At 74.0% G+C, this 113,290-nt stretch carries 103 protein-coding genes and 1 tRNA gene (2 of these 104 running past the window's edge); 31 read left to right on the top strand and 73 right to left on the bottom strand.

Annotated features, from left to right (window positions below; all coding sequences use genetic code 11):
- Both ASF50_RS06055 and ASF50_RS06050 read right to left on the bottom strand, forming a co-directional pair.
- A protein-coding gene (locus ASF50_RS06055; protein ID WP_200920038.1) for a cyclophilin-like fold protein crosses the window boundary here: on the bottom strand, positions 1 to 339 show its 5' portion. It extends 21 nt beyond the left edge of the window; 339 of the gene's 360 nt are visible here — the first part of the coding sequence; it begins with the start codon at positions 337 to 339; the stop codon falls past the left edge of the window.
- 188 nt (positions 340 to 527) lie between these two features.
- Positions 528 to 1,547 carry a zinc-dependent alcohol dehydrogenase family protein gene (locus ASF50_RS06050; protein WP_082502803.1) on the bottom strand — a complete coding sequence of 340 codons (1,020 nt, stop codon included), beginning with the start codon at positions 1,545 to 1,547 and terminating at the stop codon, positions 528 to 530.
- 186 nt (positions 1,548 to 1,733) lie between these two features.
- Between ASF50_RS06050 and ASF50_RS06045 the strand changes: the two genes are divergently transcribed.
- The 4 genes from ASF50_RS06045 to ASF50_RS06030 all read left to right on the top strand — a co-directional run bounded on the left by ASF50_RS06045 (position 1,734) and on the right by ASF50_RS06030 (position 5,694).
- Positions 1,734 to 2,642, top strand: a complete 909-nt coding sequence (locus tag ASF50_RS06045) for a helix-turn-helix transcriptional regulator (RefSeq protein WP_056903776.1) — start codon at positions 1,734 to 1,736, stop codon at positions 2,640 to 2,642.
- A complete protein-coding gene (locus ASF50_RS06040) occupies positions 2,642 to 3,058 on the top strand; it encodes a cupin domain-containing protein (RefSeq protein ID WP_056903775.1) in 417 nt (138 codons plus the stop codon). Before ASF50_RS06045 ends, ASF50_RS06040 begins: the two co-directional genes overlap by 1 nt.
- A gap of 473 nt (positions 3,059 to 3,531) precedes the next feature.
- Positions 3,532 to 4,689, top strand: a complete 1,158-nt coding sequence (locus ASF50_RS06035) for a tyrosine-type recombinase/integrase (RefSeq protein WP_056903774.1) — start codon at positions 3,532 to 3,534, stop codon at positions 4,687 to 4,689.
- A 117-nt stretch (positions 4,690 to 4,806) separates the two neighbouring features.
- Complete coding sequence (locus ASF50_RS06030; RefSeq protein WP_056903773.1) at positions 4,807 to 5,694, top strand: AbiV family abortive infection protein; 888 nt, start codon at positions 4,807 to 4,809, stop codon at positions 5,692 to 5,694.
- Between the two features lie 385 nt (positions 5,695 to 6,079).
- Here the strand turns inward: ASF50_RS06030 and ASF50_RS06025 are convergent, their stop codons facing one another.
- Entirely contained in the window at positions 6,080 to 6,493 is a 414-nt protein-coding gene (locus ASF50_RS06025) for a winged helix-turn-helix transcriptional regulator (protein ID WP_200919040.1), read from the bottom strand.
- Between the two features lie 64 nt (positions 6,494 to 6,557).
- Here ASF50_RS06025 and ASF50_RS06020 point away from each other — a divergent pair, with 64 nt between their 5' ends.
- From ASF50_RS06020 to ASF50_RS06010, 3 genes are all read left to right on the top strand, one after another.
- Positions 6,558 to 7,388 (top strand): SDR family oxidoreductase, encoded by an 831-nt coding sequence (locus ASF50_RS06020; RefSeq protein ID WP_056864023.1) that lies wholly within the window; start codon positions 6,558 to 6,560, stop codon positions 7,386 to 7,388.
- A 124-nt stretch (positions 7,389 to 7,512) separates the two neighbouring features.
- Positions 7,513 to 7,971, top strand: coding sequence for a PaaI family thioesterase (locus ASF50_RS06015; RefSeq protein WP_056864022.1), 459 nt, complete (start codon positions 7,513 to 7,515; stop codon positions 7,969 to 7,971).
- Positions 7,972 to 8,220: 249 nt separating this feature from the next.
- Positions 8,221 to 8,415, top strand: a complete 195-nt coding sequence (locus ASF50_RS06010) for a hypothetical protein (protein WP_056864021.1) — start codon at positions 8,221 to 8,223, stop codon at positions 8,413 to 8,415.
- 166 nt (positions 8,416 to 8,581) lie between these two features.
- Here ASF50_RS06010 and ASF50_RS06005 read toward each other — a convergent pair.
- The 6 genes from ASF50_RS06005 to ASF50_RS05980 all read right to left on the bottom strand — a co-directional run bounded on the left by ASF50_RS06005 (position 8,582) and on the right by ASF50_RS05980 (position 14,491).
- Positions 8,582 to 8,655, bottom strand: a tRNA-Met gene (locus ASF50_RS06005).
- A gap of 96 nt (positions 8,656 to 8,751) precedes the next feature.
- Positions 8,752 to 11,811 carry a UPF0182 family protein gene (locus ASF50_RS06000; RefSeq protein WP_056903772.1) on the bottom strand — a complete coding sequence of 1,020 codons (3,060 nt, stop codon included), beginning with the start codon at positions 11,809 to 11,811 and terminating at the stop codon, positions 8,752 to 8,754.
- Positions 11,808 to 12,551, bottom strand: coding sequence for a PPA1309 family protein (locus ASF50_RS05995; protein WP_200920037.1), 744 nt, complete (start codon positions 12,549 to 12,551; stop codon positions 11,808 to 11,810). The genes ASF50_RS06000 and ASF50_RS05995 overlap by 4 nt, the downstream gene beginning before the upstream one ends.
- Entirely contained in the window at positions 12,541 to 13,614 is a 1,074-nt protein-coding gene (locus ASF50_RS05990; protein ID WP_056903771.1) for a PDZ domain-containing protein, read from the bottom strand. Before ASF50_RS05990 ends, ASF50_RS05995 begins: the two co-directional genes overlap by 11 nt.
- Before the next feature lie 93 nt (positions 13,615 to 13,707).
- Positions 13,708 to 13,980, bottom strand: coding sequence for a hypothetical protein (locus ASF50_RS05985; protein ID WP_056864018.1), 273 nt, complete (start codon positions 13,978 to 13,980; stop codon positions 13,708 to 13,710).
- 82 nt (positions 13,981 to 14,062) lie between these two features.
- Complete coding sequence (locus ASF50_RS05980) at positions 14,063 to 14,491, bottom strand: molybdenum cofactor biosynthesis protein MoaE (protein WP_056864017.1); 429 nt, start codon at positions 14,489 to 14,491, stop codon at positions 14,063 to 14,065.
- Positions 14,492 to 14,558: 67 nt separating this feature from the next.
- On the opposite strand from ASF50_RS05980, the gene ASF50_RS05975 reads away from it, so the two are divergent.
- Both ASF50_RS05975 and ASF50_RS05970 read left to right on the top strand, forming a co-directional pair.
- Positions 14,559 to 16,079: a zinc-dependent metalloprotease gene (locus ASF50_RS05975; protein ID WP_082502799.1), complete on the top strand. Its 1,521-nt coding sequence runs from the start codon at positions 14,559 to 14,561 to the stop codon at positions 16,077 to 16,079.
- Positions 16,076 to 16,708, top strand: coding sequence for an NUDIX hydrolase (locus tag ASF50_RS05970; RefSeq protein WP_082502797.1), 633 nt, complete (start codon positions 16,076 to 16,078; stop codon positions 16,706 to 16,708). The genes ASF50_RS05975 and ASF50_RS05970 overlap by 4 nt, the downstream gene beginning before the upstream one ends.
- Here the strand turns inward: ASF50_RS05970 and ASF50_RS05965 are convergent.
- From ASF50_RS05965 to ASF50_RS05955, 3 genes are read right to left on the bottom strand one after another with little or no spacing between them, the layout of a single operon-like run.
- Positions 16,636 to 17,208: a M48 family metallopeptidase gene (locus tag ASF50_RS05965; RefSeq protein WP_056864016.1), complete on the bottom strand. Its 573-nt coding sequence runs from the start codon at positions 17,206 to 17,208 to the stop codon at positions 16,636 to 16,638. The two genes, ASF50_RS05970 and ASF50_RS05965, sit on opposite strands and share 73 nt — an antisense overlap.
- 10 nt (positions 17,209 to 17,218) lie before the next feature.
- Positions 17,219 to 18,274 (bottom strand): PHP domain-containing protein, encoded by a 1,056-nt coding sequence (locus ASF50_RS05960; RefSeq protein WP_056903770.1) that lies wholly within the window; start codon positions 18,272 to 18,274, stop codon positions 17,219 to 17,221.
- A gap of 2 nt (positions 18,275 to 18,276) precedes the next feature.
- Positions 18,277 to 19,092, bottom strand: coding sequence for an enoyl-CoA hydratase/isomerase family protein (locus tag ASF50_RS05955; protein WP_056864599.1), 816 nt, complete (start codon positions 19,090 to 19,092; stop codon positions 18,277 to 18,279).
- 85 nt (positions 19,093 to 19,177) lie between these two features.
- Between ASF50_RS05955 and ASF50_RS05950 the strand changes: the two genes are divergently transcribed.
- Complete coding sequence (locus ASF50_RS05950; RefSeq protein ID WP_056903769.1) at positions 19,178 to 20,134, top strand: TOMM precursor leader peptide-binding protein; 957 nt, start codon at positions 19,178 to 19,180, stop codon at positions 20,132 to 20,134.
- 1,082 nt (positions 20,135 to 21,216) lie between these two features.
- Here the strand turns inward: ASF50_RS05950 and ASF50_RS19425 are convergent.
- From ASF50_RS19425 to ASF50_RS05930, 6 genes are all read right to left on the bottom strand, one after another.
- Positions 21,217 to 21,381: a hypothetical protein gene (locus ASF50_RS19425; protein WP_165699038.1), complete on the bottom strand. Its 165-nt coding sequence runs from the start codon at positions 21,379 to 21,381 to the stop codon at positions 21,217 to 21,219.
- Between the two features lie 82 nt (positions 21,382 to 21,463).
- Positions 21,464 to 21,727 carry a hypothetical protein gene (locus tag ASF50_RS05945; protein WP_056864013.1) on the bottom strand — a complete coding sequence of 88 codons (264 nt, stop codon included), beginning with the start codon at positions 21,725 to 21,727 and terminating at the stop codon, positions 21,464 to 21,466.
- A 32-nt stretch (positions 21,728 to 21,759) separates the two neighbouring features.
- Positions 21,760 to 21,924 carry a hypothetical protein gene (locus ASF50_RS19420; RefSeq protein WP_165699037.1) on the bottom strand — a complete coding sequence of 55 codons (165 nt, stop codon included), beginning with the start codon at positions 21,922 to 21,924 and terminating at the stop codon, positions 21,760 to 21,762.
- Between the two features lie 72 nt (positions 21,925 to 21,996).
- The gene (locus ASF50_RS05940; protein WP_056864012.1) at positions 21,997 to 22,317 is read right to left on the bottom strand and encodes a WhiB family transcriptional regulator; all 321 of its coding nucleotides are present in this window, start codon (positions 22,315 to 22,317) and stop codon (positions 21,997 to 21,999) included.
- A 146-nt stretch (positions 22,318 to 22,463) separates the two neighbouring features.
- Positions 22,464 to 22,700 carry a hypothetical protein gene (locus tag ASF50_RS05935; protein WP_056903768.1) on the bottom strand — a complete coding sequence of 79 codons (237 nt, stop codon included), beginning with the start codon at positions 22,698 to 22,700 and terminating at the stop codon, positions 22,464 to 22,466.
- Positions 22,701 to 22,913: 213 nt separating this feature from the next.
- Positions 22,914 to 24,953, bottom strand: a complete 2,040-nt coding sequence (locus ASF50_RS05930; RefSeq protein ID WP_056903767.1) for an ATP-dependent DNA helicase UvrD2 — start codon at positions 24,951 to 24,953, stop codon at positions 22,914 to 22,916.
- Between the two features lie 99 nt (positions 24,954 to 25,052).
- Here ASF50_RS05930 and ASF50_RS05925 point away from each other — a divergent pair, with 99 nt between their 5' ends.
- Positions 25,053 to 25,298, top strand: coding sequence for a mycoredoxin (locus tag ASF50_RS05925; RefSeq protein WP_056864009.1), 246 nt, complete (start codon positions 25,053 to 25,055; stop codon positions 25,296 to 25,298).
- 30 nt (positions 25,299 to 25,328) lie between these two features.
- Here the strand turns inward: ASF50_RS05925 and nudC are convergent, their stop codons facing one another.
- On the bottom strand, positions 25,329 to 26,243 hold the full coding sequence (gene nudC, locus ASF50_RS05920; RefSeq protein ID WP_056903766.1) for an NAD(+) diphosphatase: 915 nt from the start codon (positions 26,241 to 26,243) through the stop codon (positions 25,329 to 25,331).
- A 64-nt stretch (positions 26,244 to 26,307) separates the two neighbouring features.
- Here nudC and ASF50_RS05915 point away from each other — a divergent pair, with 64 nt between their 5' ends.
- Positions 26,308 to 27,399 (top strand): FAD-dependent oxidoreductase, encoded by a 1,092-nt coding sequence (locus ASF50_RS05915; RefSeq protein WP_235557566.1) that lies wholly within the window; start codon positions 26,308 to 26,310, stop codon positions 27,397 to 27,399.
- Here ASF50_RS05915 and ASF50_RS05910 read toward each other — a convergent pair.
- Positions 27,383 to 30,667 carry an ATP-dependent helicase gene (locus ASF50_RS05910; protein ID WP_235557565.1) on the bottom strand — a complete coding sequence of 1,095 codons (3,285 nt, stop codon included), beginning with the start codon at positions 30,665 to 30,667 and terminating at the stop codon, positions 27,383 to 27,385. The two genes, ASF50_RS05915 and ASF50_RS05910, sit on opposite strands and share 17 nt — an antisense overlap.
- Positions 30,664 to 33,924 (bottom strand): ATP-dependent helicase, encoded by a 3,261-nt coding sequence (locus tag ASF50_RS05905; RefSeq protein WP_235557564.1) that lies wholly within the window; start codon positions 33,922 to 33,924, stop codon positions 30,664 to 30,666. The genes ASF50_RS05910 and ASF50_RS05905 overlap by 4 nt, the downstream gene beginning before the upstream one ends.
- Positions 33,925 to 34,064: 140 nt before the next feature.
- Between ASF50_RS05905 and ASF50_RS05900 the strand changes: the two genes are divergently transcribed.
- Complete coding sequence (locus ASF50_RS05900; protein ID WP_056903764.1) at positions 34,065 to 35,711, top strand: alkaline phosphatase D family protein; 1,647 nt, start codon at positions 34,065 to 34,067, stop codon at positions 35,709 to 35,711.
- A 78-nt stretch (positions 35,712 to 35,789) separates the two neighbouring features.
- Here ASF50_RS05900 and ASF50_RS05895 read toward each other — a convergent pair whose 3' ends face one another.
- From ASF50_RS05895 to moeZ, 6 genes are all read right to left on the bottom strand, one after another.
- Positions 35,790 to 38,738, bottom strand: coding sequence for a M14 family zinc carboxypeptidase (locus ASF50_RS05895; protein WP_156718119.1), 2,949 nt, complete (start codon positions 38,736 to 38,738; stop codon positions 35,790 to 35,792).
- 189 nt (positions 38,739 to 38,927) lie between these two features.
- On the bottom strand, positions 38,928 to 39,596 hold the full coding sequence (locus ASF50_RS05890; RefSeq protein WP_056903763.1) for a lysophospholipid acyltransferase family protein: 669 nt from the start codon (positions 39,594 to 39,596) through the stop codon (positions 38,928 to 38,930).
- Positions 39,597 to 39,623: 27 nt separating this feature from the next.
- Positions 39,624 to 39,962, bottom strand: a complete 339-nt coding sequence (locus ASF50_RS05885) for an MGMT family protein (RefSeq protein ID WP_056903762.1) — start codon at positions 39,960 to 39,962, stop codon at positions 39,624 to 39,626.
- A gap of 63 nt (positions 39,963 to 40,025) precedes the next feature.
- Positions 40,026 to 40,943: a hypothetical protein gene (locus ASF50_RS05880; RefSeq protein WP_056903761.1), complete on the bottom strand. Its 918-nt coding sequence runs from the start codon at positions 40,941 to 40,943 to the stop codon at positions 40,026 to 40,028.
- 85 nt (positions 40,944 to 41,028) lie between these two features.
- On the bottom strand, positions 41,029 to 41,931 hold the full coding sequence (locus tag ASF50_RS05875) for a hypothetical protein (protein WP_056903760.1): 903 nt from the start codon (positions 41,929 to 41,931) through the stop codon (positions 41,029 to 41,031).
- A gap of 207 nt (positions 41,932 to 42,138) precedes the next feature.
- Positions 42,139 to 43,356: an adenylyltransferase/sulfurtransferase MoeZ gene (gene moeZ, locus ASF50_RS05870; protein ID WP_056903759.1), complete on the bottom strand. Its 1,218-nt coding sequence runs from the start codon at positions 43,354 to 43,356 to the stop codon at positions 42,139 to 42,141.
- 272 nt (positions 43,357 to 43,628) lie between these two features.
- On the opposite strand from moeZ, the gene ASF50_RS05865 reads away from it, so the two are divergent.
- The 3 genes from ASF50_RS05865 to ASF50_RS05855 all read left to right on the top strand — a co-directional run bounded on the left by ASF50_RS05865 (position 43,629) and on the right by ASF50_RS05855 (position 44,870).
- Positions 43,629 to 44,216, top strand: coding sequence for a TetR/AcrR family transcriptional regulator (locus ASF50_RS05865; protein ID WP_056864596.1), 588 nt, complete (start codon positions 43,629 to 43,631; stop codon positions 44,214 to 44,216).
- Positions 44,217 to 44,296: 80 nt separating this feature from the next.
- Positions 44,297 to 44,518 (top strand): DUF3107 domain-containing protein, encoded by a 222-nt coding sequence (locus ASF50_RS05860; RefSeq protein WP_056864000.1) that lies wholly within the window; start codon positions 44,297 to 44,299, stop codon positions 44,516 to 44,518.
- Positions 44,519 to 44,570: 52 nt separating this feature from the next.
- Positions 44,571 to 44,870 carry a hypothetical protein gene (locus ASF50_RS05855; RefSeq protein WP_056903758.1) on the top strand — a complete coding sequence of 100 codons (300 nt, stop codon included), beginning with the start codon at positions 44,571 to 44,573 and terminating at the stop codon, positions 44,868 to 44,870.
- 15 nt (positions 44,871 to 44,885) lie between these two features.
- Here the strand turns inward: ASF50_RS05855 and ASF50_RS05850 are convergent, their stop codons facing one another.
- Positions 44,886 to 45,617 (bottom strand): ferritin-like fold-containing protein, encoded by a 732-nt coding sequence (locus ASF50_RS05850; protein ID WP_056903757.1) that lies wholly within the window; start codon positions 45,615 to 45,617, stop codon positions 44,886 to 44,888.
- Between the two features lie 177 nt (positions 45,618 to 45,794).
- On the opposite strand from ASF50_RS05850, the gene ASF50_RS05845 reads away from it, so the two are divergent.
- Positions 45,795 to 47,366, top strand: coding sequence for a DEAD/DEAH box helicase (locus ASF50_RS05845; protein WP_056903756.1), 1,572 nt, complete (start codon positions 45,795 to 45,797; stop codon positions 47,364 to 47,366).
- A gap of 76 nt (positions 47,367 to 47,442) precedes the next feature.
- Here ASF50_RS05845 and ASF50_RS05840 read toward each other — a convergent pair whose 3' ends face one another.
- Entirely contained in the window at positions 47,443 to 48,117 is a 675-nt protein-coding gene (locus ASF50_RS05840) for a L,D-transpeptidase (protein WP_056903755.1), read from the bottom strand.
- A 1-nt stretch (position 48,118) separates the two neighbouring features.
- Positions 48,119 to 48,907, bottom strand: a complete 789-nt coding sequence (locus ASF50_RS05835; RefSeq protein WP_056864595.1) for a ParA family protein — start codon at positions 48,905 to 48,907, stop codon at positions 48,119 to 48,121.
- A gap of 148 nt (positions 48,908 to 49,055) precedes the next feature.
- Between ASF50_RS05835 and ASF50_RS05830 the strand changes: the two genes are divergently transcribed.
- Complete coding sequence (locus ASF50_RS05830; protein ID WP_056903754.1) at positions 49,056 to 49,841, top strand: SDR family NAD(P)-dependent oxidoreductase; 786 nt, start codon at positions 49,056 to 49,058, stop codon at positions 49,839 to 49,841.
- A gap of 19 nt (positions 49,842 to 49,860) precedes the next feature.
- Here ASF50_RS05830 and ASF50_RS05825 read toward each other — a convergent pair whose 3' ends face one another.
- A complete protein-coding gene (locus tag ASF50_RS05825) occupies positions 49,861 to 50,742 on the bottom strand; it encodes a PHP domain-containing protein (protein WP_056903753.1) in 882 nt (293 codons plus the stop codon).
- A gap of 59 nt (positions 50,743 to 50,801) precedes the next feature.
- On the opposite strand from ASF50_RS05825, the gene ASF50_RS05820 reads away from it, so the two are divergent.
- Entirely contained in the window at positions 50,802 to 52,073 is a 1,272-nt protein-coding gene (locus ASF50_RS05820; RefSeq protein WP_082503045.1) for a YibE/F family protein, read from the top strand.
- Between the two features lie 26 nt (positions 52,074 to 52,099).
- On the opposite strand, the gene ASF50_RS05815 is transcribed toward ASF50_RS05820, so the two are convergent.
- The 4 genes from ASF50_RS05815 to ASF50_RS05800 are packed head-to-tail and all read right to left on the bottom strand — an operon-like array spanning position 52,100 to position 56,014.
- Positions 52,100 to 52,750, bottom strand: a complete 651-nt coding sequence (locus ASF50_RS05815; RefSeq protein WP_056863993.1) for a DUF6758 family protein — start codon at positions 52,748 to 52,750, stop codon at positions 52,100 to 52,102.
- A 53-nt stretch (positions 52,751 to 52,803) separates the two neighbouring features.
- On the bottom strand, positions 52,804 to 53,358 hold the full coding sequence (locus tag ASF50_RS05810; protein WP_056863992.1) for a histidine phosphatase family protein: 555 nt from the start codon (positions 53,356 to 53,358) through the stop codon (positions 52,804 to 52,806).
- A gap of 43 nt (positions 53,359 to 53,401) precedes the next feature.
- On the bottom strand, positions 53,402 to 55,369 hold the full coding sequence (locus ASF50_RS05805; RefSeq protein WP_056903752.1) for a CASTOR/POLLUX-related putative ion channel: 1,968 nt from the start codon (positions 55,367 to 55,369) through the stop codon (positions 53,402 to 53,404).
- Between the two features lie 51 nt (positions 55,370 to 55,420).
- Complete coding sequence (locus ASF50_RS05800) at positions 55,421 to 56,014, bottom strand: MaoC family dehydratase (protein ID WP_414855734.1); 594 nt, start codon at positions 56,012 to 56,014, stop codon at positions 55,421 to 55,423.
- Between the two features lie 83 nt (positions 56,015 to 56,097).
- On the opposite strand from ASF50_RS05800, the gene ASF50_RS05795 reads away from it, so the two are divergent.
- Entirely contained in the window at positions 56,098 to 57,225 is a 1,128-nt protein-coding gene (locus tag ASF50_RS05795; protein WP_056903750.1) for an endonuclease/exonuclease/phosphatase family protein, read from the top strand.
- 21 nt (positions 57,226 to 57,246) lie between these two features.
- Here ASF50_RS05795 and ASF50_RS05790 read toward each other — a convergent pair whose 3' ends face one another.
- The 12 genes from ASF50_RS05790 to ASF50_RS05735 all read right to left on the bottom strand — a co-directional run bounded on the left by ASF50_RS05790 (position 57,247) and on the right by ASF50_RS05735 (position 71,107).
- Entirely contained in the window at positions 57,247 to 58,266 is a 1,020-nt protein-coding gene (locus ASF50_RS05790; RefSeq protein WP_056903749.1) for a hypothetical protein, read from the bottom strand.
- Positions 58,267 to 58,289: 23 nt separating this feature from the next.
- Positions 58,290 to 59,483 (bottom strand): acyl-CoA dehydrogenase family protein, encoded by a 1,194-nt coding sequence (locus ASF50_RS05785; protein WP_056903748.1) that lies wholly within the window; start codon positions 59,481 to 59,483, stop codon positions 58,290 to 58,292.
- Positions 59,484 to 59,599: 116 nt separating this feature from the next.
- Complete coding sequence (locus ASF50_RS05780) at positions 59,600 to 60,736, bottom strand: hypothetical protein (RefSeq protein ID WP_056903747.1); 1,137 nt, start codon at positions 60,734 to 60,736, stop codon at positions 59,600 to 59,602.
- Positions 60,733 to 61,032, bottom strand: a complete 300-nt coding sequence (locus tag ASF50_RS05775; RefSeq protein WP_056863985.1) for a DUF6752 domain-containing protein — start codon at positions 61,030 to 61,032, stop codon at positions 60,733 to 60,735. Before ASF50_RS05775 ends, ASF50_RS05780 begins: the two co-directional genes overlap by 4 nt.
- Positions 61,029 to 62,615, bottom strand: coding sequence for a class I SAM-dependent methyltransferase (locus ASF50_RS19235; protein WP_056903745.1), 1,587 nt, complete (start codon positions 62,613 to 62,615; stop codon positions 61,029 to 61,031). Before ASF50_RS19235 ends, ASF50_RS05775 begins: the two co-directional genes overlap by 4 nt.
- Before the next feature lie 67 nt (positions 62,616 to 62,682).
- Positions 62,683 to 63,681 (bottom strand): glycosyltransferase family 2 protein, encoded by a 999-nt coding sequence (locus tag ASF50_RS05765; protein WP_056903744.1) that lies wholly within the window; start codon positions 63,679 to 63,681, stop codon positions 62,683 to 62,685.
- Complete coding sequence (locus ASF50_RS05760) at positions 63,681 to 64,760, bottom strand: hypothetical protein (protein ID WP_056903743.1); 1,080 nt, start codon at positions 64,758 to 64,760, stop codon at positions 63,681 to 63,683. Before ASF50_RS05760 ends, ASF50_RS05765 begins: the two co-directional genes overlap by 1 nt.
- A 52-nt stretch (positions 64,761 to 64,812) precedes the next feature.
- Positions 64,813 to 66,804 (bottom strand): endonuclease/exonuclease/phosphatase family protein, encoded by a 1,992-nt coding sequence (locus tag ASF50_RS05755; protein ID WP_056903742.1) that lies wholly within the window; start codon positions 66,802 to 66,804, stop codon positions 64,813 to 64,815.
- Positions 66,805 to 66,935: 131 nt separating this feature from the next.
- Positions 66,936 to 68,261 carry a phospholipase D-like domain-containing protein gene (locus ASF50_RS05750; RefSeq protein ID WP_082502789.1) on the bottom strand — a complete coding sequence of 442 codons (1,326 nt, stop codon included), beginning with the start codon at positions 68,259 to 68,261 and terminating at the stop codon, positions 66,936 to 66,938.
- Between the two features lie 69 nt (positions 68,262 to 68,330).
- Positions 68,331 to 68,726: a hypothetical protein gene (locus tag ASF50_RS05745; protein ID WP_156718118.1), complete on the bottom strand. Its 396-nt coding sequence runs from the start codon at positions 68,724 to 68,726 to the stop codon at positions 68,331 to 68,333.
- Positions 68,727 to 68,751: 25 nt separating this feature from the next.
- Complete coding sequence (locus ASF50_RS05740; RefSeq protein WP_156718117.1) at positions 68,752 to 69,867, bottom strand: hypothetical protein; 1,116 nt, start codon at positions 69,865 to 69,867, stop codon at positions 68,752 to 68,754.
- Positions 69,868 to 69,967: 100 nt separating this feature from the next.
- Positions 69,968 to 71,107, bottom strand: a complete 1,140-nt coding sequence (locus ASF50_RS05735) for a hypothetical protein (protein WP_156718116.1) — start codon at positions 71,105 to 71,107, stop codon at positions 69,968 to 69,970.
- Between the two features lie 51 nt (positions 71,108 to 71,158).
- On the opposite strand from ASF50_RS05735, the gene ASF50_RS05730 reads away from it, so the two are divergent.
- The 4 genes from ASF50_RS05730 to ASF50_RS05715 are packed head-to-tail and all read left to right on the top strand — an operon-like array spanning position 71,159 to position 74,506.
- Positions 71,159 to 72,430, top strand: a complete 1,272-nt coding sequence (locus ASF50_RS05730; RefSeq protein ID WP_056863976.1) for a magnesium transporter MgtE N-terminal domain-containing protein — start codon at positions 71,159 to 71,161, stop codon at positions 72,428 to 72,430.
- Positions 72,423 to 72,998, top strand: coding sequence for a DUF1003 domain-containing protein (locus ASF50_RS05725; RefSeq protein WP_082502787.1), 576 nt, complete (start codon positions 72,423 to 72,425; stop codon positions 72,996 to 72,998). Before ASF50_RS05730 ends, ASF50_RS05725 begins: the two co-directional genes overlap by 8 nt.
- 11 nt (positions 72,999 to 73,009) lie before the next feature.
- The gene (locus tag ASF50_RS05720; RefSeq protein WP_056863974.1) at positions 73,010 to 74,173 is read left to right on the top strand and encodes an Mrp/NBP35 family ATP-binding protein; all 1,164 of its coding nucleotides are present in this window, start codon (positions 73,010 to 73,012) and stop codon (positions 74,171 to 74,173) included.
- Between the two features lie 3 nt (positions 74,174 to 74,176).
- The gene (locus tag ASF50_RS05715) at positions 74,177 to 74,506 is read left to right on the top strand and encodes a sec-independent translocase (protein ID WP_056863973.1); all 330 of its coding nucleotides are present in this window, start codon (positions 74,177 to 74,179) and stop codon (positions 74,504 to 74,506) included.
- Positions 74,507 to 74,521: 15 nt separating this feature from the next.
- Here the strand turns inward: ASF50_RS05715 and ASF50_RS05710 are convergent, their stop codons facing one another.
- A complete protein-coding gene (locus ASF50_RS05710) occupies positions 74,522 to 75,055 on the bottom strand; it encodes a hypothetical protein (protein WP_056903737.1) in 534 nt (177 codons plus the stop codon).
- Positions 75,056 to 75,156: 101 nt separating this feature from the next.
- On the opposite strand from ASF50_RS05710, the gene ASF50_RS18365 reads away from it, so the two are divergent.
- Positions 75,157 to 75,930, top strand: coding sequence for a LysM peptidoglycan-binding domain-containing protein (locus ASF50_RS18365; RefSeq protein ID WP_082502785.1), 774 nt, complete (start codon positions 75,157 to 75,159; stop codon positions 75,928 to 75,930).
- Positions 75,931 to 75,941: 11 nt separating this feature from the next.
- On the top strand, positions 75,942 to 76,520 hold the full coding sequence (locus ASF50_RS05700; protein ID WP_156718115.1) for an Rv3235 family protein: 579 nt from the start codon (positions 75,942 to 75,944) through the stop codon (positions 76,518 to 76,520).
- Between the two features lie 26 nt (positions 76,521 to 76,546).
- Here the strand turns inward: ASF50_RS05700 and secA are convergent, their stop codons facing one another.
- The 15 genes from secA to ASF50_RS05630 form a co-directional block, all read right to left on the bottom strand.
- Entirely contained in the window at positions 76,547 to 79,375 is a 2,829-nt protein-coding gene (secA, locus tag ASF50_RS05695; protein WP_056863970.1) for a preprotein translocase subunit SecA, read from the bottom strand.
- A 73-nt stretch (positions 79,376 to 79,448) separates the two neighbouring features.
- On the bottom strand, positions 79,449 to 80,669 hold the full coding sequence (locus ASF50_RS05690) for a winged helix-turn-helix domain-containing protein (protein WP_235557563.1): 1,221 nt from the start codon (positions 80,667 to 80,669) through the stop codon (positions 79,449 to 79,451).
- Positions 80,670 to 80,674: 5 nt separating this feature from the next.
- Entirely contained in the window at positions 80,675 to 81,355 is a 681-nt protein-coding gene (locus tag ASF50_RS05685) for a response regulator (RefSeq protein WP_056863968.1), read from the bottom strand.
- Positions 81,356 to 81,432: 77 nt separating this feature from the next.
- The gene (gene hpf, locus ASF50_RS05680; protein WP_056903734.1) at positions 81,433 to 82,065 is read right to left on the bottom strand and encodes a ribosome hibernation-promoting factor, HPF/YfiA family; all 633 of its coding nucleotides are present in this window, start codon (positions 82,063 to 82,065) and stop codon (positions 81,433 to 81,435) included.
- A gap of 428 nt (positions 82,066 to 82,493) precedes the next feature.
- A complete protein-coding gene (locus tag ASF50_RS05675; protein WP_056863966.1) occupies positions 82,494 to 83,285 on the bottom strand; it encodes a ComF family protein in 792 nt (263 codons plus the stop codon).
- A gap of 79 nt (positions 83,286 to 83,364) precedes the next feature.
- A complete protein-coding gene (locus ASF50_RS05670) occupies positions 83,365 to 85,233 on the bottom strand; it encodes an LpqB family beta-propeller domain-containing protein (protein ID WP_056903733.1) in 1,869 nt (622 codons plus the stop codon).
- Complete coding sequence (gene mtrB / locus ASF50_RS05665) at positions 85,230 to 86,867, bottom strand: MtrAB system histidine kinase MtrB (protein WP_056903732.1); 1,638 nt, start codon at positions 86,865 to 86,867, stop codon at positions 85,230 to 85,232. Before mtrB ends, ASF50_RS05670 begins: the two co-directional genes overlap by 4 nt.
- Positions 86,868 to 86,874: 7 nt before the next feature.
- Positions 86,875 to 87,588, bottom strand: coding sequence for an MtrAB system response regulator MtrA (gene mtrA / locus ASF50_RS05660; RefSeq protein ID WP_056863963.1), 714 nt, complete (start codon positions 87,586 to 87,588; stop codon positions 86,875 to 86,877).
- A 64-nt stretch (positions 87,589 to 87,652) separates the two neighbouring features.
- Entirely contained in the window at positions 87,653 to 89,113 is a 1,461-nt protein-coding gene (ahcY, locus tag ASF50_RS05655; protein WP_056863962.1) for an adenosylhomocysteinase, read from the bottom strand.
- Between the two features lie 105 nt (positions 89,114 to 89,218).
- Positions 89,219 to 90,169, bottom strand: coding sequence for a DUF808 domain-containing protein (locus ASF50_RS05650; protein ID WP_056863961.1), 951 nt, complete (start codon positions 90,167 to 90,169; stop codon positions 89,219 to 89,221).
- An 80-nt stretch (positions 90,170 to 90,249) separates the two neighbouring features.
- Positions 90,250 to 91,356 (bottom strand): acyltransferase family protein, encoded by a 1,107-nt coding sequence (locus ASF50_RS05645; RefSeq protein WP_056863960.1) that lies wholly within the window; start codon positions 91,354 to 91,356, stop codon positions 90,250 to 90,252.
- 13 nt (positions 91,357 to 91,369) lie between these two features.
- Entirely contained in the window at positions 91,370 to 92,398 is a 1,029-nt protein-coding gene (locus ASF50_RS05640) for an SIS domain-containing protein (RefSeq protein WP_056903731.1), read from the bottom strand.
- The gene (locus tag ASF50_RS18360) at positions 92,395 to 92,571 is read right to left on the bottom strand and encodes a Trm112 family protein (protein WP_082500203.1); all 177 of its coding nucleotides are present in this window, start codon (positions 92,569 to 92,571) and stop codon (positions 92,395 to 92,397) included. The genes ASF50_RS05640 and ASF50_RS18360 overlap by 4 nt, the downstream gene beginning before the upstream one ends.
- On the bottom strand, positions 92,571 to 93,965 hold the full coding sequence (locus ASF50_RS05635) for a phosphomannomutase/phosphoglucomutase (RefSeq protein WP_056863958.1): 1,395 nt from the start codon (positions 93,963 to 93,965) through the stop codon (positions 92,571 to 92,573). The genes ASF50_RS18360 and ASF50_RS05635 overlap by 1 nt, the downstream gene beginning before the upstream one ends.
- Positions 93,966 to 94,294: 329 nt before the next feature.
- Complete coding sequence (locus ASF50_RS05630; RefSeq protein ID WP_056863957.1) at positions 94,295 to 94,687, bottom strand: DUF3499 domain-containing protein; 393 nt, start codon at positions 94,685 to 94,687, stop codon at positions 94,295 to 94,297.
- Between the two features lie 48 nt (positions 94,688 to 94,735).
- Here ASF50_RS05630 and ASF50_RS05625 point away from each other — a divergent pair, with 48 nt between their 5' ends.
- On the top strand, positions 94,736 to 95,191 hold the full coding sequence (locus ASF50_RS05625) for a metallopeptidase family protein (RefSeq protein ID WP_056863956.1): 456 nt from the start codon (positions 94,736 to 94,738) through the stop codon (positions 95,189 to 95,191).
- A gap of 20 nt (positions 95,192 to 95,211) precedes the next feature.
- Here ASF50_RS05625 and ASF50_RS05620 read toward each other — a convergent pair whose 3' ends face one another.
- The 3 genes from ASF50_RS05620 to ASF50_RS05610 form a co-directional block, all read right to left on the bottom strand.
- Positions 95,212 to 96,585: a DUF5719 family protein gene (locus tag ASF50_RS05620; protein ID WP_056903730.1), complete on the bottom strand. Its 1,374-nt coding sequence runs from the start codon at positions 96,583 to 96,585 to the stop codon at positions 95,212 to 95,214.
- On the bottom strand, positions 96,582 to 99,482 hold the full coding sequence (locus tag ASF50_RS05615; protein WP_082502783.1) for a glycosyltransferase family 2 protein: 2,901 nt from the start codon (positions 99,480 to 99,482) through the stop codon (positions 96,582 to 96,584). The genes ASF50_RS05620 and ASF50_RS05615 overlap by 4 nt, the downstream gene beginning before the upstream one ends.
- A 73-nt stretch (positions 99,483 to 99,555) precedes the next feature.
- Positions 99,556 to 99,810, bottom strand: a complete 255-nt coding sequence (locus ASF50_RS05610) for a WhiB family transcriptional regulator (protein ID WP_056863953.1) — start codon at positions 99,808 to 99,810, stop codon at positions 99,556 to 99,558.
- Between the two features lie 290 nt (positions 99,811 to 100,100).
- On the opposite strand from ASF50_RS05610, the gene cofD reads away from it, so the two are divergent.
- From cofD to ASF50_RS05595, 3 genes are all read left to right on the top strand, one after another.
- Complete coding sequence (cofD, locus tag ASF50_RS05605; RefSeq protein ID WP_056904252.1) at positions 100,101 to 101,108, top strand: 2-phospho-L-lactate transferase; 1,008 nt, start codon at positions 100,101 to 100,103, stop codon at positions 101,106 to 101,108.
- Positions 101,109 to 101,140: 32 nt separating this feature from the next.
- Positions 101,141 to 102,085, top strand: a complete 945-nt coding sequence (gene cofE / locus ASF50_RS05600) for a coenzyme F420-0:L-glutamate ligase (RefSeq protein ID WP_235557562.1) — start codon at positions 101,141 to 101,143, stop codon at positions 102,083 to 102,085.
- 82 nt (positions 102,086 to 102,167) lie between these two features.
- Positions 102,168 to 102,914, top strand: coding sequence for a DUF3105 domain-containing protein (locus tag ASF50_RS05595; protein ID WP_056863951.1), 747 nt, complete (start codon positions 102,168 to 102,170; stop codon positions 102,912 to 102,914).
- 15 nt (positions 102,915 to 102,929) lie between these two features.
- Here ASF50_RS05595 and ASF50_RS05590 read toward each other — a convergent pair whose 3' ends face one another.
- Positions 102,930 to 104,054: a mannose-1-phosphate guanylyltransferase gene (locus ASF50_RS05590; protein WP_056863950.1), complete on the bottom strand. Its 1,125-nt coding sequence runs from the start codon at positions 104,052 to 104,054 to the stop codon at positions 102,930 to 102,932.
- Positions 104,055 to 104,112: 58 nt separating this feature from the next.
- On the opposite strand from ASF50_RS05590, the gene ASF50_RS05585 reads away from it, so the two are divergent.
- Positions 104,113 to 104,871, top strand: a complete 759-nt coding sequence (locus ASF50_RS05585; RefSeq protein WP_056903728.1) for a TIGR03089 family protein — start codon at positions 104,113 to 104,115, stop codon at positions 104,869 to 104,871.
- On the opposite strand, the gene ASF50_RS05580 is transcribed toward ASF50_RS05585, so the two are convergent.
- From ASF50_RS05580 to ASF50_RS05555, 6 genes are all read right to left on the bottom strand, one after another.
- A complete protein-coding gene (locus ASF50_RS05580) occupies positions 104,853 to 107,756 on the bottom strand; it encodes an FG-GAP-like repeat-containing protein (protein WP_056903727.1) in 2,904 nt (967 codons plus the stop codon). The genes ASF50_RS05585 and ASF50_RS05580 overlap by 19 nt on opposite strands.
- A 207-nt stretch (positions 107,757 to 107,963) precedes the next feature.
- The gene (locus tag ASF50_RS05575) at positions 107,964 to 108,746 is read right to left on the bottom strand and encodes an ABC transporter ATP-binding protein (RefSeq protein ID WP_056863947.1); all 783 of its coding nucleotides are present in this window, start codon (positions 108,744 to 108,746) and stop codon (positions 107,964 to 107,966) included.
- Positions 108,743 to 109,672, bottom strand: coding sequence for an ABC transporter permease (locus tag ASF50_RS19415; protein WP_235557561.1), 930 nt, complete (start codon positions 109,670 to 109,672; stop codon positions 108,743 to 108,745). The genes ASF50_RS05575 and ASF50_RS19415 overlap by 4 nt, the downstream gene beginning before the upstream one ends.
- On the bottom strand, positions 109,654 to 111,714 hold the full coding sequence (locus ASF50_RS05565; RefSeq protein ID WP_200919038.1) for a glycosyltransferase: 2,061 nt from the start codon (positions 111,712 to 111,714) through the stop codon (positions 109,654 to 109,656). Before ASF50_RS05565 ends, ASF50_RS19415 begins: the two co-directional genes overlap by 19 nt.
- Positions 111,711 to 112,901, bottom strand: coding sequence for a UDP-galactopyranose mutase (gene glf / locus ASF50_RS05560; protein WP_056863946.1), 1,191 nt, complete (start codon positions 112,899 to 112,901; stop codon positions 111,711 to 111,713). Before glf ends, ASF50_RS05565 begins: the two co-directional genes overlap by 4 nt.
- Positions 112,902 to 112,907: 6 nt before the next feature.
- On the bottom strand, positions 112,908 to 113,290 hold the final stretch of the coding sequence (locus ASF50_RS05555) for a glycosyltransferase family 2 protein (RefSeq protein ID WP_056903726.1). It continues 571 nt past the right edge of the window; the window shows 383 of its 954 coding nt (coding positions 572-954); its start codon lies beyond the right edge, outside the window; its stop codon occupies positions 112,908 to 112,910.

Genomic DNA, 113,290 nt, shown 5'->3' with positions numbered 1-113,290 from the left:
GATCGCCGTGACCGGGCCGTCCAGCTCGGAGATCCGCTGAGCGGCGTCGCCGTCCAGCCTGCCGAGGACCACGATGCCCGGATAGTAGGACTGATCGCCGTAGTAGAGGACGAGGTCGTTGCCAGGGGCGTAGTAGCCCAGGTCACCCACGTCGGGGTCCGCGCCCTCGGGCTGACCGGCCAGGGAGAGCGGCGACGGGAGCGGCCCGGTCTTCTCCACGTTGCCGTGGTCCATCATGTCGATGGTCACGGGCAGCTGAGCGATCAGGTCCCGGGCGGCCGAGCTCTCGGCGAGGGTGGACTGGAAGCGCTGCCCGCCGATGGTGATCTGGATCCTCATCCTGCTCTCCTCTTCCTTGGCCGAGGCGGTGCTCTCCGTGTTCAGGGACGTCGTTGGGCTGTTGCTGGCAGGCGCAGTTTGCGGGCGCGTGTCGTCGCCGGGCTCGGGACGGCCGCAACCCTCGCCGGTCACTGCGATGGCGGTGGAGAGCACCACCGCCCCCAGTGTTCTCGACATCGGGATCGCGATCACAGCGTGAGCAGGACCTTGGTCGCCGTGCGCTGGTCCATGGCCCGGTACCCCTCGGCGGCCCTCTCGAGCGGGAGGGTGAGGTCGAAGACCTTGCCGGGGTCGATCGTGCGGTCCCAGATCAGCTGGATCAGCTCGGGCAGGAAGCGCCGCACCGGGGCGGGACCCCCGTGGAGGTGCACCCCGGCCATGAAGAGCTCGTCGCCGGGGACGGCGATGTCGTGGGAGACCCCGACGAACCCGACGTGCCCGCCGGGGCGGGTGGAGTGGATCGCCTGCATCATGGCCTCCTGGGTGCCGACCGCCTCGATGACCGAGTGTGCGCCGAGTCCGTCCGTGAGCTCCTTGAGCCTGGCGACACCGGCCTCGCCGCGCTCCTCGACGATGTCGGTGGCACCGAACTCGCGCGCCAGTGCCTGACGGTCGGCATGGCGGCTGAACGCGATGATCCGCTCGGCACCGAGCTCGTGGGCCGCCAGGATCGCGAGCAACCCCACCGCGCCGTCACCGACGACCGCCACGGTCTTGCCCGGTCCCGCCTCAGCCGCGACGGCGGCGAACCAGCCGGTCCCGAGCACGTCGGAGGCTGCCATCAGGGACGGGATGAGGTCCGGCTCCGGCATCCCCGGAGTCGCGACCAGGGTGCCGTCGGCGAGGGGGATACGGGCCAGCTCGGACTGCGTGCCGAGCGTGCCCATCATGACGCGGTGCGTGCAGTACGCCTGGTAGCCGGCCAGGCAGATCTCACAGGTGTTGTCGGATGCCCAGAAGGAACCGACGACGAAGTCACCGACCTTGATGGTGCGGACATCGGCCCCGATCTCCTCGACGACGCCGACGTACTCGTGGCCCATCACCTGGTGGTCGACGGGCTCAGCTCCCCGGTAGGGCCACAGGTCGCTGCCGCAGATGCAGGTCGCCGTCAGGCGGAGGATCGCATCCGTGGGCTCGGTGATCTTCGGGTCCTCGCGGTTCTCGACCCGGACGTCCCCGGGACCGTGCATGACTACTTGACGCATCGCGGCGCACTCCTCTTCGTTGCTTGTGTTCGTTGCTTCTGTTCACGTGGTGGTGGCACCGACGCTGCGCCACGACGTCGAGTGAACCTGCTGTCCCGATCCGCTGGAAGTCACTGTCGAGAGGTGTACTGACAGGGCATCCCTCGTGGCTCTCCTCCGCGCCGGCAGCGGCTTAGGCTCGGCAGCGTGGACCAGCCCCATGACGTGCGCCAGGAGGTACGAGAGTTCCTCACCACACGCCGCGCTCGGATCACCCCGGACCAGGTCGGCCTCCCGATCACCGGCACTCGGCGCGTGCCCGGACTGCGCCGCAGCGAGGTCGCCGCCCTGGCGGGTCTGAGCGTCGAGTACTACGCCCGGCTCGAGCGCGGGCAGATCACCGGCGCCTCCACCGGCGTCCTCGACGCCCTGGCTCGCGCCCTGCAGCTCGATGAGACCGAACGCGCCCACCTGCTGGACCTGGCGCGCGCCGCCGACGGCATCCCGACCTCGGGACGCGCACGCCGTCGTACGCCGGGCAAGGCCGCCTCGCGACTGAGCCTGCAGTGGGCGCTGGAGGCGATCACCGACGGCGTCGCGTTCGTGCGCGACCCCCACCAGAACCTGCTCGCCACGAACGCGCTCGGTCGTGCGTTCTACTCGCCCGTCATCGGCGACGGCGGGCGGATTCCCAACCTCGCCCGTTTCCAGTTCCTCGACCCCGCCTCCCGCGACTTCTACCCCGACTGGGAGCTGTTCGCCGAGATGTGTGTCGGGATCATGCGCGCCGAGGCTGGACGAGACCCCCACGACCGGGGACTGCAGGACCTCGTCGGAGAGATCGCCACCCAGAGCGAGACCTTCCGTCACCTGTGGGCCGACCACAACGTCCGCTCCCACGGTGCCGGCACCAAGCGCTTCCAGCACCCGGTCGTCGGCGAGCTGACCCTCGCCTACGAGGAGCTCGCCATCACCGCTGAGCCTGGGCTGGTGCTCATGGTCTACACGGCCGAGCCCGACTCCCCCTCGGCCCAGCGTCTCCGTCTGCTCGCTTCCTGGGCAGCACCCGCAGACCCCTCTCGACCACCGCTCCACGAACACGTTGAAGGAACCTGATGCAGATCACCCGCAGCTCGATCGACACCGCCCGAGGCCCGGCTGACTGGTTCACCGGCGACGTCTACATCGACCCCGTCGCCGCGGCACCGTCCCCGTCACGCGTCACCGCGAACCTGGTCCACTTCATGCCCGGGGCGCGCACCCACTGGCACCGCCACCCGCTGAGCCAGACCGTCTTCGTCACCGAGGGCGTCGGCCTGTGCCAGCGCCGCGGCGGACCGGTCGAGATCATCCGACCCGGCGATCGTGTCCTCTTCGAGGCCGACGAGGAGCACTGGCACGGCGCCGCCCCGAACCGGCTCATGGTGCACCTGGCCCTCAACGAGGGCGACGACCAGCATGACGTCGTCCACTGGCTCCAGCCCGTCACCGACGCCGAGTACACCGCAGCAGCACCGGTGGCTCAGGCCTGAGTGGAGTCGATCTCGCGGGAGCAGGGCTGGGTGTCCGTCCGACCCTGATGTCCCCTCAGTGGCCGCGCACATGCAAGAGGCCCTCACAGTCAGACTGTGAGGGCCTTTTGACGTTGTAGCGGGGGCAGGATTTGAACCTGCTCGTGGCAGCAAGCGAGTTCGCGGTCACTGCACCGCTAATGCGCCTCTGACCTGCAGATAAGCACTGCGTAGGCCATGGCACGTGCCACCAGCGATGCCCACGAGTGGACATGTTTCGTGGCACGCTCGTGGCACGCCTCATGTGTGGTGGGGGGCAAAGTAAGCGGCCCTGACCGGTGCGCCAACACCAGCCAGGGCCTAGGTCACCCGTCGCGAGAGGACGAACAACCATGACCCGGAACCTAACGCCAACCGCCCGCCGATACGGGAGTGTTCGCCGCATCAAGTCGGGCCGTTGGCAGGCCCGCTACAACTGCCCCACGTGCGACACTATGCACCCGGCGCACACCACCTTCGACACCGAAGGCATGGCCGAGGACCACCTAGCCGGCATCCGCAGCGACATCATGCGCGATCGCTACCTCTGCCTGGTCGAGCGCAAACGAGCTGAGGCCGACCAGCAGCGAGCTGCCACCGCCGAACGCGCCGCCGAGGTGTCGTTCGGCGCCTACGCCGGCCTGTGGCTGTCCCGCCGAGCCGAGTCGGGTCGACTCAAGCCGCGGACCGTGATGCTCTACCGCCGCCAGCTGGAGGCCGACGTGCTGCCGACCTTTGCCGGCACTCCCCTGCCGGACATTGACGTGCCGGCTATCGACTCCTGGTGGGAGCAGCTGCGCGCCGACCACCCCAGCCGGGCCACGGGCAACGCGCACGTCTACGGACTCCTCAAGACCATCATGGGGGCCGCTGTGCGCGACAGGAAGCAGCCGCGCGTCGTCGCAAACCCGTGCCAGGTGGAGCCCGACGAGCTGAGCCGCCCCAGGCGCAAGCAGAACGATCCGGCGACCGTGCAGGAGGTCCGTGCGATCGCTGACGCGATGCCCGATCGGCTGCAGCTGGCGGTATGGCTGGCGGCCTTCTCGGGTCTCCGCTTCGGCGAGCTGGCTGAGCTGCGCCGACGCGACGTCGACATGAGTGCAGCTGAGCCGGCACTGGCGGTTTCGCGCGCGGTGGTCCACCGCGAGGGCCGCACCATCGTGGGCGAGCCCAAGACGCACGCGGGCGTCCGCGTTGTGTACCTCCCCGGGTTCGTGCGCGATCGGCTACAGGCGCACCTGCAGGATCACGCGCAGCCGGGATCGGACGGCCTGTTGTTCACGGGACCACGAGAGAGCCGCAAGCGGTGTGAATGCGGTTATACGGGCTGCCGGGGCAACCACTTGCTCAACAGCACGCTCCACCGCGCCTATGGGCCGGCCAGGGTGGCCGCAGGGCGCCCCGAGCTGCGCTGGCACGACCTGCGGCACACGGGCCTCACAGAGGCGGCGCGCAACGGCGCGACGCTGGCCGAGCTGCAGGCCCGCGCGGGCCACTCCACGCCAGTCATGGCGATGCACTACCAGCGAGCGACACAGGAACGCTACCGCGAGCTGGCGCGACGCATGTCTGAGCGCTGGGAGGCCGACCTGGCCAGCGCGCCAGCCGTTTAGCGGCCGGCGCAGGTCCACAGCCTGCCCGCGATGCGCCCCGACCTGCAGCAATGCGTGTCGGGGCGTTGTTGTGCCACGAACGTGCTAGCTACCGGCGCCGCAGCGCCACAATGACCCATGGCCGTTCGGAGATTGCCCGACCTCACGCCGGCTCAGGTCTTGCGTTTGCAGGACGCTCTGCTGGCGAATGCCGATGCGCTGCTCACATCGGCACTAGCCGTCCTGGACCTAGGACACGTGGCGCTTGCCAGATCGCTAGCGATCCTGGGATTGGAGGAATCCGGGAAGGCGGTCGCAGTCCACGAGCGCCGCCTACTGATGACGAGCTTGCCCGAGGGTGAGCCGTTCCGGTGCGACGAGCTAGACGAGCTGTGGGAAAGTCACGAGCGCAAGCTAGAGACGGTTCACCGCTTCCTCCTGCATGAGCCCTACTGGTTCGGGACCGAAGCGCCGAACCCTGACGAGAATGCGGCGGTCCTAGGCGCCATCAAGTCGTGGGCGCGGCGTCAGGACAAGTCCAAGCAGCGCGGTTTCTACGTTGGCTTGAGCCGCAACGGCGAGGCGATGGCCCCAACTGACGTGGCCGATGCGCAGTCACTGCGCGAGATCATCGGGCAGGTGCACCAGATCGGTTGGCAGCTTCGCCTGGGCGAGCACATCGAGGGCAAGCGCCAAGACGAACAGGAGCGCGGCCTAGAACCAGTGAGACCTGAGGACCTGGACTGGCTCGACGCGGACCCCGAGACCCCTGCCTACCTGCGGCGCTTGGGAGCGCGCATGCGTGCGTCACTCGCGCACGGGCTCGACGGTCGGCCCCTGTCGAACGCTGCCTACCGGTTCAACCCGCCCGGGGCGGACCGATCACCATTCCGAAACCTTGGTAAGCCAGGCTATGAGGCCGAGACGCGCGAACTGATGACGATGTACGAACGCCTGGCGCCCACCGACGGTGACAACGCTTCACAAGCTGATTCCGCGGAGTGGCTGTCCCGCGACGCCGACTGAGCAACTGCCCGCGAGCTGCAAAGCCGCAGGTCAGCTTGCCCGACTCGGGCCGCTGCGTCGGCTGTGCCACGAACGTGCCAGCGAACGTCCGTTGCGGGCTGAGTCGGATGGAGAAGCGCCCGCTGTGCGGCATGGTCGGGCGGAGCCGGCAGGGCGGCATGGTCGGACGGTTGAAGGCATCCGCCGGACTACGCCGTACCGCGCACTGCGTCCTCCACGATCAAGTCCGATTCGCTCAGGACTATCGCGGTCTCGAGCTAGCTGCGCTGCTCGAGCGGGAGCGTCGTGGTGTGAGGCCGTCTAGAGCTGGTCCTGCTCGCGGACGTGGGCTGATGACGGCTTGCACGGACGCCGCATCTCGGTCTCTCCGCCTGGGACGGGAGGGTCAGGGCTGCGGACTGGCGAGTGCCGCGGTGCGAGCGAAGTTGACCGCGAGGCGCTGCGGCGGGCCGTCGTCCTGCATCGCTGCTTCGAAAACTGGCTCGGGCACGTTGAGGGCCCAAGCGTTCATGGCTTCGAGGACGCCTCGAAGTTCCAGGCCCACGGGGGTGAGCTCGTAGACGACTCGCGGCGGGATCTCGGCGTACGCCGTGCGGGTCACCAGGCCGTGGGTCTCGAAGCGACGCAAGCGGCTGGTGAGCGTGTGTGCGCTGATGCCCGGCAGGGCCTGCATCAGCTCGGTGAAGCGCAGCGGTCCGTGCATCAACTCCCGCACGACCAGGGTGGCCCATGGGCCGTCGAGGAGCATCAGGAAGCGGGAAACTCCGCACTCGGGCACGCAGACCTTGTTGATCGTCACGATTCGCACGATATGCCATTACTGCAGTTGACGTAACCGATGTAGTAGATGCACTAATGGCCGCATGACCTATCTCGTCCACGGCGCCTCCGGCGCTCAAGGCTCTCCTGTCCTCTCTGCTCTGCGCGCCACCGGCCACGACGCCACCGCTGCGGTCCGTGACCCTTCCTCGATCGTCGGCGCGGCAGTCGCGGTCGACTACAGCTCGGTCGACTCCCTCGTCTCGGCTTACCGCGACGCGTCCGGCGTCTTCGTCCACGTCCCCGTCGGCAGCCCCCAGCACCAGTCCGAGGTGGCCAGCAACGTGGCGATCGCCCTGGCTCAGGCCGGTGTCCGCCGCGTCGTGATGTCCACCAGCGGCTACACGCTCGAGGCAGACAGCGGACCCGCGATCCTCGCCGCAGCGCTGGAGTCCTCAGGCGCCTCGTACGCGATCCTCGAGCCCAAGCTGTTCCTGGAGAACCTGCTGCTGCCCCCGGTCCTGGGACCGGCGCGCTCCGAGGGAGTGCTGCGTTACCCCGTGCGAGCCGACTACCCACTGTCGTGGGTCTCGCACCTCGACGTCGCGGACGCCGCCGTCCGGCTCCTCACCGACGCGTCGGTCACCGGACGCGTCACGATCGGTGCGCTGCCTGCGCTGCTCGGAAGCGACCTCGCCGATGGTTTCAGCACGTACTTCGAGACGCCCGTCGTGTTCGAGGCACAGGACCCCGAGGAGTTCGGACGACAGATCATCCCGATGTTCGGCGAGCAGGGCGCTCGCCCCGTCATCGACTCCTACGTGTGGCGTCAGACCCAGGCCTCCGAAGTGATCGACGAGGAGCCCTCGGCCCAGCGCCTCCTGGGACTCTCGCCACGCACCGTCGCACAGTGGCTCGAGGAAGCCGCCGTCTGAGCGCCACCCACTCGACGCCCGGACCGGCGGCTCTTTCGGCCGCCCCCTCGACCTTGTGATGGCCGGCGCACATGGTCGAGTCTGTGTGGGTCGCACCGGCCCGTCCACGACAGCGAGGTCACCTATGGCACCCGACAGGTCCCTGCAGGACGTCTACTTCCCGGAGCTGCGCTGCTTCGGGTGCGGCCCGGCCAATGCCGACGGTCTCCACCTGCGCAGCTTCGCCGACGGCGACGGCCGGGCGGTCGCCCGGTTCACCCCGTCGCCGCACCACGACAACGGTCTCGGCTACCTCAACGGCGGCATCATCGCGACCCTGCTCGACTGCCACTCGGCGGCGGTGGTCACGCACGAGGCGCACGAGCGCGGCTGGCCGCCGCTCCCGGGCGCCGCCCTGCCCTACGTGACCGCCGGGCTCGACGTCTCCTACCTGCGGCCCGCGCCGCTCGAGCACGCCGTCGAGCTCAGCGCGAGCGTCGTGTCGGCCACCGAGGCGGAGATGACCGTCGAGGTCGTGCTCGCCTGGGACGGCCGCGACCGCAGCCGGGCCACGGCCCTGTGGAAGCGCTGGCGACCGCGCTGACCGTTCGAGTCATCGAACCCGCGTCGCAGCTACAACGGCGGCCGAGGGAGCCCGATACGTGGGCCGCTGGCGGCATCACTGCTCAACCAGCGGCGTAGACGCCTGCGAGCCACGGGGCAACGACCCGTCACGAGAGGCCCACCGGCAATACGTTCGGGATTTCCTCGCCATGGTCGACCCGACGACGGGCTTCATAAAAGACAACTAGGGCCTTCGTCGCGCAAGCCCGCAGACCTGGCAGCGCTATCGATGGGTGACGACCTCGTGGCGAGGCTGACCGCTTGGAACACGGCCTACTCGGAAGACAAGGTGCCTATCGAAGGCTCGGGCGACGAGGCTTGGCTGAGCGAAGGCAAGCGTTTACTCGGCGAGGTCCGCTCTGCTTTGCAGGACCAGCACCAGGTGGTCGTGACTGAACCGTGGTGGGGTGAGGAGCCGACCTGAGCCATGACCGCTCATCGGCAGAGTCGAGCGTATCCGAGGAATCTCGTGGCACGGCGCCACGGCTGCCGGCATCGGCCAGAGCTTCGTGGCACGTTCGTGGCACGGCCCTAAAACCAGAAACCGCCGCTGACCTCATTCCTGCAGGTCAGCGGCGGTTTCTTACTTGTAGCGGGGGCAGGATTTGAACCTGCGACCTCTGGGTTATGAGCCCAGCGAGCTACCGAGCTGCTCCACCCCGCGCCGGTGAACAGAACATTACAGACGTCGCCCGGGAGGCACAAATCGGGGCCCGGACGACGTCGTCCGGGCCCCGATCGGGTGCTGCTGGTGCTGCCGTCAGGAGGTCGGCGAGGCGCTCTCCGACGGGCTCGCCGAGGCGTCGGCCGAGGGCTCGTCGCCCGCGGTGTCGCCCCCGTCGGAGCCGTCGGAGCTGTCGGAGCCCCCCACGCCGCCGGGGCGCGACTCGGCCAGGGTGATGGCCTGGCTGATGAGGTCCTGGGCCTCCTGGTTCTGCGCCTGGTACTCCGCGAGGTCCTGCTCGGCCAGCGCAGCGTCGGCGGCGTCGAAGGCCTCCTGGGCCTGGTCGAGCAGCTGGGCGATCTGCTGGTCGACGGTGAGGTCCTCCCCGCCGCCGTTGCCGCCACCGTTGCCCCCGTTGCCCCCGTTGCCGCCGGGGTCGACCGGGTCGGGCAGCTCGGTGTCGTCGACGCCGAGGGCGACCTGGAGCGCGTCGGTGAGGCTGCGTCCGACGCCGACCTCGTCGCCGTAGGAGACCAGCACGAACTGCAGGATCGGGTAGCCCGAGCTCGACGCCGAGCGCACGGCGTAGACCGGCTCGATGTAGATCAGGCCGTCCTCCACCGGCAGCGTGAGCAGGTTGCCGAAGATCGGGTCGGAGGTGCCCTGGGAGTAGGGCAGCAGCGCGTCGCGCACGCCCTCGTCCTGGGCGAACTCGTTGGCGATGAGCCCGGGTCCGGGCGTCGTCTGGTCCTGCAGCTCCAGCACGCTGAGCTGGCCGTAGGTGTCCGACGTCGCGTCGGAGTCCACCGACATGAAGGAGGCGAGGTTGTTGCGCTCGAAGGGCACGAAGACCGAGGTCAGCGACCACTCCCCCTCGCTGGTGGTGCTGCCGTCCTGGTTGGCGAAGAGCCGGTAGGGCGGCTGCAGGCTGGTCGAGGCCGAGTTGGGGTCCTCCGGCACCTCCCAGCGGTCGTTGCCCTGATACCAGTCGTTGGCCTCGGTGACGTGGTAACGAGCGAACTGGTAGCGCTGGACCTTGAAGAGGTCCTCGGGGTAGCGCAGGTGCTCCATGAGCTCCTCGGAGATCGAGTCGTAGGGCTGGACGGTGCCCGGGAAGGCGCCCTCCCAGGCCCGCAGGATCGGGTCCTCGGTGTCCCACTCGTAGAGCGTCACGGTGCCGTCGTAGGCGTCGACGGTGGCCTTGACCGCGTTGCGCATGTAGTTGATCTCGTCGGTGGGGATCGGCTGCAGGCCCACGTTGTCCTGGAGCGAGTCGTCGATCATCGTGGCGAACGACTCCTTCTCCGCACCGGGGAACCGGTCGGTGGTCGTGTAGCCGTCGACGATCCACTGCACCCGACCGTCGATCAGCGCCGGGTAGGCGTCGCTGTCGATGGTCAGCCAGGGGGCGACCTTCTGGACCCGCTCGCTGGGGTTGCGGTCGTAGAGCACCTTGGAGTTCTCGTTGACCCGGCCCGAGAGCAGGAAGTTCGGCTCGCCGTACTTCACCGCGAACATCAGCTGGTCGAAGGTGTTGCCGATGTCGACGCCGCCGTCGCCGTCGTAGGTGGTGCGCTGGTCGGTCTCGCTGTCGTTGGCCAGGCCCAGCTCGACGTCGGCGTCGTCGGCGTCGGCCTTGCCGACCACCGAGTAGTCGGGGCTCTGCTCGCCGAAGTAGATCCGGCTCTCGTAGCCCTCGTCGCCGAGGTTGGACAGCGTGTCCTGGCCGGCCTGGTTGCCCTCGGCCCACACGATGCCGCCGTCGTTGTCCTCGCTGGCCGCGACCGGTGCGTTGGTGGCGGTGCGCTGGTTGGCGAAGGCGGCGATCAGGCCGTTGCCGTGGGTGTAGGTGGTGTGGAGGTTCGACCAGTTGCGGTCGCCGGCCGGGATGCCGGACTGGTCGAGCTCGCGCACGCCGAGCACGAGCGCGCGGTCGACGCCGTCGATCTCGTAGCGGTCGACGTCGAGCACGGGCGCCACCGAGTAGTAGGCGCGACCCTGCTGGGTCTGCTCGAAGGTGTCGCGCACCAGCCGCGGGTCGATGAGCGGCACCGAGGTGACCTGACCGTCGACCTGCGAGAAGTTGCCCGCGTCGGCGGTGGCGGTGCTCTGGTACTCGGTGGTCTGCACGTCCTCCAGGTCGTACGCCGTGCGCGTGGCGTCGATGTTGGCCTGGATGTACTCCTCCTCGCGGTCGGCCTCGGAGGGGTTGACCTGGAACTGCTGGACGATGCCGGGCCAGATGATGCCCAGCAGCACCGCCGACAGCGCGAGCAGCGCGATGCCCACCGACGGCAGCGTCCAGGTGCGGCGCCACACGTTGAGGAAGAACAGCACCGCGCAGATCACCGAGATGCCGATGAGGATGTTCTTGGCCGGCAGCACGGCGTTGGCGTCGGTGTAGGTGATGCCGGTGATCAGCCCGCCGGCGTCGGTGGCCAGGTCGAAGCGGTCGAGGTAGTAGTCGCCCGCCTTGGCCAGCACGAAGAGCCCGAGCAGCACCGAGAGCTGGGCCTGGGCGGCGCCGGTGAGGCGCTCGCTGGGCACCTGCAGGCGGATACCGCCGTAGAGGTAGTGCGTCAGCGCCGCGGCGAGCAGGGCGACCACGAAGGTCGCCATCGCGAAGTCGACGAGGTAGTGCAGCCACGGCAGGTCGAAGACGAAGAAGCCGGCGTCGCGGCCGAAGTGCTCGTCGTCGTAGCCGAACTCGCCGCCGTTGCGCCACAGCATGAAGGTGCGCCACTGCCCCGCGCCCGAGGTGCCGGCGAAGACCAGCAGCACCGCGCCGACGGCCAGCACGAGCCAGCGCCGGATCGGGTTGACGGCCTCGCGGTAGCGGTCGAGGCCGTTCTGGTCGGGCATGCTCACGAAGAGCGGGCGGGTGCGGAAGGCGATCACCACGTTGACGCAGACCACGAGCGCCATGAGCAGCCCGAAGACCGCGAACATGCCGACGCGGGTCCACAGCACGGTGGTGAACACCGAGGTGTAGCCGACCGAGCCGAACCACAGCCGCTCGGTGTAGAAGCTGGCGAAGGCGGTCAGCGCGAAGAACGCGACCACCAGCACCGCGCCGGTGATCACCAGCGCGCGCGATCGACTCCGTGGCCTGGGCGGCGGGGAGCCCTGCTGCTCCTCGTCGTACGTCTCACTCACCGTGGGTCCCTCTCGTCACTGCGGTCGTTGCTCATGTCGGTACTCGTGTCGCTGCTGCTGTCGTGGGTCGCGTCCGGGACGGAGCCCGGGGCCGGGTCGGCGCCCGGTTCGCCGGGGTCCTCGAGGAGCGTGCCGGCCAGCAGCTCGACGAGCGCGGGCACGAGGTCGGCTCCCCCGACCACCTTGGAGTCGTCGTCGTGGCTGCGGAAGCGCATCGCGCAGTACGCCGACCCGTGCCGGGTCACCCCCGCGGCGATCCGCAGCTCCTGGCGCTCCGGGTGGGTCCGGGCGAACTCGGCCGCCGCGTCGGGGTCGGACGGCACGTCGGCGTCGGCGCCCGGCGGCAGCACGAAGCGCTCGACGACCGCGGCGCAGCCGGCCACGTCGGCGGGCCACACGATGGTCTCGAGCACCTGCTCGAGCAGCTGGTCGGGGCGCAGCTGGTCCTGCTCGATCGCGGTCAGCGAGCCCTGCTCGGTGGAGGCGTCGAGGCCCATGGCCGCGGCGAGCGCCGGCTCGTGCTCGACCAGCTGGCCGGTGTCGACGAGGGCGAAGAGGTGCGCCGGCTGGTCCCAGCCGCTGGTGGCGACGTGCTGCTCGATCTCCAGCACGGCCGCGGCCAGCGCGGGGTCGACGTCGAGGTCGCTCAGGTCGTCGAGCAGGTCGTCGCCGGGAAGGTCGCCACCGGGAAGGTCGTCGCCGGGAAGGTCGTCGCCGGGAAGGGGGTCCTCAGGCGTCATCGGGCACGTCCTCACAGCTGGGAAGGGCGGCGTCGGGGTCCTCGACCCAGTCCTGGATCGCCGCGAGGGTGGAGTCGAAGGTGTCGGCGCGCAGCAGCCGGATGCCGTCGACGTCGGCGCCGAGGGCCTCCTCGCAGTTGTCCGGCGGCACGAGGAAGAGGGTGGCGCCGTCGTCGGCGGCGCCGGCGATCTTCTGCTGGATCCCGCCGATGGGGCCCACCGAGCCGTCGAGGGCGACGGTGCCGGTGCCGGCGATGACCTCCCCTCCGGTCAGGGAGCCCTCGGTGAGGGTGTCGTAGATGCCCAGGCTGAAGACCAGGCCGGCGCTGGGGCCACCGATCTTGGGGTCGATGGCCACCGAGACCTCGAAGGGGAAGCGGTAGCCCTCGCCGGGCACGACGCCGATGCGGGGCTGGCCCTCGACCTCCTCCGGGGTGATGCTCACCTCGCGGCGCCGACCGTCGCGCTCGATGACGACGGCGAGCGGCTCGCCGGCCTCGGCGCCGGAGACGGCCGCGACGAGCTGACGCGGGGTGCGCACCGGCTCCCCGCCGACGCTGCGGATGATGTCGAGCGGCTCGAGCACGCCCTCGGCGGGGGTGCCCTCGTCGACGAAGTAGACCTTCACGGCGCGCTCGACGTCGTAGCCGAGCTTCTCCAGGGCCACGGCGGTGGCGACGTCCTGGGAGGTCACCATCGAGATGGCGCCCTGCTGCTGGTCCTCCTCGGCGCTCTCGTCGTCGGGGTGGATGAAGTCGTAGGGGTAGACGGCGTCCTCGGGGTCGGCCCAGGCCCGCAGCAGCGTGAAGAGGCTCGACCCGCCGGTCTGGCCGGGAGGTGCCGCGGCCGAGACCGAGACGGTGGTCATGCGCAGCTGGCCGGTGTCGCGGTAGGTCTTGGCGCCGCGCACCTGGATCGTCTCGTTGCCCTCGGGCTGGGCGAGCACGTCGACGGTGGTGCCGGGGGCGTAGGTGCCGAAGGGCAGCCGCACCAGCGAGGTCACGAGGAACAGCGCGAGGACCAGCGGCGCGGCGATGAGCGCGGCGATGGAGCGCTGGGTCATGGCGCCAACTGTCTCATTGGTCACCAACCGTCCCGTCCACCGGCTCGCGTGCCGCGAGCCAGGGCGGACCGCCCGGTCGGTCGGGCGCTCGGGTCAGGACGCCCGGCGCGACTCGCCGGGGCGCTGCGAGGCCGCGGGCCCGCGGGGCGCGCGCGAGGGGCGCACGGCGATGCCGGTGCTCCGGTCGCGCTCGGGGGCGGGGGCGGCGTAGCCGGCGCGGTCGGGCCGGGCCAGCGCGCCGGCCATGCGCTCGAGGGCGGCCTCGCGGTCGACCTGCTCACGCGGCTCGCGACCCACCCAGCCGACCCAGGCCATGGCCAGGACGGCGACGACGGCGGCAGGCGCCAGCCAGAGCAGGATCTCCACCTGTGCAGGGTAGGTCGCCCGCGGGCCGCGGCGGCGCCGAAACGCCGGGCGCCGGCTCGGGCAGTGGTCGCCCGGGCACCGCTCAGGGGGTGCCGACCCACTCGTCGGTGCCGTCGACGAAGCGCTGGTGCTTCCAGATCGGCACCTCCGCCTTCAGCGTGTCGATCAGCGCCCGCGAGGCCGTGAAGGCGTCACCGCGGTGGGCGGCGACCGTGGCCACGACGACGGCGATGTCGCCGATGGCCAGCGACCCGGTGCGGTGCACCGCCGCCACGGCCTGGACGTCGTGGTCGGCGGCGACCTGCTCGCAGACCGCCTCGAGCCGCGCCAGGGCGGTGGGGTGGGCGCTGTAGTCGAGTCCCACGACACCCGCGCCGTGGTCGTGGTCGCGCACGCGGCCCACGAAGAGGGTCAGGCCCCCCGAGGTCGGGTCGTCGAGGGCGTCGAGCACCTCGGTGACGTCGAGCGGGTCCTCGCGCAGGGCGGCCAGGCGGACGGCGGGATGAGCCATGGGCGCGACCCTACTCACTGTCCCACTCACCGCCGGCGGGTTGGGGCTCACGGCGTACCGTGGGGCCATGAGCAACGACTCCGGCGACACCCCGAACGACTCCGGGAACGGCCCCGACGACGGCGGTCAGAACCCGTTCAAGGGCACGCCGTTCGAGCAGTTCTTCAACCAGCTCGGCGGGATGGGCGGGGGCGGCGGCGCCACGCCCGGCGGCTTCGGGTTCGGCTTCGGCACCGGCGGCTCCGGCGCGAGCGGCGGTGCGGGCGGGGCCGGCGGCTTCCCCGGGTTCCCCGGCATGGGCGGCCCCGGCGGCATGCCCGACCTCAACCAGCTCTTCGGCCAGATCCAGGCCATGATGCAGCCTTACGACGGCCCGCTGAACTGGGACGTCGCCCTCGATACCGCCCGCAAGGCCGTCGCGCAGCAGCCCGACCCCTCGCCCACGCAGCGCCAGAAGGACGCCGTGGCCGACGCCGTGCGCCTGGCCGACCACTGGCTCGACGACACCACCGCCTTCCCCTCCGGCGTCACCTCGACCGCCGCCTGGAGCCGCGCGGAGTGGCTGGTGGGCACCGTCGACGTGTGGAAGGTGCTCGTCGAGCCGGTCGCCAAGCAGACCGTCGACTCGCTGGGCTCCGCCCTGCCCGAGGAGGCCCGCGCGGCCTCCGGCCCCCTCCTCGGCATCATCGGCAAGGCCGTGGGCGTCATGCTCGCCAGCCAGGTCGGCTCCGGCCTGGGCGCGCTGGCCTCCGAGGTGCTCACCGCCTCCGACGTCGGCCTGCCCCTGGGCGCCGCCGGGCGCGCCGCCCTCGTGCCGGCCAACGTGGAGGCCTTCGCCGCCGGCCTCGACGTCAGCACCGACGACGTCCTGCTCTACCTCGCGCTGCGCGAGGCCGCCCACCAGCGGCTCTTCGCCCACGTGCCGTGGCTGCGCGAGCACCTGCTCGGGGCCGTCACCGCCTACGCCCGCGGCATCGAGATCAACGCCGAGGCCATCCAGAGCCGCATCGAGGAGCAGATGCGCGGCGTCGACCCCACCGACCCCGAGTCGATGCAGCGCCTGCTCGAGGGCGGGCTCTTCGACATGCCCAAGTCCCCCGCCCAGGAGGCCGCGCTGCTGCGCCTGGAGACGACGCTGGCCCTCGTCGAGGGCTGGGTCGACGAGGTCGTCGGGCAGGCCACCGCCGAGCGCATGCCCGCCGCGGCCAAGATGCAGGAGGCCGTACGCCGCCGCCGCGCGGCCGGCGGCCCGGCCGAGGACACCTTCGCCTCGCTGGTCGGCCTCGAGCTGCGCCCGCGCCGGCTGCGCGACGCCTCGACCCTGTGGGGCTCGCTGCGCACGCGTCAGGGCACCGAGGCCCGCGACGGGGTGTGGATGCACCCCGACCTGCTGCCCAGCGCCGCCGACCTCGACGACCCGCTGGGCTTCCGCGAGGACGCCGCCGCCCCGGCCGAGATCAGCGAGTCGGACTTCGACGCCGAGCTGGCCAAGCTCCTCGACGGCGACCTGCCGGACGGTGACCAGCCCGGTGACCAGCCCGGTGACCAGCCCGATGACCAGCCCGGTGAGGGCCCGACCCCGGCGTGAGCCTGCACGCCGACGCGCTCGCGGCCCTCGAGGCCTGGGCGGCGCCCGACGCCGCCCAGGAGGCGCTGCGGGTGCGCTACGTCGCCCACCTGCGCGCCCACCCGGACGGTCTGGAGCGCGGCTGCCGGCCCGACCACCTCACGGCCAGCACGCTCGTGCTCGACCACGACCGCGCCCACGTGCTGCTCACGCTGCACGCCAAGGCCCAGGAGTGGTTCCAGCTCGGCGGCCACTGCGAGCCCGGTGACACCACGCTGGCCGGCGCCGCGCGGCGCGAGGCCACCGAGGAGTCGGGGCTGGGCGACCTGCCCCTCGACCCGGTGCCGGTGGAGCTGAGCGAGCACCCCGTGCCGTTCTGCGGCCCGCGCGACGGGGTGCTCGTGCACCACCTCGACGTGCGCTTCGTCGCCGTGGCCGCCCCCGGCGCGCAGGTCGCGGTCAGCGAGGAGTCGCTCGACCTGCGCTGGTGGCCGGTCGACGCGCTGCCGTCGGGCCCCGACGGGCGACCGGACCCCGACATCGCGGCCCTCGTGGCCCGCGCCCTGCACCGGGCGGGTCAGTCGACGCCGTCGGCGCTGCCGTCGGCGGGCGGCTCGACCCGCGCCGCGGCCGACCAGCCCAGCAGGTAGCCCTTGGCCCGCTCGGCCTGGGGGTAGCGGTCGACCCACGCCCAGAAGCGGGCGTCGTGGCCGGGCTCCAGCAGGTGGGCCAGCTCGTGGACCAGCACGTAGTCGATGACCCACGCCGGCATCCCCTGCAGCCGCGCCGAGAGCCGGATCGAGCGGTCGCCCGGCGTGCAGGAGCCCCAGCGCGAGCTCTGGTTCTCCACCCACCGCACCGTGTCGGGCACGGCCATGCCGCCGAGGTAGCGGTCGTTGAGCGACACCGCCCGGGTCCGCAGCTCCTCGTCGCTGGGCAGGCGGCGGCGCTCGGCGCGCTCGAGGCGGGCCAGCATGGTCTCCACCCACTCGGCCTCCTCGCTGGGCGAGAGGGTGTCGGGCACGAGCACGACGATCCGGTCGCCGTCGCGGTAGGCCGAGACCGTGCGCCGGCGCCGCGTCGAGCGGCGTACCTCCACGTCGGGGCGCGCCCGCGAGCCCGCGGGGTCGCTCGTCGGCGGCGGTGACATGGACGACAAGTTAAGCCTTGGCGCCCGCCCAGGCGAGGAGGCGCTCCCGGGGCCAGGTCGTCACGATCCGCTCGGGGTCGATCCCCGCGGCCTCGGCGCGCTCGGCGCCGTGGTCGAGGAAGTCGAGCTGGCCAGGGGCGTGGGCGTCGCTGTCGATGGAGAAGAGGCAGCCGATGTCGCGGGCCAGCTCCAGCAGCCGGGTCGGCGGGTCGCGGCGCTCCGGGCGGGAGTTGATCTCGACCGCGACGTCGTGCTCGGCGCAGGCCTCGAAGACCGCCCGGGCGTCGAACTGCGACTCCTTGCGGGTCCCCCGCCCGCCGGTCACCAGCCGGCCGGTGCAGTGGCCGAGCACGTTGGTCCAGCGCTGACCGACCGCCGCCACCATGCGGCGGGTCATCGCGTCGCCGTCCATGGCCAGCTTGGAGTGCACGCTGGCCACGCGTACGTCGAGCCGCGCCAGCATCGCGTCGGTCTGGTCGAGCGAGCCGTCGTCGAGGATGTCGACCTCGATGCCCTTGAGCAGCGTGAAGCCGCCGGCGGGTCCCCCGAGGTGGTCGTTGACCGCGTCGACCACGTCGAGCTGGCGGGCCAGCCGCTCGGCGCTGAGGCCGCGGGCCACCTTCAGCCGTGGCGAGTGGTCGGTCAGGACCTGGTACTCGTGGCCCAGCTCGATGGCGGTGAAGGCCATCTCCTCGATCGGCGAGCCGCCGTCGGACCAGTCGGAGTGGGAGTGCAGGTCACCGCGCAGCAGCGCGCGCAGCTCCTGCCCGCCCGTCGCCAGCGGACCCGCGTGCTCGGCCTCCAGCCGCGCCAGCCGCTCCGGCCGGATCCCGCGCACGGCGTCGGAGACCACCGCGGCGGTGCTGGAGCCGATGCCGGGCAGGTCGGTGAGGGTGCCCTCGTCGACGGCCCGGGCGACCTCGTCGTCGTCCATCGTGAGCAGCGTGGCCACGGCCCCGCGGTAGGCCTTGACCTTGTTGGTGTCCTCCCGGCCCCGCTCGAGCAGGAAGGCGATGCGGCGCAGTGCCGCGACCGGGCCGTCCGTGTAGGCCCCGTCCTCGGCCATGCTCAGCGACCCTGGAAGTGCGGGCGCCGCTTCTCCTGGACGGCGCGGATGCCCTCCTGGAGGTCCTCGGTGGCCATGGTGACCGGCTGGGCCAGCGCCTCCCACTGCAGGGCGTGCTCGAGGTCGGCGTGGCCGCCGCGCAGGGCCAGGGTGGTCAGCCGCGCGGCCACGGGGGCGGAGGCCGCCACGCCGGCCGCGGCGTCCAGCACCTGCTCCAGGAACGTCTCCTGCTCCACCACCCGCGAGACCAGGCCGAGTCGCAGCGCCTCGTCGCCCTCGACCAGGCGCCCGGTGAGGAAGAGGTCGCGAGCAGCGGCCGGACCGACGACGTCGGGCAGCAGCCAGGTGCCGGCCATGCCCGGGTGCAGACCGAGCTTGAGGAAGGGCACGCCCATCCGCGCCCCGCGCGCGGCCCACCGCACGTCGCAGGCCAGGGCCAGGCAGAGCCCGGCACCGATGGCCGGGCCGTTGACCGCGGCGAAGGTGGGCACCTCGAGGCGCCGGATCGAGAGCCAGGCGCGGTAGAAGGCCATCATCCGGGTGCGGTGGCGGTCGACGCCGGCCTCCGGCTCGCTGGCCAGCCAGCTGGTGACCCCGCCGGAGGTGAAGGCCGAGCCCTCCCCCGTGACGACCACCGCGCGCAGCGACGCGTCGCCGGCCAGGTCGTCGACCGCGCGCACCCACGAGGCCGTCATCTCCTCGGTCATGGCGTTGCGCTGCTCGGGGTTGTCGAGCACCAGCAGGGCGACGCCCTCGCGCGGGCGCTCCACGCGCAGGTGCTCGTAGGTCGTGGGCTGGTCCGAGGTGAGGTCGGTCATGGCCCCGAACATAGCGGCCGACCCGCCCGCGCGGAGCCTGTGGACGACCGCCGGCCGACCGGGCCGAGCGGGGTAGGAGCGCCACGTGCCCTCCCACACGACGTCTCCCCCGGCCGCCCGGTCCACGCTCCTGCCCGGCCTGGTCGTCGCGACCCGTGAGGCCGGCCGCCTCCAGGTCGGTCTCGACGAGCCACGGCGCGTCGTGCTCCCCGACCACCCCGACGTACGCCGGCTCCTCGCCGCCCTGCGCGACCGCACCCCGCCGACTCCCACGACGCCCGAGGGCGTGCGCGCGCTGACCGCCCTGGTCGGGGCCGGCCTGGTCGTCGACGCCGACCTGCTCGACGCAGCCGGCGCCGGCACCGCGGCTCCCGGGGCCGTGGCCGCGGCGTTCGCGGCCTACGGCGACGCCGCGGCGCTGCTGCTGCAGCGGCGCTCGGAGGCCGTGGTGGCGGTCGAGGGCGGTGACACCGTGCCGGTGGCGGCCACCGACCTCGCCGTGCGACTGCTGCGCGAGGCGGGGGCGGGGGTCGCCGACCCCGGTGAGGCCCGGGGAGCCGGCGGGGGCCGGGCCCGACGGGCGGACGCCGCGCGAGCCCCGGCGACCAGGCCCGACGTCGTGCTCCGCCTCAGCGCGGGCCCCCCGGCCCGGGCCGGTCTCGACCCCTTCCTGCAGGAGGCGCAGCCGCACCTGCTCGTCGTCGGTGGCCCCGACGGCGTCGTCGTCGGCCCCTTCGTGGAGCCGGGGGTCACCGCCTGCCTGCGGTGCGTCGACGCCGCCCGGGCCGAGCACGACCCCCGGCGCGGGCTCGTGCTCGAGCAGGTCGCCGCCGCGCCGGCACCGGTCGCCCCGCTCGACCCGGCCCTGCTGCACCTCGCGGTGTCGTGGGCCGTGCGCGACGTCGTCACCTACCTCGACGGCGGCACCCCGTCGACGTGGTCGACCACGGTCGAGGTCGACGAGCTGCTCTCGTGCCGGAGCCGGCGCTGGCTGCGGCACCCGCGGTGCGGCTGCTCCTGGGACGGCGCGCAGGTGGGCTGAGCGGGACGGCGTCGGTGAGTGGCGGGGGACGGCACCGTCGGCGGCCCTCGACCCGTCGTATCCCGCCACTTCCCGGGCCAGCCGGCCGGCGACCGGGGGCAGCCCCGCGTGGCGGGGCCGGTGCTGGCGGCGCCCGCAGTGACCGAGCGTGCGGCAAGTGGCGGAAGACGACACCTCCAGGCGCCCTCGACCCGTCGTATCCCGCCACTTCCCGGGTCAGCGGGCCGGCGACGGSACACAGGCCCCGCCYGGCGGGATCCGGCGCTGGCGGYGCTCRCGGTGACCGAACGTGCGMSAARTGGCGGGAGACGACACCTCCAGGCGCCCTCGACCGGTCGTWTCCCGCCACTTCTCGGGCCACCGAACGTGCGACAAATGGCGGGAGACGACACCTCCAGGCGCCCTCGACCCGTCGTATCCCGCCACTTCCCGGACCGGCCGGCCGGCGACGTGACCCAGCCCCGCGCGGGGCCGGCGCTGGCGGCGCTGGCGGTGACCGAATGTGCGGCAAGTGGCGGGAGCCGACACCTCCGGGCGCCCTCGACCGGTCGTTTCCCGCCACTTCTCAGGCCGGCCGGCCGGCGACGGGACACAGCCCCGCTTGGCGGGGCCGGCGCTGGCGGCGCTCGCGGTGACCGAACGTGCCGTAAGTGGCGGGAGACGACACTCCCGGCGCCCTCGACCGGTCGTTTCCCGCCACTTCTCGGGCCGGCCGGCGACGAGACACAGCTCCGCGCGGCGGGGCCGGCGCTCGCGGTGACCGAACGTGCGCGAAGTGGCGGGAGACGACACCTCCAGGCGCCCTCGACCGGTCGTTTCCCGCCACTTCTCGGGCCGGCCGGCGACGGGACACAGCCCCGCCTGGCGGGATCCGGCGCTGGCGGCTTCGACCGGTCCTATCCCGCCACTTCTCAGGCCGGCCGGCCGGCCGGCGACGGGACTCAGCCCCGCGTGGCGGCAGCGCTCGCGGGGGTCGACCGTCCGAGGCGGGGTGCCCGAGACCTCCACCGACCACTCGAGCACCGACGGGGCACGACGTGACGATCCCGAGGACCGTCCGGGCCCGCGCCCGGCCGGGGCGTCTACCAGTGCTCGGAGTCGAGCTTGCCCTCCAGGGCGCGCAGGTGGCGACGCGCGCAGGTCACGCAGAGGTCCTGGCGGCGTCCGCGCTCGAACGACACCGTCCAGGCCAGCAGCCGCTGCGGGTCGTCCTCGACGGTGCCGCACAGGTCGCAGGTGGTGCTCATCCCCCGACCCTAGACCTGTCGCACGCGCCCGAGCCGGGCACGACGAGGTCGTGCCCGGCTCGGGTCGGTGTGCCGCGTGCGCTCAGAGCGCGCGGGCGAGGGCGAGGCGCGCCTGCTGGGCGGCCGCCTCGGAGCGGCGGGCCAGCCGCTTGGCCTTGGCCAGGCGCTGGTCGCGGCGGGTGTGCGCCTCTCCCAGGCGCTCGGACATTTGTATGCGTGCCAGTTCTTCGTGCATGAGATTCATCGTGGTGCTCCGGTTCGGGTCGCTGTGGGTGTCGGTGCGGGGGTCGGCGTGGCTGCCTGCGCGGATCGCGGCGTCGAGCCGGGTCGTGGTCGGGGTGGTCATGGTCGTGGTGCCTCCTGGTCGGGTCGGTGCGCTCAGAGCGCGCGGGCGAGGGCGGTGCGGGCCTGCTGGACGGCGCGCTCGGCTCGCCGGCTGCGACGGTGCACCCGGGCCAGCTCGTGGCCGCGGCGCTGACGCTGCGCCTCGTCGAGGCGGGAGGTGACCTGGGCTCGGGCCAGGTGGTCGTTGAGCGGGTACATCACGGGATCCTTCGGGTCTCGGGTGGTGCCGGGTCGTGCGGACGGGGTGGAGCAGGACGGTGCCGGCGGCGGTCAGGCCGCCACCTCGCTCTTGCGAGGACGGCCGCGTGGCCGCTTGCGGGGGATGACGACGCCCTGGAGGAAGAGCTCGCCGCCCCAGACGCCCCAGGGCTCGCGCCGCTGCAGCGCACCGTCGAGGCAGAGGTGCCTGACGGGGCAGCTGCCGCAGAGGGCCTTGGCGTGCTCGACGTCCTGGGGGGTCTCGGCGAACCAGAGCTCGGGGTTGTTCGTGCGGCACGGCATGAGTGCGTCGTCGACGTCGACGGCGCGGTCGTGCAGCAGACCGAGGGTGGGCTCGACCGTCTCGTGGCGGTGGAGGTCGCTGATGGTCATGTGTGTCACCTCCTTGTCCTTGACCGGTCGCTGGGTGGTGCGGGGGTTCGTGGGGCCCGGGGTTCCCGGGGTCCTGGGGGAATGCAAAAGGCCGCGGATCCCGGGTTACGGGTTCCGCGGCCTGGAGGCTGCCGAGCTGTCGAGGATCAACAGGTCGGTGGACTCCAGGCGAGGACACCCGGGATGAAGGCGTGGCCGAAGGCCAGATCGCCCGCGACGACGCCCTGGCGCTCGGCGGCGACGGACACGACGGCGGAGGACACGGCGGCGGAGGACACAGTGGTCCCCTGGGTCGACGCGGTGAAGGCGATCGTGCGGCCGCAGACGGGCAGGGTGGAGCGGGACGGGGTCTGAGCCGTCATCCAGAGCTTGGTGCTGGCCATCGGGGCCACCTCCTTCGGTGCGTCGTGCGCCGGCTTCGTCAGGGCCGTGGTGCGCTGCTGGTCGTGTGGTGAGGAAACTACCGGGCTGCTCCTGTAAGGAGCAAACCATTTTATGACTATTTCCAGGTTTTCTTCCGCGGCCCGCTGATCAGGGCTGCGGGGGCGCCCACGAGGGGGCTGCCGAGGGGCTGCAGAGGGGCCGCGCGGGGCGGGTCAGGAGAGCAGGGCGAGCACGTCCTCGCCGTACTTCTCCACCTTGGACCGACCGATCCCGCTGATGCGCAGCAGCGCCTCGGGGGTGCTCGGGCGCAGCTCGGCGACCAGCTGCAGGGTGGCGTCGCTGAAGACCACGAAGGCCGGCACGCTCTCCTCCCCCGCCCGCTCGCGACGCCAGTCGCGCAGCCGCTCGTAGAGCGCCTCGTCGTAGGAGGCGGGGCAGTCGACGCAGCGCCCGGTCTTCTTCTCCGCCGCGGTCGACAGCGGCTGGCCGCACTCGCGGCACGTCATCGCCTTGCGGGCGCGGCCGGGCCCGCCGGTCGGGCGCGACTGGTCGGGCAGGAGCGGGTCGAGGAAGCGCGAGGGCTTGCGCGAGGCCCGGCCGCCGGGGTTGCGGGCCAGCGACCACGACAGGCTCAGCTCCGCGCGGGCGCGCGTCATGCCGACGTAGAGCAGGCGGCGCTCCTCCTCGACCGCCTCGGGGGTCTCGGCGTAGGTGATCGGCATCGTGCCGTCCTGCAGGCCGCACAGGAAGACGGCGTCCCACTCCAGGCCCTTGGCGGCGTGGAAGGTGGCCAGCGTGACCCCGTCGGCCACCGGCGCGTGCTGCTCGGCCGCACGGCGGTCGAGGTCGTCGACGAAGGCCCCGAGGGAGGCGCCGGGCTGGCCGGCGTGCTCGGCGGCCTGGTCGACGAGGGCCTGCCACGACTCCCACCGGTCGCGGGTCTGCCCGCGGGCGGTGGGCGGCTGGTCGGTCCAGCCCATCGCGGCCAGCGTGGCCCGCACGACCTCGACGATCTCGTCGGGGTCGGTGACCTCGGCGCTGGAGCGGGCGGTGCCGCGAAGCCGGGTGACGGCCTCGCGCACCTCGGGGCGGTCGAAGAACCGTGCCGCGCCGCGCACGACGTAGGGGATGGAGCGCGCCGAGAGCGCCTCCTCGTAGGCCTCGGACTGCGCGTTGATGCGGAAGAGCACCGCGACCTCCGACATCGGGTGGCCGCTCTCGCGCAGGGCGAGGATGCGGGCGGCGGTGGCCTCGGCCTCGGCGACCTCGTCGGGGTGGGGGGCGTAGCGCACGGCGGCGCCGCCCGGGCGCTGGGCCTGCAGCGAGACGCCCTCGCTGCCCGACCCGGCCAGCAGGGTGTTGGCCGCGCCCACGACCTGCGGCGTGGAGCGGTAGTTGCGCACCAGCTCCACCGACGTCGTGCCGGGGTGGCGCTGGGGGAACTCGCGCAGGTAGCGCGCGTCGGCGCCGGCGAAGGAGTAGATGGTCTGGGCGGGGTCGCCGACCACGCACAGCTCGTCGCGACCGCCGAGCCACAGGTCGAGCAGGGCCGACTGCAGCGGCGAGACGTCCTGGAACTCGTCGACGACGAACCACTTGTACTGCCGGCGCACCTGGGCCGCGACCCGCTCGTCCTCGGCGAGCAGCCCGGCCGTGAGCAGCAGGATGTCCTCCATGTCCATGCGGCCCTGCCCGCGCTTGACCTCCTCGTAGCTGGAGAAGATCCGTCCCACGGTCTCGGCGTCGTGGCCGGTCACCGTGCGGCCGCGCTGGGTGGCGACCCGGGCGTAGTCGTCGGGGTGGACGTTGCTCACCTTGGCCCACTCCACCTCCGAGGCCAGGTCGCGCAGCAGCGCCTGGTCGGCGTTGATGCGGTGGCGTCGCGCGGCGCCCGCGAGCAGGGGGATCTTCGACTCCGTGAGCCTCGGGAGCTCGGTGCCCTGGACCTGGGGCCAGAAGTAGCGGAGCTGGCGCAGCGCGGCGGCGTGGAAGGTGCGCGCCTGGACTCCCCCGGCGCCCAGCACCCGCAGCCGCTGGCGCATCTCCCCCGCCGCGCGGGTGGTGAAGGTGACCGCCAGGACCTCGGTGGGCACGTAGACCCCCGAGGCCACGCCGTGGGCGATGCGGTGGGTGATGGCCCGGGTCTTGCCGGTGCCCGCGCCGGCGAGGACGCGCACCGGTCCGCGCAGCGTCTCGGCGACCTGGCGCTGCTCGGGATCGAGGGCGTCGAGGAGGTCGGCGGGGCGGGTCACGAGGGGAACAACTCCTGGGGCAGGCTGGTTGACGACAGGTACGACGACGCCCGCCTCGGGCGTCGTGACCACCCTAGATGTCGGAGGCGACAGTCCCAGATGAGCTCGTTCACGATGTACTCCACCCCCTGGTGCGGCTACTGCCACCGCCTCAAGAGCCAGCTGGACCGTGAGGGCATCTCCTACGACGTCGTCGACATCGAGCAGCAGCCCGACGCGGCGCTGATCGTGGAGCAGGCCAACAACGGCAACCAGACCGTGCCCACGCTGGTCTTCAGCGACGGCACGTCCCAGACCAACCCCTCGCTGGCGCAGGTCAAGGAGAAGCTGGCCGCGCTGGCCTGAGCGCGGTGGCGGACCACCCGCCCGGCCGGCTCACCACTGGCCGGGCAGCGGCCCGCCGTACCAGTGCTCCACGAGGGAGCGGCTGATGGAGACCCCGCCGGGCAGCACGAGCGTGCCGGCGCGGGTCTCCTCGAGCATCTGGGCGCGGGTGAACCAGCGCGCCTCCTCGATCTCGACCTCGTCGACCTCGATCCGCGTGCTCGTGGCGCGGCCCACGAAGCCCACCATGAGGCTCGCGGGCATCGGCCAGGGCTGGTTGCCGAAGTAGGACACCTCGCCCACCTCGACCCCGGTCTCCTCGGCCACCTCGCGGCGCACGGCGTCCTCGAGGCTCTCCCCGGGCTCGTAGAAGCCCGCCAGGGTCGAGAAGCGTCCGCGTGGCCAGACCCGCTGGCGTCCCAGGAGGCACAGCTCGTCGTCGGCACCGGGCTCGCCGTGGGTGACCAGCATGATCACCGCGGCGTCGGTGCGGGGGAACTGGGTGCGCCCGCAGCGAGGGCAGGTGAGCTCGTGCCCGGCGGCGCGCGGCTCCAGCGGGGTGCCGTCGCGGGGGCAGAAGCGGGTCACGGCCAACCACTCGGCGATGCCGAGGGCGTGGAAGAGCAGCGGGGCGTCGGCGCGCGACTCCGGGGCGTCGCCGGCCAGCAGCGGCAGCAGGTCGCGCAGCCCGGCCCACCCCGGCTCGTCGGGGTCGGGACGGTCGGTGACCAGGGCGAACCACGCCCGGTCGTCGCGCTCGCCCAGCAGCACCCGCAGCCCGTCGGGTGTCTCGTCGGGTCGCACCCAGTCGATCCGGCCGCCCCGCGGGCGCACCTGCGCGCCCGCCACCACCAGCACCCGGGTCGCCGGGTCGGCCCACTGCTGCTCGAGCCAGGCCTCGTCACGTCTGCGCACCGACGCCCGGTCGTGCGCGTCGACGGTCAGCAGCGTGTGGGGAGCGGTCACGCAGCGACCCTAGGCCGCCCGGACAACCCGGGAAGCGTCGGGCCCGTCGCGGCGTTCTCCCGACATGGCAGCGCCCGTGACCCTCCTCGACGCGGTGGTCGTGGGCGCCGGCCAGGCCGGCCTGTCGGCCTCCCACCACCTGCGCCGGCTCGGTCTGCGCCACGTCGTCCTCGACGCCGAGACCGCGCCCGGCGGTGCCTGGCAGCACCGTTGGGACACCCTCACCATGCGCGACGTGCACGGCGTGGCCGACCTGCCCGACTCCCCCGCGCCGCGGCCCGGCGAGGAGCGCGCCAACGTGGTCGTGCCCGCGTGGTTCGCCGCCTACGAGCGTGAGCAGGCCCTGCCCGTGGTGCGGCCGGTGCGCGTCGAGCGCGTCGAGCCGGCAGACCCCGCCGACCCCGGCGGCCCGCTGCGGGTCGTGGCCGGCGACCGCACCTGGACCACCCGCACCCTGGTCAACGCGACCGGCACGTGGAGCCGACCGTTCGTGCCCGCCTACCCCGGCGCGCGGACCTTCCGCGGGCTGCAGCTGCACACCCACGACTACCGCGGGCCCGAGGCGCTGCGCGAGAGGCGCACCGTCGTCGTCGGCGGCGGGGCCTCCGCGGTGCAGCTGCTCGGCGAGCTCGCCCCGGTCACCGACACCCTGTGGGTCACCCGCCGCCCCCCGGTCTGGCGCACCGACGACCTCACCCCGGAGGCCGGCCGCGCCGCGGTCGCCCTGGTCGAGGAGCGCGTACGCCGCGGGCTGCCGCCCGCCAGCGTGGTGAGCGTGACCGGGCTGGCCCTGCGGCCCCAGGAGCAGGCGGCGGCCGCGCTCGGCGCCTACGAGCGACGGCCGGTGTTCCGCAGCATCGAGCCCGACGGGCTCCGCTGGGCCGACGGGTCCTTCGAGCCGGCCCAGGCCCTCCTGTGGGCCACCGGCTTCCGCGCCGAGCTGTCCCACCTCGCGCCCCTGGGTCTGCGCGGCCCCGGCGGCGGCATCGCCGTCGACGGCACCACCGTCGTGACCGATCCGCGGGTGCACCTGGTCGGCTACGGCCCCTCGGCCAGCACCATCGGCGCCAACCGCGCCGGGCGGTCCGCCGCGCTCGCCGTCCTGCGTCTGCTGCAGGGCCGCGAGGCCGGGGCCGCGCTCACCGCGACGGGCTGAGCAGCGCCTCCAGCTCCTCGCGGCCGGGCAGGTCGACGGGCTCGACCACGCTGCCGGTGCGCACGAGGTAGAACGCGGCGCGCACCTGCTCGGGCGCCACGCCGTGGAGCTCGGCCCAGGCCAGGCGGTAGAGCGCGAGCTGCATCGGGTCGGTGGCCTCGGCGCGACCGGTCTTCCAGTCGACCAGCAGCCAGCCCCCGTCGGGCTCGGCGTAGACGGCGTCGATGCGCCCGCGCACGACCTGACCGGCCAGGACCAGGGCGAAGGGGGCCTCCACCTGGTGGGGCACCCGGGTGGCGAAGGGACCGGACTCGAAGGTCGCGACCAGCGCCTCGAGGTCGGCGTCGTCGTCGATGCCGGCGTCGGCGCGCCCGGGGAGGTCGCCGTAGTCGAAGAGGTCCTGCTGGCCGAAGCGCGCCTCGACCCAGGCGTGGAAGCGGGTGCCGAAGCGGGCCGCGGCCGAGGGCGGGCGCGGCATCGGACGGGCCAGGTCTCGCGCGAAGGCCTCGGGGTCCTCGCGCAGCCGGGAGACCGCCGTGGCCGACAGGCTCGAGGGCATCGGGACCGCGACGTGCTCGGAGCGGTCGCGCCGGGCCTCGGCGAGCAGCCGGTCGAGCTCGGCGTCCCACTCCGCGACCCGGGCCGCCTCGATCATGTCGAGGCCGAGGTCGGGCGCGCCCACCACGGCCGTGCGCACCCGCTCGGCCGCCTCCCGGCGCAGGGCTGCCTCGCGGCCCACGGCGGTGCTCGGCCACGGGCGCGACGGGTCGACCGCGTCGTAGGGGTTGGGGTCGCCCTTCGCGGGCTTCTCCCGCCACGGCCGCGGCGGCTCGCCCCAGGCCTCGACCCTCTCGGCGACCACCCGCTGGTAGGCCGACGGTCCGAAGGGGGTCGTGCGGGAGGTCCAGCAGTAGCTGGTGACCGACAGCACGTGCGCGGCGCGGGTGAAGGCGACGTAGCCCAGGCGCAGCTCCTCCTCGGCGTCGTGGGCGCGTGTGGCGGCGCGGTAGGCGTCGAGGGCCGCCTTGTCGTGGCCGGCGAGCTGCGGCAGGTCGGGAGCGTCGCCGCGCAGCGGGGCGGGCAGCACGCTGGGCGAGGAGGTCCACAGGGTGCGTGAGCGGTTGGAGGGGAAGCGGGTCTCGCAGACCCCGACGAGGAAGACCGCGTGCCACTCCAGACCCTTGGAGCGGTGCACCGTGAGCAGCTTGACCGAGTCGGCCAGGGTCGGCGTGGCGACGTCGAGGCCGTTGCCCTGGTCGTCCTCGGCGGTGAGGTAGGCCAGCAGCGCCGGGAGGCCCACGTCGCCGTCGACGGCCTGGAAGTCGGCCACGGCGCGCACGAAGAGGTCGAGGTTGTCGCGCCGCGAGAGGGCGGCCGGGTCGACGGCGGAGGCGAGCTCCACGTCGACGCCCGTGAGGTCGACGATGCGGCGCACGACGTCGAGCAGGGGCTCGCCGACGTGCGAGCGCAGCAGGCGCAGCTCCGCGCCGAGCAGCGCGAAGCGCTCGCGGGCCTCCGCGGAGAACGGCAGGTCGCCGGGGTCGGCCAGGGCGTCGTCGAGGCAGGCCACCTCGGCGGGGTCGATGCCGTCGGCGATGTCGAGCAGGTGGTCGGTCACCGAGCCGGCCTCGGCCCCCCGCCCGCCCCGGCCGGCGATCTCGTCGGCGCGCTGGCCCAGCAGGCGCAGGTCGCGCGCCCCGATCGCCCACCGCGGCCCGGTGAGCAGCGTGAGCAGCGCGGCGTTGGCGGTCACGTCGTGGAGCAGGTGCAGCACCGCGACCACCTCGGCCACCTCGGGCAGCCGCAGCAGGCCGGAGAGACCGACGATCTCGACGGGCACCCCGGCCCCCGACAGGGCGTCGAAGACCTCGGCGGCGTGGGCGTTGTCGCGGGTGAGCACGCCGATGTCGCTCCAGGTGGTGCCGCGCTCGCCGCCGTGGACCGCCTGCACGTCCTCCACGAGGCGGGCCAGCTCGTCGGCGTGGGTCTCGAGCACCTCGGCGCCCACGACGCCGGGCTCCGCGCCGGGCTTGGCCTGGAGCGGCTCCACCTGGTCGTAGCGCTCGTACAGGGGGGCCGCCAGCGCGTTGGCGACCTCGAGGATGCGCGCGTCGGAGCGCCGGTTGACCGTCAGCGGCAGCACCGGCACCGCGCCCCCGCGTGCCGCGGGGAAGGTGTCGGCGAAGTTGAGGATGTTGGAGACCGACGCGCCGCGCCAGCCGTAGATCGCCTGGTTGGGGTCGCCCACCGCGGTGACGGCGTGCCCTCGGCCGCGGGCCTCGTCGGGCCCGGAGAAGAGCCGGGAGAGCATGGTCGCCTGCGCGACCGAGGTGTCCTGGTACTCGTCGAGCAGCACGACCCGGAAGGCCGCCCGCTGCGCGAGGCCCACGTCGGGCTGCTCGCTGGCCAGCCGCGCCCCCAGCTCGATCTGGTCGGAGAAGTCCATCAGGCCGAGCTCGGCCTTGAGCCGGCGGTAGCCGGCCACGAGCTCGAGCAGCTCCCCGCGACGGTCGATGGCCGAGAGCGCGGCCTCGACGGGCTTGCGGTAGGTCGTGCGGTCCTTGCCGGCGCGCTCCGCGGCGAGGGCGGCCGCGAACCCGGCTCGGGCCTCGGCGTCCACCCGGCGGACGTCGTCGGGGCCGACGAGGTGCTCGCTCATGGCGCTGTCGAGGGCGAGGAGGTTCTGGATCGCGGTGGGCGGGTGGTCGGTGAGCTGGTGGATGTCGCCGGTGAAGCGCTCCACGACCCGGGCGCCGAGCTGGTAGCGCGCGGCATCGGTGACCACGCGGGTGTCGGGCTCGTGGCCGATGCGCAGGCCGTGCTCGGTGAGCAGGTTGGCGGCGTAGGCGTTGTAGGTGAGCACGCTGGGCTCCAGGACCTCCTCGACGGCGTCGTCGTCGCGCGCGCCGCCCCGCGGCAGCGGCTCGTCGAGCACGCCCGCGGTGCGCAGCGCGGCCCGGATCCGCTGGCGCAGCTCGCTGGCCGCCTTGGTGGTGAAGGTCAGGCCCAGCACCTGCTCGGGGCGCACCTGCCCGGTGACGACGAGGTAGACCACCCGCGCCGCCATCAGGGTGGTCTTGCCCGACCCGGCGCCGGCGATGACGACGCCGGGGGCCAGCGGGGCCGAGATCGCGGCCCACTGCTGGTCGCTGGGCGCGTAGTCGGTCTGCATCACCCGCTGCAGGTCGGCCGGGGTGTCGATGCGCAGCGGCGCACGGCCCGTGCCGGGGGTCGGGGGTGTCGGGGGGATCGGGGGGATCGCGCTCACGAGGCGGTCACCGCCCCGGCGCCCTTGATCGGACAGATCGCGACGAAGTCGCAGTCGCGGCAGTGCTGCCCCACCACGGCGGGGAAGGACTCGCGCCGCAGCATCACCGCGCCGTGGGCGAGCTTGTCGCGCAGGGCCTCGCGCCCCCGGCTGCCGGCGGGCTGGGGATCCTGCGGCTGGACGACGGCGTGCTCGGTGTCGTCGAGGGCGCCCAGCTGCACCAGCTCGGCACCGCCGGCGACGCCGTGCCCGTCCTCGGGCAGCACCGCGTCGACGGCGCCGCTGTCCACGGCGTACTGGTAGAGGGCCAGCTGCACGTGCTCCTGCACCGAGGAGGTCGAGGGGGCGGTGCGTCCGGTCTTGAGGTCGACCACGACGACGCGCCCGTCGTGGTCGAGCTCGAGACGGTCGGCGTAGCCGTTGAGCAGCACCTGCTCGCCGTCGGGGAGGTCGACGACGGTGGAGAAGCGCGCCTCGGTCCGCAGCAGCCGCCGGGCGTTGGTGTGGTGCCAGCGCAGGAAGCGCGCCAGCGCCACCCTCACCCGGGCGTGCTCGCGCGCCCGCGACCACGGGGTGCGGAACTCCAGGCGGCCCCACACCGCGTCGACGTGGGTCATCAGCAGGTCGACGTCGTCGGGCCCCGCCGCCAGCTCACCCGTGGCGACGCGCTCGGCCAGGGCGTGGAGCATCTTGCCCAGGTTGGCCGACTGATGGGAGCGGGCCGCTCCCCCGGCCTCGCGCTCCAGGAACCACCGCATCGGGCAGGTCTGGAGGGCCTCGAGCACGCTCGCCGAGATCGGCACCGGCCGGTCGGGGTCGCGCACCGGCTGCACCGAGCGGGTGGCGGCGCGGGTGCCCCACCAGCTCGCGGGATCGGCGTGCGGGGCGAGCGGCCGGGTGCCGGCGCTCTCCCCCGCGAGCCGCGCCAGCCGTCGCGCGGCGGCGTCGCGCAGCGCGGGCGTCGTCGCGGGGTCGGCGACGGTGCGTCGCAGCTCGCTCACCAGGCCGTCCATCGACAGCGGGCGCTCGGGTCGCCCCACCACGGCCTCGACGCTGACGCCGAGCTCGTCGAGGAAGCGGGAGGGCTGCTCGCCGTCGTCCTCCGGGGAGGCGACGGCGGTGACCACGAGCCGCTGGCGCGCACGCGTGCAGGCGACGTAGAAGAGGCGACGCTCCTCGGCCAGCAGCTCGCGCGCGGAGACCGGCGGCACGAGCTCGCCCTCCCCGATGCGGTCGGCCTGCAGCAGGGTGGTGCGCCGCCGCAGGTCGGGCCAGGCGTCCTGCTGCACGTGGGCGACCACGACCAGGCGCCACTCCAGCCCCTTGGAGCGGTGGGCCGTCAGCAGCCGCACGGCGGCGCCCCGGGTGCCCTGCTCGGCGAGGGTGTCGGCCGGGATCTCCTGGGCCACCAGGGTGGCGAGGAAGGAGCGGACGCCGCGGTGGTCGCGCTGCTCCTCGGCGCGCGCGGCGACGTCGAAGAGGGCGCACACCGAGTCGAGGTCGCGGTGGGCGCGACGGGCCGGGGCCCCGCCCTGCTCGACCGCGCGTCGCAGCCGGGCCGGCCAGCCCGTGCCCGACCACAGCCCCCACAGCAGCTCCTCGGCGCTCACGCCGGCCTCGAGGTCGTCGCGGGCGGAGGCGAGCAGCGCGTGCAGGGCCCGGGCCCGGGTGACCTCGCCCCCCTCGAGCCCGTCGAGGAACCCCCGCTCGACCAGGGCCAGCCGCACCAGCTCCCGGGAGGGGCGGGGCGCCCGGTCCTCGGCCAGCGCCCGGTGCTTCTCGCGCACCCGCAGCTGACGGCCCAGCCGGCGCACGTCGCCGGCGTCGAGACCGCCCAGCGGCCCCACGAGCAGCGCCTCGACCCGGCCGGGGTCGAGGTGGTCGGGCGCGGTGGGGTCGGCGACCTCCAGGTCGACCACGGCGCGCAGCGCGTCGAGCAGCGGCAGCACCGCGGGGTCGCGCACGAGCGGCACCTCGTCGCTGGCGACCTCCACCGGCACCCCGGCCGCCCCCAGCGCCCGGCGCAGCGGGGGCAGCGAGGTGCGGCCCGAGCGCACGAGCACCGCCATGTCGTCCCACGCCACGCCGTCCTCGAGGTGCGCGCGCCGCAGCAGGTCGGCGAGGTGCTCGGACTCGGCGCGGTCGGTGTCGAAGGTGCGCACGACGACGCGGCCCTCGCCGAGCCGACCAGGCTCGGCCACCGGGTGCAGGAAGGCCTCGCGGGCCTGCTCGTCGATGCTGCCGGGGAGCCCGAGGCGCCCGGCGACGCGCTGGGAGGCGACGAGCAGCCGCGGGCCGAAGCGTCGGGTGGTGCGCAGGGCGACGACCTCGGCCGGGCTGCCGTCGCGGCGCGGGAAGCTGGTCGGGAAGTCGAGGATGCCGCGCACCTCGGCGCCGCGGAAGGCGTAGATCGACTGGTGCGGGTCGCCCACCACGGTGAGGTCGCGACCGTCGCCGGCCAGCGCCCGCAGCAGCGCCACCTGACCGGGGTCGGTGTCCTGGTACTCGTCGACGAAGACGTGGGAGAAGCGGCGCCTCAGCTCCTCGCGGTGGACCTCCGCCTCCAGGGTCGCCCGCCGGATCAGGTCGGAGTAGTCGGTGGCGCCCTGGGTGTCGAGCACCGTGAGGTACTGGTCGAGGAAGAGCCCGGCCGCGGTCAGCTCGGGGGCGCCGTGCACCTGCCCGAGGCGCGCCAGCTCCGCGCCGTCGAGACCCTTCTCCCGGGCCCGCGACAGCACGGCGTGCACCTCGCGTGCGAAGCCGCGGGTGCCGAGCGCCCGCTGCAGCCCCTCGGGCCAGGCCACGGCCTCGGGGGTCGGCACCAGGAGCTCGCGCAGCACGACGTCCTGCTCGGGGGCGCTCAGCAGACGCAGCGGGGCGTCGTAGAGCTCCGCCGGCGCGTACTGCCGGATCAGCGCGTAGGCGAAGGAGTGGAAGGTCGAGCTCAGGCTCGTCGCCATGGTGCGCCCCAGCCGCGCGGTGACCCGGTCGCGCAGCTGGTCGGCGGCCTTGCGCGAGAAGGTCAGCGCCAGCACCTCGTCGGGCCGCGCCCCGTCGTCGACGCGCCGCACGATCGCCTCGACCAGCGTCGTGGTCTTGCCCGTGCCCGGCCCGGCGAGCACCAGCAGCGGCCCGCCGGCGTGGTCGACCACGCGCTGCTGCTCGGCGTCGAGACGCGGCACCGACGCCTCCGCGTGCTCGTGCACGAGGTGGTAGCGCGGGGTGGCCGGACGGTCCGGGCGGGGCGGGCGGGTCACGGGCCCCATCTCAGCACCCGGCGCCGACAGCCGTTCGCGCGCCCGCCCCCGACCCGTCACCACCGGGCCACCGCCAGGGCCCCGGGGGTCGACAGCGTGAGCCGCGCCGACATCCGCACCACCCTCTCGGGAGCACCCAGATGAACGCCTCACCCCGCCCTTCCCTGACCGGGCCCGCCCTCACCGACCCCGCCCTCACCGGCCCCACCCGCCGCGCCGTCGTGGGCACCGCCCTCGGCGCCGGTGTCGGGCTCGGCGCCACCCTCACCGGCACGCTGGCCCCCGCCGCCTGGCTGCCCGGGGCCGCCGCCGCCCCGGCCCGGCCGCTGAGCCGCGACCCCTTCACCCTCGGCGTCGCCTCCGGCGACCCGCTGCCCGACGGGGTCGTCCTGTGGACCCGGCTGGCCCCCGAGCCGCTGGCCGCCGACGGCCTGGGCGGCATGCCCGCCCGCGAGGTCGCGGTGCGGTGGGAGGTCGCCACCGACGAGCGTTTCCGCCGGGTCGTGCGCCGCGGCGTGGCCCGCACCGGCCCCGACGCCGGCCACAGCGTCCACGTCGAGGTCCAGGGCCTCTCGCCCGCCCGGCCCTACTGGTACCGCTTCGCGGCCGAGCGGTGGGTCTCCCCCGTGGGCCTGACCCGCACGGCCCCGGCGTACGACTCCTCGCCGGCCTCGCTCAGCATGGCCTTCGCCTCCTGCTCGCAGTACGAGCACGGCTTCTTCACCGCCTACCGGCGCCTGGCCGAGGAGCAGCCCGAGCTGGTGCTGCACCTCGGTGACTACCTCTACGAGTACACGAAGAACGACTACGTCGTGGCGCCGGGCAACGTGCGCGACCACGAGGGCCCCGAGACCGAGACGCTGGCCGGCTACCGCCAGCGCCACGCGCAGTACAAGACCGACGCCGACCTGCAGGCCGCCCACGCCGCGGCGCCCTGGGTCGTGGTGTGGGACGACCACGAGGTCGACAACAACTGGGCCGACGAGGTCCCCGAGAAGCCGGCGGTGCCGCAGCCGGGCTTCCTGGCCCGTCGCGCCGCCGCCTTCCAGGCCTACTACGAGAACATGCCGCTGCGCCGCACGTCGGTGCCGCGGGGCATCGACCTCCAGCTCTTCCGCCGCGTGCAATGGGGCGACCTGGCCACCTTCCACATGATGGACACCCGCCAGTACCGCGACGACCAGGCCTGCGGCGACGGCACCGCGGTCGACTGCCAGGAGGCGCTCGACCCCTCGCGCACCCTCTGCGGCGACGCCCAGGAGCGGTGGCTCGTCGAAGGCCTCGCCGCCTCCACCACCACCTGGGACCTGCTGGGCCAGCAGGTCTTCTTCGCCCGCCGCGACTTCACCGCCGGCCCCACGCGGTCGCTGTCGATGGACGGCTGGGACGGCTACGCCCCCGCCCGCCAGCGCCTCGTCGACGCCCTGCCGGCCGACGCCAACACCGTGGTGCTCACCGGCGACGTGCACCGCCACTACGCCAACGACGTGCTCGCCGACTTCGACGACCCCGACTCGGCCGTGCGCGCGGCCGAGCTGGTGTGCTCCTCGGTCACCAGCGGCGGCGACGGCTCCGACACCACCGCCGCGACCGACACCCAGCTGCGCGAGAACCCGCACATCAGGTTCGCCAACAGCCAGCGCGGCTACGTCATGACCGAGATCGGCCGCGACAGCCTGCGCGCCGACTTCAAGGTCCTGCCCTACGTACGCCGCCCCGGCGCCCCGGTGTCGACGCGGCAGTCCTTCGTGGTCGAGGCCGGCCGCCCCGGCCTCCAGCAGGCCTGAGCGCACGCGCCGGGAGCCGGCACCCCGCGTGGGGTGCCGGCTCCCGGTGTCCTGCCTGCGTCGCGGTGCGCGCCCGGGTCAGGGCAGGCGCACCACCACGGTGCGCGAGGCGCTCCGCTCGACCTGCTCGGTGGCCGGGAAGACCGCCTGCAGCACGTGACGACCGCGCCCCAGGCGCACCGTCACCTTCTTGGAGCCCTCGTCGGCACGGGTGATCCGCACGGTGCGCACGACACCCTCGCCGCGCTCGCGCAGCTGCACGGTGCCCACGGCCTCGCCGAAGTTGAAGGACAGCCGCACGGTGGCCGCGGCCTTGACGGTGCCGGCCTTGCGCGCGGTGAGGCGCGTGGTCGACGTCGCCTTGGCCGGCGCGACCTCCTCGCCGGCGGGGGCGGCCCAGAACAGGCCGCGGGCGGCCTGGCTCAGCCCGCCCTTGGGGTGGGTGCGGAAGAACACCGAGGTGCCGAAGACCATGCCCCTGGCGCCGCTGGCGGCCTCACCGGAGATGACCGAGGCCTTGCCGGCCGCCTCGGCCGGACCGCCCACCGGGCTGCCCTCGGCCGTGGGGCGCCAGTGACCGGCGAGCAGCGGGTCGGCGGCGTAGGTCTGCTCGGCCGTCGTGCCCTCGCCGAGGTCGGCGAAGGACAGCGCGGGGTAGATGAACGACGCCTCCTGCGCGTACGGCGCGAGCGCCGAGCCGGCCGGGGTGTCGACCGCGACGATCCCGTTGCCGGAGCGGTTGCCGGCGACCGGGGTGGCCGAGACGAGGCCGAGCAGCGCGGCGGCGTTGTAGCCGGCCGTGCCGCGCCCCACGACGCCGTGGCCCTCGTCGAGCCAGGCCTGCAGCGCGGTCAGGCCGGGCGCCTGGGCCTCGGTGAAGCTCAGCGCCCCGCCGACCCAGAGCACGTCGGCGTCGGCGAGCACGGAGGCGTCGGTGGCCAGGCCGGCCGCGGTGACCGGCACGAGGTCGTCGAAGCCGAGCTCGAGCAGCGAGAGCTTGTCGTCCTGGGTGCCGGTGTAGGCGATGGTGAGGTCGTCGAGCCCCCGGGTGGCCTCGTCGTCGAGGGCGTCGAGGTCGGCGGCGCGGGCGCGGGTGAAGCGCACGCCGAGGTCCTCGGCGACGGCGGCGGCGGCGGCGCGGTCCTCGGGACCGACGACCGCGGAGCCGTCCTCGAGCATGGAGACGGTGACGCCCTCCTCCAGCAGTGCGTTGAGCGCCTGAAAGTCGGCGACGCCCGCGACGTCGAGCACGAGGTGCCGGCCCTCGGCCGGCACGGACCCGGTCGGGGTGGCGTCGGTCAGCGGCGTGGTGGCACCGAGGGGCGCGTCGGTGGTGAGGCCGACCTTGTCGACGGTGGCACCCCACAGGTAGGAGTAGCTCCAGGCGGAGATGTCGTACATCGACGGCACCTTGTCGGAGATGTCGGAGCCCAGGTCGAGCAGCACGTTGGCCATGCCGCGCAGCGGCTGGTGCATGTCGACGACGTAGGAGCCGGCGGGGTAGGTCGTGCCGTCGACGGTGGTGGCGCGGTCGAGCGTGCCGACCTCGACGCCGTTGAAGAGCAGCTGCTGCACGACGCGGGCGGCGTCGCTGCGCGAGCGCTGGGCGGCGCCGACGGGGATGACGTAGGCGCGCGGGAGCACGACCGGGTCCTGGTCGTCGACGGAGTCCCACAGCGGCTTCCACTCGTCGGGGCCCTCGACGGCGTCGACGGTCTCGGTGGTCAGCGACTCCTTGGGGGCGCCGGCCGCGCCACGGCGGAACATCTCGATCTGGTTGGCCAGCATCGCGTCGTCGTTGGCCACGACGTAGTCGACCATCGACTCCATCGTCTGCTTGGCCACCGCGGTGTTGATGACGGCGTCCTCGGGTGTCGTCACCGACGCGAAGGGCGTGCCGGGGGTCGAGGTGCGGCCCTTGGGCAGCTCGACGGTGCTGGTGACGGCGCCGTGGAAGGCGGCGTACTGCGCGGTGAAGATCGGCGGGAAGTCGTCCCAGCCGTCGGGGGTGTCGCGGTAGGGGATCTTGATCTTGCCGGTGTTCTCGGTGGTGTCGTCGTCGGTCGCCGGGTCGTAGTAGGTGTTGCCCGGGATCTCGGCGGCGACGACGTCGTCCTCGACCTGGCGCGCGACCGCGTAGCCGTGCGGGATGAAGAGGTCGTACTCGTAGTTCTCGCCGTGCGGCGGGCCGCAGGGCTCGACCTGGAGCACGCCGGTGTAGCCGTGGAAGTCGGCGGCGTAGAGCGCCTGGAGCGCCTGCGCGGTCTTGACGAAGGAGACCGACTCGGGGGTCTTGCTGGTGATCATGTCGCGGTTGGGGTCCAGCGAGAGCGCCGTGGCGCGGGTGGCCTTCGTGCGCCCGTCGGGGTTGAGCGAGAGCGAGAAGTAGAGCCGGTGGCCGGCCAGCATCTCCCCGACCTCCTCCTCGGGGGCGGCGACGAGGTCCTCGATGACCTGCATGGCCGCGTCGGTGCCCTCCCACTCGTTGCCGTGGATGTTGGCGCTGAACCAGATCGGCGTCTTGTAGCCGGCCGCGAGGTCGGCGTCGGCGGCCGCGGCCTCGGGCGCGGTGCGGATCTTCTCGCGCCACGCGGTCTGCTGGGCGGTCTGGGCCTCGGTCTCGGGCGCGGTGAGGGTGACCAGGTAGAGGTCGCGGCCCTCGGTGGAGGTGCCCACCAGCTGGGTCGAGATCCGGTCGCTGGAGGCCATCAGCTCGTTGAGGCGCGGGGCGAGGTCGGAGTAGGAGATGGTGCCGTTGACCGTGGTGGCGTCGGGCACGGTCGGCGCGGGCTCGTCCAGCGTCGGCTGGGCGGGGTACGACGAGGGCATCGTGATCGGCTCGCCGAACGACTCGGCGGCCGCGGCGAGCTTCGCGGCGGCCGCCGTGCTCGGGCGCGCGGCGCTCTGGTCGGGGGTGACGCCCCGGCCGCCGGCGGCGGACGTCAGCGCGGAGGACCCGCTCGGGCCCGAGGGCTCGGCGGTGGCAACGGGGGCGAGGAGCGCGAGGGTCGTCGCAGCGACAGCCATGGTGCTCAGGCTCGCGAGGGTGCGGTGGCGCAAGGGGATTCGCTTCCTGTCGTGGGGGCCTCCGCGACAGGAGGTCGTCGCGGTGGATCGTCAGAATGTCTGACGATCTTCAGCGAACCGTGTCCTGAAACACAACGGTTACCGTCTGTCCGTCATGTGGACGCGCGTTCCGCCAGGCGGACCCCGGAGTCAGGCCGGCGGGGTCCGCTCGTTGTAGGCCCCGGCCTCCTGCTGGCCCGAGAGGGCGGCCACCGCCCTCATGACCTCGTCGGTGAGCTCGCGCCGGGCGCGACCCGACGACATCCCCGCGAACCGGTCGCCGGCGACGATCGGCTCCCCGAAGCGCACCGTCACCCGGGCCAGGCGCGGCCAGGAGCTCCCCACCGGCTGCAGCCGGTCGGTGCCGACGAGGCCGACCGGCACCACGGGCGCTCCGGCGGTCAGCGCGAGGTGGGCCACCCCGGTGCGCCCGCGGTAGAGCCGGCCGTCGCGTGAGCGGGTGCCCTCGGGGTAGAGCCCGAAGGCCTCGCCCCGACCGAGCACCTCGAGCGCGACGTCGAGGCTGGCCAGGGCCGCCCGCGGGTCGTCGCGGTCCACGGGCAGCATGCCCAGACCCTCGAACCACGCCCGCTGCGCGCTCCCCCGCAGCCCCGTGCCGGTGAAGTAGTCCGACTTGGCCAGGAAGACCACCTTGCGCGGCGCGGTCACCGGGATGACGACGGAGTCGATGAAGCTGAGGTGGTTGCTGGCCAGGATCACCGGGCCCGATCGCGGCACGTGGTGGAGCCCCTCGATCCTCGGCCGCCACACGGCGCGGGCCAGCGGGGGGACGACGGAGTGGAGCACGCGGTAGAACACCTGGCCAGTGTCGCGGTTACCGGCCGGTCAGCCGATCCGGTGTCCACCGGAGCCACCCGGCGGCCTCCAGTACGCCGAGGCCAGCTCGACGCGCAGCGCACCAGCCCCCGAGCTGCGGGTCGGGGTGCCCTCCTCGCGGTAGCGCGCCACGGCCTCCCCCTGGTGGCTCGGCGGCAGCGTGCCGTCGGCGCGCACGACGCGCCACCACGGCACCGGACCGCCGTGCTGGGCCATCACGTTGCCCACCCGCCGCGGGCCGAAGCGTCCCACCGCCTCGGCGATCGAGCCGTAGGTGGTCACCCGCCCGGGCGGCACCTGCTCGACGCAGGCCAGCACGGCCTCGACGTAGTCCTCGGGATGGTGCACCCCGCCATTGTCGCCCGCCGCCGGTCGGGCCCGGACCGGACCCGGGTCAGGCCCGGGTCGGCCTCACAGCGGCGGACGGAAGGGCTCGGTGCCGGGGGCCAGCCGCAGACCCTCGATGCCCGACGTGCGCCGGGCGAAGGCCAGCTCGCGGGCCAGGTCGCCCAGGCCGTTGGTGCCGGCCAGCGGCGCGAGCGCGATCGTCGACAGCGTGCCGAAGGCCCGGCCCTCGGCGTCGAGGAAGCCGCTGCCCGAGTCGCCCGGCACACCGGGCGTCAGCGTCAGCACGTCGGAGCTCCACGGGCTGGTCGCGCCCAGCGACGTGCCCACCTTGGGCGAGAGCAGCGTGGTCGGGCGCAGGCTCGACTGGCCGTAGCTGCGCACCACCTCGCCGGCCGCCGGGGAGGAGTCGGCCAGGCCCACGGGGCCGCCGGAGAAGGGCACCGACGGGTTGACCTCGCGCACGTCGGCGGCGTCGACCTTCACCAGCGCGAAGTCGTTGAAGGCGCAGGCGTCGGCGTTGCTGGTGCCCGCGGCACGCATCGCCCGCCAGGAGGAGTAGGCCAGGCGTCCGCGACCCAGCGTGGTGCCGCCCCCGGCGAGGGTGGCGCCGGTCGCGAAGCGCACCCGCGTGCCCAGCGGCACCGAGGCGGTGCTGCAGCCGTCGGTGTCGGTGGCCTCGCCGAGACCGGCGCAGTGGGCGGCGTAGCCGACGTAGACCCCGCCCCGGGCGTCGGTGAAGACGAAGTTGCCGGTGCACTGCGCACCGGAGGTGAACATCTGCACGCCGGGGTGGATCGTCGCGGTCTCCGCCGGCGCCCAGGAGGTGACCCGCGCGCGCCGGTCGGCGGCCTCGGCGCCCGGGGTGGCCACCAGCCCGGCGACCAGGGCCAGCAGGGCCAGCAGGGCCAGCAGGGGACCCGCCGCGAGCGCCGGGGCGAGGTCGGGGCGGGAGGGGCGCAGGCTCGCTCGGGAGAGGGACATGACCCCCCAACGAGCGACGACCCCGTCCGGCTACGCGGACGGGGTCGTCGGATCGGCGGCGGCTGGCCGCCTCAGGGCACCGGCCTCAGAGCACCGGGTCGAAGGGCTCGGTGCCGAGCACGAGGTCGAGGCCGTCGATGCCGGAGTGCTGCTGGGCGAAGGCCAGCTCCTTGGCCAGGTCGCCGATGTTGTTCGAGGCCGGGAGCGGCGCCAGGCCGAGGGTCGACAGCGTGCCCACCGCGGTGCCGTCGGCGCTGAGGAAGCCCGACCCCGAGTCGCCGGGCACGCCCGGGGTGACGGTGTAGAGCGGGTGGGTCCAGCCGTCGGTGGCCGGGTCGTCGCCCAGGCTCGCCCCGGTCTTGGGCGAGAGCAGCTCGAGGCCACCGCGCAGGCTCGAGTTGCCGTAGGAGTGGACCCGGTCGCCGGCGGCGGTGCCGTCGGTGTCGATGCCGGTCGGGCCCCCGAAGAACGGCACCGAGGGGTTGACCTTGCCCACGTCGGCGGCGTCGACCCGCACGAGGGCGAAGTCGTTGTAGGCGCAGGTGTTGGCGTCGCTGGTGCCGATGCGGTCCATGGTGTCCCACGAGGAGTAGGCCAGGGTGCCGGCGCCGAGCCGGGTGCCCTCCCCGAGCAGGCTGCCGCCCTCGTTGAAGGTGACGCGGGTGCCCAGCGGCAGCGAGTCGGCGAGGCAGCCGTCGGTGTCGGTGGCCGCACCGGTGCCGGCGCAGTGGGCGGCGTAGCCGACGTAGAGGTTGCCGGCGGCGTCGTCGAAGACGAAGTTGGAGGTGCACTGGGCGCCCTCGGTGTACATCTGGGTGCCCGGCGTGATGGTGGCCTCGGCGGCGGGCGCGAAGGCGCCGGGGTCGGTCTGCGCCGACGCGGTCGTCGAGGTGGCCAGGGCGGTGCCGAGCGCGGCGCTGCCGAGCAGGGCCACGGCGGCGGCCCGGCGCGAGCCGGGGCGGGTGGTGCGGGGGGTCGGGGTCCTCATCGGGCTGGGTGCCTCCTGTGGTGGGTCGCGGCCACGCGGAGGTGACCCACGACACGGTTGGGTACTCCTCCAACGACCCTGGCCCGTCCGGGTCACGCGCCTGGCCCGGACGGGCCGGGCGGCCCTGGGGTCCGCACGCGCAGCGGCGCCCGTCCCCGGGCCGGGGACGGGCGCCGCTGCAGGCTCACCCGGCAGGTGCGCCGGCGGTCAGTACGACGGCTGGCTCGGGTCGATCTGGTTGACCCAGGCGATGACCCCGCCGCCCACGTGCACGGCGTCGGAGTAGCCCGCGCCCTTGACGATGGCCAGCGTCTCGGCCGAGCGCACGCCCGACTTGCAGTGCATGACGACCTGCTTGTCCGACGGCAGCTGCTCGAGGGCCGAGCCGTTGAGGAAGTCGCCCTTGGGGATCAGCACCGAGCCGGGGATCCTGTTGATCTCGTACTCGTTGGGCTCGCGCACGTCGACCAGGACGAAGTCGCGGCTGCCCTCCTCGCGCTCCTTGAGCATGTGCTCGAGCTGGGTCACCGAGATGGTCGACCCGGCGGCGGCGTCGGCGGCCTCCTCGGAGATGGCGCCGCAGAAGGCGTCGTAGTCGATGAGGCCGGTGACGGTGGGGTTCTCCCCGCACAGCGCGCAGTTCGGGTCCTTGCGCACCTTCAGCTTGCGCCACTCCAGCTCGAGGGCGTCGTAGATGACGAGCTTGCCGACGGCGGGGTCGCCGATGCCGGTGAGCACCTTGATGGCCTCGTTGACCTGGATCGAGCCGATCGCGGCGCAGAGCACGCCCAGGACGCCACCCTCGGCGCAGCTGGGCACCATGCCCGGCGGCGGGGGCTCGGGGTAGAGGCAGCGGTAGCAGGGCGCCTCGGCGCTGGTGCCGTCCTCGAGCCGGGCCTGGGGCCAGAAGACCGACGCCTGGCCGTCGAAGCGGTAGATGGAGCCCCACACGTAGGGGATCCCCAGGAAGTACGCCGCGTCGTTGACCATGTAGCGGGTGGCGAAGTTGTCGGTGCCGTCGACGATGAGGTCGTAGCCCTCGAAGACCTGCATGACGTTGTCGTTGTCGAGGCGCTCCTCGTGCAGGACGACCTCGACGTAGGGGTTGGCCTCGGCGATCGACTCCTTGGCGGAGACCGCCTTGGACTTCCCGATGTCGGACTGGGTGTGGATGATCTGGCGCTGCAGGTTCGACTCGTCGACCTCGTCGAACTCCGCGATCCCGAGGGTGCCGACGCCGGCAGCGGCGAGGTAGAGCAGGGCCGGGCTGCCGAGGCCGCCGGCGCCGATCACGAGCACCTTGGCGTTCTTGAGGCGCTTCTGCCCCGTCATCCCCACGTCGGGGATGATCAGGTGGCGGCTGTAGCGGCGGACCTCGTCGATGGTCAGCTCGGGGGCCGGCTCCACGAGAGCTGGGAAGGACACAGGGGCTCCTCGGACGGTCGGTGGTGGACGAGGGTCAGAACGCTTCGACGCCCACGCGTGTTCCCGGCCATGCTCCCGGCCCGGTGGGCGGCTGCCGCGCCGCGTCCCGTCATCCGGACCGAGGTGACCTGCGGGTAGCATCGCGCCCTGCACGAGTGCGGCGCCGGGCGCCGCGGGACCTCAGCGAGCAGGAGCACCGCGTGACCACAGGCCAGCACCCCTCCGACACGGCGCGCGCCGACGTCGACCAGGCCCGTCCCCGCGGGGGCCGGATGCCGCGTCGCGAGCGACGCACCCAGCTGCTGGGGTCGGCCCTCGAGGTCTTCGTGGCGCAGGGCTACCACGCCGCCGCCATGGACGACATCGCGGAGCGCGCCGGGGTCTCCAAGCCGGTGCTCTACCAGCACTTCCCCGGCAAGCTCGACCTCTACCTCGCGCTCCTGGACTCCTCCTGCGACGCCATCATCGACAACTGCCGCCAGGCGCTGCTGTCCACGCAGGACAACAAGCAGCGCGTGGCCGCCGCGATCGACGTGTTCTTCGAGTACGTCGCCGCCGAGTCGGGCGCCTTCCGGCTCGTCTTCGAGTCCGACCTCACCAACGAGCCCGCCGTGCGCGAGCACGTCGACCGCGTGACCACCGAGTGCGCCACCCTCATCGCCGAGGTGATCCGCGACGACACGGCGCTGCCCGACCCCGCCTCGCGCCTGCTGGCCGTGTCGCTGGTGGGAATGGCGCAGGTCAGCGCGCGGTTCTGGCTCACCGAGGCCGGCGGCATCGACCGACCCGACGCCGCGGCGCTCGTGGCGGGCCTGGCCTGGCGCGGGATCCGGGGCTACCCCAAGGCCGACGAGGCCTGATCCCCACCCGGGTGGGAGCATCGAGCCAGCACGTCCCCGCACACCCCACCGCAGCACCCAGACGACTCACAGGAGGACCCGTGGAGGTCAAGATCGGCATCCAGCAGGCAGCACGCGAGCTGGTCGTGGAGACCGACGAGAGCGCCGAGGCCATCGGACAGCTCGTCGCCACCGCCGTCGACGCCGGCGGCGTCGTCACGCTCCGGGACAGCAAGGGCCGCACGGTCATCGTGCCCGCCGCCAAGCTGGCCTACGTCGAGATCGGCAACAGCGTCGCCGGACAGGTCGGCTTCCGCAGCTGATCGCGAGGAGGGGCCGGGTGCCCGTTGCCCCGGCCCCCCACGGAGGAGGACCATGAGCGTCGTGGACGTCGATGCGATCCTGTGGTCCCTCGTCGGTGGCACCGTCGTGGCGCTGCTGGCGCTCTGGATCGCACGGGGCGGCCGCGACGACTCCCCGCTGTGGCTCGTCGTGCTGGCCGGCATCGCCGCCGCGGCCCTGGGCACCCTGGCGCACGGCGCGGTCTACGACCGGGCCGTGACCGGCTTCGACTGGTGGCGCCACGCCTGGCAGCTCGCGGCCTCGGCGATCGGGGTGTCGCTCACCCTCGCCCTGCTGCGCGGTGAGCGCACGCGTCACCGCGCCGCTCGCTGAGCGCCCGGGCCTCGCTCAGCTCTCGAGGCCGAGCTCGGCCATCCGCTCGGTGTGCCGCTCGGTCAGCCGGGTGAACATCCGCCCGATGGCGGCGAGGTCGAGCCCCGGCACGTCGGCGCCGCCGGCGAGCAGCGACGACAGGGCGTCGCGCTCGGCGGCCACGCGCTGGGCCTGGGTGAGGGCCTCCCCCATGAGCCGGCGCCCCCACAGCGCGAGCCGGCCGCCGAGGCGCGGGTCGGCGGCGATGGCCGCGCGCACCCGGTCGACGACGAAGGCGGCGTGGCCGGTCTCCTCGACCGAGGCCAGCACGAGGTCGCGGGTGTCGGTGTCGAGGAAGGCGGCGATCTCGCGGTAGAAGTCGTCGGCCAGCCCGTCGCCGACGAAGGCCTTGACCAGGCCCTCGTACCAGTCGGCCGGCGCGGTGTGCTCGTGGAAGAGCTCGATCGGCTCGCGGAAGGGGGCCATCGCGGCGAAGGGGTCGGCGCCGAGCGCCGTGATCCGCTCGTGCAGCGGGGCGACGCGGGTGAACTCCGCCGCGGCCTTGCCGGCCACCGCCACCTTGTCCTCCAGCCGCGGGGCCAGCTTGGCGTCCTCGGCCAGCCGCTCGAAGGCGGAGATCTCGCCGTAGGCGATGGCCCCGAGCAGCTCGACGACGGCCTCGCGGTAGCCGGGGTCGTCGAGTGCGAGCGGGGTGTCCTCGCCGCCCGGGGCGCCGGCCGGGTCCGGCCGGTCTGTCGATGGGGGCATGGTCGCACCCTACCGATAGACTCGGGCGCAGGGCGCCGTGCCCGCCGGGCGCGAGCGGCCCACGTATGTGCGCGGCTGACGCTGTCGAGAGCTACCTGCACCGTTGACTGGGGCAGCCCGACGAGTCCGCCGCATCCGGACTCCCGGCCCCTCACCCGCGCCGGGCTCACGAAAGCGATGAGACCACTGACCACGTTCCGAGAGCTCGGGGTCCTCCCCGACATCTGCGACGCGCTCGAGCGCGCCGGCATCACCACCCCCTTCGCCATCCAGGAGATGACGCTGTCGGTCGCCCTCATGGGCACCGACCTGATCGGCCAGGCCCGCACGGGCACCGGCAAGACCCTCGCCTTCGGCATCCCGGTGCTGCAGCGCAGCGTCGCCCCCAAGGACCCCGACTACGCCGAGATCCCGCAGGGCAAGCCGCAGGCGCTCATCGTCGCGCCCACCCGCGAGCTGGCCCTCCAGGTCTCCAGCGACCTCGCCATCGCCAGCAAGGACCGCGGCCTGCGCGTCCTCACCGTCTACGGCGGTGTGGGCTACGACGGCCAGCTCGAGGCCCTCGAGGCCGGCGTCGACGTCGTCGTCGGCACCCCCGGGCGACTGATCGACCTGGCCAACCGCAGGGCCCTCGACCTCTCCCACGTGCACGCCCTGGTGCTCGACGAGGCCGACGAGATGCTCGACCTGGGCTTCCTGCCCGACGTCGAGCGCATCCTGCGGATGACCCCCGAGACCCGCCAGACCATGCTGTTCTCGGCCACCATGCCCTCCGCGATCGTCGCCCTGGCCCGCACCCACATGCGCCACCCGATGAACATCCGCGCCGAGTCCTCCTACGACACCACCCTCGTGCCGGCGACCGCGCAGTTCATCTACCAGGCCCACGACCTCGACAAGCCCGAGATCATCGGGCGCGTGCTCCAGGCCGAGGACGCCGAGAAGATCATCGTCTTCACCCGCACCAAGCGGCAGTCGCAGCGCATCGCCGACGACCTCGCCGAGCGCGGCTTCAGCGCCAGCCCGCTGCACGGCGACATGGCCCAGGTCGCCCGCGAGAAGGCCCTCGCCAAGTTCCGCGAGGACAAGATCCGCGTGCTCGTCGCCACCGACGTCGCGGCCCGCGGCATCGACGTGCGCGGCGTCTCCCACGTCATCAACTACACCTGCCCCGAGGACGACAAGACCTACGTCCACCGCATCGGCCGCACCGGCCGGGCGGGGGCGACCGGCACCGCGATCACCTTCGTCGACTGGGCCGACGTGCAGCGCTGGAAGCTGATCAACAAGACCCTCGACCTGCCCTTCGACGAGCCGGCCGAGACCTACTCCACCTCCCCGCACCTCTACACCGACCTCGGCATCCCGGCCGGCACGAAGGGCCGCATCGTCGACCCCGCCCCGGTCGAGCGCAAGCCCCGCGAGGAGCGCGGCGGCGACCGCGGTGGACGTGGCGGCGAGCGCGGTGGACGTGGCAGTGACCGCGGTGGAGACCGCGGTGGAGACCGCGGTGGAGACCGCGGTGGAGACCGCCCCGCGCGCAACCGCAGCCGCACCCGCTCGCGCGGTGGCGACTCCGGCGGCTCCGCTGCGGCCGCCGCGCCGACGGCGGGCCCCGCCACCGACGCGCCCGAGGGCTCCGCCGAGGGCGGTGCTCCCCGCGCCCGTCGCCGCCGTCGCAGCCGCGGCGGCTCCGGCCAGGGCGGCCAGGGCGAGAGCCCGTCCCAGGCCGCGGCCGAGACCGCCTGAGCCAGCAGCACCACGCACGGCCCGCCGGTCCGCCGGCGGGCCGTGCGGCGTTCCGGGTGCAGGCCGGTCGGGCCGGTCAGGCCGTGACGACGACCTCGGTGCCCAGCGGCGCGAAGGCCCACATCAGCCGCGCGTCGGAGCGCTGCTGCCGGATGCACCCGTGCGACCGGGGGGTGCCGAGGTCGAGGCGGCTCTGCACGCGCTCGCCGTCGTCGACCGGGATGTCGTGGAAGCCGATCGCGGCACCGCTCGGGCCGCGGGTGAAGCGCACGAAGTAGCGCATCGTGCCGGAGTCGTCGATGCCGATCGCGTCGAGCGAGCGCGACCACACCTCGTAGGTGCCGGGGTCGAGGTTGTCGGTGAGGCTCCCCGAGACCAGGTACGTCGACGCCACCGCGCCGGAGCCCTCGACCAGCCAGACGCGCTGGCGCGACTCGCTGAAGACCACGCGCCGCCCGCTGCCCGAGCGCGCGGGCAGGGTGTCCATCGCCCGCCGCAGCGCGGCGGCGCCCTCACCCCACGCGGCCGCGGGCGCGCCGGCCACCGCCGGGTCCTCGGGCTCCGGCTCGGCCCCCGCCCGCGGTGGAGCGCTCTCGAGCGCGACGACCGGCGCCTCCTCCTCGGCCGACGAGGGCAGCACACCCGTGCCGCCGAGGACGGCCACGGCCGTGACGAGGAGCGAGGAACCGAGGGCGGCGAGGCGCCCGTAGCGCGGGCCGCCCTGGCCGCTCCCGGTCCGCCGGCCGGTCATCTCAGGACGTCGCCTTCGGGCGCTGCGAGCGGGTCACCAGGTTGGCGGCGACGGCGCGGTAGGCCTGGGCGCCCTTGCTCGTGCGGCTCGTGGCCAGGATGGAGCGGCCAGCGGCGGGCGCCTCGGCGAACTTGATCGTCTTGGGGATGGGGGGCTCGACCACCTCGAGGTCGTAGGTCTGCGAGATGGTCTCGAGCACGGTGCGGGCGTGGTTGGTGCGCCCGTCGTAGAGGGTGGGGAGCACGCCCCAGACCTCGAGGTCGCGGTTGGTGAAGCGGCGCACGTCGTGGACGGTGTCGAGCAGCTGGCCCACGCCGCGGTGCGACAGGGTCTCGCACTGCAGCGGCACCAGCACCCCGTCGGCGGCGGTGAGGGCGGCGACGGTGAGCACGCCCAGCGAGGGCGGGCAGTCCAGCAGCACCCAGTCGTAGCCGGCGTCGGCCTCCTCGAGGGCCTCCACCACCCCGCGCAGCACGTGCTCGCGCCCGGTGCGGGTCAGCAGGTCGGCCTCGGCCCGCGCCAGCTCGATGGTGGCCGGCAGCAGGTCGACGCCGTCGTCGGTCTCGATGACGACCTCGAGCGGGTCGACGCCCTTGGTGAGCACGTGGTGCACCGACAGCTCCAGCACCTCGGGGTCGATGCCCAGGGAGAAGGTCAGGCAGGCCTGGGGGTCGAGGTCGACCAGCAGCACCGCGTGGCCCAGCTCGGCGAGCGCCGCACCGATGGAGGCGACCGAGGTGGTCTTGGCGACGCCGCCCTTCTGGTTGGCGATCGCGAGTGTCGTGGTCATCACCGCCCATCATGCCGGACGCGGGCCCGCCCGTGTCGGACGCTCGCCCGCCGTCACCGGCCTGCTGTCACCGGCCTGCTGTTGTCGGCCTGCTGTCGTCGGCCTGCTGTCGTCGGCCTGCTGCCCCGCGCCTGCTTCACTGGGCGCCATGTCCTCCCCGCAGCCCGACCGCCCCGCGGGCACCGCCCTCGTCACCGGACCCACCGCCGGCATCGGCCGCGCCTTCGCCGAGCAGCTCGCCGCCCGCGGTCACGACCTCGTGCTCGTCGCCCGCGACACCGCCCGCCTCGAGGGGGTCGCCGCCGAGCTGCGCGCCGCCCACGGGGTGGCGGTCGAGGTGCTCACCGCCGATCTCGCCGACCGCGGGCAGCTGCTCCGCGTCGAGGAGCGCCTGGCCGACCCCGCACGGCCCGTGGAGCTGCTGGTCAACAACGCCGGCTTCGGCCTCAAGCACCGCTTCCTCGACAACTCCGCCGACGCCGAGACCGCGATGCTCGACGTGCTCGTCACCGCGGTGCTGCGGCTCAGCCACGCCGCGCTGGGGCCGATGGCCGAGCGTGGCCACGGCGGGGTCGTCAACGTCTCCAGCGTCGCGGCCTTCCTGCCGCGCGGCACCTACTCGGCCGCCAAGGCCTGGGTCAACCAGTTCGGCGCCTGGGCCTCCCACGAGTACGCCCCGCGCGGCGTGCGGGTCATGACGCTGTGCCCGGGCTTCGTCAGGACCGAGTTCCACGCGCGCATGGACGTCTCGCGCGGCTCCGCGCCCGACCTGCTGTGGCTCGAGGCCGACCGGCTCGTGCGGGACGCGCTCGCCGACTACGACCGCGGCCGCAGCCTCTCGGTGCCCAGCGCGCAGTACAAGGCGATCACCGCGCTGGCCCGGGTCGTGCCCGGCGGCGTGCTGCAGCGCTTCCAGGGCCTGGGCCGGCGCTGACCGGCGCTGACCGGCCCGATCAGGGCAGGTGGAGCGGCTGCGGGGTCGCGCGGCCCGAGCGGGCCGCGGCCGCGGCCGCCAGCTCGAGCAGGCGGTGCAGCTGCTCGGGGGGCGTGGTGTGGCAGCCCAGGTCGTGGTCGACCTTGCCCGTGCCGTGGTGGTCGCTGGACCCGGTGGCGACCAGGCCGAGCTCGGTCGCGATCGCGCGCAGCCGCTCCCGGGCCCCCGGCGCGTGGTCCTGGTGGTCGACCTCGATGCCGGCCAGGCCGCGCTCGGCCAGCGCCGCCAGGGTGGCCGCGTCGGGGCGCTCGTCGCTGCGCCGGCCCCACGGGTGGGCGATCACGCTGACCCCGCCGGCGCCGGCCACCGCGTCGATCATGTCGGTCAGCGGCGCGGCGTAGCGGTCGACGTAGGCGGGACGGCCGGGGTTGAGGAAGCGGGTGAAGGCCTCGGTGCGGTCGCCGACGACGCCGCGCTGCACGAGGGCGTCGGCCACGTGGGGCCGGCCGCTGGCCGCGCTGTCGCCGGAGACGGCTGCGACGTCGGCCTCGGTGATCTCGATGCCGAGGGCGTTGAGGCGGGCCACGACGTCGGGCACGCGCGACACCCGCCCCTCGAGGATGCGGGTGAGTCCCTCGGCCAGGGGCGGGTACGTCGGGTCCGGCAGGTAGGCCAGCAGGTGCACCGACTGGCCCTCGTGGCGGGTGCTGATCTCCATGCCGCGCACCAGCCCGATGCCGACGTCGGCGGCGGCGCGCTCGGCCTCGGCCCAGCCCTCGGCGGTGTCGTGGTCGGTGAGCGCCACCACGTCGAGGCCGGCGGCCGCCGCGGCCCGCACCAGCTCGTCGGGCGACTGGGTGCCGTCACTGGCCCGCGAGTGGGTGTGGAGGTCGATGCGCACGCCCCCACCCTAGGACCACCCCACCGACAGGGCCGTCGCGTCCGGGCATGATGACGCCCATGGGGAGTCACCGAGCCGACCGCACGCCGCCCCGCTCCCCCGCCGCCACCGCCGCGGCCGTGGAGTCGGGCCACGGCCACTCCCACGGCGGACCTCCCCCGGCGCTCGACGTGGGCCTGCGCGCGCGGGCGGTGCTGCTGGGCCTGCTCGCCGTGGGCGCCGTGGTCACCCTCGTCGGGCTGGTCGTGCTGTGGCCCGCGGCCTCCGACGCGCCCGAGGAGGTCGACTTCCTGCGCAGCGGCACCACCACCCTCACCGCCCCCGTCGTCGACGTCGGTCCCTCCTGCCCGGTGCTGGTCGACGGCGAGCAGGGCTCGCGCGAGCCGCCGCCGGAGGACTGCGACACCCTCACCGCCGACGTCGGGGGCGAGGACGTCACCCTCGGCGTCCCGCCCTACGTCGGCCGCTCGGGCCTGGTGGCCGGCGACACGGTCCGTCTCATCCGGCTGCCGGCCTCCAGCACGCCCGACGGCCAGGTGGGCTACGGCTTCGCCGGGGTCGAGCGCACCCTGCCGCTGGGGCTGCTCGCGGGCGCCTTCGTGGTCCTGGTCGGCCTCGTCGCCCGCCTGCGGGGACTCCTCGCGCTGGTCGGCCTGGGCCTGGCCGCGCTGGTCATCGCCCGCTTCCTGCTGCCGGCGCTGCTCGCGGGCGGGTCGGGCTGGGCCGTGGCCGCCGTCGGCTCCGCCGCGATCATGTACGTCGTCCTCTACCTCGCCCACGGCCCCTCGCTGCGCACCAGCGCGGCCCTGCTCGGCACCCTGGCCGGCATCGCGGCCACCGCCCTCCTCGGCGTCTGGGCGGTCGGCGCGGCGCGGCTCTCGGGCATCAGCGACGAGACCGGGGAGGTGCTCGCGACCTACGCCCCCGCCCTCGACAGCCAGGGCGTGCTGGCCTGCGCGGTGATCATCGCCGGGCTCGGGGTGCTCAACGACGTCACGATCACCCAGTCCTCGGCGGTGTGGGAGCTGCGCGCCGCGGCGCCGGAGCTCTCGCGGCGCCAGCTCTTCGGCAGCGCCATGCGCATCGGGCGCGACCACATCGCCTCGACGATCTACACGATCGTCTTCGCCTACGCCGGCACCGGCCTGGCCGTGCTCATGCTGCTCAGCCTCTACGACCGGCCCTTCCTGGAGCTGCTGGCCGACGAGTCCATCGGGGTGGAGATCGTGCGCACCCTGGCCTCCGCGGTCGGGCTGGTGCTGGCCGTGCCCCTCACCACGGCCGTCGCGGCGCTGACGGTCGGCGGGGCCGTGGTGCCCGAGGACGCCTGACCCGCCCCCTGCTGCCCCGCCGCGGCTCACCAGGCCGGGGCCGGCCCCCCGAAGGGCAGCTCGACCAGGCCGGGGCCGAGCGCGGAGACGTCGCGCAGGTGCCACTCGCCGTGCAGGAGGAGCACCGCCGGCGCGGGCCGCACGACCACCCACAGCCACCTCCCGTGGGCCTCGCCCGCGAGCACCGAGCGGTCCCACTCGCCGTCGGCCGCGCTGGTCGAGACCGCCCACAGCGGCACCTGCTGGCCCTCGACGCGCAGCCGCACCACCGGCGCGGCTCCCCCGATCTCGTAGCCCGGGTCGGTGTGGGGTGCGCCCGCCACGCGCGCCCCGAGGCCGGTGCCGGCCTCCTCGGTGACGACCACGACGTCGACCGGGCCGTCGGCCTCCGTGGTGCCGGTGCAGGCGGTGAGCACCGCCCGCGCGGCCCCCGGTCGGGCCGCGACCACCCCGAAGCCGGTCACCGACCAGTCGGGCCCCAGCGGCCAGGGCAGGAGGCTGGGCAGGTCGCCGGCCATCTCGAGGTGGTCGGTGAAGTCGGCGTAGCCGACCTCCGAGGGGCGCCACAGCGGGGCGGCGGCGCCGTGCTCGGGGCAGGACCAGAGCCCTGGGCCCTGCTCCGCGGGCAGCGGAGCGACGGGGGCCGGGCAGCGGGGGCAGGCTGCGGAGAGCGGCACGCAGCCACGGTGACCGCCCTCGGGCCCCGCCGTCAAGGGCCGCTAAGGGCCGCTCAGGCGTTCCACCGCAGGACGACGGGGGTCTCCCGCTCGTGGCCGAGCACCGAGACCGTGGCGGTGTCGAGGCGCAGCAGCCGGCCGTCGGCCACCGGGAGGTCGAGCCACCGCGCCGCCAGGGCGCGCAGGGAGTGGCCGTGGGCGAAGAGCAGCACGTCTCCGTCGACGCCCCGCGCCCGCGCCACGACCCGGTCGAGGCGCCGCGACACGTCGGCGGCGTCCTCGCCGCCGGGGCAGCCGTGGGTCCACACCGTCCAGCCCGGCACGTCCTCGCGGATCGCGGGGGTGGTCACGCCCTCGTAGTCGCCGTACTCCCACTCGCGCAGGTCGTCGTCGACCTCGGCCGAGGCCCAGCCGGCCAGCTCCGCCGTGCGCCGCGCGCGCAGCCGGGGACTGCTCAGCACCAGGGCGAAGTCGCGCCGCAGCCGCCCGGCGAGGCCGGCCGCGACCTCCTCGCCCTCGGGCAGCAGCGGCAGGTCGGTGGTCGAGGTGTGCCGACCCTCCCGGCTCCACTCGGTCTCCCCGTGCCGCACCAGCCAGACGTCGCCCATGCCGCCATCCTGTCAGCCGCCCCCCGAGGCGTCCCCGACGCGGTCACGACTCGGCCAGCACCACCACGCGATCGCCGGGGAGCACCGTGAGCAGGTCGGACTTGGCCGGGTTGAGCCGGACCCCGAAGTCCTCGCCCCGCACGGCCAGCGCCGTCGACGTCCAGCCCAGGGCGGTCTCGCCGCGGCGCGACGCACCGGCCACCACGCTCGCCCACGCGACCGGCGCGCCGGGTGCGACGTACCAGTGGGCCGGGCGCAGGTAGACCTCGCTGCCCTCGGAGCCGAGCAGCTCGGCGAAGACGTCCTCGAGCCGACCGTCCTCGGAGAGCTGGGTGACGATGAGGCTCACGATCTCGCCGCTCACCACGACGTCGTCGATGTCGGCGACCTGGGCGAGCAGGCGGTTGCGGTCGTCCATCATCTCGCTGACCACCGCGGTCTGGTGCTCCCGGCGCGAGAGGATGTCGCGCACGTGCAGCAGCGTGACCAGCGTGCGGGCGTCGGCGGCCTGCGCGTCCAGGTGGTCGGAGTAGCACAGCACCAGCACCTGGTCGAGGCCCTCCACGACGTGCTGCTCCAGCACGGCGCGGTCGGTGGTGCCGGCGCGCACGACGCTCACCGCGAGGTGCTCGAGGTCGGCGGGCAGCACCGGGTCGCCGTGGGTGGTCACCACGGTCAGCGTCGAGCCCGGCTCGGCGTAGTGGTCGAGCTCGCGCAGCATGATCGGGGCGCGCTCGTTCCACCCCAGGAGCAGGGCGCGGGTGGGATGGGCGTCGGTGCCGTCCTCGACGCCGAGCACCGCGGGGTCGGGACGGGTCCGGGCGACCTCGGCGCCGGCGAGCACGCCGTCGTCCTCGGCCACCACGATGAGCGTGGCCGTGCCGACCACGGCCGAGGGCGGCGGGTTGAGGCGCGTGACGCCGCCGTCCAGCAGGCCGATCACGGTGGCCCGCTCGTAGAACAGCTGCGCCTCCTCGTACGTCGCGCCCGCCAGCCCGTGGTCGGTGAGGAAGTAGATCTCGTCGCCGTCGTAGTCGAAGAGCTCGGTGTAGACCGCGGCGGCGCCGGACTGGCGAGAGGTCTGCACGACCAGCTTGGCCACCGTCTCGCGGATGTCGAGCAGCGAGGTGCGCCGGGCGCCGACGAGCCGGGCGACCTCCAGGTTGGCCGGGTCGCGGATCTCGGCCACGATCCGGGGCCCCTCGGAGCCCTCGTGGGTGAGCGCCAGCAGGGTCTTGACGACCTCGCTGTCGGGGTCGTCGGAGTCGGGCGCCAGCAGGATGACCGAGCGCGCCGTGGCGTGGCTGCTGACCGCGAGCTCGTCGACGTCCATCGGCGACCCCGACCGGCACACCACCCGCGTGCCGCGCAGGTCGGGCACCTTGGCGCGGATCTCGTCCTCCATCTCGACCTTGTCGCGGTCGGCGAGCACGACCACCACGGGTCGTCGCCGGCTCTCGTTGGCCAGGGCCAGCTCGCGCAGGATCGTGAACACCGAGTCCGACCAGCCCAGCACCACCGTGTGGTCGCGCTCGAGCACGATCGAGCGCCCACGGCGCAGGTCGGCCAGCCGCGCGTCGATCCCGGCGGCGATGACGCCGATGAGGGCCGAGACCACGAAGAGCCCGGCCACGGTCAGCAGGAGCATGGCGGCCACCAGCCGCCACGGCGCCTGCTCCTCCCCCGCCACCGTGCCGGGGTCGAGGGCGTGCAGCAGGGCGGAGAAGACCTCGTCGGCGAAGCTGCGGTCGGCGACCGGGTCGTCGGAGCCGCGCAGGCCCAGGAGGCTGACGGCCGCGGCGAAGGCCACGACCAGCACGGCGGTGCCCGCGGCCAGCCAGCCGACCAGCGCCGGCGTGCCGCGGGCCATCGAGTTGTCGAACCGGTAGCGCAGGCGCTCGCCCGGCCGGGGCGGACGGGTGCCCCGCCGGGTGGCCGGGGCGGTCCCGGCCACCCGGTCGGTGGGCGCGGCGGCGGTGCGACGCCTCAGCTGCGGTGCGGAGCGGGCCATGGTGGGGATGGTGCCCCACCCCGCCGGTCGTCGGCAGCGGAACGCCGTGGGTCAGGCCTGTGGTCCGGCCCAGTTCTTGTCCGGCTGCGGCACGGGGCGCCCGGGCTGCTCGCCACCGCGCTGCGTGAGGTAGTTCTCCTTCGGCACCATCACCTTGCGCCGGAAGACGCACACGACCTTGCCGTCCTGGTTGTAGCCGATGGTCTCGACGTGGACGACGCCACGGTCGTCCTTGCTCGTCGACTCGGTCTTGCCCAGCACCGTGGTCTCGCCGTACAGGGTGTCGCCGTGGAAGGTCGGCGCCACGTGGCGCAGCGACTCGACCTCGAGGTTGGCGATGGCCTTGCCGGAGACGTCGGCCACGCTCATCCCCAGCAGCAGGGAGTAGACGTAGTTGCCCACGACGACGTTCTTGCCGAACTGCGTGGTCTCCCCGGCGTAGTTGACGTCGAGGTGCAGCGGGTGGTGGTTCATCGTGAGCAGGCAGAACAGGTGGTCGTCGTACTCGGTCACCGTCTTGCCGGGCCAGTGCTTGTAGGTCACTCCGACCTCGAACTCCTCGTAGCTGCGGCCGAACTGCATGGGCTCTCCTCTGGCTCGGGCGTCGGGCGTCGTCGTGCACCCGCTCGCGGTGTCGCACGCCATGGTGGCGCACACCGCACCCGGGCGGCCGGGTGCCCGCCGTGGGTTTCGTCACGCCCCGGCGGTGGGCCGCCTACACTTCCCCCGTGCCGTCCCTCCCGCCGACCGACGACCCCCGCCACCTCGCGCCGGGCCCGCGTCCCCTGCTGACGCTGCTGCCGGTGGCGGCCGTGCTGGCCAGCGTGGCGCTCGTCCTGGCCCTCACCGGCGGGCTGCCCCCCGGTGACGACAACGGCGCCGACCTGCGCGCGGCCGAGGCCGCCACCACGCCCAGCGCTCCCGCGGCATCCACCACGCGCCCGACCCAGGACGTGCTGGAGGCCCCCGCCGCCATCGAGCCCGCCCCCGGGCAGCGGGCCCAGCAGCTGCGCGCCGCCCTGGAGCCGGGCACCGCCGTGCCCCGCCGGCAGACGGCCCTGCCGGTGCGACGCCTCGCGCGCCAGGTCGAGGAGCGCACGACCTGCCAGCCCGAGACCGTCGAGCGCGAGCTGACGGTGCTGTCCTACAACATCAAGTCCGGCTTCGCGAGCGGGCGAGGGCTGCAGCTCGACGACTACGCCCGCGCGATCGCCGCGACCGCCGCCGACGTCGTGCTGCTCCAGGAGGTCGACCGCAACCGTGCCTTCTCGCGGCGCACCGACCAGCCCGGGATCCTCGGCGCACAGCTGGGCATGCAGAACGCCTTCGGGGCCAACGTGCTGCGCAGCGGGGGCAGTCAGTACGGCACCGCGATCCTCTCGCGCTTCCCCATCGAGGAGTCGGCCAACCGCCTGCTCCCGTTCCTGCCGGGCAAGGGCATGCAGCAGCGCGGCCTGCTGCACGCCACGATCGACGTCGACGGCGTGCCGGTGAGCCTCTACAGCACCCACCTGCAGAACCGCTCCGAGCCCTCGCGGATGGCCCAGGCCCGTGCGATCAACCAGGTCATGGCCGCCGACCCGCTGCCCAAGGTCCTGGGCGGCGACATGAACGCGCACCCGACCTCGGCGCCGATGCGCACGCTGGCGGCCACGATGGTCGACAGCTGGCCCTCCTCGGGCGCCGGGCCCGGCTTCACCCACCCCTCGGTCAACCTGCGCGGCCGCATCGACTACCTGCTGCACGGCGGGTCGGGCATCACGCCCCTGGCGAGCTCGGTGCCGGCCGTCACGCTGTCCGACCACCGGCCCGTGCGCACGACCTACCAGGTGCAGGGCGTCGTCGAGACCTGCTGACACCCGGCGCCGGCGTCGCGGTCAGTCCACCACCTGCGAGGCCACGAGACCCGCGAGCGCGACCAGGGCGGCCTCGCCCACCTCGACGGCGTCGATGCTGGAGGGGTGGACCCCGGGGACCTCGACGGGGCTCAGGTCCTCCCAGGAGCCGACCAGCCTCGTGCCGGCGTCCCGGAGCACCGCCACGGTGTCGGCCGCCTGCTCGACCACCCACGGCGCCACCGGCAGACCCAGGCGCGGCTCCTCGGCCCGGCGCGCGGCCAGCACCGTCTTGGCGAGCACCTGCTTGCGCAGCCTGGCCCCGGTCGGGAAGGTCAGGCCCTGGGCGTCGAGGACCTGGTTGACCCGCCGGAGGACCAGGGTCGACGTCAGCCCGAGGGAGGCGTTGGCGCCACCGGTGCCCTCGTGGACGGGCACCGCCACGCCCAGCACCTCGCCGAAGCGGTGCGCCAGGGTGTCGCGGGGTGCGCCGGGCCCCGGCACGGTGACGACCTGCACGTGGTCGTGCCCGACCGCGCGCGACCAGGAGTCGACGACGCGCGGCAGGTGCTGCTGACGCCAGAACGTGCCCCCCGCGGTGACCCGGTCGGCGACCCCGGCGCCGCGCCCGGGCCGCTTGGCGGCCACGTCGGCGACGTACTCGTCCCAGCCCCAGCTGCGGCCGTTCTGGATCGTCTCCTGCCACAGCGACGCGACCGAGCGGTTGAGGTCGCGGGCGGTCACCACCACGTCCACCACGGCGCCGCCGCCGAAGGCTCCCACCACGCGGTCGACCTGGTCGGGCCCCGCGGGGCCGAGGAACTCCATGGACACCACCGCGGTGCCGTCGTGCCCGTCGATCTCGTCGACCATCCGGCGCCACGGGCGCCCGGGGCTCGCGGACAGCACGTCCTTGACCGCGGCGACCTGGCGGCCCCAGCCCGCGCCCGGCACGAGCACGCCGTGCGCACCCAGCTCCGCCTTGGCGGCGAAGAGCAGGTCCTGCACGAAGCTCGTGCCGGACTTCATCAGTCCGACGTGGAGGACCACCCGCTGCGCCATGTCGCGAGACCCTAGGTCACCGCTCAGCGCAGCCGATAATCCTTCAGCACGGCCCGGCCGATGATCATCTTCTGGATGTCGGCGGTGCCCTCGCCGATCAGCAGGAACGCCGCCTCGCGGTAGAGCCGCTCGATCTCGTACTCCTTGGAGTACCCGTAGCCGCCGTGGATGCGGAAGGACGCCTCCACCACCTCGTTGCAGTACTCCGCCGCGAGGTACTTGGCCATGCCGGCCTCGACGTCGTTGCGCTGCCCGCCGTCCTTGGACCGCGCCGAGCGGACCATCATCGCGTGGGCGGCCTCGACCTTGGTCGCCATCTCGGCCAGGCGGAACAGGATGGCCTGGTGCTCGACGATGGGCTTGCCGAAGGTCTCGCGCTGCTGGGCGTAGGCGATGGCGAGCTCGAAGGCGCGGTTGGCGACGCCGGTGGCGCGGGCCGCGACGTTGACGCGACCGACCTCGACCCCGTCCATCATCTGGTAGAAGCCCTGGCCGGGAGCGCCGCCCAGGATCTGGTCGGCGGAGATGCGGTGACCCTCGAGCACCAGCTCGGTGGTGTCGACGCCCTTGTAGCCCATCTTCTCGATCTTGCCCGGCACCGTGACGCCCTGGGCGGTCTCCCCGAAGCCGGCCTCCTTCTCGACGAGGAAGGTGGTCATGTTCCGGTAGACCGAGTCGGCGCCCTCGTCGGTCTTGACGAGCAGCGCCACCAGGGTCGAGGAGCCGCCGTTGGTCAGCCACATCTTCTGGCCGGTGATCTCGTAGCCCTCGTCGGTCCTGACGGCCTTGGTCTTGATGGCCGCGACGTCGGAGCCCAGGCCCGGCTCCGACATGGAGAACGACCCGCGCACCTCGCCGGTCGCCATCCGCGGCAGGTACTTCTGCTTCTGCTCCTCGGTGCCGTGGTGCATGAGCAGGTAGGCCACGATGAAGTGGGTGTTGATGACCCCGGAGACGCTCATCCAGCCGCGGGCGATCTCCTCGACGACCAGGGCGTAGGTCAGCAGGGACTCGCCCAGACCGCCGTACTCCTCGGGGATCATCAGGCCGAAGACGCCGAGCTCCTTGAGCCCCTCGACGATGTCGGTGGGGTACTCGTCGGCGTGCTCGAGCTCGGTGGCGACGGGGAGGATCTCGGACTCCACGAAGGAGTGGACGGCCTTCAGGATCTCGGACTGGTCCTCGGTGAGTCCCTCGGTCTGGCACAGGCGGGCCATCGGCACGTGCTCCTTCGTCTCGGCGCGGCGACGCGGCGGCGTCGGTCGTCGGACCCAAAGTAACCCGTCAGTAGCCTAGGGTCACTTGTGGGGAACGCCACAGCACCGGCCGGGTCTCACCCGTCCGCGCGCCTGGGCAGCAGCCGGCGCAGCGCACGGCCGGCGCGACCGGCTCGGCCGGGAGCCGGGCCGGCTGGGGCGGCGGCGCGAGCAGGCGCGGTGCTCGCGTCGGGGTCCGGCGCCGCGCGGTCGCGCAGCTCGCCGACGAGATCGGCGACCAGCGCGACGGCGACCTCGGCGACCTCGGCGTCGGTCACGGAGTCGGGGTGGCGACGCGGCGGCACGACGTCGGGCACGAGCAGCGAGTCGAGGTCACCACGGACGTCGTAGCCGCCCGCGCGCACCGCCGCCACCGCCCGCAGCCCGCGGGCGCGGCAGTCGGCGACCTGGTCCTCGCCGGGCCAGAAGGGCTCGCCCGCGCGGGGCGCGAGCAGCTGGTCGGCGAGGTGGCTGCGCAGCCACCTCCCCCGGTCCTGGGCACCCCAGGGACCGCTCAGCGCGGCGTTGACCCGTCGCAGGGTCTCGGCCTCGACGACCCCCATGCCGGTGTTGGCGAAGCGTCCGCTGGTGTCGACCACCGCGAGGTCGAGGTCCAGCAGCGCGGCGAAGCGGTGCCACAGGTCCTCCCGCGGCTGGTCGCGTCCCGGCACGGGGAGCACGTGCACCCGCTCCGCAGGCACCGCACCGCCCCAGCGCTCCAGCACCAGCCCGAGGTCGAGGGCACGCCAGTCCCAGACGTCGCGAGGGTCCTCGGACTCGCCTCGTCCGTAGTCGGCCAGGGCCGTCGTGCCGCGGTTCTTCAGGTGCTCCTGCCAGCTCGAGGCGAAGAGCGAGAGCGGCTCGCGGGCGGTGACGACCACGTGGACCTCGTCGGCCGGCAGGGCCTCCACCGCGCGGCGCGCCTGGGCGGCGCTGGCGGCGCAGAAGAACTCGTGCGAGACCAGCACGTCGCCGCTGTGGGCGGCCGTGTCGGCGAGGACGACGTCCCAGGCCTCGGCCGCGCCGGGCCCGCGCCGGCGTACGCCAGGGTCCTCGCGCACGACCAGCGAGCTCAGCAGGTGGTCGCGCTTGGCCCGCCCGGGGAGCAGCAGACCCGCTTCCAGCAGCGCGGCGCGGTGCGACCACCACCCGGCCTGCAGGTAGCTGGTGCCCGTCTTGGGCAGGCCGATGTGCAGGAAGGCCCGACGGCTCATCTGCCGAGCTCGGCGGAGTACCGGTCGAGCACCTCCTGCGCCCGGGCCGGGTCGCTGGAGGCCAGGGGCAGCAGGAGCTCCTGGACGACGTCGGTCAGCTCGGCCAGGCGGAGGTTGAGCCGGCGCAGCTCGCCCACCTCCTCCTCGAGGTCCGCCACGCGTGCCCGCAGGGCCTCGAGCCCGTCGGGGCCCTCGCTGGCGACGGCCGGGCGCGAGCGCAGGCCGGGGGCCAGCCGGCGCAGCCGGTCGACCGGGCCGGCCGGCCCGGGGTCGGGGCGTTCGTCGGGTGCGTTCATGCTCTCCACTCCATCACCATGCGGTAGCCCCGCAGCGGGGTCTCGTCCTCGATGCCGCCGGCCGGCGGCTGACCGGTGTGCGTGACGTCCACGGCCCCCTCCTCCACGACGCGTGCGCCGCGTGCGAGGACCTCCGAGCGCACCTGGTCGGGCTCGAGGCCGTGCAGCAGCAGGTGCTGCGGCAGGGGCGGGTCGGCCGGCGGCAGCACGAACTCGAGGTAGAGGCGCCCGCCGCCGGACAGCGCCATCTCGGCCAGGCGCCACAGGTGGCGTCGGCCACGGTCGCTGGTGGCGTCGGCGACGTGACGCGCGAGGAGGGCCCGGGGGCCCTCGCGACGGGCCAGGCGCGCACCCCAGAGCATGACCTGACGCAGCTCGAGCAGGTTCATCGAGGCGAAGTCGGCGCCCCACCCCTCCTCCTGCGAGCGGACGTGGAGCCGGGCGAACCCGTTGGGTGAGAAGTCCAGCCCCAGCACCGGGTGACCACGCCGGGCCAGCCACACGGCGTCCTGACCGCGCCCGCAGCCCACGTCGACGACCTCGCAGTCCTCCGCCTCGCGCCGGTGCAGCAGGCGGGCCAGGTCGTGCGGCTTGCGGACCGGGCCGTGGTGGACCGCGTCGGAGTAGCGCCGGTCCCAGTGGTTGCGCGCCGCGCGGGTGCCGCGGAACCAGCCGTCGAGACGGCGGGTCGTGGCCGCCGGGGGCGCGTAGGCGAAGGCGGGGTCGGGCCGCCGCCAGGAGGGGCCGTAGGTCGCCGCCAGGAGGGCCTCCGGGTCGGCCGGGGCCGGCAGCGAACGCCCCTCCAGGACCACCGAGCTCCGCGGCAGCAGCGCGGAGCGGTCGTAGGGCACCCACAGCTCGCCCATGAGCATGAGGTGACCCTCGACGAGGGCGCCGGCGAAGACGTCGATGGTGCGGCGGGTGCCGTCGGAGACGGTCAGGTCGACGCGGAAGGCGGCCCCGCTGTAGCGGGTGGTGTCGTGGCCGGCGCGGATGAGGTGACGCTGGACCCGGTAGGACTCGAGGATCACGTCCACCGGGTGCTCGTGGGAGCTGAGGTAGGCCAGGTCGACGTCGTTGTCGTGCCCGACGAAGCTGCCCTCGCGCACGGCGCCGAGCAGGGTGCCGTAGGCCACGAAGGGCTCCACGCCGGCCTCCTCGAGGTCGGCGAGGAGCCGGGCCGTGGCGTCGAGGAGGAGCGCGGTCGCCTCCTCCCCCTGGTCGCCGAAGGCGACCGCGAGCCGGCCGTGGTTGTCGACGACGAGGTCGCGGCCCTCCCGGTCGACCAGGCGCACACGGTCGGGGCCGGGCCCCATCACGACCTCGCGGTCCAGCAGCACGGTCTCGCCGCAGGAGACCGTCATCCGCACGGGCCCGTCGAGGGCCTGGGCCAGCTCGCGCGGCCAGGGCACCGCGACCGCACCGGGCGGCCCCGAGCGGGACGGCGTGCGACCCGCGACCCGCTCGGTCCACAGGGACCACACCCGACGACCGTCGAGGAGCACGTCGAGGAGGACGTCGTCGCTGTCGCCGAGCAGGAGGCCCGCACGATCGACGTCGACGACCTCGGGCAGCCGTGGCACCGTCGTACTCCCTCCCCCGTCGTGGAACGGCGAACCTACCAGTCGCGGGCGCCCCCGCGACGTCGGCTCACACGAGGTCGCGGAACCGCCGGGGCACGCGCACCAGCGGCTGGCTGCGCATCGCCTGCACCTGTCCCGCGCCGGTCGCGCGCCACATCGCGCCCTGGCGCTGCACGATGCGCTCGAGGCGCGCCGGTCGCGGACGGAAGCGCTCGACCTGCTCGAGGTCGATGTCGGCGGTGATCTCGTCGAGCAGGTCGACCATCTCGTCGGCCGGGCGCTCCCAGCTGGTGCGCGCTGCGCGGCCGTCGTCACGGAACGCGGCGTGCCGCTTGGCCGCGGCGTCGGCCAGGTGGTCGCGGTCGGCGAACTTGAGGTGGAACATGAACAGCTCCGGGTCGACCGCGTAGGGGCACTCGATGCCGTGGGAGGCGTGGGCCCAGCGCGCGGGCACCCACTTCAGGCTCGGCTTGCACATGAGGGGCGCGAACTTGGCCAGCGCGCGCTGCGAGAGCACGGGGGCGTCGTCGCGCAGCGGCCCCTCGCGGGAGACGTCGTGGACGACGTTGAGGGCCGTGACGCCCACCGCCTGCCGCCCGGGCCGCGCCGCGACGTAGTGGAGCAGCGAGGCGTGGTGGTCGGGGTCGGGCACGATGAACTCGTCGGTGTCGCAGAACACCACCGCGTCGTAGGCCGCGAGCAGCCCGGCCGAGAGCCCCGCCATGACCTCCATCCGCGACGGCTCGAAGCCGCGCTTGCGCAGCGGGGGGATCCGCAGCACCGGCCCGGCCAGGTCGTCGGTGGACCCGTCGGTCGTCTGGTCGTCGACCACGTAGACGTGCTCGGCGCCGACCTGGGCGGCGTAGTGACGCACCCAGCGCCCCAGCATCGCGCCCTCGTCGCGGGCCATGGTCATCACCGCCACGCTCGGCAGCTCGCCCTCGGGGGCGGCCGACACCAGGTGGGAGAGGTCGGCGGGGTCGGCGGGGTCCTCCGGCGCCGGGGGCGGGCGCGAGGGGTCCGACGGGTCCGCGGACCCCGAGGAGCGGCGGCGCAGGAGCGCCATCAGTCCTCCTCCCCCCGACCGGCTGGCCCGGGGCCCTGCCGGCGCGCCGCACGGCGCTGCTTGCGCTCGCTCTGGCCCCACTCGCGCACGAGCAGCTCGAGCCCGTCGACGGCGGCGGCCAGCTGGTCCTCGGCGGAGATCTCGTCGGTGTGCACGCCCGGCACCCGCACCGGCCGGAGGTCCTCGAGGTCGCCCACCACGCGGTGCCCGGCGCCGGCGAGGCGCTCGACCTGCGCGTGCGCCTCCTCGCGCACCCACTCCTCGTCCAGGCCCAGCCGGGGCTCGAGGGGGGTGCGGGCCACGAGACCGCGCTTGGCCAGGGAGTGCTTCACGAACCGGTCGTAGCCCTGCGGGACCGCTCCGTCCACCACCATCTTCTCGTTGAGGCGGCGCAGCACCATGGCCGTGGCCGGACCGATGGAGCGGTTGGACCGCACCTCGAGGTCGTAGCCCGAGGGATCGACGCCGAGCACCTCCGCGAAGCGCCGCCAGAGCAGGTCGTGGGGCGCGCCCGAGGGCGGCACCGTCACCAGGGTGAGGCGCCCCTCGCCGAGCACCCGCGCCCAGCGCTCCGCGATGACCGGGAGGTCCTGGTGGCGCCAGAAGTTGCGCGCGATCGGCGAGTCCCTGTCACGGTCGCGCACCGCAGCCAGGAAGTCGGGCCAGGTCGCCGACGAGCCGTTCTGCATCGACTCCAGCCACATCGCCGGGATGTTGCGCGACAGGTCGCGACACGTCATCACCGCCTCGACGGTGGTGTCGGGGAAGGCGGCGAGGATCTGCTCGATCTTGGCCTCGCTGCGCGGGCCGAGGAACTCCATCGAGACGACTGCGGTGCCCTCCCAGCGGCTGGCGTCCTCGACGACGGCGGCCCACGACCCGTCGAGCGGCATCGGACGCTGGCCCGGCCCACCGCGCTCGATCAGCTCCCGCACGGCCTTCACCTGCTCGCGCCAGCGGCTGCCGGCGAAGAGCACGCCCGACTCGGCGAGACGCTCCCGGTGGTGGCCCAGGACGTTCTGGACGAAGCTCGTGCCGGACTTCATCGAGCCGATGTGCAGCACCAGTCGTCGCGCCATGGGCATGCTCCTCCGAGAGGTCGTCGGGTGGGGCACCGGCCGGACGGGAGCGTCAGGGAAGCGTGACGCGGGAGACCGGCACCCAGTGATCCGTCGCCAGCCTCACCAGCGGGATGCGGCTCGGAGCATACCCGTCCCAGGTCGCGTCGCCGGGACCGAAGAGCCAGTCCACGCGCATCGTGCCGCGCGGCGGGGTGCAGCGGCCGTCGGCGTAGCGTCCTCCGGTCGCGCTGCGCAGGGTGGTGCCGGCCATGACCTTGCAGACGATGGTCTCCTTCTCGTTCATGTCGCCCACGTAGAAGACGGGCACGCCGGTGGCCTCGAGCTCGTTGATCCGGGCCAGCTGGGCGCGCACGGCCTTGTCGCGCTTGGCCTGGTACTCCCAGGGCGCGTTGTGGACGGCCATCACCCAGATGCGTCGCCCCGTGGCGCGGTGCTCGAGGAGCACGACCGGCCGGTCGAGCTCGCGGCTGATGAACTGGGTCCGGATGACGGTGCGCTCGATCGGCTTCCACACGTCGCGCCGCCACAGCAGGGCCGACTCGACACCCAGGTCGCCGGACGCCGGGGTCTGGAAGCTGGCGTACTCGCCCTCGCCGGCGGCGAGGATCGCCGCGAGCTGCTCGGCGGTCTGCTCCTGCACGCCGACGACGTCGGCGTCGAGGGTGCGCAGCGCCCGGGCGGTCCACTCCGCGCGCATGCGCGCGGGGGCCAGCTGGTCGTCGTGGGCGTAGGGCCGGGTGTGGCCGTTGCCGACGGTGTTGAAGGTGGCGATGCGGAAGCTGAGCGGCCCCTCGCGGCGCGTCACCGTCGTCGGCTTCGTGCTCGGAGCCTGCCGCGCGGCGGTCCCGGGCACGGCGGTCTGGCCGCGCTCGTCGTTGCCGACGCAGGCGCGCTGGCCCTCGCTCGTGCGGGCGCACCCGTGCAGCCACCCCAGGCTGAGGTCGGTGTAGGTGCCGGGGCCCACGACCGGCACCGGGCTGCTCCCACCGGGCGCCGAGCCGTCACCGAGCTGGCCGTAGACGTCGGATCCCCAGCACCACCGTCGCTGCGCGTCGTCGATCAGGCAGGAGCTTCCTTCGCCCACGGCCACCCGCCTGGCGACGTGGCCACCGGTCACGGCGACCGGCGAGGTGGACCCGGCGAGGGTGCCCGTGCCGAGCTGGCCCTGGTCGCCCCGGCCCCAGCAGCTCACCGCACCGGCGCCGGTGCGGGCGCAGGCGTGGGTCCACGAGACCGACACCCCGCTCCACGCGGTGCCGGTGCCGACGCGGGTCGGCTCGGCGCGGTCACGGTTGTCGCCCACGCCGAGCTGGCCGAAGAGGTTGCGGCCCCAGCACCACAGCGAGCCGTCGCCCTTGACCGCGCAGGTGGACCAGCCGTTGACCGAGACGCGCTTCCAGTCCGACCCGGGCACCCGGGTGGGCGTGGTCCGGTCCTGGTCGCCGGGCACGCCCAGCTGACCGGCGGAGTCATCGCCCCAGCACCACAGGGTGCTGTCGGCGCGGGTCGCGCAGGTGTGGAACCAGCCCGTCGAGACCTGCTTCCACTGCCTGCCGGCCACCCGGGTGGGCTCCAGGCGCACGTCGCGGGTGCCGTCGCCCAGCTGGCCGCGGTGGTTGACGCCCCAGCACCACAGGCTCGCGTCGGTGCGGGTGGCGCACGTCGAGGCGCCGCCGGCCGACACCGTGGCCCACGCGGTCGAGCCCCCCACCTGCTCGGGGATCGCGGTGCCGGGGCCGGTGCGGTCGAGGCCGAGCTGGCCGTAGGTGTTGCGTCCCCAGCACCACAGGGTGCGGTCGCCGCGGATCTCGCAGGAGTGCTCGCCGCCGGCGGCGACCCGGCGTACGGCGGGTGCCCGGCGGGCCGATGCGTCGGCGACCGTGACCGCGGCCGACCTCGCCGAGGCGCCCGCGGACCGCGGCTCCTCCGCTGCCCCGGCCACCGTGCCGGCGCCGGCCAGCAGGGTGGCCACCAGGACGACGAGGGCGGCCAGGACGGCCAGGGCACCCGTGGGGGCGTGCGGGCGCAGGGGAAGGCGCATGACGTGCTCCGACTCGGGGAAGAGGAGGGGGGACCGGGGAAGGCTAACCTCCCCCGGTCCCCCACGTCCCGCGATCGGGCGAGGCGCCTCTCGCGCCCCGCCCGCCACTCACGTCACAGACGTCGCAGACATCACTGCGTCAGCAGCCACGCCTTGGCGTAGGGATCGACGTCGGTGGCCGCACGACCGGCCACGACCCGGCTGACCGGCGGGTTGGCGAACAGCGTGTTGGCCCAGGAGATGTACTGGCGCACGATGCCGTCGCGCGTGATGATCATGCCCTGCTCGTCGGACTTCAGGCTCGAGCCCGACCAGTTCGCCGAGCCGTTGAGCACGATCCGGTCGCCACGGCTGCCGCCGTAGTTGCCGCTGATGGCGATCGACTTGATGTGCAGGTAGCGGTCGTAGACGCCGTCGCCGTCGGGGTCCTGCACGATGTGGCGCCGCGGCACGGGGCCCAGGATGTCGCGGACGTTCGGCGTCATCACCGAGTAGTTGATGCGGATGTTGCACCCGGCGTTGTACTTCTGGCGGATCGCCCGGGCGACCGCCTCGCCGCGCAGGCCGTTGAAGACCGACTGCATGATCCGGATCTGGGTCCGACCGTTGATGCCGAAGCCCTTCCGCACGTTCTTGCACCGGGTCTTGCCGAGCATGTCCACGACCTGGTCGGAGCGCCCCAGGCGCGGGTAGAACCACGAGCGGTAGTCACCCTCGGCGAAGGTGTCGAACGTCGGGCGGTGCAGCTTGTCGCGCGAGGCCTGCGTGAAGATGCGCTCGTAGCCCCGGTAGGTCTTCTCCCGCCCGGCGAGCGTGATGAGGTCGTCCCACTGGTTGTTGGCCGCCGACTCGGTGAGGTTGCCGGAGCCCTGCATCACGACGTGTCGCGACTTCCCCACCTTGCTGAAGAGGAAGAACTTCGAGTGCACGATGCCCGTGCCGGCCTTGCCGCGGCAGGAGTTGTTGCAGACCCGGAACCAGCTGCGCATGCCCGCCTTGCGGGACTTGTTGCCGACCGCGAGAGCCCGCTTGAGGGTCCGGTAGGACCCGTCGGGCTGCTGCTGGGCGGCCAGACCGCCCGACATGATGACGCGGACGCTGACGCCGCGCTGGTGCGCGGCGCGCAGCGAGCGCACGAAGAGCTCGCTCTTGAAGTTCCACGTGATCATCCGGATCCGCTCGCCCGCGGGCGTGCGGGCGATGGTCTCGCGGATGTGCTTGTTGATGACGTGCGACCGGTCGTTGAGGGGGTTGTTGAAGAGCAGTCCCTGGGGCACGGTGTAGCCGCCCGCCCGCTGCCGCGACGGGCCCGAGGCCGACGCGTAGCGGTCGACCGACGACACCTCGACCGACGCGGTGGTGGCGCTGGGCGCGGCCTGGCTCGGCACGGCGACCGCACCGCTCAGCAGCAGCGGCAGGCCCACGAGGGCGCCCACCAGCATCCGGCGTACAAACATCCTTGCTCCATTTCCCGACCCGCGGTGGCGGGTCGTTCGCCTGCCGACGGCAGGCGTTCGCACCCTTGATCAGCCTTGGCAGCTGCGCAGAGCCCGACGGTACTCGGGGCTCGACGCGAGGCTCTCGGTCTCGTTGACGACGTTGCCGGGGACGGCGTAGAACCGGCCCGCGTGCTCCACGATGGTCTGGCCGAACTCGCAGCGACGGCGCTCCGGCTCCTCGACCCGACCGTCCTGCACGCACCCGGCGTACCCGCGTGGCAGGTCCTGGCCCGCCACCCAGACCGCGTCGCACTCCGGGAGGCCCGAGCCGGAGGGCGAGGTGGAGGACGAGGGAGACGGGTCGGTGGCCTGCTCGGCCGGGCCGGCCGAGCCGCCGTCGGACCCGCAGCCGGCGAGGAGCACGACGAGGAGGGCCCCTGCCGACGGCACGAGGGCCCGGCGTCGTCGTCCGCGGTCGCTCACCCCAGCAGGGTAAAGCATGTCCGGGTCACCGGGTCCCGGCCACGGCGCGCAGCAGGGCCGCCGACTCGGCCACGAGCCGGTCGACCTCGTCTCCCGGGCCGGGCGGGTCGGGCGGGTCGGACGGGTCGACCGACCCGGCCCCCGTCGCGGCGACCAGCGCGGACCGCGCGTGCTCGTGCAGGGCCCGGGCGGCACGCAGCACGTGGGCCGGGTCGGGCGGGCTGACGGCGTCGGGGTACTCGGACGGGTCGGCGTCGACCGGGAGGTCCTCGAGGTCGCCCGTCAGGGCGACGCGCCCGCCGGTGACGAGCGCCCGGATGTCGGCGTTGCGCCGGGCGGCGGCCGCGGCGGCCGTGCGGTCGAGGACCGGACGCTCCTCCAGGGAGCGCAGCGCCCCGAGCGGGCCGAGCGCCGCCTCCCGCACGAGCGCGCGGTAGACCGGCCCGGGCAGCCCTGTGAGCAGGGTGTTGGCGCGGCGCAGCACGTCGCAGGAGGCGTAGCCGAGCGAGTCGTTGCGCCGGGCCACCGACGGGTCCGCGATCGAGGCGTCGAGACCCGCGGCGGTGGCGAAGCGCCGCCACAGCTCCGAGGCGGGCGCGTGGCCCGGCACGGTCACCAGCCCGACGCCGGCCACGGCCGGGTGGTCGCCCCACCGCGCCACCACGACCGGCACGTCCTGGGCCCGGTGGAAGACCCGGTGGGCCCGCGAGCCGCCCTCGGGGTCCTCGATGAGTCGCAGGTAGCTGGCCCAGTCGTCCTTGCCCTGGTTGCGGGTGAAGGTCTGCCACTGGGCGGCCACGGCGCGCAGCTGGTCGCGCACGGTCACGACGACGCTCACCTCGAGCCCGCGCAGGGGGCTCACCAGCTCCTCGACCTGGGCCGCGGTGGCGAAGCCGAGGAACTCCATCGAGACCACCGACACCTCCGCGGGCGAGGCGTGGACCCGGGCCGCGAGGTCGAGCCACCGGGCCCGGTTGCGCCGCGGGGCCTCGGGAAGGCGCAGCATGCGGCGCACCGCGCGGGTCTGGACGCCGAAGCCGCCGACGAACTCGGCACCCGAGGCGAGCAGCTCCTGCTTGTGGCCGCCGAGGATGGACTGCACGTAGCTCGTCCCGGACTTCATCGTCCCCACGTGGAGCACGACTCGACTGCTCAACGGGCCTCCCGGGGAGATGGAGCCGATCTGGCGCGGGAGCACCGTAGCACCGCGGCCCGACCGCGCCGCCGCCCCGCGGCGCGGGTCAGCGCCACCACCGGCGCCGGGGGCGCACGGCGACCTCCCCGGCTGCGCCCGCGGCGTCGAGGAGCCGCTGCGCCACCGCGGCCGGGTCGACGCCGGGGACGGCCTCCACGTCGGGCGTCGGGTCGCCGGGGCGGGCCAGCACCGGGTCGAGGTCGGCCGGGTCGCCGTGCACCGACCAGCCCGCCGCCGCGACCTCGTCGAGCCAGGCCCGGGTGGCGGGCACGAGCACCTCGGCCAGCCCGGCCGGTGCCAGCGGCCGCGCCGAGCCGGTGGCGGCCAGCTCGCCCTCGGCGTACCCCTGCTTCACGACGCGGGCGCGGACGCGGGGATCGAGACGGTCGCCCAGGGCCCGGTTGACCGCCCGCAGGAGCGCGGTCTCGGGCGCGCCCAGCGAGGCGTTGCCCGGCAGCGACAGCCCGGGGTCGACCAGTGCGGGGTCGACCCCGGCCGCCTCGGCGAAGCGCTCCCACAGCACGGCGGCCGGCGCCCCCGGCGGTGGGCAGAGGACCAGGTGTCCGCGGTCGGGCCCCAGCCGCGCGGTCCAGCGCTGCAGCGCGCCGACGAGGTCCTGGGCGTGCCAGAAGTGGGGACGCGACCCGCCGTCGTCGGGGCCGGCGGGCTCGCGGCCGGTGTCGGCGCGCAGCTGCTCGCGCTCGAGGTCGGCGAAGGACCAGGTGGCGCCGAGCTTGACCTCCTCCTGCCAGTGCGCCGTGGCCTGACGGCCGAGGTCGCGGGCGGTGACGACCACGTGCACCTCCCGCCCGGCCAGCGGTGCGAGCGCCCGCTCCACCTGGTCGGGCGCCGCTCCCCCCAGCACCTCGTGGCTGATCACCGCGGTGCGGCCACCGGCGTCGAGGAACTCCCCCGCGCGGGCGCAGACCGCGGCCCACGCGCCCTCGACCTGCTCGGCGGCGAGCCCGAACCGGGCTCGGCTCCCCCTCACCTCGACGGCGCCGTGGAACATCGCCCCCGGCCGGACGAAGGGGTAGACCACGCCACCGGCCCGCAGCTCGTCGCGGTGCGCGGCGAGCAGGGCCTGCAGCCAGGTCGTGCCGGTCTTGGGCAGGCCCACGTGGAGGACGACCCTGCCACCGCCCGGGCGGGCCGACCGGGTGTCGCGGGGCTGCTCGGGAGGCACCCGCCCATGCTGCCACCGCCCCGACCCCGACCGTGGCACTAGCCTCCTCCTGTGAGCTCCGCCCCCTCCCGCGTCTACGCCGCCCGCCTCGTCGGGCTGCCGATCTTCGACCCCCAGGGCGACCAGGTCGGCAAGGTGCGCGACCTCGTGGTGTCGGTGCGCTCGGAGACCAGCCAGCCGCGCGTGCTGGGCCTGGTCGTCGAGGTCTTCGGCCGGCGCCGGATCTTCGTGCCGATGACCCGGGTGACCCACATCGACAGCGGCCAGGTCTACACCACCGGGCTGCTCAACATGCGCCGCTTCGAGCAGCGCTCCACCGAGACCCTCGTCATGGGCCAGATGCTCGACAAGACCGTGCGCATCGCCGGCTCCGGGGTCACCGGCACGGTCTACGACGTGGCCATGGAGCAGGCCCGCAACCGCGACTGGGTGCTGTGCCGGGTGGCGGTGCAGGAGCCGGCCAAGGCCCTACGACGCAAGGGTCAGACCCACGTCGTGGAGTGGCGCGACGTCGAGGGCCTCACGCTGCGCGAGGAGGCCCAGGGCGCGACGCACCTCGTCGCCGCGCTCAACGAGCTGCGACCCGCCGACGCGGCCACGATGATCCACGAGCTGCCCGTCGAGCGCCGCTCGGCGGTGGTCGCCGCCCTCGACGACGAGCGCCTCGCCGACGTGCTCGAGGAGCTCCCGGAGGAGGACCAGGTCGAGATCCTCAGCCACCTCGGCGACGAGCGCGCCGCCGACGTGCTCGAGGAGATGTCGCCCGACGACGCCGCCGACCTGATCGCCGAGCTGCCGCCGGAGACCGCGGCCACCCTGCTGGAGCTGATGGAGCCCGACGAGGCCGAGGACGTGCGGCGCCTCATGTCGTACGTCGAGGACACCGCGGGGGCCATGATGACGCCCGAGCCGGTGATCCTCGGGCCCGACGCGACGATCGCCGACGCGCTGGCCCACGTGCGCAACCCCGACCTCACCCCGTCGCTGGCCGCCCTCGTCTACGTGTGCCGTCAGCCGCTCGAGACCCCGACCGGGCGCTTCCTGGGGGTGGCCCACATCCAGCGGCTGCTGCGTGAGCCCCCCTCGACCCTGGTCGCGGGGGCCCTCGACGACTCGATGGAGACGCTGCCACCGGAGGCCACCATCGACCAGGTGGCGGCCCACCTGGCGACCTACAACCTGGTGGCCGCGCCCGTCGTCGACGAGAACGGTCACCTGCTCGGCGCGGTGACGGTCGACGACCTGCTCGACCACATGCTGCCGGAGAACTGGCGCGACCAGGGTCTGCGGCCGCGACGTCGCCGGGGGGCCGCTCGTGGCTGAGAGCCGTCGCGCGCGTCTCGACACCCCCACCGAGACCCGGCGCCAGCTGGTGCGGCGCCCGTCCTACGACTCCGACACCTTCGGGGTCTTCGCCGAGCAGTTCGCCCGCTTCATGGGCACCGCGAAGTTCCTCATCTACATGACGCTCTTCGTCGTGGTGTGGGTGGTGTGGAACCTGCTGGCGCCCGCCGAGCTGCGCTGGGACGACTACCCCTTCATCTTCCTCACCCTGATGCTCAGCCTCCAGGCCTCCTACGCCGCACCGCTGATCCTGCTGGCGCAGAACCGCCAGGAGACGCGCGACAAGGTCGTCGCCGAGCAGGACCGGCAGGCCAACGCGCGCGCCCACGCCGACATGGAGTTCCTCGCCCGCGAGGTCGCCTCGCTGCGGATGTCGGTGGGAGAGGTCGCCACCCGCGACTTCCTGCGCTCGGAGCTGCGCTCGCTGCTGCACGAGCTCGAGGACCGGGCCGGCGACCGGGCCGGGGAGCGGCCCGGTGAGCGGCCCGGCGAGCGGCCCGGCGACCGGGTGGCGGGCGACGACCGTCCCGCACCACCCCTCGCCTAGGATCGGGGATCATGAGCACCTCCCTCGTCGACCAGGTCAACGCCGCGCTCGCCACGGTCAACGACCCCGAGATCAAGCGCCCGATCACCGACCTCGGCATGGTCGACTCGGTGGCGGTCGACGACACGGGTCTGGCCAGCATCACGGTGCTGCTCACCGTCGCCGGCTGCCCGCTCAAGGACACCATCAACCGCGACGTGACGGCCGCGGTCACGAAGGTGCCCGGCATCTCGGGCGTCGACCTGACCCTCGGGGTGATGACCGCGGAGCAGCGCGCCGGCCTGAAGGAGATCCTCAGCGACGGCAAGGCCCAGCGCGAGATCCCCTTCGCCCAGCCCGGCTCGCTCACCAAGGTCTTCGCGATCGCCTCGGGCAAGGGCGGGGTCGGCAAGTCGTCGGTCACCGTCAACCTCGCGCTCGCCATGGCCAAGCAGGGCCTCAAGGTCGGCGTGGTCGACGCCGACATCTACGGCCACTCCGTGCCGGCGATGCTCGGCGTCGCCGACTCCCGCCCCACCCAGGTCGACGACCTGATCATGCCGGTGCCGACCTCGTCGGGGGTGTCGGTGATCTCCATCGGCATGCTCAAGCCGCGCCGCGACCAGGTCGTGGCCTGGCGCGGACCCATGCTCGACCGGGCCCTGGTGCAGATGCTCGCCGACGTCTACTGGGGCGACCTCGACGTGCTCCTGCTCGACCTGCCGCCCGGCACCGGCGACGTGGCCATCTCGCTGGGCCAGCACCTGCCCGGGGCCGAGGTGGTCGTCGTGACGACCCCGCAGGAGGCCGCGGCCGAGGTCGCCGAGCGCGCGGGCACCATGGCCTCGATGATGCACCAGCGCGTCGTCGGCGTGGTCGAGAACATGAGCTTCCTGCCCTGCCCGCACTGCGCCGCGGAGGGCACCGAGCACCGGCTGGAGATCTTCGGCTCCGGCGGGGGCGCCCGGGTCGCCGAGACCCTGTCGTCGCGGTTCGGCTACGACGTGCCCGTCCTGGGCCGGATCCCCCTCGACGTCTCGCTGCGCGAGGGCGGCGACGTCGGCAAGCCGATCGTCGACGCCGACCCGACCGCCCCGGCCGCGGAGGTCCTCACCGCGGTGGCGACCCGCCTGGCCGGTCGCGGTCGCGGACTGGCCGGCATGCAGCTCGGCCTGACCCCGACCGCTAAGTTCTAGTCCGTGCCTGGATTCGCCGAGCTGGCCGTCATCGCGCTGGTCGCGATCCTCGTCTTCGGCCCCGACCGTCTCCCCGACCTGGCCAAGCAGGCCGGGCAGATGGTGCGCAAGGCCAAGGAGTTCGCCAACTCCGCGCGCGACGAGCTCCGCGACGAGCTCGGCCCCGAGTTCTCCGACCTCGAGCTGCGCGACCTCGACCCGCGCGCGATCGTGCGCAAGCACATCATGGAGGCCATGGAGGAGGCCGAGCAGGAGGAGAAGCGGCCCAAGCGGCCCGGCCTCCGGCCCCTCGCCGACGGCGAGCTCCCGCCGTACGACGTCGACGCCACCTGAGCGGGCCCGCCCGCGTCAGTCGCGGCTCTGGACCGCCGCCAGCGCGGCGAAGGACACGAGCGCCGTCCGGTCGACCCCGGTGAGGACCTCGGCGAAGTCCGACCCGACCCGCTGGAGCACGCCCTCGTGCCGGGCTCCGTCGACGAGGTGCAACAGGCAGCGCTCGCGCGCGTCGGCGAGTCGGCGCAGCGGCGAGCCGAGGCCGAGCCGTGAGACGGGCGACCAGGCCACCTCGGGCACCGAGCGCGCCGAGGCACCGCGCACGACGTCGACGGCCCGGGTGCGCACCACCCAGTCCTGGGCCGCGCCGCCGACCACCACCCAGTCCGCCGCCACCCGCTCGAGCACCCCGGTGACCGCTCCGACCCCGCGCACCTCCAGCGCCACCGGCAGTCCCACCGACGCCATGAGCCGGCTGGCCAGCGTCACCTGCTGGTACTCCGCCCGGGCACGGTCGGCCAGCTCCACGACCCGCTCGGCGTCGTAGGCCGCCTCCGCCTGCTGCTCGAGGTCGTCGAGCACCGTGAAGAGCTGCTCCTCCCAGGACACGAGGCAGATCCTGCCCCACCCGTCTGTGGAGCGACGGTTGACTAGACCACGCAATCGACGTCAAATGATGCAAACAGACGCAAACGCAAAGGTCTCTCGGGATGTCCTCGTCGTCGATCGTCCGCTGCACCGTGGTGTGGGCCCTGGTGGCCGCCACCACCGTGGCGCTCACCGCAGCCCTGCTGCCCGGTCTGCTGCCCGGGCTGCTGTCCGGCGTGGCCCGGCCCGCCGTCTGGGCCGACCGGGGCTTCGAGGACCTGCTCGTGGCCGGCTGCAGCCTGGCGCTGCTGGGATGCGGCTGGTGGGCGCTCCTCGCGACCACGGCCGTGGTCACCGACGTGCTGCGCGGGCGGGCCGGGCACCGCACCCGCGGCGTGCCCGACGTGGCCCGCCGCTGGGTGCTCGCGGCGTGCGGGCTCGCCCTGGCGGGCACGACCGCCGCCGGCACGCTCGTGCCCGCCACGGCCGCACCGGGCGCCGACGTGCCCGGGCGCCAGGGCCAGGCCCAGTCCGCCCAGACCGCCCAGACCGCCCAGACCGCACCGACCGCACCGGGCCGCGGCCCCGCCGACGAGCGTCTGCTCACCGGGCTGCCCCTGCCCGAGCGGGCGGTCGGCACGCTCGCGGCCCGCCTCGGCGGCACCGCGCCGGCGTCCACGACCGTCTCCCCCGGTGACAGCCTCTGGACCCTCACCGCCTCGGCGCTGGAGCGGGCGGGCCGACCGGCCACGCCCGCCGCCGTCGCCGCCGCCTGGCCCCGGGTCCACGAGGCCAACCGCAGTGTGGTCGGGCCCGACCCCGACCTCATCCACCCGGGCCAGCGCCTCGTGCTGCCCGCACCCCCGACGAGCCCCGGCCCGACGCCGGGTCAGTGAGGAGCACCGCCATGACCGGATCCGTCGCCCGCAGCACCAGCAGCCGGCCCAGCAGCCGGCCCAGCAGCCGGCCCAGCACCCGTCACAGCACTGTCGTGCCGCTACGCGCCCCCGTGCCGGTGGAGGCCGTGCAGGGCACCCTCGCCCTCGACCTGGCCCCCGACGACCTGCCGCCCACCGCGCCGCGGAGCACCCGACCCGCCACCGCCTCGCCCGCGTCGGTCCACCGCATCGACCAGCGCGCCCGCCGGGAGGCCGAGCGCTGGGCGTGGCGCTACGTCCAGGCGGTGGTGGAGATCGTGGGCGGCGACCGACCGGTCTCCCAGCTGCTGTGCTGGACCGACCGTCAGGTCTACCTCGACCTCGCGCGCCGCGCGCTGCTCGTGGCGCGCGCCGGGGACCACCAGCCCGGGGTGGCACGGGTCCAGCCCGTGCGTCCCCAGGTGCGCAGCGTGCACGCCAGCGACGTGCGGCCCGGGGTGATGGAGGTCAGCGCCCACGTGCGGTACGGCGCGCGCTCCCGCGCGGTCGCGGCGCGCTTCGAGGAGCGCCGCGGCCGCTGGACCTGCACGGCCCTGGAGTTCGCCTGAGCCCGGCCCGCACGGGCCAGGCCGGCTCAGCCGTTGACCCGGGTGGTCAGGCCCGTGGGCCCACCCTCCGCGCCGTGGCACTGCTTGAACTTCTTGCCCGAGCCGCAGGGGCACTTGGCGTTGCGCCCGGTGCCGGCGAACTCGTCGTCGCCCGCGGGCCCGCTGACGACCTCGGCCTCGCCGTCCTCGGCCGGCGCGGAGTACGCCAGTCGCTGCGGCGTCGTGGGCTCCAGGCCCTTGGCCCGGATGTGCGGCCGCGCGGCGGCCTCGGCCTCGGACTCCTCCTGCGCCGGGGCGCCGGCGGTCACGGGCGAGCGCAGGCCCTCGGCCACGCCGAGCACGGGGGCCGCCGGCTCCTCCTCGACGGTGACCTCGAGGTTGAACAGGAAGCCGACGGCCTCCTCCTTGATGCCGTCCATCATCGCGGCGAACATGTCGAAGCCCTCGCGCTGGTACTCCACGAGCGGGTCGCGCTGGGAGTAGGCGCGCAGGTAGATGCCCTCGCGCAGGTAGTCCATCTCGTAGAGGTGCTCGCGCCACTTGCGGTCGAGCACCGAGAGCAGCACCCGCCGCTCGAGCTCGCGCATGACCTCGCTGCCGACCTGGGCCTCGCGCTCGTCGTAGGCGGCGTGCGCGTCGGCCTTGAGCGCCGTGACGAGGTCGTCGCGGTCGATGTCCTCGCGGCTGCCGGCCTGCTGCTCGAGGTCGGCGATGGTGACGCCCACCGGCCAGATCTGGCCGAGGTCGGTCCACAGCTGCTCGAGGTCCCACTGCTCGGAGAAGTCCTGCGTGGCGCCGGTGACGTAGCCGGTGACCACGTCGTCGAGGAAGGTGCGCACCTGCTCGGCGAGGTCGGCCCCCTCGAGGACCTCGCGACGCTCGCCGTAGATGACCTGGCGCTGGCGGTCCATGACGTCGTCGTACTTCAGGACGTTCTTGCGGGACTCGAAGTTCTGCGACTCCACCTGGCCCTGGGCGTTGGCGATGGCGCCGGTGACGCGCTTGTTCTCGATCGGCACGTCGTCGGGGATCCGCAGCACCTGCAGCACCCGGTCGACCCACTCGGACTTGAACAGCCGCATCAGCTCGTCCTCGAGGGAGAGGTAGAACCGCGACTCCCCCGGGTCGCCCTGGCGACCGGAGCGACCGCGCAGCTGGTTGTCGATGCGGCGCGACTCGTGGCGCTCGGTGCCGACGACGTAGAGGCCGCCGAGCTCCTTGACCTCGTCGTGCTCGGCCTTGACCTGCTCGCGGATGCGCTCCACGGTGCCGGGCCAGGCGGCGTCGTACTCCTGCGCGGTCTCGCCGGTGGGCTCGAGGCCCTGCTTGCGCAGCGCCTCGTCGGCGAGGAACTCCACCGAGCCGCCGAGCATGATGTCGGTGCCTCGCCCGGCCATGTTGGTGGCGACCGTGACGGCGCCCTTGTGACCGGCCAGCGCGACGATCTTGGCCTCGTCGGCGTGGACCTTCGCGTTGAGCACCGAATGCGCGATGCCCAGCTTGGTCAGCTTCTTGGACAGGTGCTCGGACTTCTCGACCGACACCGTGCCGATCAGGACCGGCTGGCCCTTCTCGTGCCGCTCGCGGATGTCGTCGGCGACGGCGTCGTACTTGGCCTCCTCGGTGCGGTAGACCAGGTCGCCCTGGTCGATGCGCGCCATGGGGCGGTTGGTCGGGATCGGGACCACGCCGAGCTTGTAGATCTTGTCGAACTCCGAGGCCTCGGTCATGGCCGTGCCGGTCATGCCGGAGAGCTTCTCGTAGAGGCGGAAGTAGTTCTGCAGGGTGACGGTGGCCAGCGTCTGGTACTCCTCGCGGACCTGGACGCCCTCCTTGGCCTCGATCGCCTGGTGCAGACCGTCGTTGTAGCGGCGCCCCGCGAGCATGCGGCCGGTGTGCTCGTCGACGATGAGCACCTCGCCGTTCATGACGACGTACTCCTTGTCGTTGTGGAACAGCTCCTTGGCCTTGATGGAGTTGTTGAGGAACGAGATCAGCGGGGTGTTGGCCGACTCGTAGAGGTTCTCGATGCCGAGGTGGTCCTCGACCTTGGTGATGCCCGGCTCCAGGACCGAGATGGTGCGCTTCTTCTCGTCGACCTCGTAGTCGACGTCGCGCTCGAGGCGGCGGGTGATCTTGGCGAACTCGCCGTACCACTTCACCTCGTCCTGGGTGGGGCCGCTGATGATGAGCGGGGTGCGGGCCTCGTCGATGAGGATCGAGTCGACCTCGTCGACCACGGCGAAGAAGTGGCCGCGCTGCACGCAGTCCTCGATGGAGGAGGCCATGTTGTCGCGCAGGTAGTCGAAGCCGAGCTCGTTGTTGGTGCCGTAGGTGATGTCGCAGGCGTAGGCCTCGCGCCGCTGTGCGGGGCGCATGTCGGGGAGGATCACGCCGGTGGTCAGGCCCAGGAAGTGGTGGATGCGGCCCATCTGGTCGGACTGGTACTTGGCCAGGTAGTCGTTGACCGTGACCACGTGCACGCCCTTGCCGGCCAGCGCGTTGAGGTACGACGGGAGCACCGCCACCAGCGTCTTGCCCTCGCCGGTCTTCATCTCGGCGATGTTGCCCAGGTGCAGCGCCGCGGCGCCCATGACCTGCACGTCGAAGGGGCGCATGCCGGTGACGCGGCGCGAGGCCTCGCGGACCGTGGCGAAGGCCTCGGGCATGATGTCGTCGAGCGTCTCCCCCGCGGCGAGTCGCTCCTTGAGCTCCACGGTCATGTGCTGGAGCTCGGCGTCGCTCATCGCCTCGAAGTCCTCCTCGATGGCGTTGACCGCCTTCGCGACCGCCTCGAGCTGTCGGAGGATCTTGCCCTCGCCGATGCGAAGGAGCTTGTCGAGGATCACGGGCACCGGGGTTCACTCCTAGCTGGGGCCTAGCGGTAGTCACAGGCGGATCCACCTTACCCAGGGGGGTGGCTCGGCCCTAACCGGCCAGGGCCGAGCGCAGCTCACCCGCGAGGTCCCCGAGCTCGCCCACGACGACGTCGGCCAGGCCGAGCCAGCCGGCCAGCGCGCGCAGCTCGGCCGCGAGCTCGGCGGCGGTCTCCTCCGGGGCGCCGGGCTCGGCCCACGCCGCGGGCACCCGGAGCAGCCCCGCTCCCCCGGCTGCGCGGCGGTCGGCCTTGAGGTCGACCCGCGCGACGATCTCGTCGCCGAGCAGGAAGGGGAGCACGTAGTAGCCGTGGCGCCGCAGGTGCGCGGGCACGTAGATCTCGATGCGGTAGTGGAAGTCGAAGAGCCGCTCGGTGCGCTCGCGCTCCCACACCAGCGGGTCGAAGGGGCTCAGCAGCGCTCGGGCCCGCACCGCACGGGGCCGCCGCGCGCCGACGTGCAGGTACGCCGGGCGCGCCCAGCCCTCGACGGCGACGGGGAGCAGCTCGCCGCTCTCGACGAGCGTCTCGACCGCGGGGCGCACCTGGTCGACGTGCATCCGGTAGTAGTCGATCAGGCAGCGCTGGGTCGCCACGCCGTGGGAGCGCGCGGCGCGGCGCACCAGCTCGAGGTGCTGCTCGGCCACGGGCGGCGTCGGCAGCGCGAGGACCTCCGGCGGCAGCACCCGCTCCGGCAGGTCGTAGAGCACCTCGAACTGCCGGGTGCGCCCGGCGATGGCGACCTCACCGGTGGTGAACAGGTAGTCCAGGACCCTCCGGGTCGAGGACCAGTTCCACCCCCAGTGGTCGCGGCTCTCCGGGCCGGCGTCGCCGCGCCAGCCGGCCACCTGACGGGCGGTGGCGGCGCCGTGGGCGGCCAGCCGCGCCAGCACGTCGGCCTCGAGGCCGGGGTTCTCCTCCAGCACGCTCCACTTGCCGCGCCGGGCGCGGTAGTGCGCACGACGGTGGGCCATGTGCGGCCACAGCTCGACCGGCATGAGGGCCTGCACGTGGGCCCAGTACTCCACGACCCGGCGCGGGCGCTGCTCGGAGGCACGGCGCAGCAGGTCGGTGTCGTAGGCGCCCATGCGTGACCACAGCGGCATGTAGTGGGCGCGCTGGAGCACGTTGACCGAGTCGACCTGAAGCACGCCGGTGCGCTGCAGGGTGCGCTGGAAGGTGCGCATGGTCGGCACGGCGGGCCGCGGGTCGAGGAAGCCCTGCGCGGCCAGCGCGATCCGGCGGGCCTGGGCCCGCGACAGCGAGTCGGTCACCGGCCTCAGGGCAGGTCGAGGAGCTTCTCGCGCACGGCGTACATGACCGCCTCCATGCGCGAGTGCAGCTGGAGCTTCTCCAAGATGTTGCGCACGTGGTTCTTCACCGTGTTCTCGGAGATGAACAGGTTGCGGGCGATCTCGCGGTTGTTCATGCCCTTGGCCACGAGCCGGAGCACCTCGAGCTCGCGCTCGGTCAGGCGCAGGCCCGGCACGTGCTCGCGCTCGGGGCGCGACATCTGCTTGAACTCGTCGATCAGCTTGACCGCCATCGACGGGGAGATGAGGGACTGACCGTCGGCCACGACCCGGACGGCCTGGGCGACCTCCTCGATGGAGGAGTCCTTGAGCAGGTAGCCCGAGGCGCCGCTCTTGACCGCCTCGTAGAGGTCGGCCTCCTCGTCGGAGACCGTGAGCATGATGATCTTGGCCGACGGCACGGCCTCCTTGATGGCCAGGCAGGCCTCGATGCCCGAGCGCTTGGGCATCCTCACGTCGAGCAGCACGACGTCGGGCGCGACGGTCGAGGCGACCGTGGTGCCCTCGACGCCGTCGCCGGCCTCGCCGACCACCTCGATGCCGTCCTCGATCGCGAGGAGCATGGTCAGGCCCCGGCGGAAGAGCTCCTGGTCGTCGACGACGATGACCCGGACGTCCTCACGGGGGGCTGGGGTGGGGTCTGGCACGAGCGCATCATGGCACGTCCGGGCCCCTCGCGGGGCCCGGACGGACCAGGTGGGCGGGTGCTCGGGGCGGGCGGGGCTCAGTCCTCGCCGAGGTCCTTCCCGAGATCGAGGGAGATGACGCCGTAGTCGTAGCCGCGACGGCGGTAGACGACCGCGGGCCGCTCGCTGTCCTTGTCGACGTAGAGGTAGAAGTCGTGCCCCACGAGCTCCATCTCGTAGAGCGCCTGGTCGAGGGTCATCGGGCTGGCCGGGTGGGTCTTCTCGCGCACGACGAGCGGTCCGTCGCCGGTGACGGTGATCGGGCCGACCTGCCGCTCCTGCACGGCCTCGTCGTCGGGGGCGAGGGTCTCGGGCTCGGTGACGTCGGCGAGGGCCTGGCCCACCGAGACCGGGGTGCGGCGGCCGCGGTGCACCCGGCGCCGGTCGGCGGCGCGGCGCATCTGGGCGGCCATCTTGTCGAGGGCGAGGTCGAGGGCACCCATCTTGTCGTCGGCCGCGGCCTCGGCGCGGATGACGGGGCCCTTGGAGAAGGCGGTGAGCTCGACGTGGACGGCCCGGTCGTGCTGCCGGGGGTTGGGCTCGCAGTCCACCTCCACGTGGACCCGCATGATCCGGTGGTCGTGCTTCTCGAGCCGGGCGAGCTTCTCGGAGACGTGACTCCGGAAACCCTCCTTGATCTCGCAGTGACGTCCGGTGACCACAACTTCCATGTGAACCTCCTTGTGCGCGCCCGGGGGCGCGCCGTTGGTGTTGCTCAGCTCCTGGGTACGCCCTCCTGGGGGCAGGCGGACGCCCGGGGCCCGCGGGCCCCGGTGCGCGAGACGGGCTCTCGCCCCAGGGATGGAGTCCGCCCGGCCGACCTGGTCTTCGACCCCACACTCGCCTGCTGAGGCTCCCGCAGCTTCTCTGCCACTACCGGCCTTCTCCCGCCGACGGCCGCATCTGACGGCCGGGACGAGGCAGGACTTACGACTAAGCCGCACCGTGCTCGTCGCCGCGCCGGGGGCGGACCCCCGGACGACGACTTACGTGGACCGTTTCGCCTGCGACTGGCATCGGCTTGCCGCTGACGCGTCCGGGCTGACCGGAGCGTCCTTGCGACGCAACCACGGACCCGGGCGGACTCCATGACGAGACACTAGGGGAGGCCGGGACCCGACGAAAGGGACGATCGGTCGAGTTCAGCAAACTCTTCGGATCGGCCCCGACGAGCCGGAGCCCGGCGGCGGGTCGCGGCGACGGTCGCCACCGCGGCCACGCCGACGCCGACGGCCTCCAGCGCCCGCTGCGCCTCCCGCGCGGTGACGCCCGTGGTGAGCACGTCGTCGCACAGCACGACGCGCACCCGGCGCGCCCCCACGCGGACGCCGAGGCGGCGCAGCCCCGGCGTGGGGCAGGTCAGCGACCCGGCGAGGTTGGCCGCCCGCTCGGCGGCCCCGAGACCGGCCTGGTCGACCAGGCCGGGGCGCGTGCGCAGCAGGGGCGCCACCTCGACCCGCGCTCCCCCGCCGCGCAGGGCGGCCGCGGCCACGCGCACCATGGCCAGCGTGGGGTCGTGCCCGCGGGCCCGCACGCTGGCGGGGCGCGAGGGCACCGGCACGAGCACGACCACCGCGTCCGCAGCGTCGGACGCACCGGGGCCGGACCCCAGGGCGGCGGCCGCGGACCGCGCGAGCAGCCGCCCCAGCGGGGCGCGCAGCGAGAGCAGCCCGCGCTCCTTGTGCCCGAGCACCAGCTCGCGCAGCAGGTCGGCGTAGGCGCCGCACGCCCAGGGGGTCACCAGCCCGGGCGGCACAGGGTCGGGCCAGGTCACCGCGGCCGCGGTGGGCAGGGTCGCGCCGCAGGGCGCGCACAGCAGCCGTCCCGGGCGCGCGCAGCCCACGCAGCTGCTGCCCAGCAGCAGGTCGGTGACGGCGTCGCGCAGCAGCACCCCACGATCGCACCATCCGCGAGGGCGGCGGGCAAGCGCGACCGGGCCGGCCTGTGGAGGACCCGCGGGTCGCGCCGCGCTAGCCGACGTAGGCCAGCGAGCCGACCCCGTCGGCCAGCGGGCGGGCCGCGGTCGGCAGGCCGGTCAGGTCGACCAGCCCGTCGGGGGTGAGGGCGTAGAGGACCTCCCCGGTCACCGGCGACCCGGCCAGCCCCGACGCGCGTCCGAGGGTCACCGACAGCCCCTCGGGTCCCGGGGGCGACCCGTCGACGCCGACGGCCCCGACGCGGGTGGTCTCCGGGCCCAGCCGCTGCATCACCGCCACGCTGGTCGGGCTGCGCCAGGCGACGTCGACGATGCGGCCCCGGCTGCCCTCGTCGGGACGCAGCTGGACCGGTCGGGTCACCCGCAGCACCTGGCCGCGGTCGTCGTAGCGCACCCGCGAGACCAGCAGCCGGTCGCGCTGCGGGCCGCGCACGACCGCCACGACGCGGCTGGCGTCGCGCGAGACGAGGAAGCGGCGTACGTCGGAGCCGCTCACGCCCGGCACGGTGACGCTGCGGCGGCGCTCGCCCACGAGCACGGAGACCTCGGCGCCGTCGGCGCCACGGTCGACCAGCCAGAGCCGGTCGCTGTGGTCCCAGGCGGGGGCGAGCAGGTCGGTGGCGCCCGGGACGACGCGCACCACCTTGCCCGAGCCGCGCACCGGCGCGGTGACCAGCGAGGTGCCGCCGTCGACGACGCCGGCCACGGTGGTGGCGGTGAGGTTGACCGCCACGCTCGAGACGCCCACGGCCCGCGAGCCCAGCGGGCCGTCGACCGGCGCGAGCGTGTCGGGGCCGCCGGAGACGAGCAGGCCGTCGCGCAGGCCGTAGAGCAGCGAGCTGGACTGGAAGCCGACCGGGGAGTAGAGCGCCCCCTCGGTGACGCTGAAGCGGCCGTCGCCGCCGGGCAGCCGCACGGGCTGGCCGTTGACGCTGAGCTGCACGGCCTCGATGCGGGGGTCCTGGCGCAGGGTCCAGGCCAGCTGGGCCAGCAGCAGCTCGGTCTCGCGCTCGGAGGTCGGCGGGGTCGCGGGACCGGTGAGCGACACCTGCGCCACCCCGTCCTCGGAGACCGGCACCGACAGGTCGACCTCCAGGCCCGGGGGCAGGAAGGTGCTGCTCACCCCCGACGCGCCGCGGCCGGGGCCCTCGACCAGGCCCTCGACCAGGGAGCTGGCGAAGGTGTCGTCGACGGGGGCGTAGACGGGCTCGGGCACCAGGATCTCCGCCAGCGGGTCGACGAAGTAGAGCGAGACCTGGCGGAAGCGCTGGTCGAACCAGCTGTCGGGCACCACGAGCGCGTCGGGCGGGTCGCTGATGCGCAGGTCGCCGTCCTCGACGCGCACGGTGAAGGCCAGCTGGGAGCGCGCGGCCGAGAGCCGGCCCTGCCAGGCGCCGCGGGCGTCGAGCTCGGCGGCGCCGGTGAGCGCGACGACGACGCGGGTGCTGCCCTGGGGCAGCTGGCGGTCGTCGTAGGTGATGGTCGCCTGCTGGGGGTTCCAGGCCGCGGCGGCCTCGCGGGTGAGGTACTCCGAGGCCGTGGCGGTGTCGATGGGGCTGGCCTGCATGGCCGCGAGGAAGCCCTCCACCACCTCGGCCGCCGACATGCCCGGCTGCGGGGCGGGCGGGTCGATCGCCGGGGCGGCGCCCTCGTCGGAGGTGCTCGACCCCGTGCCGGCCTCGACGACCGGGCCCTCGTCGGGCAGCCCGACGCAGGCGGTGGCCAGCGGGCCGACGAGCAGCAGCGCGAGCACGGCGAGGAGCGCGCGCGCCCGGCTGGTCACCGGGCGGTTCACCGGGCGGGTCACCGGGCGGGTCACCGGGCGGGTCACCGGGCGGGTCACCGGGCGGGTCACCGGGCGGGTCACCGGGCGGGTCACGGGGCGGTTCACGGGGCGGGTCACACCGTCTCCACGGCGTCGTCGGGGATGAGCACGATGGGGCTGCGGCGCAGGGACGCGCCGGCGTGACGGGGCAGGGTGAGGCGGAAGTGCGCCCCCTCCCCCGGGCGGCCCCAGGCCTGGAGCCAGCCGCCGTGCAGGTGGGTGTCCTCCAGCGAGATCGACAGCCCCAGGCCGGTGCCGCCGCTGGTGCGCGCGCGGGCGGGGTCGGCGCGCCAGAAGCGGTTGAAGACCATGGCCGACTCCCCCGGCGCCAGGCCCACGCCGTGGTCGCGCACCGCGACGGCGGCGGCGTGGTCGTCGGCGGCGACGCGCACGACGACCTCGACCGGCCCGCCCGCGTGGCGCGCGCCGGCGTGGTCGATGGCGTTGGTGACCAGGTTGCGGACGATGCGCTCGACCCGGCGTACGTCGGCCTCGGCGAGGCAGGGGTGGTCGGGGGCCTCGACGAGCAGCACGACGTCGCGCTGGGCGGCGAGGGGGCGGGTGGCCTCCACCACGCGGTGGGCGACGTCGACGAGGTTGACGTCGTCGAGGTCGAGCACCGCCGCGCCGGCGTCGAAGCGGCTGATCTCGAGCAGGTCGACCAGGAGGGTCTCGAAGCGGTCGAGCTCGGTCTGGAGCAGCTCGGCGGCGCGACCGGTGACGGGGTCGAAGTCCGCGCGGGCGTCGTGGAGCACGTCGCCGGCCATGCGCACCGTGGTGAGCGGCGTGCGCAGCTCGTGGGAGACGTCGGAGACGAAGCGTCGCTGCACGCGGCTGAGCTCCTCGAGCTGGCGGATCTGGCGCTGCAGGTTGGAGGCCATCTGGTTGAACGACGTGGCCAGCCGCGCCAGGTCGTCCTCCCCGGTGACGCGCAGGCGCTCCTGGAGGCGACCCGCGGCGAGCCGCTCGGCCACGCGCCGTGCGAGCCGGATCGGGGTGACGACCTGCCGGGTCACCAGCCAGGTGACGCCGGCGACCAGCACCAGCAGCAGCGCGCCCGCGGTGAGCAGGGCGCGGGTGACCAGCGCCAGGGTGTCCTCCTCCTCGCTGAGCGGGAAGAGGAAGTAGAGGGTGTAGGTCTCACCGTCGGCCGGCAGCCGCACCTGCGAGCCCACCACGACCCCCGGCTCGCTCGACACCGGCTCCCCACGCTCGTCGAGGCGGGTCAGCTCGGTGTAGGTCCAGGCGATGCTGGAGGAGGTCGCGAAGTGCCGCACCAGCGAGTCGGGCACGCTGTCGCGGTCGAGCCAGGGGGTGTACGTCGCGCCCGCTCCCGTCGGGTCGGCGCCGACCGGACCCGCCAGCACCACCGCGAAGCCGCGGGTCTCGCCGCGCGAGATGATCGGCTGCACCAGGTCGCGCTGCTGGCCGACGGCGTCGAGGTTGAGGTTGATGGCGGCCTGTAGCCGCTCGTCGGCCTCGCCGGTCTCGCTGCCGACCTCGGCGAGCACGGCGTCGACACGGTTCTCCAGGAGCCCGTCGCGGGTCTGCTGGAGCAGGAACCACCCGACCACGCCGACCACGGCGGCCGAGAGCAGGACCGTGCTGACCACCACGCGGGCCTGGATCGAGCGGCGCCAGAAGGTGAGCGCGTGGCGCAGCCCGACCGGCAGGCGGGAGGCCGCCGGCAGGCGGGGCCAGGAGGACGCCACGTCGGCCCTAGGCCGTGCCGGCCTTGTAGCCGACACCCCGCACGGTCACGACGATCTCGGGGTTCTCCGGGTCGTGCTCGACCTTGGAGCGCAGCCGCTGCACGTGCACGTTGACCAGCCGGGTGTCCGCGGCGTGGCGGTAGCCCCAGACCTGCTCGAGCAGCACCTCGCGGGTGAAGACCTGCCAGGGCTTGCGGGCCAGGCAGACCAGCAGGTCGAACTCGAGCGGCGTGAGGCTGATGGGCGCACCGCCGCGGGTGACGGCGTGGCCGGCGACGTCGATGGACAGGTCGCCGATGTCGAGGGTCTCGGCCTGGGAGGTGGCGTCGAAGCGACGCACCCGCGCCCGGATCCGGGCGATGAGCTCCTTGGGCTTGAAGGGCTTGACGACGTAGTCGTCGGCGCCCGACTCGAGCCCGACGACGACGTCGACGGTGTCGCCCTTGGCGGTGAGCATGACGATCGGCACGCCGGACTCGGCGCGGATCTCCTTGCACACGTCGATGCCGTCCTTGCCGGGCAGCATCAGGTCGAGCAGCACGAGGTCGGGGCGGTAGTCGCGGAACTGCTCCACGGCCAGGTCGCCGCGGGTGCACATGCGGCTGTCGAAGCCCTCCTGGCGCAGCACGATGGTGAGCATCTCCGCCAGCGACGCGTCGTCGTCGACGACGAGGACCCGCCCCTTGGTGGTGTAGTCGCTCGGGCTCGCTGCCTGGCTCATGGCTCCATCCTGCACCCTGACGGGCGCGGGCGGGCCGGCGTGGTGCCGGCCCGCCCGCTCCTGCTCAGTAGCGGTACTGCTCCGACTTGTAGGGACCGGCGACGTCGACGCCGAGGTAGGCCGCCTGCTTGTCGCTGAGGGTGGTCAGCCGCACGCCGAGGGCGTCGAGGTGCAGGCGGGCCACCTCCTCGTCGAGGTGCTTGGGCAGCACGTAGACCCCGGTGGGGTACTCCACGGGCTTGGTGTAGAGCTCGATCTGGGCCAGCACCTGGTTGGTGAAGGAGTTCGACATGACGAAGCTCGGGTGGCCGGTGGCGTTGCCGAGGTTCATCAGGCGCCCCTCGGAGAGCACGATGATGGCGTGCTCGTCGCGCTCGCCCGCGGCCGGGAAGGTCCACACGTCGACCTGCGGCTTGACGTTCTTGCGCACGATGCCCTCGAAGGACTCCAGGCCGGCCATGTCGATCTCGTTGTCGAAGTGGCCGATGTTGCCGAGGATCGCGTTGTGCTTCATCCGCTGCATCTGCTCGACCGTCACGACGTCCTTGTTGCCGGTCGCGGTGATGATGATGTCGGCGGTGTCGACCACGTCGTCGAGGGTCGCGACCTGGTAGCCGTCCATGGCGGCCTGTAGGGCGCAGATCGGGTCGATCTCGGTCACGATGACGCGGGCGCCCTGGCCGCGCAGCGACTCCGCGGAGCCCTTGCCGACGTCGCCGTAGCCGCACACGACCGCGACCTTGCCGCCGATGAGGACGTCGGTGGCGCGGTTGATGCCGTCGACGAGGCTGTGGCGGCAGCCGTACTTGTTGTCGAACTTCGACTTGGTCACCGAGTCGTTGACGTTGATGGCCGGGAAGAGCAGCGAGCCCTCGCGCATCATGTCGTAGAGGCGCAGCACACCGGTGGTGGTCTCCTCGGTGACGCCCTTGATCTCGCCGGCGATCTGGGTCCAGCGGTCGGTGCTCTCGGCGAGGCTGGCGTTGAGCGCCTCGAAGATGATCCGCTGCTCGTGGCTGGTGGCCGAGGCCGGGTCGGGCGCCTCGCCCCTCTTCTCGGCGTCGACCCCGAGGTGCACCAGCAGGGTGGCGTCGCCGCCGTCGTCGAGGATCATGTTGGCGAAGCGGGGCTGGCCGTCGGCACCGGCGGGCCACTGCAGCACCTGCTGCGTGCACCACCAGTACTCCTCGAGCGTCTCGCCCTTCCACGCGTAGACCGGGACGCCCTGGGGGTCCTCCGGCGTGCCGTGCGGGCCCACCGCGACGGCGGCCGCGGCGTGGTCCTGGGTGGAGAAGATGTTGCAGGAGGCCCAGCGGACCTCGGCACCGAGCGCGGTGAGGGTCTCGATGAGCACCGCGGTCTGGATGGTCATGTGCAGCGAGCCGGTGATGCGGGCACCCGCCAGCGGCTTGGCGTCGCCGTAGCGCTCGCGCATCGCCATGAGGCCGGGCATCTCGTGCTCGGCCAGCTGGATCTCGGTGCGGCCGTAGTCGGCCAGGGAAAGGTCGGCGACCTTGAAGTCCATCGGTGTGTCTCCTCAGGAGGGGTGGAGCCAGGTCTGCGTCGCGCATCTGCGCATCGTCGGGATCTCCCACGCGGACCCTGCCAGGGTAGGCGGGGCCGAGAAGTTTCAGGAATTCCCGAGCAGCCGCTTGACCGGCACCACGTGGAGCACCGCCACGACCACGGCGCCCACCAGCAGCCCCACCAGGGCCGAGGCCAGGGTGTTGACCAGCCAGCCCGCGACGGCGCCGACGGCGGCCAGCGCGTCGTGGGCGCCCTCCTCCAGGTGGTGCACCAGGTCGTAGGGCGCGTGCCAGCCGAGCTCGTCGACACCGACGAGCAGGATGTGGCCGCCGACCCACAGCATCGCCGCGGTGCCGACGACCGAGATCACGGTGAGCAGCTTGGGCATGCCGGCCACCAGGGCGCGGCCGACCTTCTGCGCGAGGGCCGAGGAGCGCTGGGTGAGGCTCAGCCCGACGTCGTCGGTCTTCACGATCAGCGCGACCACGCCGTAGACCAGCACCGTGATCCCGATGGCCACCACCACGAGGATGAGCGCGCGGGAGACGAAGGCCTCCTCGGCGACCTCGTTGAGCGAGATGACCATGATCTCGGCCGAGAGGATCAGGTCGGTGCGGATGGCCCCGGCGACCATCGTCCGCTCCAGCTCCTCCGGCGAGCCCGAGGCGGCCGGGTCGGCCCCGTGGGCGCCGCCGTGACCGCTCAGCTTCTCCCAGACCTTCTCCGCGCCCTCGTAGCAGAGGAACGCACCGCCCAGCATGAGGACGGGCGTGAGCACCCAGGGCAGGAACTGCGAGAGCAGCAGCGCCGCCGGCAGGATGATGAGCAGCTTGTTGCGCAGCGAGCCGATCGCGATCTTGCGGATGATCGGCAGCTCGCGCTGCGCCGCGACGCCCTGCACGTACTGCGGGGTCACCGCCGTGTCGTCGACCACCACGCCGGCGGCCTTCACGCTCGCACGCCCCGCGGCGGCGCCGACGTCGTCGACCGAGGCGGCGGCCAGCTTGGCCAGCGCGGCGACGTCGTCGAGCAGCGCGAACAGCCCGCCGCTCATCGGCGCGGCTCGTCGGTCTGACGGGCCGCACGGGGCGCGGCGGCGGCGGGGGCGGGTCGATGGCTCGGCACGCGCTCACCCTAGCGTCGCGGCCGGGCCTCCCGGGCCGCGTCGGCCGCCGCGTCGGCGACGGCGCCGGCGATGACCTCCGCCTCCTGCGAGGCCACCGCGACGTCGGCGGCGTGGTCGACGCGCTTCTCGGCGAAGCCGAACGGGTCGACCAGGTGGCCCAGCACCGGCGCGACCCGCGGGGAGGCGAGCAGCAGCGCCAGCGCCACGGCCAGCGCCGAGGTCAGCACCAGGCCGAGCCACGGGTGGTCGGCGGTCCACGTCGTATAGCCGGCGTACTCGGCGCCCTTCACGGCGAAGCCGTGGAAGAGGTAGACCACGAGGGTCCAGGCGCCCATGCGCGTGAACCACCCGCCGCGCCGCGGGACCAGCGCGAGGAACGACCAGGCCAGCACCGTGCCGCTGACCAGGAGCACCGAGCGCGTGAGGAAGGCCCGGGTGTCGCTGACGTCGAGCTCGCCGTAGAGCGCGCGGTAGTAGTACCACTCCGTGGAGGCCCAGGTGTCGGTCCAGGTGGTCAGCACCCAGGCCGCGACGAAGGCCACGACGGCCACCGGCCGCAGCCACGGCGCGCGGAGCCGCTCGAGCCGCTGCGGGGTCGCGGCGAGCCCGAGCACGAAGAAGGGCAGCAGCCCCAGCACGCGGGCCATGTCGAGGGTGTCGCCCGCCCACAGCCCCGCGGCCAGGCTGGTCAGGACCGCGACGGCGATCGCCGCCGCGGCCGGCAGCGCGGTGAACACCGGGGTCAGCAGGCGCCAGAAGAAGAGCGCCGAGAGGTACCACATCGGCCAGTGCGGGTCGCGGAACAGGTTCTCCAGCTCCTCGCCCCCGACGTGGATGCGGAAGAGCGCCAGGGCGCACTCGAAGAGCACGTACGGCACCGCCACGGTGCGCACCAGCTGCCACAGCCGGCGCCGGCTCCACGTGAAGGAGCGCGAGAGGTAGCCCGTCACGAACACGAAGGCGGGCACGTGCCAGGCGTAGAGGAAATCGTAGAGGTGGTCGCGCAGCCCGCTCTCGGGCAGCAGCACCCAGGAGTGGCCGAGCACGACCAGGGTCACCAGCGCCATCTTGGCGTTGTCGAACCAGGGGTCGCGGGTGGTCGCCCGTCCAGTCATGCGGCCGCCTCGGTCAGTCGTCGACCAGGCCGAGGCTGACGTACTGCGCGGCGTAGCTGCCCGAGAGCAGCAGCGAGGCGTAGCGCGCGACCTCGGTGGTGGCCTCGGTGGTGACCGTCTCCACCCGCACGCCGCGGGCGTCGGCGGCCGCCGTCAGCCGGCCGCGCTGCTCGCCCACCAGCGGGTCGTCGCTGCCGTCGTCGAGCACGATGAGGATCGGGCGCAGGTCGCCGCCACCGTCGGCGAAGGGGTCGACGAAGACGTCGCGCGGGCGCGCCGCCTCGAGCACGGGCAGCAGCTGCTCGACGTCGCCGGCCAGCGCGTTGCGCCCCGTGGCGCGTCGCAGCGACTCCGCGAGCCGGCGCGCCGCGCGGGCGGCGAGCACCGAGCCGCCCCACACGACCGGGTTGGCGTCGGCCAGCGCGATGGCCAGCATCTTGGCGGGGTTGACCGCGATGTCGCGGTGCGGCGAGCAGGCGATCGCCACCGCGTCGAGCGCCTCCGCGACGCTGTCGGCGTCGGCCCGCGGGCCCAGGCCCACACGGTCGAGGTAGGTGAGCATGACCACCGCGATGGCCAGTTGGTCGGTGGTCGCGGTCGGGAGGATGGTGCTGTAGCGGCCGGCGGCGTGCTCGGCCACGCTCGAGCCGGGCGCGCAGGCCACGACGACCTGGCAGCCGCGGCGCACGGCCTCGGCCAGGGCCGACTTGGTGCCGGGGTCGCCTCCGTCGGGCGCCAGCACGACCACGAGGTCGAGGCTGCCCGCCCAGCCGGGCAGCGACGGGCCGGCCCACGCCACGAACGGCACCGGGCACCACGGCTCCAGCACGGCGCGCAGGAGCCGGGAGTCGGGGCCGGCGGCGATGACGGCGCGCGGGCGGGAGAACTCCTGGCTGCGCACGACCGCCTCGTCGAGGGCGGGGGCGGCCTCGCCCGCCTCGCGGCGCACGCGCGCGCCCGACTCCGCCAGCCCGCGCAGGCGCAGGTCGGCCGTCGAGAGGGCGGCCTCGTCGTCGAGCCGGGACTCGTCGAACCAGCTCACGGCGTGCGGGCCTCGTCGACGAGCAGCACGGGGATGTCGTCGCGCACCGGGTAGGCCAGCCCGCAGCCCTGGCAGACCAGCTCGACGGCCCCCGCGGCGGCGGGGGTCTCGGTCAGGTCGGAGCGGCAGGCGGGGCACACGATGATCGCCAGCAGCGAGGGGTCGAGCGCCATCAGAGCGCCCCTCCCCCACGGATCAGGCCCAGGACCTCGTCGCGGATGGTGCTCATGGTCTCCTCGTCCCTGCCCTCGGCGTTGAGCCGGAGGAGCGGTTCGGTGTTGGACGGCCTCACGTTGAAGGTCCAGTCGGCATGGGTCACGCTCAGCCCGTCGAGCCGGTCGACGGTGACCCCGGGTCGCTCGGCGTACGCCGCCTCGACGGTGGCCATGACGGCCACGGGGTCGGCGACGGTGGAGTTGATCTCGCCGCTGACGGGATAGGGGTCGTAGTCGGCCAGCAGGCTCGACAGCGGCTGGTCGGTCTCCGCCAGCGCGGCGAGCACGTGCAGGGCGGCCAGCATGCCCGAGTCGGCCCGCCAGAAGTCGCGGAAGTAGAAGTGGCCGCTGTGCTCGCCGCCGAAGACCGCGTCGGTCTCGGCCATCGTGGCCTTGATGAAGGAGTGGCCGACGCGGGTGCGCACCGGCGTGCCGCCCAGGCGCGTGACCAGCTCGGGCACCGCCCGGCTGGTGATGAGGTTGTGGATGACCGTCGCGCCCGGCTCCTTGGCCAGCTCGCGGGCGGCGATGAGGGCGGTGACCGCCGAGGGCGGCACCGGCACGCCGCGCTCGTCGACGAGGAAGCAGCGGTCGGCGTCGCCGTCGAAGGCCAGCCCGACGTCGGCGCCCTCGGCGAGCACCCGGGCCTGGAGGTCGCGCAGGTTCTCCGCGTCGATCGGGTTGGCCTCGTGGTGGGGGAAGGTGCCGTCGAGCTCGAAGTACATCGGCACCAGGTCGACGACGTCGGCGCCGAGGCGCTCGAAGACGGCGGGCGCGGTGTGGCCGGCCATGCCGTTGCCGGCGTCGGCGACCACGCGCAGCGGGCGACCCCGACCGCCGGTGCCGACCGGGGCGAGCGAGAGCAGGTGCGCGGCGTAGGCCTCGAGCACGTCGTGCTCGCTGATCGAGCCGGTCGAGGCGGTGAGCGGCCCGTCGGGCGCGAGGACCCGGTCACGGATCTCGGCGAGCCCGGTGTCCAGCCCGATGGGCGCGGCGTGCGCGCGGCAGAGCTTCATCCCGTTGTACTGGGCCGGGTTGTGGCTCGCCGTGAACATCACGCCCGGCAGGCCGAGGTGGCCCGAGGCGAAGTAGAGCTGGTCGGTCGAGGCGAGCCCGATGTGGACGACGTCGGCGCCCGCCTCGCTCGCACCTTCGGCGAAGGCGCCCGCCATGCCCGGCGAGCTCGGTCGCATGTCGTGCCCGACGACGACGGTCGTGGCCCCCACGACCTCCACGAACGCGCGCCCCACCGCCCGGGCGAGCTCCTCGTCGATCTGGTCGGGCACGGTCCCGCGCACGTCGTAGGCCTTGAAGACGGCCGCGATCGAAGCGGCGTCGAGGGTCGAGGGCATGACCGGAGCCTAGTCGTGGCGACCGTGGCTCCGCGCGGTGGTGGAGCGCTACGCCCCGGTGGCGCGCCGACACGGTCGTGCCGCGGCGGCTCCGACCGCACGTCGCGCCACCTCCGCCCGGTGCTCGAGCAGGGAGCCGCAACGCTCGTCGAGGGCCCCGTGGTCCACGAGGCAGCGCCAGCCGACCCGACCGGCTCGCCCGAGAGATGGCGGCGTGCGACCGGTCGACGGCCGCCGACGGTGTCGTCGCCCGCCACTCGACGCAGCCGTCCACCGGGCCGATCACCGGGCCGATCACCGGGCTGGTCAGCTGGTCAGCTGGTCGGTGGTCAGTGGTCGGTCGTGAGCATGCGCAGGTGGCCCTTGCGGCCGGTCTCGCGTCCGGAGCCCGACTCGGAGGTCTGCTGCCGGGGATCGCCGACGACCTCGGGGGCCGGGCGGCGCGGCGCCGGCCGGGCGGCCTCGCGCACGGCGTCGGCGAGCGCGAGCAGGTCGTCGTTCGACGGGCCGCGGTCGACGGTGTCGCGCTGCAGGCGCAGCACCTCCCACCCGCGCGGGGCCGAGAGGCGCTCGCTGTGGGCCTCGCAGAGGTCGTAGGCGTGCGGCTCGGCGTAGGTCGCCAGGGGGCCCAGGACGGCGGTCTGGTCGGCGTAGACGTAGGTCAGGGTCATGACGGCGGGCCGGCCGCACGCGGTGCGGGAGCAGCGGCGGGCGGAGGTCACGCGGTGACGCTACCCCGCCACCGGTGCGCATCGGATTAGGCTCGCCCCGTGCCTCCCCCGACGCCTGAGACCACCCGCGGCGGACCGCGTCGCCGCGACCGCCGGGGCCGCGGCATGCGCGGTCCCGCGGTGATGCCGCAGCGCCCCGGCACGGTCGCCGTGCGCACCGCGCGGGAGCGCTTCGACCGGCTCGTCGTCGACATCGTCAGCGAGATCGACGAGCGCTGGCAGGACCGCCTCGGCCTGGTCGAGTACGGCGTCGAGGACACCCCCCAGGTGCCCGACGACTGGACGAGCGAGACCGTGCCGCTCTCGACCCTCGTGCCCGCCAGCGGCGGGCGGCCGGCCCGTCTGGTGGTCTTCCGCAGGCCGATCGAGCACCGCGCCGAGACCCGCTCGGAGCTCGAGGCGCTCGTGCTCACCGTCGTGGTGGAGCAGGTCGCCGACCTGCTGGGCATGGCTGCGGAGGACGTCGACCCGAGGTACTCCGACCTCGACGACTGACCCTGGCCGCGCAGTCCGCCTCAGCCGAGCCCGGGGCGTACGGCGGGGACCAGTGCGCTGCGCACGAGATCGCGCAGCGGCACCACCACCGACCCGTCGGGGCCGGCGCGCAGCAGGGAGGCGACCACCTCGGCACGTGACGGCACCACCCGCACCAGCACGGCACCGGCGGGCAGCGCGAGGCTCGTGCCGCGGTCGGGGCCGACCTCGGTCCGTCGGGTGCGCAGCGGTCGACCCTCGGCGTCCCACGCCTCCACCTCGACCACGCCGGCGGTGGCGGCGCCGCCCAGGACCAGCTCGGCCCCACCGGGGCCCGGGGGCACGACGGCCGCGGTGGCGCCCGTGACCAGCGGCCCGGCGACCGTCTCGGCGAGGTCGCCGTCGACGGAGGACCGCAGCGTGGCGGTGACGGGCGCGGAGGAGGTGAGCGCCAGGCCCAGCGCGCCGTCGGCCGCCGGTGACGACAGCAGGGCACCGAGCGAGACCACCTTGACGCTGCCGGGGTCGACGACGAGCTCCGGCAGCTCCTCGGGCGCGAACACCGACTGCGCGGTCACGATCCCCACCTGCACCCTGACCGCGTCCTCACCGGGGTTGGCGACCACGAGGGTGCGGCGACCGTCACCGGGCGGCACCCCGAGCAGCAGGTTGTCGGTGCGGGGCTCGGCCTGCGACGGCAGCCACTCCCGGGAGGCCGCTGCTGCGCCGAGCTCCTCGAAGGAGTCGACGACGGTGGCGGCGATGCGGCCCCGGTCGGTCGTGACCCGCAGGGTGAGCTCCTCGCGGCGTGGGACGAGCTCGGCGAGGTCGAGGCGCAGCGTGCGTCCGGGCCCCACCGCGACGCCGCGCAGCCGCTCGGCGTCGAGGGCGCCGGACTGGCTGTAGACGGCGACGTCGGCGACGGCCGGGCCGCCGTCGGGGTTGTGCAGCTCGAGCACGGAGGTGTGGGCCCCGCCGGCGCCCACGCCGGTGAACCACTGGTCGGAGGACGGCGGCGGGCAGTCCACCGCGCTCGTCGCGTCGCGGGCCGAGCGCCCGGCGACCAGGCCGGGCGCCCTCTCGCCCTCGCCGGTGACCTCGACGCTGCCGTCGTCGTCGAGCCCGGCGGTGACCCCGTCGCCGACCTCGACCTCCTCCTCGCCCGCGGCCACCGTGCCAGGGGCGCCGGCGTCGCTGCCGACCACGACCCGACCGCCGTCGGCGGCACGCGGGCACACCAGGGTGCTGCGCGTCAGGGCGGCCTCCGACGGTGGCTGGACCCCCGGTGCGGCCACCTCGTCGGGACCACCCACCGCGAGCGCGGACAGCAGCACCAGCAGCGGCAGCACGACCGCCAGGACGACGGTGGGCGCCAGACGTCCCCCCCGGACCTGCTCCGACCTGCGACCGCTCATCGCGCTCGCCTCCTCTCACGGGTGGGTGCGCCGAGCACCACGACCGCCACCGCACCGAGCAGCTGCACGCCGAGGAGCGCGACGTGGAGCCACGAGCGCGGCCCGTCGAGGGCGGCGGGGTCGAGCTCGCGGGCGACGCGCCAGGCGCGGGTCGAGCGGTCCTCGGCGCTGGCCTGCACCAGGCCGCCGGTGGCGTCGAGGTCGGCGGCGACGTCGCCGTCGGCGGGCGAGGGCAGCACAACGTACTCGATCCCCTCCCCGGCGAGGGCGTCGACGACCGCAGGGGTCGGGCGGGCGGTCAGCTCGCGAACGTCGGCGGCCAGGCTGCCGTCGCCCCCGCCGAGCGCCAGCACCTCGTCCTCGCCGAGGGTGGTGCCGTCGCCGCGCACGACGGAGTAGGTGAGGCCCTGCGACACGTCGCCGCGCAGCACCAGGATGCCGTGCTCGGGGCCGAGCTCGGCGCGCTGCACCATGTAGGCCGGGATGTCGTCGTCGACGGAGTCGGCGAGGGCGTCGTCGGGCCCCGCCACGAACCACCCGAGGGTGGCCAGCGGCACGAGCCCGGCCAGGGCGGCACCGACCAGGACCCCGCCCCGCAGCAGTCCCCGGGCCTCGCGCCTGGCCGACTCCCAGGCCCCCATCGCCCCCAGGACGGTCGCGGTGACGAGAGCGCCCTGGAGCAGCACGACGAGCGCACCGAGGCCGGCCGGCGTCGAGGTGGCCGCCAGGGCGAACGAGACCGAGGAGAGGCCCAGCGCGAGCAGGGCCGCGACGGCGGCGGCCAGCCAGCACACCAGCACCGGCACCCGCGTCGCGCGCGGCACCAGCGCGAGCACGGCCAGCACGGCGGGCACGAGCCCGAGCGCCACCGGGGCGCCGAGGTCGCTGACCCGTCCGGCCAGCAGGTCGAGCCCCCCGAGCGCGGCGTGCGGGAGGCGGCCCGGCTCGAGCAGCAGGCCGGCGCCCGCGCCCTCGCCCAGCGCGCCGACCCACCACGGCGAGAGCAGCACCACCGGCACGAGCAGGGCGGTGACCGGGGGGCCCCAGACCGAGCGGTCGCGCACCACCGCGCGGAGCAGGAGCGCGGCGCACAGCAGCACGACCACGCCCAGGACGGCGGCGAAGAGCCACGCCGCCGGACCGAAGGCGGTGACGAGGGCCAGCAGCAGACCGCTGCGCCAGGCCGCGCGCCAGCGGCGGTCGGGCGCCGGGTCGGCGAACCCGAGGGCGGCGTGGGCCAGCCACGGCAGCAGCGCGGCGGCCACGACCGGCCCGAGGCGACCGGCGCCCCAGGCCCCGCTGGCCACGGGCACGAGCGCGAAGGCCGTCGACCCCCACAGCAGCAGCCAGCGCGGCATCCCGCGCGGCGAGACCAGGCGGCCCACCACACGCAGGAAGCGCCACGAGCCCCACAGCGCCACCGGCACCGCCAGCACCAGCACCGCGCTCAGCGCCGCGGCGGGCGAGCCGAGCAGCAGGCCGCCCAGCAGCGCGAGCGGAGCGACGTACGGCGGAGCGGGCACGGCCGTCCCCTGCCCGATGGCGTGCCACGACTCGGTGTGCAGGCGCCACCACGAGCCGACCGCGTCGGGCACCGGCGAGAGCGCGCCGCCCACGACCGACCCGAAGGCCTCGCGCGCTCCCACCACGGCGAGGAGCACGACCAGGGTCAGCACGATCGCGACGGGGTTGGTGACGAAGCGCGCGACGACACCGGTGTCGGCGTAGGGGGCGTCCTCGTCGTCCTCGGCCGGTCGCCGCGCGGCGAAGGAGGCCGGGTCGAGCTCGGCCGCGGCGGCGCGTCGCCGCTCGGCGACGTCGGCGGCCTGGTCGGTGGCGGCGGCGAGGAGGTCGGACACGGCGTCGAGGCCGTGGCGGTAGGGCAGCCAGCGTGGCGCGAGGAGGCCGCGCACCTCCTCCGACGGGGCGGTGCGGGCCTCACGACGCTCGCGACGCGCGGCCAGCACGGCCCGCGGCCGGGCGGCGATGTTGACCAGGGCGGCGAGCTCGTCGAGGGCCTCGCCCACCGCCCGCACCAGCAGGAACCCCACGACGCGCAGCAGCGTGCCGAGGGCCAGGCGCAGCGCCTGCAGGGGCCAGAGCCGGTGGTCGGAGTTGACGAGCAGGGTCCACAGCGCGGCGCGCCGCTCCTGGTAGTGGGTGTGGCGTCCGGTCAGGGGCGTGCGGCGCAGCCCCCGGTGGGCGGCCTCGGCGTGGAAGACGACGGCGCTGGGCACGACGAGCGTGTGGTGGCCGGCGGCAGCGGCGCGCCAGCCGAAGTCGAGGTCGTTGCCGAAGATCGGGAGGTGCTCGTCGAAGCCGCCCACCTCGTCGAGCGCCGAGCGGCGCACGAGCATCCCCGCGGTGTTGACGGCCAGCACCCGGCGCACCTGGTCGTGCTGGCCCTGGTCGTACTCGCCGCGCTCGAGACCGGTCTCGCGGCGCCCCGTGCCCGAGATCGTCGCGCCGACCTCCAGGAGGCGTCGCAGCGAGGGCCACTCGCGCAGCTTGGGGCCCAGCACCGCGGCCTCGGGGTGCTCGGCCGCCGCGGCGAGGAGGGCCTCGAGGGCGCCGGGGTCGGGGTTGGCGTCGTCGTGGAGGAGCCAGACCCAGTCGTCGGGGGCGGTGCCGGGGGCGCCGTGGGGTCCGGCGTCGACCCGGGCGAGGCCCTCGCGCACCGCGGCGGGGTAGGACGTCGAGCCCGGCACCACGTGGACCGGCCCGAAGGCGGCCTCGAGCAGGGCCACGCTGTCGTCGCGGCTGGTCGTGTCGACGGCGACGACGCGATCGACGGGCCGGGTCTGGCCCGTCACGCCGTCGACGACCGCGGGCAGCCAGCGCGCTCCGTCGTGGCTGACCACGAGGGCGACGACGGCAGGGCTTTCCGAGGCGGGCACGACCGCAGACCCTAACCGCCGCGGTGGGGACGCCGAAATGAGAGCGGCCCCGGTCGAGGACCGGGGCCTGCACTCAGACTGCGCGCTTCTTCAGCTTGCGGCGCTCCCTCTCGGAGAGCCCGCCCCAGATGCCGAAGCGCTCGTCGTTCATCAACGCCGACTCGAGGCAGTCGTCTCGGACCTCGCAGGTGAGGCACACCTTCTTGGCCTCCCTGGTCGATCCCCCCTTCTCGGGGAAGAAAGCCTCCGGGTCGGTCTGCGCACAGAGTGCACGCTCCTGCCAGCCCGCCTCGTCGGCGTCGGATTCGAGGAGAAAGAGTTCTCTCACGGCGCTCGCCCTTTCGACCCTGCATTGCTCTGGTGGTGCATGAGGTGTTGCTCGTGGGGGTGTGCTGCCCGCGGCTGCGGCCGGGCCGGGAACCAGGTGGAACCGTGAACAACACTGCGGGAATTACATGCCTGTCGTGCACCGTAAGTCAAGCCCGGTTCTGGTATGGCACCATCCCGCGCGCGCACCACGACCGACCGGCTGCCGGGCATGGCCCGGACGGGCCATGGCGGGCCACCCGCCCGTGCCTGCCGCACGGTCCTCGGCCCGGGTGCGGCACAGTGGAGCCCATGCGCGAGATCACCGTCCTGTCCGGCGGCATGGGCGGGGCCCGCTTCCTCCAGGGCCTGCTCCACGGCATCGCCGAGGGGCTGCTGCCCGGGGTCGCCCCCGACGCCCGGGTCACCGTGGTGGCCAACACCGCCGACGACCTGTGGGTCCACGGCCTCAAGGTCTGCCCCGACCTCGACACCGTCATGTACACCCTCGGCGACGGCATCGACCCCGAGCGCGGCTGGGGTCGGCGCGAGGAGACGTGGAGCGTGCGCACCGAGCTGGCCGAGTACGGCGTGGAGCCGACCTGGTTCGGGCTCGGCGACCGCGACGTGGCCACCCACCTGGTGCGCACGCAGATGCTCGACGCCGGCTACCCGCTCTCCCAGGTCACCGAGGCGCTGTGCCGACGCTGGCGGCCGGGCGTCCGTCTGCTCCCGATGAGCGACGACCGGGTCGAGACCCACGTGGCGATCGCCGACGCCGAGGCGCCGAGCGGTCGGCGCGTCGTGCACTTCCAGGAGTACTGGGTCCGCCTGCGCGCCTCGGTACCGGCCGAGGCCGTGGTGGTGGTGGGCCTCGACGAGGCGCGCCCGGCCCCCGGCGTCGTGGAGGCCGTGGCCGAGGCCGACCTCGTGCTCGTGCCCCCCTCCAACCCCGTCGTGTCGGTCGGCACCATCCTCGGCGTGCCCGGGATCCGCGAGACCCTGCGCGCCACCGCCGCTCCCGTGGTCGGCCTCTCCCCCATCGTCGGCGGCACCCACGTGCGCGGCATGGCGGCCCAGGTCCTGCCCGCGATCGGTGTCGAGGTCAGCGCCCGGGCGGTCGGGCTGCACTACGGCGCCCGCTCCGCCGGCGGGGTCCTCGACGGCTGGCTGGTCGACTCCGCCGACGCCGACGCCCTCCCCGCGCTGCGCGAGGCCGGGCTGGCCGCCGAGGCCGTGCCGCTGATGATGACCGACGTCGACGCGACGGCCCGGATGGTCGGGGCCGCACTGGCCCTGGTGGCCGCCCCCCGCCCGTGAGCGGTGCTGCTGCGGGCGGTGCCCTGAGCGTCGTGGCCCCCGACGGCGTGCCCGAGGTCGGGGCGGGCGACGACCTCGTCGGACTGCTGCTGCCGCTGGTCGCGCTGCAGGACGGCGACGTCCTGGTCGTCACCAGCAAGGTCGTCAGCAAGGCCGAGGGCCGGGTGCGCGTCGGCGGGCGCGAGGAGGCCGTGGCCGAGGAGACCGTGCGGGTGGTCGCACGTCGTGGCCCGACCCGCATCGTGCGGACCCGCCACGGGCTGACCATGGCCGCGGCCGGCGTGGACGCCTCCAACGTCGCGCGCGGCTCGGTCGTGCTGCTCCCCCTCGACCCCGACCGCTCGGCGCGCGGCCTGCGCGAGGAGGTCCGGCGCCGCTCGGGCCGCAACGTGGCCGTGGTCGTCACCGACACCGCCGGCCGCGCCTGGCGCGAGGGGCAGACCGACATCGCGGTGGGGGCGGCCGGCCTGCGCGTCGCCGAGGACTACGCCGGCCGGGTGGACGCCCACGGCAACGAGCTGGCCGTGACGCTGCCCGCGGTCGCCGACGAGATCGCCGGCGCCGCGGAGCTGGCGCAGGGCAAGCTCGGGGCCCGTCCGGTGGCCGTGGTGCGCGGCCGGGCCGACCTCGTCCTCCCCCCGGACGACCACGGCCCGGGTGCCCGCACGCTGGTGCGTCCCGAGGGCGGCGACCTCTTCGGGTTCGGCGCCCGCGAGGCGGTGGTGCGGGCCCTGGCCGGCGACCCGGCCGACCGGGCTCCCTTCGGGGCTCCGGCCACCGCCGAGGAGCTGGCCGACGCCGTCGGGCTCGTCACCGGCCGGCGACCGCGTCCCGGTCCCGACGGAGGCCTGCGCGCCCCGGCCCACCCCGCCCTGGCCGCCCTCGCCTTCGCCCACGGCTGGCTGGTGGAGCCGCCGGGGTCACCGCTCGGTGACGATCGGGCCGCCGAGGCCCACCTGCGCCCGCCGGGTCCGTAGACTCACCCGGCAGGCTCACCCGAGAGGGGGACCCGCACCGACCCGCGCACCCGCACCCCGAGCACCGAGGGACACCAGCACCGTGGCCAAGCCCGCCAAGACAGACCGCCAGGCGAAGATCGACGCGATCCGCAAGTCCCAGAAGGGCGCCGAGAAGCGCCAGGGCTTCGTCATCGTCGGTGTCTGCGCCGCGATCGCCCTGGCCCTCATCGGTGCCGCCGTGTGGGGCCCCGTCACCGGGTGGCTCGACAAGCGGGAGTACGCCGACCTCGCGGTCTCCGAGATCGGCGCGCCCGCCTCGGCCTGCACCGACGTGACCACGAAGAAGGCCGACGGCGTCCAGGACCACGTGCCCGACGGCACCACGGTCGACTACAAGACGAGCCCCCCGGCCTTCGGCGCCCACTGGAACATCGCGGGCGAGGCCCCCGCCACCATGTCTCGCAAGGTCTACACCGACGACCGCCCGGCCCTCGAGGCCCTGGTGCACAACCTCGAGCACGGCTACACGATCCTCTGGTACGACGAGACCATCGCCGACGACGACGAGGCGATGACCGAGATCCGCGCGATCGCCGACAAGTACGAGGGCACCAGCAACCAGCGCGACAAGTTCATCGCCGCGCCCTGGACCTCCGAGGACGGCGACGCCTTCCCCGACGACGCGCACGTCGCCTTCACCCACTGGTCGGCCGGCGGCCAGGGCGAGACCGACACGACCAAGCAGGTCGGCGCCTTCCAGTACTGCTCGGGCCCCAGCGGCGCCGCGCTCGACGCCTTCATGGTCGAGTACCCCTACTTCGACAGCCCCGAGCCCAACGGCATGTGACACGGGGCCGCGCCCTCAGGTCAGCCGGGTCCGGCCCGACTCGGTGAGGGCGGCCACGACCGCCTTGACCTCCTGGGCCCGGGCCCGCGTGGTCACCAGCAGGGCGTCGGGGGTGTCGACGACGACCACGTCGTCGAGCCCGACGACCGCGACGAGCCGACCCGAGGGCACCACCAGGCCGGTGCTGTCCACGGCCTCCACGAGCGACGCGTCGCCCAGCACCACGGGCCCCGTCGCCGCGTCGGCGCCGTCGGCGCCGAGCAGCGCGGCGAGGGAGTCGAAGTCGCCCACGTCCTCCCAGCCGAAGCCGGCGGGCACCGTCGCCACCCGGCCCGCGGCGGCCGCGGGCTCGGCCACGGCGTGGTCGACCGCGATGCGGGGCAGGCCCGGCCACAGCTCCTCCAGCCGCGAGCCGTCGGCGGCGATCGCGCGCAGGTCGGCGGCGAACTGCGGGTGCCACTGGGCCAGCAGGTCCAGCAGCACACCGGGGCGGACGACGAACATGCCGGCGTTCCACCGGTAGCCGCCGCTCGCGAGGTAGCCGGCCGCGACCTCGGGCGAGGGCTTCTCCACGAAGGAGGCCACCCGTGCCGCGCCGGGGTGGCCCTCGAGGTCCTCGCCCTGCTGCACGTAGCCGAAGGCCGAGGACGGGTGGGTCGGCTCGATGCCGATGGTCACCAGCCAGCCGTCGCGGGCCACCTCGACCGCGGTGGTGACCACGGCGGCGAAGACGGCGGGCTCGGTGATGACGTGGTCGGCGGCGAAGGAGCCCATCACCGCGTCGGGGTCGGCGCGCTCCAGCAGCGCGGCCGCCAGGCCGATCGCGGCCATCGAGTCGCGCGGCGTCGGCTCGGCGAGCACGGCCTCGGCGGCCACCTGCGGGAGCTGGCGCACCACCGCCGGGCGGTGGGCGGCGCCGGTGACGACGACGAAGCGGTCCTCGGCGAGCGGCTCGAGCCGGTCGACGGTCTCCTGGAGCAGCGTGCGCCCCTCGCCGCGCAGGTCGCGCAGGAACTTCGGCGCCGCGGCGCGGGACAGGGGCCACAGCCGGGTGCCGGCACCACCGGCCGGCACCACCGCCCAGAAGTGGTCGAGGGGTGCAGGGGGCGTGCTCGGCACGTCGGTGCCCGGGGCGCTCATGGGGCCTCACCCTAGGGCGTGGCCGAGGTCACCGGCCCCGGTGCCTAGGCTGGACCGGGTGACCACCTTCGCCGCCCTGCTGAGCGACCTGCTGCGCCACGAGCCGGGCCGTCCGCTGCTGACCTACTACGACGAGCGTCCGGGCGACGGGCCCGACCAGCACCCGGGCGAGCGGGTGGAGCTCTCGGTCACGACGTACGCCAACTGGGTCGCGAAGGTGTCCTCGCTGCTGGTGGAGGAGCACGACCTCGAGCGGGGACAGGTGCTGCGGGTCGACCTGCCGGCCCACTGGCTCACGCCGGTCCTCCTCGGCGCGGCCTGGAACGTCGGGCTCGCCGTGGACCTCACCGGCGACGGACCCGCCGACGCGGTCGTCTGCGGTCCGGCGGGGCTGGAGCGCTGGGCGGCCCACGCCGACGAGGTGCCGGTGCTGGCCTGCTCGCTGCGCCCGATGGGGGTCCGCTTCGCCGACCCGCTCCCGGCAGGGGTGCACGACGTCGGCGTGGACGTCTGGTCGCAGCCCGACTCCTTCGTGGCCTGGGACCCCGCCCAGGACGACGACCCCGCCCTGGTCGGGTCGGGCGCCCCGGTCACGCAGGCCGAGCTGTGGAGAGCGGCCGCCGCCGGGAGTGCACTCCCTGACGGCGGCCGCCTCCTCTCGGTGACGAACCCGGCTTCCCCACCGGGGATCGTCACCTTCACCGAGCCGCTCGCGCGCCGCGGCTCGCTGGTCCTGGTCGTGGGTGGTGCCGAGGAGCGGCTCGCGGCCGTGGCGGCCGCGGAGCGCACCTCGGCGCGTCACCCCGCCAGGTCGTAGTCGCCCATCCCCTCGGCGAGGAAGCGGCGCGGCTCGAACCCGTCGGCGCTGGCGCGCAGCAGCCACAGGTAGCCGGTCCGCTTCTCGCGCACGACGAGGTCGGGGTGGCCGGTGAGGCCGACGTCGCTCACGCCGACGACCCAGTCGTACGCCGTGACGTCGAGTCCCAGCGTGCGGGGGTCGGTGAGCCCTCCGGGCCCGTTGCCGGGGTAGAGCGTCAGCCGTGAGCCGTTGCGCAGCAGGCTGTCGGGAGCACCGTCGGCGTCCCACAGCCCGGCGCCGACCTGCTGGGTGGCCGTGATCGCGCTGCGCGCCACGTAGCTCTCGCCGAGGCCGTCGAGCCCCGCGCCGGGGTAGATGCGCATCGACCCGCCCCGCGGCTGGCCCATGAGGTCGGGGCGGCCGTCGCCCGTGGTGTCGCCCACGGCGGCGAGGAGCGCGACGTCCTTGAAGCCGGTGCCGATCCGCAGCGCCTTGCCGAGGCGGCCCTGGCCGTCGCCGCGGCGCAGCATGAGCACCCCGGTGGCGGCGTTGCGCACGACCACGTCGCCGAGGCCGTCGCCGTCCCAGTCGCCCACGCTCATCACGGCGTCGGCGCCGGGCACCCGGACGCCGGTGTCGACGAGGGGGGCGGTGTCGACCGTGCCCGGGTTGGCCAGGACGACCAGGGCGTCGCCGCGGCGGGCGAGCACGTCGGGCGCGGCGTCGCCGGTGAGGCTGGCGCCCGAGACGATCCCGTCGAGGCCGGCCACCCGGTCGACCGGGCCGAGCACGTGACCGAAGCCGCCGTCGCCGCGCGAGGGCATCACGAAGCCGGCACCGCCGGCGCGACGCACCAGCAGGTCGGCGCGACCGTCGCGATTCCAGTCGCCGGCCGCGGTGACGACGTCCCAGCGGCTCCAGTCGCCCGCGAGGCGGGTGGCGGCCGCGAAGGACACCGCACCGGTGCCGGACCGCACCCCACGGTGCAACGTCGCCGAACCGGCGGCGTCGCGGACGACCAGGTCGGCCACGCCGTCGCCGTCGAGGTCGCCGGGGGCGGCGAGCAGGTCGCTCGCGGCGAGCACGAGACCGGTGTCGACGCGCCGGAAGCCGCCGGCCCCGTTGCCCAGGAAGGCGTCGAGGCGCCCGGTGGTGTCCTGGCGCGCGAGCAGGTCGGCACGACCGTCGCCGTCGAGGTCGCCGGCCGCGGTGAGCAGGTCGTGGCCGGCCAGGGCCGTCAGCGACCGGGGAGCCGCGGCGAACCCGCCCGCCCCGTCGCCGGCGCGCACGCCGGTCGTGCCGTCGGCCGAGCTCGCCACGAGGTCGGCGAGACCGTCGCCGGTGAGGTCGGGCGAGGCCACCACCGCGTCGACCGAGCTCCAGTCGCCGGCCACGGCGCGGGGCTTGGCCAGGCGGGTCAGCCCGCCGGTGGGCAGCACGAGGAGCCGGCCGTCGGAGGCCCGGCGCAGCACCACGTCGGGGTGGGCGGTGTCGGCGAGGTTGGAGTCGAGCTGTCGGCCCGCGAAGCCGGTCTGCGTCGCGGCGGCCAGCCGCCGGATCTCGGGCAGACGGGCGTAGAGGTAGCGACCGGGGCAGGCCGTCGACCCGGCGTCGCGGTGGCCGTTGATCGCCGGGAAGCGCTGGGAGCCGACCTGCTGGGAGCCCGAGGAGGCGTCGACGCCGTGCAGCGAGAGCTTCCAGGCGAAGAGCGCGCCGTAGGCCTGCACCACGGCCTGCGAGGGCTGGGCGACGTCGTAGTTGCCGATGGCCGACATCGCGAAGGAGTAGTCGTTGTAGCCCAGGGTGTGGGCACCGACGACGGCCCGGTCGATGCCGCCGTAGCGGCCCTCCCAGATCCGGCCGAAGCGGTCGACGAGGTAGTTGTAGCCGATGTCGGACCAGCCCTGCGAGCGCGTGTGGTAGGCGTAGATGCCGCGGATCAGCGCCGGCACCTGCTCGCGGGTGTAGTCGTTGGCGTTCACGGTGTGGTGCACGAAGCCGGCGTGCACCTCGCCGTAGCGCAGCGAGGAGGCCGAGCGCATCCGCTCGTCGGCGCCCCACTGGGCCCGGGAGAAGATCTGCGGGCGCGGGGTCGCCTCCGCCGCGCTGAGCGCGAGCTGCTCCTCCCCCGCGGCCGGCTCGGACGACGCGTCCACCGGGGCGGGAGTGCCGCCCGTCGTGCCGCCCATCGTGGAGGTGTCGAGCGCCGGGCGCTCGGTGACGGTGTCGGCGGCCTCGCCGGGGTCGATGACGGACAGGCTCATGTCGTCGGGGGCGGCCGTGCCGCGTGCCACGTCGACGCGCACCTGCACCTCGTCGACCGTGCCCACCAGCACCGGGTCGGTGCCCGGGCGGGCCCGCCGGGCCTCGGCGCTGTCGGGGTCGGGCCCGTGGTCGTCGTGGTACTCCAGGTCGCTCCAGGCCCCCCACCGGCCGTCGGTGCGGGTCCGCACCACGAGGGCCACGTCGTCCTCGTCGACCTGCTCGCCGTGCTGCCAGGTGACGCCGACGGCGCCGTAGCCGGTGACGCGCTGCGGCGCGCTGGTGATCCGGGTGCCGGCAGGGCCCTGCGCCGCCCGGGCGGCGAGCGTGCCCGCGCGGGCGCTGCTGCCGGCCGGCGGGGTCATGGCGTACTCGCGCACGTCGGGGTCGACGGGCGCCGTGGGCACCGTGGTGGCCTCCTGGGCGCCCCGGGCGTACGCCGCGAGGTCGCTGGCCGCCGCCGTGCGCGGCGGGGTCAGCAGCGCGGGGCCGGTGAGGCCGGCGGCGCGGCTGCCCTCGGGGGCCTGGCGCACGACGTCGAGGCTGATGACGCTGGCGGCGGGGGTGAGCACGGCGAGCACCACCCCGAGGGCCAGCAGCTGCTGGCAGAGGGTGACGAAGCGGGACCTGCTGGGTGACATGGGGGTACTCCAGTGCGCGGGGAAGTTCACACGGTGCGCAACTTTCACACGCGTCACAGGGGGCACGCCACGAGAAGTGAGTAACTACAACGCTGTAATTTCCACTCGACACGCCGGCCGATCCGAGATTTGTCAAGTTCCCGTTCCTCCCCCGGACGGCACGAACCCCCGCAGCCCGGGGGCTGCGGGGGTTCGTGTCACGGGGGCTCAGATGTCGGCGCCGAGCTCCTCGTCCTGCTCCTCCTCGTCGGTGCCGGCGTCGTACTTGAGGTACTTGATGCCGGGGCCGACCTCGCCGTCGTAGCCGACCTTGCCGCTCTCCAGCACGATCACCCGGTCGCACATCTTGCGCACCGACGACGCGGCGTGGCTGACGTAGAGCAGCGTGCGACCCGAGTCGCGGATCTCCTGCATGCGCTCGAGGCACTTCTTCTTGAAGGGCTTGTCCCCCACCGCCAGCACCTCGTCGGCCAGGAAGATGTCGGAGTCGACGTGCACCGCGACCGCGAAGCCCAGCCGGGCGAACTGCCCCGAGGAGTAGTTGCCGACCGGGGAGTCGAGGTGGCGCCCGATGTCGGCGAACTCCACGATGTCGTCGAACTTGCGGGCCGTCTCACGCTCGGTCATGCCCAGCACGGCGGCGTTGAGGTAGACGTTCTCCCGGCCGGTGAGCTGCGGGTGGAAGCCGGCGCCGGTGGCGATCAGCCCCGCGATCCGGCCCCGCGTCAGCACCCGCCCGGAGTCGGGCTTCATCACGCCGTTGATCATCTTCAGCAGCGTGGACTTGCCCGAGCCGTTGAGACCCATCAGGCCCACCGACTCGCCCTGCTCGACGGTGAAGGAGACGTCGTCGACGGCCTGGAAGGTGTCGCTGACCTGGTGGCCCTTGAGCATGGCCACCGTGACCTGCTTGAACGTGCGGTGGTAGCGCAGCGTGAAGGACTTGGTGGCCTGGTCGACCACGATGGAGGTGTCGGCGGGGTAGCTCAATTCAGACGCTCCGGGATCTTGTTCTCCAGGCGGGTGAAGACCAGCTGGGCGATGACCAGCACCACGAGCGAGACCCCCACCATGGCCAGGCCGCGGGTGAAGAGGTGGTCGGGCAGCTCGGTGGCCGCGGTGGCGGTCGGGTCCTGCGTGGTGCCGACCCAGAAGGCGCGCTGCACCAGCAGCACGGCCTCGGCGAGCGGGTTGAGCATGTAGTACTGCGCGAAGGAGCCGAACCGCTCCTCCACGACGGCGTAGGGGTAGATCATCGGCACGCCGAAGCGCACGAAGTTGGTCAGGATGCTGACCACGCTGGCGAAGTCGCGGAAGTAGACGTTGGCCACGCTGAAGAGCAGCGCGAGCGCCGTCGCCAGCAGCATGATGATGCCCAGCGCCAGCGCCAGCGCGACCGGCACCATCGGATCGGGCACCCAGCCGTAGAACAGGCAGACGACGAAGAGTATCACGACCTGCGGGGCCACGTGGTAGAGCGAGACCAGCATCGAGGCCACGGGGAACATCTCGCGCGGCAGCGCCATCTTCCGCACCAGCGACTTGTTGCGCACGATCGACCGGGTGCCGGCGTTGAACGTCTCGATGAAGAAGTGCACGACGATGAGCGCCGAGAAGACGTGCACCGCGAAGTTCTCGGTGCCGCGGTCGAGCAGCTTGCCCAGGATGAAGTAGTAGATGAGGAACTGGCTGAGCGGGTTGATGTAGGACCACAGCAGGCCCAGGAACGACCCGGAGTAGCGGGCGCTGATCTCGCGCCGCACCAGCAGGCGCAGCAGGTAGCGGTTCTGGAAGACCCCCAGCAGCCCCGACCGCGCGGTCGGAGGGGCGAGGTCGGCGTCGACCCGACGGTGCGGGCGCGGCTCCTCGAGCGCGGCGCCCGTCGAGGAGGCCTCGCTCATCTCGTCCCGCGCCACGGCCGCAGGGTCTCCTCCCACGCCTCCGGCGAGGTGATCGCGCCGAGCGAGGCGCGGTACTCCTCGGCCAGGCGCGGCCACTCGCGGCGCAGCCGGTCGTGGCTCTCCAGCGTGCGCTTCATGAGGTCGCGGAAGCGCTCGGGGTCGCGCTGGTAGAAGGCCGCCGACGTGCCGTCGTTCATCGACACGACCGCGGAGTCGTACTTGGCCAGGCGGTACCACTTGGCGTCCATCGCCGGCACCTCCGCCTCCGGGTGGCGCCGCGAGAGCTCGCGCACCGGGCGCAGCTGGCGCAGCGGCATGAGCGCGGCCGCCAGCAGCGTCGCCTTGCGACCGGGCACGCCGGTGTCGTCGCGGCCCTTGCGCGGCGGCTTCTGCCGGCGCACGGAGGGGAAGGCGTCGGGGTCGACCTCGAGCTGGGCGTCGGGGAACTGCTTCACGAAGGCCCGCACCTCGGGCAGCTTCGTGGCCAGCTGCGCGTGCAGGGCCTCGGGGCCGGCGAAGACGTCCTCGAGGGCGCGCAGCCGCAGCTCGGCGGTGGAGTACTGCATCGAGACGAGGTGCGCGATCTGGTGGTTGAGGCTCTCGCGCACCATCCGCCCGCCCTTGGGGTACGGCGAGTGCAGCAGGGCCGCCACCAGGCGGTTGCGGTAGTGGAAGTAGGACTGCCAGTCGAGGGCGTCGTTCTTGTCCGACCACGGCACGTGCCACACGGCCGCGCCGGGGAACGTGACCGTGGGGTAGCCGGCCTTCTTGGCGCGCAGCCCGAACTCCGAGTCGTCCCACTTGAGGAACAGCGGGAGCGAGAGGCCGACCTCCTCGAGCACCTGACGGGGCACGAGGCACATGAACCAGCCGTTGAAGTCGACGTCGATGCGCTGGTGCAGCCAGCGCGAGGAGCGCAGGTTGCGCGCGGCGAAGTCCCAGTCGTGGAAGACGCCCGGCGCCGACTGCCACCAGAAGCGCCACGGCTGCACGATCTCGCCGAAGCTGTGCAGCCGCGAGCGGGAGTAGATGTTGAACATGTGGCCGCCCACGATGGTGGGCCGGCGGGCCAGGTCGCCGAAGGTGACCGCGCGGACGATGCCCTCGGGCTCGCAGACGACGTCGTCGTCCATCATCATCGTGTAGGTCGCGGTGCCCTTGCGCACCGACTCCAGCTGGCCCCGGGCGTAGCCGCCCGAGCCGCCCAGGTTGCCCTGCTCGATGACCCGCAGTGTGTCGCCGAGGGCCTCGCGCGCCGCGGGGAAGTGCTCGGAGTCGCTGACCAGGTCGGTGCCCTGCTCCATGACGAGCACCTCGTCGAGCAGCGGGCGCAGTGCCTCGTCCTCGCCGATCTGCACGAGCAGCTCGGCGCAGAAGTCGGGGCGGTTCATGGTGGTGATGGCGATGTCGACGGTGCCGTGCTGCGCGCGCTCGGCGGGCACCTCGGCGGTCCACTCGGCCGACTCGACGACCACGTCGTCGTCGCCGGCGAGCACGTCGTACCAGTACCAGCCGCCGTCGACGAAGGGCTTGAGGGTCAGGTCGAAGCTGAAGGTGCCGCCGTCCTGGTCGCCGGTGGTGACCGCGTCGACGCGCTGGGAGTTGCCGCGGGCCATCGACTTGTAGACGACCAGGCTGGCGCCGCGGCCGCGCAGGCGCACCGTCAGGCGCACCGCCGACACGACGCTCCAGCGCCGCCAGTAGCTGGCGGGGAAGGCGTTGAAGTAGGTGCCGAAGGAAAGCGACTCCCCGCTGGTGACCCGCAGCGCGGTGCGCGACTCGATCTGGTCGGGGTGCAGCCGGCGCCCGGAGCGGGTGCTCTGGCGCATCGACGCCGCGTTGAGCTCGCGCGCGTTGCGGTTGGTGCCGATCTCGTACTTGTCGGCGTCGAGGACGGCGGGCTCGGTGTCGACGTAGAGCGGCAGCACGTCGAGGTCGCCGTCGAGCGGCAGGACCTGGCGCATCAGCAGCCGGGTGCTGGTGCCGGCCCCGCCCGCCGCGGCGGTCGAGTCGGTCGTGGGGGTCGTGCCCGTGGTGGTGCCCGTGGTGGTGCTCATGCGTCCACTCCTCCGCTCGTCAGCGGCGCACCCTCGGAGAAGTGCGGCGCGAGCTTGTTGTCGACCATCGACAGCGCGGAGCCGATGGCCATGTGCATGTCGAGGTACTTGTAGGTGCCGAGCCGGCCTCCGAAGAGGACCATCGGCTCGGCCTTGGCCAGGTCGCGGTAGGCGAGCAGCTTCGCGCGGTCCTCGGCGGTGTTGACCGGGTAGTAGGGCTCGTCGCCCTCCTCGGCGAAGCGGGAGTACTCGTGCACGACGATGGTCTTGCCGGGCAGGTAGGTCCGCTCGGGGTGGAGGTGCTTGAACTCCAGCGTGCGGGTGTAGGGCAGGTGCTCGTCGTTGGCGTTGACCACTCCGGTGCCCTGGTAGTCGTCGACGTCGAGGGTCTCGGCCTCGAGGTCGATGGTGCGCCACGACAGGCGGCCCTCGACGTTGCCGAAGTACTCGTCGACGGGTCCGGTGTAGACGACGGGGACCTTCCCCTTGTACTCGTCCTGCACGTCGAACCAGTCGGTGGACAGGCGCACCTCGATGTTCGGGTGGTCGGCCATCCGGGTCAGCCACGCGGTGTAGCCGTCGACGGGCAGGCCCTCGTGGGTGTCGTTGAAGTAGCGGTTGTCGAAGGTGTAGCGCACCGGCAGCCGCGTGATGATGTCGGCGCTGAGCTGCGTCGGGTCGGTCTGCCACTGCTTGGCGGTGTAGCCCTTGACGAAGGCCTCGTAGAGCGGGCGCCCGATGAGGCTGATCGCCTTCTCCTCGAGGTTGGTCGCCTCGGCGGTGTCGATCTCGCTGGCCTGCTCGGCGATGAGCGCGCGGGCCTCGTCGGGGCTGAGGTCCTTGCCGAAGAACTGGTTGATCAGCCCGAGGTTCATCGGGAAGGAGTAGACCTGGCCCTGGTAGCGCGCGAAGACGCGGTGCTGGTAGCCGGTGAAGTCGGTGAAGCGGTTGACGTACTCCCACACGCGCTCGTTGGAGGTGTGGAAGAGGTGGGTGCCGTACTTGTGCACCTCGATGCCGGTCTCGGGGTCGATCTCGCTGTAGGCGTTGCCGCCGATGTGGTCGCGGCGCTCGAGGACGAGGACCTTGAGGTCGAGCTCGCGGGCGCAGCGCTCGGCGACGGTCAGGCCGAAGAAGCCGGAGCCGACGACGACGAGGTCGGGCTGGGAGTGATCAGGTGTCGACACGATCGGTCAGTCTACGGACGACGAGGGCCGGGCCCGCATCCCACGCGCGGCGCGCATGGCACGGATCACGTTGCGCGCCTCCGCCCGCCCGCCGCGCAGGGGGCTGAGCAGCACGACGCCGAGGGTCACCAGCCACGGCTTGGCCCGCACGAGGGCGTTCTCGCCGTAGCGCAGGTGCACGACGAAGAGGTTGCGGTACATGTAGAACCCCTTCCACCCGGCCAGGTCGTGCTGCTGGTCGAAGTCGAGCTGGCGCACGAGCACCGCGTCGCGCAGCGCCCAGATGTGCGCACCCGCCTCCCGGGCGCGCAGGGCGTAGTCGACGTCGTCGTAGAAGATGAAGTACGACGGGTCGGGCAGCCCGATCCGGTCGACGACGCGGCGCCGCA

It is taken from the genome of Nocardioides sp. Leaf307, from assembly GCF_001423135.1.
Classification (GTDB): Bacteria; Actinomycetota; Actinomycetes; order Propionibacteriales; family Nocardioidaceae; genus Nocardioides; species Nocardioides kribbensis.
Note: the sequence above shows the minus strand (reverse complement) of the source record. Positions and strands in the feature narration are given on the sequence as shown.

Excerpts from the sequence above, each read along its gene's own strand:
- ASF50_RS06050 (WP_082502803.1), bottom strand. The coding sequence starts at position 1,547 with ATGCGTCAAGTAGTCATGCACGGTCCCGGGGACGTCCGGGTCGAGAAC.
- ASF50_RS06040 (WP_056903775.1), top strand. The coding sequence starts at position 2,642 with ATGCAGATCACCCGCAGCTCGATCGACACCGCCCGAGGCCCGGCTGAC.
- ASF50_RS06035 (WP_056903774.1), top strand. The coding sequence starts at position 3,532 with ATGCACCCGGCGCACACCACCTTCGACACCGAAGGCATGGCCGAGGAC.
- ASF50_RS06030 (WP_056903773.1), top strand. The coding sequence starts at position 4,807 with ATGGCCGTTCGGAGATTGCCCGACCTCACGCCGGCTCAGGTCTTGCGT.
- ASF50_RS06020 (WP_056864023.1), top strand. The coding sequence starts at position 6,558 with ATGACCTATCTCGTCCACGGCGCCTCCGGCGCTCAAGGCTCTCCTGTC.
- ASF50_RS06015 (WP_056864022.1), top strand. The coding sequence starts at position 7,513 with ATGGCACCCGACAGGTCCCTGCAGGACGTCTACTTCCCGGAGCTGCGC.
- ASF50_RS06010 (WP_056864021.1), top strand. The coding sequence starts at position 8,221 with ATGGGTGACGACCTCGTGGCGAGGCTGACCGCTTGGAACACGGCCTAC.
- ASF50_RS05995 (WP_200920037.1), bottom strand. The coding sequence starts at position 12,551 with ATGACGCCTGAGGACCCCCTTCCCGGCGACGACCTTCCCGGCGACGAC.
- ASF50_RS05990 (WP_056903771.1), bottom strand. The coding sequence starts at position 13,614 with ATGACCCAGCGCTCCATCGCCGCGCTCATCGCCGCGCCGCTGGTCCTC.
- ASF50_RS05980 (WP_056864017.1), bottom strand. The coding sequence starts at position 14,491 with ATGGCTCATCCCGCCGTCCGCCTGGCCGCCCTGCGCGAGGACCCGCTC.
- ASF50_RS05975 (WP_082502799.1), top strand. The coding sequence starts at position 14,559 with ATGAGCAACGACTCCGGCGACACCCCGAACGACTCCGGGAACGGCCCC.
- ASF50_RS05965 (WP_056864016.1), bottom strand. The coding sequence starts at position 17,208 with ATGTCACCGCCGCCGACGAGCGACCCCGCGGGCTCGCGGGCGCGCCCC.
- ASF50_RS05960 (WP_056903770.1), bottom strand. The coding sequence starts at position 18,274 with ATGGCCGAGGACGGGGCCTACACGGACGGCCCGGTCGCGGCACTGCGC.
- ASF50_RS05955 (WP_056864599.1), bottom strand. The coding sequence starts at position 19,092 with ATGACCGACCTCACCTCGGACCAGCCCACGACCTACGAGCACCTGCGC.
- ASF50_RS19425 (WP_165699038.1), bottom strand. The coding sequence starts at position 21,381 with ATGAGCACCACCTGCGACCTGTGCGGCACCGTCGAGGACGACCCGCAG.
- ASF50_RS05945 (WP_056864013.1), bottom strand. The coding sequence starts at position 21,727 with ATGACCACCCCGACCACGACCCGGCTCGACGCCGCGATCCGCGCAGGC.
- ASF50_RS19420 (WP_165699037.1), bottom strand. The coding sequence starts at position 21,924 with ATGTACCCGCTCAACGACCACCTGGCCCGAGCCCAGGTCACCTCCCGC.
- ASF50_RS05940 (WP_056864012.1), bottom strand. The coding sequence starts at position 22,317 with ATGACCATCAGCGACCTCCACCGCCACGAGACGGTCGAGCCCACCCTC.
- ASF50_RS05935 (WP_056903768.1), bottom strand. The coding sequence starts at position 22,700 with ATGGCCAGCACCAAGCTCTGGATGACGGCTCAGACCCCGTCCCGCTCC.
- ASF50_RS05925 (WP_056864009.1), top strand. The coding sequence starts at position 25,053 with ATGAGCTCGTTCACGATGTACTCCACCCCCTGGTGCGGCTACTGCCAC.
- ASF50_RS05915 (WP_235557566.1), top strand. The coding sequence starts at position 26,308 with ATGGCAGCGCCCGTGACCCTCCTCGACGCGGTGGTCGTGGGCGCCGGC.
- ASF50_RS05900 (WP_056903764.1), top strand. The coding sequence starts at position 34,065 with ATGAACGCCTCACCCCGCCCTTCCCTGACCGGGCCCGCCCTCACCGAC.
- ASF50_RS05895 (WP_156718119.1), bottom strand. The coding sequence starts at position 38,738 with ATGGCTGTCGCTGCGACGACCCTCGCGCTCCTCGCCCCCGTTGCCACC.
- ASF50_RS05880 (WP_056903761.1), bottom strand. The coding sequence starts at position 40,943 with ATGTCCCTCTCCCGAGCGAGCCTGCGCCCCTCCCGCCCCGACCTCGCC.
- ASF50_RS05875 (WP_056903760.1), bottom strand. The coding sequence starts at position 41,931 with ATGAGGACCCCGACCCCCCGCACCACCCGCCCCGGCTCGCGCCGGGCC.
- ASF50_RS05865 (WP_056864596.1), top strand. The coding sequence starts at position 43,629 with ATGCCGCGTCGCGAGCGACGCACCCAGCTGCTGGGGTCGGCCCTCGAG.
- ASF50_RS05855 (WP_056903758.1), top strand. The coding sequence starts at position 44,571 with ATGAGCGTCGTGGACGTCGATGCGATCCTGTGGTCCCTCGTCGGTGGC.
- ASF50_RS05850 (WP_056903757.1), bottom strand. The coding sequence starts at position 45,617 with ATGCCCCCATCGACAGACCGGCCGGACCCGGCCGGCGCCCCGGGCGGC.
- ASF50_RS05845 (WP_056903756.1), top strand. The coding sequence starts at position 45,795 with ATGAGACCACTGACCACGTTCCGAGAGCTCGGGGTCCTCCCCGACATC.
- ASF50_RS05840 (WP_056903755.1), bottom strand. The coding sequence starts at position 48,117 with ATGACCGGCCGGCGGACCGGGAGCGGCCAGGGCGGCCCGCGCTACGGG.
- ASF50_RS05835 (WP_056864595.1), bottom strand. The coding sequence starts at position 48,907 with ATGACCACGACACTCGCGATCGCCAACCAGAAGGGCGGCGTCGCCAAG.
- ASF50_RS05830 (WP_056903754.1), top strand. The coding sequence starts at position 49,056 with ATGTCCTCCCCGCAGCCCGACCGCCCCGCGGGCACCGCCCTCGTCACC.
- ASF50_RS05820 (WP_082503045.1), top strand. The coding sequence starts at position 50,802 with ATGGGGAGTCACCGAGCCGACCGCACGCCGCCCCGCTCCCCCGCCGCC.
- ASF50_RS05810 (WP_056863992.1), bottom strand. The coding sequence starts at position 53,358 with ATGGGCGACGTCTGGCTGGTGCGGCACGGGGAGACCGAGTGGAGCCGG.
- ASF50_RS05805 (WP_056903752.1), bottom strand. The coding sequence starts at position 55,369 with ATGGCCCGCTCCGCACCGCAGCTGAGGCGTCGCACCGCCGCCGCGCCC.
- ASF50_RS05800 (WP_414855734.1), bottom strand. The coding sequence starts at position 56,014 with ATGGCGTGCGACACCGCGAGCGGGTGCACGACGACGCCCGACGCCCGA.
- ASF50_RS05790 (WP_056903749.1), bottom strand. The coding sequence starts at position 58,266 with ATGGCGCAGCGGGTGGTCCTCCACGTCGGACTGATGAAGTCCGGCACG.
- ASF50_RS05785 (WP_056903748.1), bottom strand. The coding sequence starts at position 59,483 with ATGGCCCGCCTGTGCCAGACCGAGGGACTCACCGAGGACCAGTCCGAG.
- ASF50_RS05780 (WP_056903747.1), bottom strand. The coding sequence starts at position 60,736 with ATGAGCCGTCGGGCCTTCCTGCACATCGGCCTGCCCAAGACGGGCACC.
- ASF50_RS05775 (WP_056863985.1), bottom strand. The coding sequence starts at position 61,032 with ATGAACGCACCCGACGAACGCCCCGACCCCGGGCCGGCCGGCCCGGTC.
- ASF50_RS05765 (WP_056903744.1), bottom strand. The coding sequence starts at position 63,681 with ATGGCGCTCCTGCGCCGCCGCTCCTCGGGGTCCGCGGACCCGTCGGAC.
- ASF50_RS05760 (WP_056903743.1), bottom strand. The coding sequence starts at position 64,760 with ATGGCGCGACGACTGGTGCTGCACATCGGCTCGATGAAGTCCGGCACG.
- ASF50_RS05755 (WP_056903742.1), bottom strand. The coding sequence starts at position 66,804 with ATGCGCCTTCCCCTGCGCCCGCACGCCCCCACGGGTGCCCTGGCCGTC.
- ASF50_RS05750 (WP_082502789.1), bottom strand. The coding sequence starts at position 68,261 with ATGTTTGTACGCCGGATGCTGGTGGGCGCCCTCGTGGGCCTGCCGCTG.
- ASF50_RS05720 (WP_056863974.1), top strand. The coding sequence starts at position 73,010 with ATGAGCACCTCCCTCGTCGACCAGGTCAACGCCGCGCTCGCCACGGTC.
- ASF50_RS18365 (WP_082502785.1), top strand. The coding sequence starts at position 75,157 with ATGTCCTCGTCGTCGATCGTCCGCTGCACCGTGGTGTGGGCCCTGGTG.
- ASF50_RS05700 (WP_156718115.1), top strand. The coding sequence starts at position 75,942 with ATGACCGGATCCGTCGCCCGCAGCACCAGCAGCCGGCCCAGCAGCCGG.
- hpf (WP_056903734.1), bottom strand. The coding sequence starts at position 82,065 with ATGGAAGTTGTGGTCACCGGACGTCACTGCGAGATCAAGGAGGGTTTC.
- mtrA (WP_056863963.1), bottom strand. The coding sequence starts at position 87,588 with ATGAGCCAGGCAGCGAGCCCGAGCGACTACACCACCAAGGGGCGGGTC.
- ahcY (WP_056863962.1), bottom strand. The coding sequence starts at position 89,113 with ATGGACTTCAAGGTCGCCGACCTTTCCCTGGCCGACTACGGCCGCACC.
- ASF50_RS05650 (WP_056863961.1), bottom strand. The coding sequence starts at position 90,169 with ATGAGCGGCGGGCTGTTCGCGCTGCTCGACGACGTCGCCGCGCTGGCC.
- ASF50_RS05645 (WP_056863960.1), bottom strand. The coding sequence starts at position 91,356 with ATGACTGGACGGGCGACCACCCGCGACCCCTGGTTCGACAACGCCAAG.
- ASF50_RS18360 (WP_082500203.1), bottom strand. The coding sequence starts at position 92,571 with ATGGCGCTCGACCCCTCGCTGCTGGCGATCATCGTGTGCCCCGCCTGC.
- ASF50_RS05635 (WP_056863958.1), bottom strand. The coding sequence starts at position 93,965 with ATGCCCTCGACCCTCGACGCCGCTTCGATCGCGGCCGTCTTCAAGGCC.
- ASF50_RS05620 (WP_056903730.1), bottom strand. The coding sequence starts at position 96,585 with ATGAGCGGTCGCAGGTCGGAGCAGGTCCGGGGGGGACGTCTGGCGCCC.
- cofD (WP_056904252.1), top strand. The coding sequence starts at position 100,101 with ATGCGCGAGATCACCGTCCTGTCCGGCGGCATGGGCGGGGCCCGCTTC.
- ASF50_RS05590 (WP_056863950.1), bottom strand. The coding sequence starts at position 104,054 with ATGAGCGCCCCGGGCACCGACGTGCCGAGCACGCCCCCTGCACCCCTC.
- ASF50_RS05580 (WP_056903727.1), bottom strand. The coding sequence starts at position 107,756 with ATGTCACCCAGCAGGTCCCGCTTCGTCACCCTCTGCCAGCAGCTGCTG.
- ASF50_RS05565 (WP_200919038.1), bottom strand. The coding sequence starts at position 111,714 with ATGAGCACCACCACGGGCACCACCACGGGCACGACCCCCACGACCGAC.